A 115,343-nucleotide genomic window follows, 5' to 3' on the forward strand; every position below is an offset into this window, starting at 1 on the left:
CAGCAGCCAGGTTCCGACCAGTGGCGATGGCGTGGTTGACGCGGAGAAGGCGGGGGTGGCCTGCAACAGGACGGCAGCCACCAGTGCAACGCGTGCGGTCTTCATGAGAACTCCCTGATCCAGACGTGATCCTTGCGGTCAGTCGGCCGACTGGTGCAAGGCAGTGCGATTGGAATCGACTTCGCGTAGACCGTCCCACTCCGGCTCCGGCCCGAGGGCGATACTCACTGCTGCCACACGTGGAGTCAAATGACGACCCATGAAGACATGTCGCGCCGGCGGCCCTCGTTTGCCATCGTCTAATGAGCGCTGCAATCAGCGGGCGCCATGAACCAAGACACCCGCACTAGGCGGGTGTCTTGTGGAATCCAGTTTGCGTGCCTTGCACGCTGCACCCGCTGCCTTACGCCTTATCGGCATCCAGGTGATATCGCGTCGCTTCGGCCACTTCGTTCTTCGAGCCCAGGAACACCGGTACGCGCTGGTGCAGTTGTGTCGGCTGGATGTCCAGAATGCGTTCGCGTCCGGTGGTGGCGGCGCCGCCGGCCTGTTCCACCAGCATGCTCATCGGGTTGGCTTCGTACATCAGGCGCAGCTTGCCCGGCTTGCCCGGATCCTTCTTGTCCCAGGGGTAGATGAAGATGCCGCCGCGGGTGAGGATGCGGTGCACGTCGGCCACCATGCTGGCGATCCAGCGCATGTTGAAATCCTTGCCGCGTGCGCCGTCCTTGCCGGCCAGCAGGTCGCCCACGTAGGCCTGCATCGCCGGTTCCCAGTGGCGCTGGTTGGACATGTTGATGGCGTATTCGGCGGTGTCTTCGGGCACGCGCATGTTGGCCTGGGTCAGCAGGAAGCTGCCTTCTTCACGCTCCAGGGTGAAGGCGTGGGTACCGTGGCCCAGCGTGAGCACCAGCATGGTGCTGGGGCCGTAGATACAGTAGCCGGCGGCGACCTGTTGGGTGCCCGGCTGCAGGAAGTGCTCATCGCCCGGCTTTTCGGTGCCCTTGGGTGCGCGCAGCACCGAGAAGATGGTGCCGACCGAGACATTGACGTCGATGTTGGAACTGCCGTCCAAAGGATCGAACAACAGCAGGAAATCGCCGCTGGGGTATTGGTCGGGCACCGGCTGGCTGTGGTCCATTTCTTCGGACGCGCACGCGGCCAGATGGCCGCCCCAGGCGTTGGCTTCGAGCAGGATGTCGTTGCTGAGCACATCGAGCTTTTTCTGTGCTTCGCCCTGTACGTTGCCGGTGCCGGCATCGCCGAGCACGCCGCCCAGGGCGCCCTTGCTCACGGCGATGGAAATGCGCTTGCAGGCGCGCGAGACGATGGTGATCAGCTGGCGCAATTCCGCATCGATACGGCCGGCGTGTTGCTCTTCGATCAGGAAGCGGGTCAGCGAGGGACGCGACATGGGAACGGGCAGCCTGTGTAGGAAGTGGGCCGCCATTGTCGCCATTGCCGCGTTAGATTTCGATCACTTGATGCGCGGTTTGCATCGCCGGTGATCGAATATGTGCGGATGGCGTGTGATAAGCGGGGGGTGTCCCGCGCTACCGCATCCAGCACGCCGTGCGTCGTCGGGGCGAGGGAGCAGCAGCAAGCACGAAAAAGCCGGGAGGCTTGCGCGCTCCCGGCTTATGACTTCAGCCGCTGTCGCCGATGGCGCTCCGCGCTGCATTACACCCGGCTGACAGTGGCCACGGCCTGGGCCACGTAGTCCAGGTTGCGCTGGCTCAGTGCGGCCACGCAGATGCGGCCGGTGCCGACGGCGTAGATCGCGAACTCGTCGCGCAGGCGGTCTACCTGGGTCCGGGTCAGGCCCGAGTACGAGAACATGCCGGCCTGGCGCTGGATGAAGTCGAACTCCGGCGCGCCCAGCGTGGCGAGTTTTTCCACCAGCCCAGCGCGCAGGGAATGGATGCGCTCGCGCATTTCGGTCAGTTCCTGCTCCCACAGATCGCGCAGCTCCGGGCTGGTCAGCACGCCGGCCACCAGCGCGGCGCCGTGCGTGGACGGGCTGGAGTAGATCGTGCGGATGATGCGCTTGACCTGCGACTGCACGGCCTTGGCTTCGGCGGCGGTGGCCGAGACCACCGACAGCGCGCCCACGCGCTCGCCATACAGCGAGAACGACTTGGAGTAGGAGCTGGCGACCACGTAGCTGTCGATGCCTTCGGCAGCCAGCAGGCGCACCGCATAGGCATCGGCCTCGATGCCCTGGTCGAAGCCCTGGTAGGCGATGTCGACGAACGGGAACAGGTTGCGTTCCTTCAACAGCCCCGCCACCTGCTTCCACTGTTCGCGGCTCAGGTCTGCGCCGGTGGGGTTGTGGCAGCAGGCGTGCAGCAGCACCACGGTGCCCGGCTCCAGCTTGGCCAGGTCGGCGAGCATGCCGTCGAAGTTCAGGCCATGGCTGGCGGCATCGAAATAGGTGTAATCGACAACCTCGAAGCCGGCCGCGCCGAACACCGCGCGATGGTTTTCCCAGCTGGGGTTGCTGATGGCGATGGTGGCGGTGGGCAGTAGCTTCTTGAGCAGGTCCGCGCCCACGCGCAATGCACCGCTGCCGCCGACGGTCTGCGAGGTCGCCACGCGGCCGGAGGTCACCAGCGCAGAGTCGGCGCCGAACAGCAGCTCCTGGGTGGCCTTGTCGTACGCGGCCAGGCCGTCGATGGGCAGGTAACCGCGCGGTTTGGCGTCCTGCGCGAGCTGCTGCTCGATCTTGTGCACGGCGCGCAACAGCGGGATGCGTCCGTTTTCGTCGTAATAGATGCCCACGCCCAGGTTGACCTTGTTGGGGCGGCTGTCGGCGTTGTAGGCCTCGGTCAGGCCCAGGATGGGGTCGCCTGGAACCTGTTCCACGTTTGCAAAGAAGGACACGGCATGACTCGCTGAAGGACGAAAGAGTGGGGTACTTCCGGATCGTTGACCGCTGCTGGGCCAAACCACTTCATCGTAGCAGCCCATGGCCGGCGTAGCATGCTTCGTTCCGTACGCAACAATGCACTGCCAGTACGGATGAGGGACACTACCTGCATGTCCAGACTCACCTTGTTGGCCGCCGCCTGCGGCCTGTTCGCCACGGGCGCCACATCGCCCGTCCTGGCCACCGATCCGGTGCCGCCCGCCTCCTCCACGCCGATCCAGCGCCTGCCCGCCGTGCAGGTGGACGCAGCGCGCGTGCGCGGGGTGGACGACTTCGACCTGCCGGCCTCGTTCACCGTGGTGGCGGCCGATGACGACAACCGCCGTGGCGCGCAGGTGTCCGAGCTGCTGGACGGCATCCCCGGGCTGGTGGCGCGCGACCGCCAGAACTACGCGCAGGACACCCAGCTGTCGATCCGCGGCTTCGGCGCGCGCTCCACCTTCGGCGTGCGCGGCGTGCGGCTGTTGGTGGACGGCATCCCGGCCAGCATGCCCGACGGCCAGGGCCAGCTGTCGCACTTCAACGTGCTGGGCGCGCAACGGGTGGAAGTGCTGCGCGGGCCGTTTTCGGCGCTGTACGGCAACTCTTCCGGCGGCGTGCTGCAGCTGTGGAGCGCCGATGGCCAGCCGGACGACCCGTGGCGTCTGCGCGCCACCTATGGCAGCAACGCCACCGTTAACGTCGGTGCGCAATTGCTCGGCCAGCAGGGCGCGGTGCACTACAACGTGGCGGCTAATCGTTTCGACACCGATGGCTTCCGTGCGCATAGCCGCGCCAGGCGCGACTCGGTCAACGCCAAGCTCGGCTTCGATCTGGCCGAGGGCCGCCGGCTGGACCTGGTGCTCAACTATCTGGACGCACCCGATGCCCAGGACCCGCTCGGTCTGACCCGCGCCCAGTTCACTGCCGACCCGGCACAGGCCACGTCGGTGGCCACCCAGTTCGATACCCGCAAGTCGGTGCGCCAGTCGCAGGCAGGCGCCATTTTCACCCAGCAATTGGATAACCAGACGCTGCGCCTGATGGCCTATGGCGGCCAGCGCAGCGTGGAGCAGTTCCTGGCCATTCCGGTGGCGGTGCAGCGCAATCCGCTGCATTCGGGCGGGGTGATCGATCTGGACAGCAATTACGAAGGGGCCGATGCGCGCTGGGCCTGGCAGAGCGAAGCGCTGGGCCGGCCGCTGCAGCTGACCGTTGGCACCAATGTCGACCGCCAGCGCCAGCACCGCACCGGTTACGAGAATTTCGTCGGCGACACACTCGGCATCAAGGGCGCATTGCGCCGCAACCAGCGCGATGAGGTCCAGAACGTGGACCAGTTCGCGCAGCTGTGGTGGCAGTGGAGCGAGCGCTGGTCGGCGCTGCTGGGCGTGCGCCATAGCGACGTGCGCTTTGAATCGGACGACCACTACATCGTTGGCCGCAATCCCGACGACAGCGGCAAGCGCGCTTATTCGGCGACCACGCCGGTGGCCGGCATTGTGTTCCGCGCCGACGAGGATCTGCGGTTTTACGCGTCGGTCGGGCGCGGTTTCGAAACGCCCACCTTCAACGAACTGGGGTACCGCAGCGATGGCGGCGCCGGCCTGGCGCTGGACCTGGGCGCGGCCACCAGCCGCAACTACGAAGTGGGCAGCAAGTGGCGCGCGCAAAGCGGTGCAGCGCTGGAATTTGCGGTCTTCCGTGCCGATACCGACGACGAGCTGGCGGTGGCCAGCAATACCAACGGGCGCAGCACCTATCGCAACATCGGCGCCACCCGGCGCCAGGGCGCGGAGCTCAGCTGGCAACAGCTGATCGGTGCCGCCCAGCAGCTGCAGCTGGCCTATACCTTCGTCGATGCCACCGTGCGCGACGGCTACCTCACCTGTGCCAGCAGCGGCTGCGCCACGCCCACCGCACTGGTGGCCAGTGGTTCGCGCCTGCCGGGCGTGCCGCGCCAGCAACTGTTTGCGCGCTGGCAATGGCAGCCGGCGCAATGGCAGTTGGCTGCCGAATCGGTGGCCTCCGGCGCCACCGTGGTCAACGACCTGGCCACCGAACGTGCACCCGGCTACGCCTTGGTGAACCTGGAAGCCTCCCGGCGCTGGACCACCACGCAGGGCGCATTGCGCGCCTTCGCACGCATCGACAATGTGCTGGACCGGCAGTACGTGGGCTCGGTCATCGTCAACGATGGCAACGGCCGCTACTACGAGCCCGGCCCGGACCGCACCTACACGGTGGGATTGCAGTGGGATTTCGGCGGCTGAGAAACATTCCACGCACCGCACACCACCACGCACCGTGGCCTCGTAGGAGCGCCCCCGGGCGCGACGAGCCTGTCCCGATCAGACCGTTCCCCACGCTATACCGCACCAGCATGATCGTCATCGACCACGCCCCCGCCGACTGGTTCCTTCTCTCCGAGGGCGATCGCTCTTGGCTGGATATCAACTGCGCGATCTCGGCCGCCGGCTTTTCGATCCTGCTGCTGTTGGACGCCACCGAGCGTGCCGCCGTGCTGGCAGGCCAGCATGCCGCCTGCGCAACGTTGGCGGCCCACGTTCAAGCCCGGCCACACGACTACGCTGCACGCGACAGCAGCGCGACCGACGGCAAGCGCGTGCTTGCGGCAGTGCGTCAATGGCGTGCGAGAGGAAGTACCGCGGCCGGCTAGTGCGCTATTGCGCCGTGCCGATGGGACTAGCCGATGGCGAGACTGAAGGTTGCGCTGCTGCCTGTGCGTGCTCGCAGCGCGTTGCGCTCTGGTAGACAGCCTCCTGCGCGAGTCCGAGCAAGTCGGCGCCGAGCCAGGCACCGTCAGATCGGCATGCTAGCCTCTGCCACGCATTCACGGCATGGAGCGCAACGATGATGGTCTGCAAGCGAACGGTCATGGTGGCGGCGATGGCGGCCGGCCTGCTGGTCTGCAACGCCGCGTGGGCAGACCACGTGGATATGCGCATCGTGCGCGACTATCCGGCCGGCACCCCGGCCATTGCACAAATCCACGCGTGGTTGCAGCAGCAATCCAGGCTGGGGACGCAGCCCAGGCAAACGCCGCCGCCGGCCGATGCCGCAGCGCTGGGCGCGGTGCGCATCAGCACCGCCATCTTCGATCGTCCGTTGAATACGCGCGCCGATGACATCAGCAACGCCGCGCCGCTGCCCGCACGCGGCCAGCCGCGCGACGAAATCACGATCGACGCCTGTACTGCCGGCCAACGCCATCGTTGGGTCTATTCCTGGGAGCAGTCCGGTCGGAGTGCCGCATGGCAGCTGCGCTCTTACCGGCTACAAACGGCAACCGACTGCCAAGTGCCACCGGAGCAATCCATGGCCATCGGCACGGCAGCAGAGCACGGTGTGACGGTAACTGGCAAACCTTAGCGCGGTTGGCAGCGTCAGCTCGGTGAATGCACAAGCCTGGCAGTCGTGTCACCGCCCGCGTTGCGTTGATTGACTCGACGTGCTTGCCGCGTGCGCTACACGCCTTGCTCTCCTCGCCGATGTTCAGTGTGTCAGTGCCTCACTGGCGAACCTGCGTTGCGACAGATGCGGCAAGCCGGCGGCCAGACGAAACGGCGCGGCATACGCCATTCTGCTGCAGTGCCATCGACGTCAGGCCGATGACGCGCTGCAGCGTATTTTTCGCGGGAATGGCAGGGTCAATCCCGGTTCCACGATGACGCAGCGCAACAGCATCGCACATGACATTGCGCTAGCACTTGCGCGGGTATACACGTTCGCATCGGACCACTTGCCAGGAGATCACGATGAACGCGCAACCTGCCACCAAGCCGCTCAACACCGATCCGCAGTCGATCTTCAAACCGCGCTACGACAACTTCATCGGCGGCAAGTGGGTCGCGCCGAAGGATGGTCAGTATTTCGACAACACCACGCCGATCAACGGCAAGGTCTTTACCTCGATCGCGCGCTCCACCGCTCCGGATATCGAAGCGGCGCTGGATGCTGCGCACGCGGCCAAGGAGGCGTGGGGCAAGACCTCCACCACCGAGCGCTCTAACGTACTGCTCAAGATCGCCGACCGCATCGAACAGAATCTCGAACTGCTCGCGTACGCCGAGACCTGGGACAACGGCAAGCCGGTGCGCGAAACGCTCAATGCCGACGTGCCATTGTGCGTGGACCACTTCCGCTATTTCGCCGGTGCCATCCGCGCGCAGGAAGGCGGTATTTCCGAGATCGACAGCGACACCATCGCGTATCACTTCCACGAACCGTTGGGCGTGGTGGGGCAGATCATTCCGTGGAATTTCCCGCTGCTGATGGCGTGCTGGAAACTCGCGCCGGCGCTTGCCGCCGGCAACTGCGTGGTGATGAAGCCGGCAGAGCAGACGCCGGCTTCGATTTTGGTGTTGATGGAACTCATCGGCGACCTGCTGCCGCCTGGCGTGTTGAACGTGGTCAACGGCTTCGGCCTGGAGGCCGGCAAGCCGCTGGCCAGCAACCCGCGCATCGCCAAGATTGCGTTCACCGGCGAAACCACCACCGGCCGGCTGATCATGCAGTACGCCAGCCAGAACCTGATTCCGGTGACGCTGGAGCTGGGTGGCAAATCGCCCAACATCTTCTTCGCCGATGTGATGGCCGAAGACGACGATTTTCTCGACAAGGCGGTGGAAGGCTTCGTGCTGTTCGCCTTCAATCAAGGCGAAGTGTGTACCTGCCCGTCGCGCGCGCTGATCCAGGAATCCATCTACGACAGCTTCATGGAAAAGGCGCTTGCGCGCGTGGCGGCGATCAAGCAGGGCAATCCGCTCGATCCCAACACCATGGTCGGTGCGCAGGCGTCCAGTGAGCAGCTGGAAAAAATTCTCTCCTACATCGATATCGGCAAGCAGGAAGGTGCGCAAGTGCTGATCGGCGGCGAGCGCAACACGCTCGAGGGCGACCTGGCCGGGGGCTTTTACGTCAAGCCCACGGTGTTCAAGGGGCACAACAAGATGCGCGTGTTCCAGGAGGAGATCTTCGGCCCGGTGGTCTCGGTCACCACCTTCAAGGACGAAGCCGACGCGCTGGCGATCGCCAACGACACGCTATACGGCCTGGGTGCCGGCCTCTGGAGTCGCGACGCTTCGCGCCTGTATCGGATGGGCCGCGCGATCCAGGCTGGCCGCGTGTGGACCAACTGCTATCACGCCTACCCGGCGCATGCTGCATTTGGCGGGTACAAGCAGTCGGGCATCGGCCGCGAAAACCACAAGATGATGCTCGACCACTATCAACAGACCAAGAACCTGTTGGTGAGCTATTCGCCGAAGGCGCTGGGGCTTTTCTAACGGCAGCTGCGTGGCTGACCGCCTCGATGTTTGCGCACACGAAAGCCAGCCGGGCTTGTTCTGCTGCACCATCGATGCAAAGGCATGCACACGGTGTCCGCGTGCATGCACGCCCGCACATAGCGGCAGGGTATGGTGCTCGACAAGGCGGCCGGAGCGGCCGCAGGAGTTAGCCGATGCAAGACAGCACCACGCGCACTGAGCTGCCGGCCCAGGTAACGGCCACGCTGGCGGCACTGCAGCTGATCGACAAGCTGCGTGCCCAGCATGGCGATGTGTTGTTCCACCAATCCGGCGGCTGCTGCGATGGGTCTTCGCCAATGTGTTTTGCGGTCGGCGAATTCATCGTCGGCGACCGCGACGTCTTGCTGGGCGAGATTGGCGGCGCGCCGTTCTACATCAGCGCGCCGCAATTTGAATACTGGAAGCACACCCAGCTCATCATCGATGTGGTGCCGGGGCGCGGTGGCATGTTTTCGCTGGAAAATGGGGAAGGTGTGCGCTTCCTGGTGCGGTCGCGGCTGTTTGATGATGATGAATTCGCACGGTTGCAGCAGGCCGGCCGGGCGTGAGCCACGCGGTGAGATTTGCCCCGTGATCACGGATCGGCCTGGTGCAGGTTGGTTTGTCTTTCAACCCACGCTTTCAGCCAGAGACCCGCCAGGAACACCTCTTCAGTCATCGGTCCCCGTCGATGGCGCGCTTCCCGGCTTCTTGGCCGGCGTCTGGTCATCGGCAGGAATCAGGCGCCCGGGCGCATCGCCGGCGCCGCGGTCTTCATAGTGTTCGGCGTCGCGCTTGCCGTGTTGTTCGCCCGGCTGGGTGGGTTGGTCGCGTAACGGGTCGCGGGACATGGTGGACTCCTGACAGCAAGATGGGCGAGCAGTTCACCGCGCCTGCGGTGAAGGGCACGCAAATCGCGCAATGCAAGCGAATTTCTCACGCATGGCTCACGGCAGCGGCGTTACTGATGTCAGCCCCCATGCCGCACCGTGGAGCCGCCCATGCGCCCCCAGGATCGCCGTCCCGACCGTCGCCTGTTCAGTGCCCATGTCGAGCCCGCTCCGCCCAGGCGCGCGCCGCGCAAGTCACGCATGCCGGATACGGCTGGCGTGGCGCAGGATTTCCATTGCTACAGCCTGGCCGACTACCAGCGCCGCCGCCGGCGTGGCGGGCCCACCTGGCGCGATTTATCGCCGGCCTATGCGTTTGCGCGGATCACCCACGCTGCCGATTGGCCGCGCGGGGCCGATATCGATTGCGAGCAGGCCCTGGCTGCGCAGTGGGACAGCATGCGTGGAGCCTCGCGATTGGACTGGCCGCATGTGCGCGACATTGTCGAAGATGCCTGGCTGGCCCTGGACCACATTCCCGAAGCCGCAATTCATGGAGCAGCGCACTGATGGCACGACCGATCTGGACCGGCACCCTTTCCTTCGGCTTGCTCAACGTGCCGGTGTCGTTGATGTCGGGCGAGCGCAAGGTGGATCTGCATTTCCGGATGCTGGATTCGCGCGACAAAAAACCGATCCGCTTCGAACGCGTCAATGCCGACACCGGCGATGAGGTGCCGTGGAAGGAGATCGTCAAGGCATTCGAATACGACAAGGGCAGCTACGTCATCGTCGAAGAACAGGATATCCGCTCTGCGGCGCCGGAAAGCCATGAAACGGTCGAGGTGGAAACCTTTGTCGATGCAGCCGACATCGACCCACGCTATTTCGAAAAGCCCTACATCCTGGTGCCGGGCAAGAAGGCCGAAAAGGGGTACGTGCTGTTGCGCGAAACCTTGCGCGACACCGGCAAGGTAGGCATTGCCAAGGTGGTGATCCGCACCCGCGAGTATCTGGCGGCGGTGATGCCGCAGGGCGATGCATTGATCCTGTTGTTGCTGCGTTATCAGCAGGAGGTGGTGGACCCGCAGGACTTCAAGCTGCCGGCCGGTGCGGTGGGCGAGTACCGCATCACGCCCAAGGAACAGGAGATGGCAAAGCAGCTGATCGAGTCGATGTCCGGCACCTGGCAGCCGGAGGATTACCACGACGAATTCCGCGGCAAGCTGGAAAAGATCTTGCGCAAGCGCATCCAGGAAAAGGGCGGCACGACCACCGTGGACGTGGAACCCCCTCAGCACGAAGACGCCACCACCAACGTGGTGGACTTCATGTCGTTGCTGCAGAAGAGCCTGCAGGCCAATACGCGCACGCCAGCCAAGAAATCCAGCACGGCCGAAACGGCAAGCGCACCTGCAAAGAAAGCGGCGACCAAGAAAGCGGCGAAGAAAGCCGTCAGGAAGACCGCAGGCAAGGCGGCCAAGAAGACTGCCGCCAAGACGGCCGCGCCCAGGCGCAAGGCGGGATAGGCGGGGGCGCAGCACGGACGGTACGGGCGGCATGCCCGCCTGTCGGCGCGCGCTTGGCCGCGAATGGTGAGGCACTTTCTGTCAGCTGCCTGGCGAACCGCTCACAGCGCTCGATCACGCGCTACGGTCTTGCGGCGTCAAGGCGAGATCGTCTCTGCCCGCTCGCGCGTCACCCGGCTCAACGCGTCGGCGCTGATCTCGGCGATGGAATGCGTGCCGGTCAGCGTCATCGCCACGCGCATTTCCTTTTCGATCAGGGTCAGCAGGTTTTCCACGCCGGCCTGCCCGGCGGCCGCCAGCGCGTAGACGAACGCGCGGCCCAGCAATACCGCATCGGCACCGAGCGCGAGCATGCGCACCACATCCAGCCCGCTGCGGATGCCCGAATCGGCCAGAATCTTCAGTTCGCCCTTTACCGCATCGGCAATGGCTGGCAGCGCGCGTGCGCTGGACAGCACGCCGTCGAGCTGACGGCCGCCGTGGTTGGAGACCACGATGCCGTCGGCGCCGAAGCGCACCGCATCGCGTGCGTCCTCCGGGTCCAGGATGCCCTTGATCACCATCGGCCCGGTCCAGAATTCGCGGATCCATTCCAGGTCTTTCCAGGCAATGGACGGGTCGAAGTTGGCGCCCAGCCAGCCGATGTAATCCTGCAGGCCGGTGGGGCTGCCGCGGTAGGCGGAGATGTTGCCCAGATCGTGCGGCCTGCCGAGCAAGCCCACGTCCCACGCCCAGCGGGGGTGCGTCACTGCCTGCAGCATGCGCCGCAGCGAGGCATTGGGCCCGCTCATGCCCGAGTGCGCATCGCGGTAGCGCGCGCCCGGCGTGGGCATGTCCACGGTGAACACCAGCGTGGTCACGCCCGCGGCCTTGGCCCGTTCCAGCGCATTGCGCATGAAGCCACGGTCCTTGAGCACATAGAGCTGGAACCACATCGGCCGTTCGATGGCCGGCGCCACTTCTTCGATCGGGCACACCGACACCGTGGACAGGGTGAAGGGAATGCCGCGCGCGGCCGCCGCACGCGCGGCCTGCACTTCGCCGCGGCGTGCATACATGCCGGTGAGGCCGACCGGCGCCAATGCCACCGGCATCGCCAGGGTTTCGCCGAACAGCTCGGTGCTCAGGCGCAGATCCGACATATTGCGCAGCACCCGCTGGCGCAGCGCTACATCGGCCAGGTCCGAGACATTGCGCCGCAAGGTGTGTTCGGCATACGCGCCGCCATCGATGTAATGGAACAGGAAGGGCGGCAGGCGTGCTTGCGCAGCGGCGCGGTAGTCGGAAGCGGCGGAAATGATCATCGAAGACGGGACGGCAGCGGCGGGGAGCGGCCGAGTGTAAGACGATCCATCCAAGACGGCACGGCACCGGGGCAGCGAGTCGGCACTCTAGGTCTGGATGCGGCTCGAGACAGTGCCATGCCCGTTGCAGTGCGCCCGCTTAGGCGGGCGCAAAATGCCCGTGAAACCCTAGCGGTAGCGCGTACGGAAGCCATGCCTGGGCCACCGGCCCGGCATCGATATGTCGTGCGTCCAGCACCATCAGCCCGGTGCGGCCGCGGCGGGTGTCCAGCACGGTGCCGACCAGCCAGCCATCGTCTGGGCGGTCGCTGCCGGGCCTGGGGACGAACACATGTTCCTCGGCCAGCACGTCCGGACCATAGCGATGCACCTGGCGGCGGTCGCGTTCCAGGTCATAGCCGGCCACGGCATTGAGGAACGGCGAGTTGTTGGGCCCATCGATGCATGGCGCATACAGGCGTGCGCCGGTGGTGGTCGGGGTGCGGCGGTCGTACAACGGCAATTCCAGGTTATCCACCGGATGCGGCTGCCAGTGCGCGCGGCCGTTGCTCAGGTCCAGATGCAGGCTGCGCAGTTGCACCTGTGATGGTGCGGCCGCCGGGTCGCCGTGCATGGCCGCACGCATTGGCGAGCGCGCCTGCTCCGGATCGTCGTACACGATGGCGCGCACCACGATGCGGTCGCGATGCGCATAGGCGTCGGCAAAGTGGTATGCCACCGCAAAGTCGGCTTCAAACCAGCGTGGTTGGTCCAACGCATCCTTGGGCACCACCGCAATCCGCGATGGCGCTTCGGGCGTAAAGCGCAGTCTTTCGAAGAACGCGCCCTCGCCGTCCAGCCGGCGGTACGGCGCCATGACCAGAATCAAATGCCGATCTGTCATGGCAAAGCTGTGCATATAGCCGGGGGCGTCGGTGTGCAGCAGCTGCACGTGACGCAACGTGGCATCTGCGCCCAGGTGCCAGAGCACCACGCCGCTGGCGCCTGCCGCATTGATTGAGCCGAAGTTCCATGCGCTGCCGTCGCGGTCGATCAATGGGTGTGCGGAAAACGGCATCGCAGCCAGATCGTCGCGCCAGGTCACCGGGCCGAGCGTGCGCAACGCATCCGGATCCAGCTCGATCGCCGATCCCGCTTCCCATAATGCGAACAACCGGCCATTGAGCATCGCCACCGAGGTATTGGCGGTGTTGACGTCGTCGTTATTGCGGACCGGCTGCATGTCGGGCACGGAGGTGCCAGCGGCGCGATACAGAAAACGCCCGGCCTGCTGTTCCTGGGTGAATTTATGCGTCGCCACCATGCGCCCGACGTGCTGCACCTGGGGGCCGCCCAGCTGCCAGCGATGCACCATGCCATCGCCATCGAACCAGTGTTCGTAGCGGAACCCGGCGCGCTCGGTCCAGGCCGGGCCATTGCGATACAGGCTGCCTGCCAGTCCTTCGGGAAGCTTGCCCTGCACTGCCGTGGTGGTCGGCCCGAAGGTGGGGCTGGTCACGCTGCGCCAGCCCAGCAGCCACGGTGTGCGCTGCACCTGTGTATGAAACGCTGCCGCTTCTGCGGCGTGTGCAGGCAGACTGCGTAACATCCAGCTGCCGAACGCAGCGCTGCCGCCGGCGGCCAACAGGGATTGCAGAAAGCGACGACGGTGCATGGCAGCGCTCCTATCGCGTGCCGGTGTCAGCGCATTTGCACGCTGATGCGCTTACCGCTGGCCGGCAGGTCGAAGACGATCTCGTCCAAGCCAGGCTTGCGCATGCCGGTGGGGTTGTTGCTGAAGCCATATCCTTCCACCGGCATGCCGATCAGGTTGGTGTCCAGCTTGCCGTTGGCGTTTTCGTCGTGATTGATCATCACGGCATAACGGCCGGGCGGAAGATTCTTGAACTGGATGTGCGGTGTGCTGCTGGTGATCGGCAGCGTCTGCGCCTGCACCGGCGGCTGTGCACTGTCCAGTTGTGCGGCCGAGGCGATCACCGCGATGCGCAGCTTGCCTTGTTGCGAACGCAAGCCGCTGACGTCCACGTTCAGGTCGGCGGCGTGCACGCCGGCGCTGCCGAGCAGCCATGCGAGCGCAACAACGGTATAGGGACGGGCGAGCATGCAACTCTCCTGGCAACGATAGGGATGCGACGCGGTGGGACCGATCGTACGCAGCGTATCCACCTTGCTGCGCTGGCGGCCGTCGCAGATCGGACCGTGAGGGGCCGCCCATACTTGCAGCAGCCCGCCAGGTGGCATGTCGTGTGGGCCGAACCTGGGTGCAAGCAGACGAAGCACTGCCTGGCATCCATGCGACGCCGCTGCTGTCTGCGCCGTCACCACACCAGCGGCAGCAGGCGCCGGCTCTGCTTCGCATACGCCGGGTAAGCCACCGGGAAGGCGCGCTGCAACGCGGCCTCTTCGATGCGAATGCGGTGCAGGAAGACCCAGGTCACCGGCACCACGATCGCCATCACCGACAACGCATTGCCCATGCCCAGCGCCAGCCCGTAGAACGCCAGCAGCGCGCCGGTATACGACGGGTGCCGCAGCCAGCGATACGGGCCGCGACGCACCAGCTGGTGATCGGGCTGGATGGTCACGTCCACCGTGAACCAGCGCGCCAGCACCTGGATGGCCCACACGCGCAACGCCAGCCCGCTGCCGATCAAGGCGCAGCCGGTCCACTGCAGCGGCCCCGCCCAACCCTGCGGCCAGTGCGCCAGGCCGCTGTAGGCCAGCATCACTGCAACGGCCACCGCCGCAGACAACACGCGCCACAGGTATTTCAGGGTGCCTTGATCGTGCGCGCCACCATCGCCGGCGCGGCGACGGCGGCTGAGCAGCAGCTCATAGCCACCCCAGACCAGATTGAGCGCGATGAACAGACTGGAAGCGGACATGGTGTGACTCCTTGGCAACGCGGTGAGTGGATGAGGCCAGTCTGCGCGCGCACTGCACCCATGCCAGGGGCCGCAGGTCATCGATCCCACCTGCCAGAAGTCACCTTCTGCCTGCGCACCATTGCCGAGCGCCTGCATGGCGGTCAGCATCGCCGCATGAACTCTTCCTTCCGCCACCTGTTGCACCCCCTGCGCCTGGCCGCTGCGTTCACCATTGCCGCGGTCGCGCTGTCGTTCATGCCCGATGCGTCTGCCTACGGTGCCTGGCGCTGGGGCGCGCTGGCCGGCTTTACCGCATTGTTCGTCGTGCACACCGTGTTGCCGCAAACGCATGCATTGCGCACGGTGGCCACCCTGCTGCAGGCGGCGTTGGCATTGCTGCTGGTCTGGATGGAGCCGCGTGCCGGCACCGCGCCGGTCCTGCTGGTGATGCTGGTGGCGCAGGCGGGCATGACCTGGCCGCCGTTGCGCGTGCTGCTGCTGGCGCTGGTGTTGAACGCGGGCATGTACGCGGTGCTAGTGCACGCCGGCTTCGATCGGGCCTTGTTGATCGTGAGCATCTATGCCGGCTTCCAGGCCTTTGCCGCACTCACCGCGCATTACGCCCGCAGTGCCGAGCGGGCGCGCGACACCTTGGCCTACGTCAACGCCGATCTGCTGGCCACCCGCGCGCTGCTGGCCGACAGTGCGCGCGATGCCGAGCGTTTGCGGCTGGCGCGCGAGTTGCACGATGTGGCCGGGCACAAGCTCACCGCCATGCGCATCAACCTGCGCCTGCTCAGCGCCGACCCGGCCCTGGCGCAGCGCGACGAGGTGGCGGTGGTGGAGCAGTTATCGGCCGAACTGCTGTCGGACATCCGCAACGTGGTGCAATCGCTGCGCGACGACCAGGGCCTGGACCTGCAGACCGCCTTGCGCGCGCTGGCCGCCCCGTTCCCGCGCCCGACGCTGCGCCTGCAGATCGATGCCGACGTGCGTGTCACCGATGCGCGCGTGGCCGAGCTGCTGCTGCGGCTGGTGCAGGAAGCGCTGACCAATGCCGTGCGGCATGCCGACGCCGATGAAGTGGCCGTGCACCTGCATTGCGAAGGCGCACAGTTGCACGTGGACATCTGCGACGATGGCCGCCGCGCCGAGCGCATCCGCGAAGGCAACGGCATTACCGGCATGCGCGAACGCCTGGCCGCATTGCACGGCCAGCTGGACCTTGGCCGCACACCCACGGGCGGCATGCACCTGATTGCGAGACTACCGGTATGAGTTCACGTCGTATTGCCCTGGCCGACGACCAGATCCTGGTGCGCGCCGGCCTGCGCGCGTTGTTGCAGCAGCAGGGCGTGGAGGTGGTGTGCGAGGCCGACGACGGCCAGGGCCTGCTGGATGCGCTGGCCATCCATACGGTGGACGTGGTGCTCAGCGACATCCGCATGCCCGGCCTGGACGGCATCCAGGCACTGGAGCAGCTGCGCGCCCGCGGCGACCGCACCCCCGTGCTGCTGCTCACCACCTTCGACGACAGCGACCTGCTGCTACGCGCCAGCGAGGCCGGCGCACAGGGCTTCCTGCTCAAGGACGCCGCCCCGGAAGACCTGCGCGAGGCGATCGAGCGCGTTGCCGCAGGCGACACCCTGCTGCAGCCGGTCAGCACCGACCCGGTGCGCGCCCGCTACCAGTTCCGCGACCAGCAGGCCCCGCGGGAGACCTTCAACGAACGCGAGGTGGCGATCTTGCGCCTGCTGGCCGGCGGCTATTCGAACAAGGAAATCGCCCGCACCCTGTTCCTGGCAGAAGGCACGGTGAAGAACTACGTCTCTACCATCCTGGAAAAGCTGGGCACCCGCGACCGCACCCGGGCGGTGTTGAAGGCGATCACGTTGCGGGTGATTTGAGGGCGGGGAATCGGGAATCGGGATTTGGGATTCGAGATTGGGGATTCGGAAAAGCGGGCAGGTGGGGACCGGATCGGAAAGCCCTAGAGCTAAAGAGAACCTAAGCCCCTCTCCCTCCGGGAGAGGGGTTGGGGTGAGGGTACGGCGGAAGACAGCCAACGCGAACGAGCTCAGCCGTGGCCTGAACTTGCAGTCGGCCTCACCGGCCGATCCCGCCATGCATCCAGCGCGCATCGCCATCTGCAACGACGCGCCACCTTCTCCGAACGGAGAGGGGACCGAAGTCTGCTCGCTGCCCGATACGAAGCAAGCCCCTCTCCCCTCGGGAGAGGGGTTGGGGTGAGGGTACGGCCAATACCACTTGCTGCCGTTTCGCCCCCCCAGACACGCTATCCCGAGTGCCGAGCTCGTTCAGGCCTGCATTTCTATGTGACTGTTCCATAAGGGTTTATGGGCAACCGCCAGCGTCGGCCGGCAACCGTAAGGTTGCCGTCAGGTCTGGCGCGGGGCCGCGCATGAAGGTGATCCGGCGGCCAGCGACGCCGCCCGGGGACGCGCCGCGCTCCGGTCTGCTGCGGAGTCCGTCATGCGCCTGGTCCGGTCGTGGTTCGTGTTGATCGTCGTGCTGTTCACCAGCGCCTGGGGGGCGTCGACCCAGGCCGAATTGCCGGTCAGTTGGCCCCGCGCAGCCCTGCCGATCCAAACGGTCGCCGAACGCGACATGCGGGTCGTCGTGGGATGCGCGTCGGCAGTGCAGGGAACTGCTGCCCATGCCTGTGATCGACTGATCAGGCGCTTCGATGGAGAAGGTTGCCGGCAAGGTCTGGCGAGTCGCCCACGCCAGGTCGGCCAAACCGATGACCCTGAATGCGCGGGCATCGGCACGGGCACGGCCGGCACGTGGTCGAGCCGTGGCCAGATCAAGCCGGCTTTCAGCAACGGAACCGAGCGCGACGAGCGGCTGCGCAGGTTGGCCGACATCTAGCCACGCTCCTAGGGTTACCTGGGATGCACCACGCCCGCAGCGGCGGCAAGGAGCAGGCGCCACGCAGTGCATGCGGCGCCAGATCGATGCCGCGGGCTGGCAGCAGCACGCCGTCATCCTGCAGGATCGGGCGACACGCGCTAGACGCGCAGCAACACGGTCGATGCGAAGGGACGTATAAAGACGCAAGGCCGCATGGAGCGGCCATGCTGGTGTGCAGCGTTGAGGAAGTGACACGATGGGCAGGTATCGGATTGGCTGCGCCGTTTTGGCTATCGCATGTTTGCTCATGGCCGCCACCGGCTGTGCAAAGCAGCCGAGGTTATCGTCGCGACTGATCGTGACCCTCGACGCGCCGATACTGGAACAAGGGGGCGCGGTCATCGTATCGGCGCGTCCGATTGCCGATCACCAGTGGCGCCTGCTTGAGGGCGCCAGGTCAACCAAAGCCGGGTACGAGAAAGAATTTCAAGTCACCGTTGCCTCGCCGGCATCGATCATCGAGCTGCATTACCCTGAAAGCGGAACCTATAGCTTCAAGCTGCAGCCGGCAGCACGTGCCAAAACACGTCCTCTCCAATCGCGTCGGGTGCTGATCGGCCAGGCCGACCTGACGGATCCGCAGACAAAACGCCAAGTGCATTGGCCTTCGATGAGTGTTGTCCATGTCAGCGGCAGCACCTACCCGGAAGGGTGGGCGCGCACTCTAGCGTCCACGTTCGACGTGCCTTTCAAAAGCGATGCGCCAGACAACTATGTGATATCCAGTTTTCCTGCCGGTCGCGTGATTGCCCTGACGCCCAAGGCAATCGATACCTACGTTCGGGACACCAACTGAGCACCTGCATGCAGGCGCTCCGCGGCGGCCGGGTCTCTTATTGTGTGCAACTGAGCCATCGCTCGATCGCGCGGCGGCTCCCGTCCGGCGGCGAACCGTCGGACGGAGATGGACTCAAGGATCAGTGACGCCCGAATTCGGTCGGCGAAATTTCCGGATCGTTGCCGACCTGGGGGTCGCAGCTGAAATGCGTGCCGGTGTGGGTATCTTTCACCACCACGCTGAAAAAGATCAGTGTCCGGTCTTTATTGGCATTGACCACCTGCACCCAACTGCCGTCGGAGGCAATTTCCGCCGGGCCGATCTGCCCCGTCGAATCGGAATTCAGCAGGCTGATGATCTTGAAGCGGTGGGGCACCGATTTGCAGAACGCGTAGCGCAGGGTCACGCCCTGTTCGCCTTTGCCACAGATGAGCAGGTCCGGCGAGAAGCTGTAGAAGTAGGCGCCCCTGCCGGTATTGCCGCCGAACTCAACGTGCGCCACGGTCAGTGTGATGGGGATGATCTTGGGATCGGTCATGACGTTGGTGATTCCTTGAAGAGCGGGGCATAGAGGGAAACGAATCCCGGGTGGCGGTAGCCCGCTTGATACAGCCATCCGAGCTGTTGTGTCACGGCAGCGCGCCGACCCAGATGAATCTGTGCGCGAATCCAGGGGTCGAGCAAGGTCTTGTCGCGACTATTGCCGATATCGGCGCCGAGCACTGCCACGGCACGTTGCCAGGCGGCGCGTGCACCGACGTGATCGCCGCTGGCGTCCAGCTGTTCGCCATACCAGACCAATGCAGTCGCCAGCGCCGACACGCCGATCAGGTCGGCCGGTTTGCCCTGATGCAAGGCATCCAGCCGCGCCACGATCGCCGCTAGACTGGCCGTCTGACGGTCGCCGTGCAGTCCCTGCACCCGATTCAAGCGCAGCGCGATGATGGCGTCCAGCCATTCCCATTCCGGCAGCGGCTGGTGCGCTAGCACGCCTGCCAGCGTCTGCCGCGCCTGGGTGAGTTGGCTTGTGGCAGCAGCGGCGTGCCCGTCCAGCGCGGCCACCCAGCCGGCCTGCGCATAGGCATGCGCCAGATCGCGGCGCCAGGTGCGGTTGTCCGGCTGTTGCGCAACCAGTGGTTCCAGCATCCCCACGCTGGCTTGCGCGTCGGCTTGCGCCTGCGCCAGGTGACCGCGTGCCAGCGCCAGATTGGAGGTGCGCACCAACGAGGTGGCCATGCGCCGTCGCCAGGCGTTGGCATCGGGATCGTGCTGCACTAGCAGGCGCAGTGTTTCGATCTGTTCGCGATAGCCCTGTTCGGCCGGTGCCAGCAGGCCCTGGGTTTCCTGCGCCAGACTCAGCCAGGAAAGGCTGTCGACAAGCTCATAGCGCACGGACGCGTTGTCTGGGGTACGCGCCAATACTTGGCGTTTGAGCGCGATCGAGCGGGCGAACAAGCCGATCGCCGTGTTGACCTGCCCTTCGCTACGCGCCAGCGTGCCAAGATTGTTGAGCGCGTACGACAACTCCAGTTGCCAGTGTGGATCATCCGGCGCGGTGCGCACCAACCATTCGCTGGCGGCCAGATACTGCGACCAATGGGTGCGCGCCAACGGAAACTGTTTGCTGCGATAGGCCATGTTGCCCAGCCAATACGCCGTCTGACCTATTTCCGCATGCGCGTCCACTGCGTCCGGCGCCTGGGTACGCGCCTGCTCGGCAGTGGACGCGGCACGCGTGAATGCGGCCTGCGCCTCTTCCAGCTTGCCCTGATTCATCAGCACTTCGCCGGTGGTACGCAGCGCACGTGCGTGGTTGATCAGATCACCGGTTGCCATGCCCGACTCGGGCAGATCCTCCAGATAACGCAGCGCACGGCTGCCGACGCTATCGAGCAGTTTGAGGTTGCCCACGGTGCGCAACTGCTCGGCCAGATCGCCCAGCATGTAGCCCACCAGTTGCTGCGCTTGATCGCGGCGTTGTTCGGCCACTTGCTGGGCCTGGCGCGCCTGCCAGCCGAGCAGCAGCGAGGCGCTGGCCAGCACCGCCAGCAGTGCGGCGGCGGCGGCGTATACGCTGCGGCGCTGGCGTTGCGAGCGTTCGCAGGCGCGCAGGAAGGCATGATCCAGGGCGTCCAGATCCTGCGGCATGCGTCGCGCAGCCTCGCGTGCTTCGCTCAGCGGGCGGCCGCTGTTGAGCAAGTGATCGCTGCGCCGGCCTTCGGCGGCCCAGCGTTGTGCCGCCAGTTGCAGCCGCTTGCGCGCCTGCAGCAGGCGGCGGTTTTCATGGATCCACTCGGCCGCACGCGGCCACTGTCGCAACAAGGCTTCGTGCGCGACCGCAAAGCCCGGTTCGCCGGCCACCAGCTCGCTGACGAACAGGCGCGCATGCACGAACGCATCCACCAGCACGCGCGCTGCGCCACTGGCCGGCAATGCCGACCACAGCGCACGCCGTGCGGTGACGGCATCGCTGTCTGGGTGGATCACGCTCAGCAGCGTCAGCACTTCGCCCAACGCGGCCTGCGCATTGGAGGGCAATGCGCGAAACGTCTGCTCGGCATGATGCGCCAGCGCGCCTTCCAGGCCGCCCAGGGCGCGATACGCGGCAAATGTCAGCAAGCCGTCGTCGCTGCGCTGCGCATGCAGGGCATGCAGCAGATGTTGCAGCAACGGCAACGCATCGGGCTGGCGCGTGGTGGCATCGCGCAGCACATCGTCCAGGCGGCCGGCGCCGCTGTGGTCTTCTTCGAAGCGCAGCCCGGCCATCGCTGCCGGCACGCGGATGATCTGGCCAATCTCGCCATCGCGTGGCGGCAGCAGATCCACGTGCCCATCGCCGCGTTTGAGCTCGACGATGTCCGGCAGCGCATCGATCAGGCGCGGATAAAAATCGCTGCGGGTGAGCATCAGCACGGCCACGTGCGCGCTGGCGCACAGCGCGTGCAAGGCGGCCGCCAGTGCAGCGCGATCGGCGGCCGTGATGCCGGGCGTGGCCACCATCGCTTCGGCATGGTCGATGACCAGCAGCAGATGGCGCCGGGTGTGCACGTTCTCGCGCGCCGGGCCGGTTTGGCGCATCGCCTCGTCGATGGCCGCATGCAGCGGCGCAGGTTGCTGCAGCCATTCGGGCAGGCGTGCCGTCTGCGCTGGCGACAACACCGCGCGCCCGCCTGGTGCCCACTCGCTTAATGCGCGTGCGAGCGTATCCAGCACATCGCCGCCGCGGCATTGCGCCAGGTTGCAGTACGCCACCGCGGTGGCCTCCAGCCCATCCAGGCCGCCGGGCTGGCACAGCAACGGCACCACGCCGGCGCGCAGCAACGAGGTCTTGCCGCAGCCGCTGGCGCCGCTCACCAGCACCAGGCCACGCTGGCTGTGCAATTGCGCGCGCAACGCGCCCAGCACCTGCGCAATCGCATGGCTGCGGCCGAAGAACACGTCTGCATGTGCCGGGTCGAATGCCTGCAGCCCCATGTACGGGTTGCCGTGCCCCCACGCCTGCGGACCGATCACCGCACCGCGGTAATCGTCGGGAAACACCACCTTCGGCAGCAGCCGGTAGCCACGCTTGCGGATGGTTTCGATGAAGCGCGGCTGGCGGCTGTCGTCGCCGAGCTTGCGGCGCAGCTGGGCGATGGTCTTGTGCACCGGGTTATCGCCGTAGAAGCTGCCGTGCCACACCTCGATCAACAACTGCTCGGCGCTGATGACCTCGCCGGCGCGCTCGGCCAGCGCGATCAGCACTTCCATCATGCGCGGTTCCAGCGTGATGGTCCGGCCGTCGTCGATCAGCGTCAGCCGCTCCGGCTCGACCAGCAATGGCCCAAGACGGAACCGCGGAACGGAGCCCAGCTGCGTGACGCGCTCGCTTCGAAGAGACATCGCTCAAATAACCGGTCGCACAACTGGAAGGGGCCTCGACAATCGCCCTCAGGCGCGGCCAGGCACGGCACGGCAGGGCCGAAACGTAGCACAGCCCGCTGCCGGGTAAGTCGATTGCGGTCGCTGTTCGTTGCGGCGCGCGCGCAGGTGCAGGCGTCAGGCTGCCCCCGCGGTGGCCCTCACGTGCTTCCATACAGCGGCGTGTGTTACGCATCAGGCTGTTTCGCGCGCGCCACACGCACTAAGATGCCGCCAGCATCTTGCTGACCAGGAGTCCACGTTGATCATCCATCCCAAAGTGCGCGGCTTCATCTGCACCACCACGCATCCGCTTGGCTGCGAGCGCAATGTGCTCGAGCAGATTGCCGCAACGCGTGCGCGTGGCGTGCGCACTGACGGCCCCAGGAAAGTGCTGGTGATCGGCGCGTCCAGCGGCTACGGCCTGGCCTCGCGCATCACCGCTGCCTTCGGGTTCGGTGCGGACACGCTGGGCGTGTTCTTCGAAAAGCCCGGCACCGCCAGCAAGGCTGGCACGGCCGGCTGGTACAACTCGGCCGCATTCGACAAGCATGCCAAGGCGGCCGGGCTGTATAGCAAGTCGATCAATGGCGATGCGTTTTCCGATGCCGCACGCGCGCAGGTGATCGAGCTGATCAAGACCGAGATGGGCGGCCAGGTCGACCTGGTGGTGTATTCGCTGGCCTCGCCGGTACGCAAGCTGCCGGGCAGCGGCGAAGTGAAGCGCTCGGCGCTCAAGCCGATCGGGCAGACCTACACCGCCACCGCCATCGACACCAACAAGGACACCATCATCCAGGCCTCGATCGAGCCGGCCAGCGCGCAGGAGATCGAAGATACCGTCACCGTGATGGGCGGGCAGGATTGGGAATTGTGGATCGACGCGCTGGAAGGCGCCGGTGTGCTCGCCGATGGCGCGCGCAGCGTGGCCTTCAGCTATATCGGCACCGAAATCACCTGGCCGATCTACTGGCATGGCGCACTCGGCAAGGCCAAGGTCGATCTGGACCACACCGCGCAGCGCTTGAATGCACGCCTGGCCAAGCGCGGTGGCGGCGCCAATGTGGCGGTGCTCAAGTCGGTGGTCACCCAGGCCAGCGCGGCCATTCCGGTGATGCCGCTGTACATCTCCATGGTCTACAAGATCATGAAAGAAAAGGGCTTGCACGAAGGCACCATCGAGCAGCTCGACCGCCTGTTCCGCGAGCGCCTGTACCGCGAAGACGGCCAGCCGGCGCAGGTGGACGACGCAAACCGCCTGCGCCTGGACGACTGGGAATTGCGCGACGACGTGCAGGACGCCTGCAAGGCGTTGTGGCCGCAGGTCACCACCGAGAACCTGTTCGAGCTTACCGACTACGCCGGCTACAAGCACGAGTTCCTCAAGCTGTTCGGCTTCGAGCGCACCGACGTGGATTACGACGCCGATGTGGAGACGGACGTCACCTTCGATTGCATCGAGTTGGGGTGATTGCCGGGATTAGAGATTGGGGATTAGATTGGCAAGAGCGGTGGATGGCTGCATCGCTGATCTTCGGCGGACCCGAACGTTTTGCGGCAAGGACAACCGGCACGCGATGCTGGTTGCCTTTGCTGTGACGAACCCCCACTCCCTCATCCCAAACTCCGCCCCCAATGGACAAACTCATCGCCCATCTCGTCCTGGCCCTTTTGGTCAGCGGCGTCTGCGCCGTGCTGTTGCGGTTTATCCGGATGCACGGCGCGCTCAAAGCACTGATCAATCTGCTGATCACCACGACCGTGGTCTGCGCCGTGGTGATGCAGGACGGCTCGGCACCGCCGTGGCAAAACGCGCTGTTGATTGCGTCGTTCTTCAGCATTCCGGCATCGGTCTGCGTGGTGTTGGTGAGTACCGCAATGGCATGGATCATCAACAAACGCCGCGCACGCAGACCGGCTTGAAACCCGTGAGCGCTGCAGACAACACCTAGCGAGCATCTGCCCACTGCCCGCAGACCACGCCTGCTGGCACGCAACGCCTGCTCGTCATTAGAGAACGCGCGCTGTGATTACCACCTTCAGAAAAAGCGCAGAAATCCAGCGCTCTTCCGATTCCCGATTCCCCAATCCCGATTCCCAGCGCGTCAGCGCTTCACATCAAACCGCGCATCGCCCACGCAGGCCTGCACATCGGCTACCGACAGCGGATTGAAATCGCCGGGAATCGAATGCTTCAGGCAACCGGCGGCCAGGCCGAAGCGCGCCGTGTCCTCCAACGACCAGCCTTCGATCAGGCCATGCAGCACGCCGGCCGCAAACGCATCGCCACCGCCGATGCGGTCGATGATGGGGGTGAGTTCCTCGCTGGGCGCACGCGCCACCGCGCCATCGCGCGGCACCAGCATCGCGCCCAGGCTGTGGTGGTCCACGTTGTGCGCCACGCGCTGCGTGCACGCCATCAACTGCAGCTGCGGGAAGGCAGCGAAGGCTTGCTGCGCGGCCGCTTCCACGCGCGCTTCCAGCGTGTCCTGCGCAAACTCGCCGCCCAGCACCACGCCGATGTCGCGGTAGTCGGCAAACACCACATCCGCGCAGGCAAACAGCTGATGCAGGATGCCGCGCGCATCGCCCTGCCAGCGTTGCCACAGCTTGGGCCGGTAGTTGCCGTCGAACGACACCTTGACCCCGGCCGCACGCGCGGCACGTGCCGCCGCCAGCGTGGCCTGTGCCACCTCCGCGCCCAATGCCGGGCTCACCCCCGACAGGTGCAGCCACTGCGCGCCTTCCAGCAGACGCGGCCAGTCGTAGGCGTCGGCCGGTGCCAGCGCAAAGGCCGAGTCGGCGCGGTCGTAGATCACTTCGCTGGGGCGATGGATCGCCCCGGTAGTCAAGAAATACAGGCCCATGCGGCCGTCCACGCGCCGCACATGGCGGGTATCCACATCGTGCCGGCGCAGTTCGCCCAGCACCGCGGCGCCCAACGGGTTGTCCGCCACCGTGCTGACCATGGCCACCTCGTGGCCGAAATGCGCAAGCGATACGCCGACGTTGGCCTCCGCACCGCCGCAATGCACGTCCAGCCGAGGCTGCTGCAGCAGCAACTCATGACCAGGCGCCCCCAGGCGCAGCAACAACTCACCAAAACACAGGATACGGGCACGGCTCATGCGGCAATTACCTCGGCTGGGTGATGCGTGACGCGGTGGGGGCGCCTGCACGCATTTGGATGACCATCGGTGTCATTCTAGCTGGCACGAAATGCCGGCTGCTACGGCCATGATGCGACGTGAAGTGACCGCTTGCACCCGTTTTTCGGAAATTTGGTGGCGTTTTCTGCTGCGCTGCAAGATGTTACGGGACGATTCAGCTGGTAACGTCGCTTTGACCAGCGGTGTCATTGCCGCTCTCAACCCGCTATTTCACATTGTTCATGGACCCTTGGGAGGGGAGGACATGCAATTTCGGACCACCAGCCGGAAGACACCGGTTACCTTGCTTGCGCTGTCGATCGGCTTGGCGCTGAGCGGCCAGGCTGCCGCACAAGATGCTGCCCAATCGCCCGCCGAGCCCGCCGTCGACCTGGACACTGTTACGGTGACCGGTTACCGCGCCAGCGTCGAGAAGGCCCTGGACATCAAGCGCGGCGAAGCCGGCGTGGTCGATGCCATCGTGGCCGAGGACATCGGCAAGTTCCCCGACCTCAACCTGGCCGAGTCGCTGCAGCGCATTCCTGGCGTGGTGATCACCCGCGACGCTGGCGAAGGCCGCGCCATCACGGTGCGTGGCCTGGGCCCGGAATTCACCCGCGTGCGCATCAACGGCATGGAAGCGCTCACCACCGTGGGCGCCGGCGACCAGAGCGGCGGCACCAACCGCGGCCGTGGCTTCGATTTCAACGTCTTCGCCTCGGACCTGTTCTCGCAGCTGATCGCACGCAAGACGGCCTCGGCCGATGTGGAAGAGGGCTCGCTGGGGGCCACCGTCGACCTGCGCACCGCGCGCCCGTTCGACTACAGCGGCTTTACGTTTGCCGCCAGTGGCCAGGCGGCCTACAACGCCATGGCCGAGAAGGCCAACCCGCGTGTGGCTGCGTTGATCGCCAATACCTGGGCCGACAACACCTTCGGCGCCTTGCTGTCGGTGGCCTACACCGAGCGGCAGGTGCTGGAAGAAGGCTCCAACACCGGCCGCTGGGCCAACGGGACGAGCAACGGCAACTTCAGTGCGGCATCGCCATTTGCGGCCGCACGCTCGGCCGACGTGTACCACCCGCGCTTCCCGCGTTATGTGCAGATGGAACACGACCAGCAGCGCCTGGGCGTCACCGGCTCGTTGCAGTGGAAGCCCACCGACCGCACCACCATCTCGCTGGACGCGCTGTACTCCAAGATCGACGCCACGCGCGATGAGCATTACATCGAGGCCATCTCCTTCAGCCGCGGTCGCGACAGCGGCACGCCGCGCCGCGCCGACCGCGACGGCAAGCCGGCCACCATCGTGCGCAACGGCGAGATCCGCAACAACGCGCTGGTGTACGGCGAATTCGACAATGTCGATATCCGCTCGGAGAACCGCCACGACGAGTGGAACACCGAATTCAAGCAGGTCAGCCTGGATCTGGAGCACCGCTTCAGCGATGCCTTCTCCGTGTCCGGCCGTGTCGGTACCTCGCGCTCGGCGCACGAGAACCCGGTGCAGACCACCATCATCATGGACAAGTACGACGTCGACGGGTACAGCTACGACTATCGCGGCAACAACCGCGCGCCGGTGCTGAACTACGGCATCGACCCGACCAATCCTGCCGGGTGGGAACTGGCCGAAATCCGCCTGCGTCCGCAGACGGTGGACAACGATTTCGATACGGCGCAGATCGACTTCAACTGGAACATCAGCCCCGGCTTCCGCCTCAAGGGTGGCGTGCTGGCCAAGGACTACACCTTCAGCACGGTTGAGTTGCGTCGCGCCAGCGAAGTGTCGGTGCCGACCTTTGCCAATGGCACCCGCATCGTGCCGACGGACCTGACCGAGCAGGCAGGCCTGAAGGGCATCAACGGCAGCCCGTCCAACTGGGTCGTTCCCAATCTGGATGCCGTGGCCAACCAGCTCGGCATCTACAGCAACACCGGCACCTACGCCGTGGCGCCGCGTGCCAACAACACCCGCAGCGTCGAAGAAAAAGACCGCGGCGTCTGGTTGATGGGCGAGTTCTCCACCGATCTGGGCTCCATCCCGCTGTCGGGGAATTTCGGCGTGCGCTATGTGCGCACCGAGCAGGAGTCCACCGGCTATGCGTTGATCAACAACGCGCCGGCGCTGACCACGGTGGGCCGCAAGTACAACAACACGCTGCCCTCGTTCAACCTGGTGGCCGAGCTCGCGCCCGACCTGCTGCTGCGTCTGGGCGCGGCCAAGGTGATGTCGCGTCCCGGCCTGGGCAGCCTCACGCCCGGTGTGACCGTGGCCGTGGCCGGTGGCGCACGCACCGTGTCCGGCGGCAACCCGGATCTGGATCCGATCGAAGCCACCAATGTCGATCTTGGCCTGGAGTGGTACTTCAACGAAGGCGCGATGCTGGGCGTCGGCGTGTTCTACAAGGACATCGAAAGCTTCATCCAGACCGCACGCGAAGTGCGCCCGTATTCCAGCAGTGGCCTGCCGGCCTCCTTGCTGGATGGCACCGGCGCCAGCATCAACGACGACTTCACCTTCAGCATTCCGTTGAACACGCCCGGTGGCGAGTTGAAGGGCGTGGAAGCGAACTATGTCCAGCCATTTACGTTCCTGCCGGGCAAGTGGGCCAACCTGGGCGTGCAACTGAACTACACCTGGGTGGATTCGCAGATCCAGTACCTGTCCAGCACCGGCGCACCGGTGATGAAGAACGACCTGACCGGGCTGTCGCGCTCGTCGTGGAATGCAACCTTGTTCTACGAGGGCGAGTCCTTCGCCGGCCGCATCTCGGCCACCAATCGCGACGACTACCTGACCCAGGCCCCGGGCACGGAAGCGGGATTCAACGTGGATGGCGTGCACGGCATGACCGGCACCACCATGATCGACGCCTCGCTGCGCTACAAGATCAGCAAGCAGCTGGAGTTGAGCCTGGAGGGCATCAACCTCACCAACGAAGCGTCCGACGAATGGGTGTGGTCGCCGCAGACCGGCGAGTTGCCGCTGCAGTACACCGAAACCGGCCGCCAGTACTTGCTGGGCCTGCGCTACAAGTTCTAAGTGCAGCCAAGTCGCGCCAAGAGATATCCGCCCGCTACGTACATCGCGTAGCGGGCGCGAGATCGACGGTGCAGCGCATCTGTACGACGCACCGCTGGCCGCACACCGCTGCACGCCATGCAGTGGTGGATGGCAACCCGCCCGCGCCGCGCACAACGCACCGCCCTGGTCATCAGCGTGCATCCAGTGGCGACCAAGGTGCGATGCACGGGCAGGCTGGCACCGCGTAGTCTATGCAGGCCATCGCGGCGCCGGGCAAGACATGTGGCAGACCCGTGCCGGCGTGGGGCTGTCATCCCCATGCAGTTTCGAATATTCGCCGCGCGGTGACCCCGTGCGGCGATGCTTTTTGAGGAGTCAGGCAGTGAGCGTGCAGAAGTGGTGGACGAGTGTGCTGTTGTTGATTGCGCTGCCGATGCGTGCGGCCGCCGCCGATGCACCGGAATTGTTGTTCCGCGTCTCGGCCGACCAGAGCCTGCAAGCCGATGTCGCCCGCGGCGATGGCGTGCCCAATTTCCGCGACAAGATCGCGCTGGTGCCCACCGGCAAACGCGGCAACGCCATCGAATGGGCCGACGACGGTGTGCTGTCGTGGAATGCGCCCGGCAACCTCTACACCCAGCGCGGCACGCTCAGTTTCTTCTGGCGTTCGCGTTACCCGGTCGGCGAAGCGCCGTTCGTGATCTTCCGCGTCGGCTATGCCGACCACACCAGCTGGGACATGGCCTGGCTGCGCATCGACTGGAACGGCCACGGCTTCGATGCCTTCGTCACCGATGCCAATCTCGCGCGCACCCGCGTCTCGTTCAAGCTCGACAAGGCTCCGGCCGCCAGCGACTGGACCCACATTGCGTTTGCCTGGGACGAAACCCGCGGCGTGCGCCTGTATGTCGATGGCAAGGAAGCCGCACGCGCAGACTGCGGCGCGCCGTGCGCCAATGGCGGCTCGCTCGATTACGACGCCGCGCTCGACCAGTTCGGCCTCGCCGGCCGCGTGATGTCGCCGCACCAGGTGCAGAGCCGCTATAACTTCCTGCGCGGCAGCGACTTCGACGAGATTCGCATCTACGACCGCATGCTCGACGCCGGCGGCGCGGCCGCACTCGCGCGCCTGCAGGAACCCACCACCGCACCCGCCATCGCTGCGGACGCGCAATACGCCGCCTTCCTGCATCGCTACGGCTGGGACAACGGCCATGCACCGCCCGCATTGACCGCGCCGGTCACCCGCATCCGCAAGGTGGAATTCACCGACGCGCGCGACCTCAAACAATGGATGTGGAAGGCCACCGACGGCATCGCCGAAACCACCTGGCCCGGCGTCTATAACCGCTCGCGGCTGCCGGGACGCAACGACTACTTCCAGCTGCCCGACTGGAACACCTACGTCGAAGGCGGAAAAGCGCTCGACCTTACCCTGCCGGACGAGCCGTTCAACCGTATCGAACTACGCGGCGCCGCCTACGGCCAGGCCACCTACGCTGCACCTAATGCACAGCCGCAACCCCTGTTCGCACGTCAACAAGGCGTGGTGCGCAGCGTGGATCAGTTCCCCGAGCGCCGCGGCGGCACCCTGCGCTTTGCCAACACCGCGCAGGAAACCCCCATCCAGGAAATCTGGGCCTATGACGTGCAGCCTGGCGAGGTGCCCAAAGGCAGCGCGCAACTCAGCTACACCGTGCGCAGCGACATCCAGCCCGACTACGACAACCTCGCCGAACTGCGCGCTGTCATCGCCGGCCGCTACCCACCAGGCGAACGCCAGACCGTGATCGCGCTGCCCACCAAGGCGCCGGCACGCAAGCGCCCCAGCGACAAGACCGCAACAACGGACCAGCGCCCCATCGTGCACATCCTGGTGCCCTCCAGCCTGGGCGACCCGCCGCCGGATCAGGCGCTGATGCGCAGCTGGTCCTACGGCTGGGAAAACATGCACGACGGCCTGGACGGCATCGCCATCACCCTGCCGGCGCTGAACCTGCCGGCCACCCACAACGGCAGCATCCCGCTCAACATCCGCATCAAGGACCCCATCTGGCCCGCACGCGACATGATCGACGTCTCGGTCGCCGTCGCCCCCGGCCAACCCCGCACGCTGTGGCTGGACCTGCGCGACCGCATCCTCAGCAACGATAGCCTGATGCTCAGCATCGCCGCCGCCGCACCCGGCTTCGACGCCAGCGCGCTCGACGGCACCCAGCTGCAGCTGGTGTTCAAACCGCGCAATGAGGCCATCAAAGAGCACGTCGCCGACCGCTTCAACCAGGTCAAAGACAACTGGGGCTTTTTGGTCGAAGAACACACCACCTCCAAGCGCCAGCTGCTCTACAAACGGCTAGATGCCGACATCACCGATCTACTGCGCGTGGACCCGGACAACGCGCTTGGCCGCGAATACTGGAACGACATCAGCTACGCCAACCAGAGCGAGCTGCCTGTCGAACTGCCTGCCGTGCCCAAGGGCGTTCCCGCCTGGGCGTTCTGGCAGCTGCAGGACCTCAGCGCCACCCGCCGCTACATCCGCTGGTGGATCGAGCAGCGCCAGGTGGCCTACGGCGATTTCGGCGGCGGCATCTCCGACGACTCAGACCTGGTGCAGCAATGGCCCGGCGTCGCCCTGATGGGCGTGGACCCAGACATCCTCAATGCCTCCATGCTGGCGCTGTCAGATGCCAACTACCGCAACGGCATGTTCACCAACGGCCTGTCCACCATCGAAACCGACGAGCTGCATTCCTACGAGGAGGGCATCAACCTCAACAGCGCCCTGCTGTACCTCAACTGGGGCGACCCGCGCACCGTCGAGCGCCTGATGCAAACCGTCAAAGCCTTCGACACCATCATCCAGGTCAACCCGCAAGGCCACCTGCTGTTCGCCAGCAACTGGTTCGGCGGCCGCAAGGTTTATCGCGAACCCAACTGGCAATGGCAAAAACCGTACTCCTTCCCCATCGTGCACCCGGCCATCCTGCTGGGCGGCTATAACGCCGACCCCAACAGCCGCCGTATCGTCACCGGCCTGGCAGACGGCTACCTCGCTCATGCCTACACCAACGCCAAGGGCAACTGGGCGCTGCCCAACGAGATCAACTGGCAAACCGGCAAAACCCGCGGCGGCGAACTGTTCGAGGGCAGTGGCGGCGCCGACACCTTGCACACCTTCTGGGCCGCCTACCGCTTCACCGGCGAAGACCGCTATCTCAAACCGATCAACTACCGCGTCGCCAACAGCGGCCCCAACGGCCTCTCGCTGCTCAACGAAAACTTCCTCGACGTCATGGGCAAGCGCAGCGACTGGAGCAGCAAGTTAACCGAAGCAGCAAACAAGGACGACGGCAGCGCCCCGGACTTCCCCCACCACGTGGCCTGGGAACAAACTGGAAATCTGGATTATCTCGCCGCCATTTACCGCAACGAGGCCAGAGAGAAACTGCAGAACCTCTACATGAACACCGAAGGCCACTGGTGGAGCGACCGCGTGGAGTCACCAACGGTCAACCTGCAACGCGCACGCTTAGGCGGTGTGGCCCTCAAGCGCAACCAGACCTACCCCGGCCACACCGTGAGCTGGCGCTTCAATGACCCGGAGGCCGCCACCCAAGTGGCCATCGCCATCCCCGCACCCCGGCAAGACCGCTTCACCGTCATCGCCTACAACACCTCTAATAAAACTCAGCACGCCAGCATGACCGGCTGGAACGTTGCCCCGGGCCAATGGCGCATCACCCAAGGCGTGGACCGCGACGGCGACGGCAAGATCGACGGCACCGGCACCACGCGCGAGGTGGCCTTCGAAAAAAGCGCGGCCATCGACATCGACTTCCCCGCAGGCCGCACCACCATCCTGCAGCTCGAACGCATCGCAGCCACCACCCCGGTCGAACTACGCCCGGACCTTGGCATCGGCAACGGCGATGTGCGCGTGACTGCTGATGCCATTGAAGTGACCGTGCATAGCCTCGGCCACGCTGATGCACCAGCCGGGTTTGTGGTGCTGGAAGATGCGCGTGGCAGGGAGCTGGCAAGAGCCCCGTTCCCGTCACTCGCGGCACCACGCGATCTGCAGCCAATCACCACCCAGGTGCGCCTGCCGCTAACCAACGCCGCGAATCTAAAAACCGTGCAGCTGCGTGTGATGACCGAAGGCAACGTCCCAGAGATTACCGGCCTCAACAATAGTCTCGCGCTACCCACCCCAGCCAAGCCGGCAACCACAGAGAACCGCCAATAACCCAACACACCAAGCCTTTCTCCCGCGCGTGGGAGAAGGGGCCCGAAGGGCGGATGAGGGCAAAGCCATAAAGCCAGCGATCAGTCGCGCAACCGCATTGACGCAATCCAAAAACTCGGCGAGGATCAAGCCACGCAGTACTTAATGCAGCCGCAAAGCCACACATTTCTTCAGGGGGAAGAAACAATGTTGAGAAAGGCATGGAGCATCGTGGTACTGAGCCTTGTCGCACTGAGATGCGGCATAACAACTGGTGTCAGAGGGACGTAGCTGAAAAGTGGTGACCTTCAAGCGCTCGTGGCGATTTGCCACTATCAGGGAGTCGGCGAGGATCAGGTTATGCCGTGCTTAGGCGGTCCAATAGTAGTTAGGCCCCAGGAACAAACTTTCAGTCACTTCAAAAAAGCAAGGAGAGCATATGTCTACATCGCCAGAAAAGCGGATAGACCACCTAGAAATGATCTTGGGTCGGATTCTCGACAAAGCGTTGGCTGCGGGCAGCGCTGAGAGGCAAGCTGTACAGGCTGACCTCGACGCAATCCTGAGCGCTACTTGGAAAGATTCCAATATTCCTGGTACGGCGCAGCGGTTACGTGATGCAATACCGTGACGGTAGGCTGCACTCAGCGGCTGCGGCCTAACAATTAACTCAAGCCGACGCCGCTTCGCGGCGCGGCTTAACTCAGGCGTTAGATGGGGGAGTTACCAATGAGTTTCGAGCACCGTACGACAGATGACCTAATCCGCGTTGCGGCTGCCGGCGGAGGCTTCACGCTTACCGCAACGCACCGCACAACAAACGATCTCATTCGCATTGCTGCTGCGGCTAGCGGAAAGGGCTCGCGACTCACCTTTACCGGTCTCACTCACCGTACAACTGATGATCTGATTCGCATCGGTGCGGCAAGTAAAGGCTGCGTCGTCCTTGAGGGCTAACAGCTCGCCTTCTAATAATTTATTAAGCCGATGCCGCTTCGCGGCATGGCTTAATTGAAGCGTTATACCCCCTTTGGAGTTCCACGCATGAAGCACACTGGCTCACTAGAAGATTTGCTCACGACCGTAAAGGGGTGCGGCTTCTCAATTGAACAAGTTGCAGATCAAGAGCACGGCCATCAAATCCGTACTAGAGAAGGCGCCATCATCAATTGGTACCCTGCAAAAGGCACTCTGGTTTTTCAGGGGCCGCGCGAACAGCGGGAAAGAATAGATGCTGCTTGGGCCACATATACAGGTGTCCCTGCAGCACCGGCTGCGCCAGAACCAATTGGAGAGCCGGCCGCTCCGGCCAACCCAGCAACAGCAAACAAGAAGGTTTTTCTAGTTCACGGGCACGACACCGCCGCCCGCGAGCAGTTGGAGCTCGTCCTACACAAGCTCGGCCTGGATCCTTTCGTTCTCGCAAATACTGGCGGCGGCGGCCTGACAATAATCGAGGCGCTCGAAGCTGAGATTGGCCCTCGCAACAATCAAGCCCGCTTCGGGATAGTGCTTATGAATCCTGATGATATGGGATATTCCAAAGCCGAAGGCGCAGACGCTATCCAGCCACGCGCCAGACAGAATGTCGTCCTAGAGACAGGTATGTTGATTTCTGCTGTCGGACGTCCAAACGTCGCCATTCTCAAGCGCGGCCACATGGAGGTTCCATCTGACGCACAAGGAATTCTTTACATTCCCTTTAATGACCACGTTAAAGAGGCTGTGCCGAAGCTTGCTGATCGTCTTCGCGCAGCAGGATTTGTTCTTAGCCCAGAAGCAATTACCCGGGCATCTAGCTAGGGGTATTACAATCCATTCAAGCCGATGCCGCTTCGCGACACGGCTTAATTCAGGCGTTAGGCCTTATGAAAGAGTTCGATAGCATCCATGCCGCAAGAACGGCGTCAGGTCAACTTTATATGGTAGCCTGAAACCACTTATTGTCGAGCTTGCCGCCAACGCTGCAGTTCCAAAGTGAGGGGATGCTAACTGATTAATGATAGCTACGAGCAAGCATCGCCTCAAAGTGACGGAACAGGGCCGCGCTGTTGTTGCTCCTGTGAGCGCTGCTGTTCCATCGCCAGCTCTTGTGTGCGCTCCTGTGCTAGCCGCAGGTTGACAGATTCCAGTTGCGTAAAGCTCTCTTGAACAGGCCGCTGCGCTGCATCAGCCGTCGGCATATGGGCGCGCAGCATGGCCGGATCCTTTGGATCGCCTTGTACTACAAACAGGGTCTGCGCAGCAGGCGAGTCTCTGGTTTTTTCGCTGAGCAGCACGTGATCCACCCGGGTTAGCCCATTGTCTTTGGCTAGCGTCAGCAGACTCGCGGTCATCCGCTCACTGGTCGCGTCGAACGTGCGGCCATTGGCGGCGTCTAGCTGCTCTACCTTGCGCCGGATTTGCTGATGCATGGCGTGGTCCGGGTGCCCCGCCTCTGCAGGCGTCAATGCGCGTCCAGGTTCACTCGGTGCCGCAAGATTGGGAGAACTGACGCCGCGTGCGCCGGTGTCCTTGAGCTGGACCATGCCATAGCCATCCTTGCCAAGGTCAACGATGTTGAAGGTCTTTGCAGGACCCAGTTCCAGCCCATTACGCTCCAGCTGCCTGGGGTCCAGTCCCAGCGATTTGAGATCGATGCGGACCTCTGGCGGCTTGCGGTCATGCGCGAGATGCGCGTAGCTCTGCGCGATGTGACTGATCGGGTTGACGCCATAGTAATTCCGGTAATCGGAGTCGCCATGAGGTCCTAGCGTGCCGCGACCGTCGTAGAAGCACTGTTCCACCGACTTTGTCAGCGCATCATTACGTGAGAACGGGCGCGTTGTTAGCTCTTCATAAGTCAATCCGTTGGCAAACTGCGGTGGAGCGACCCCTCTATCCACACATCGCGTGGTCGAGCGCTGGAGTAGCCGAAGTTCGACCATTGCATCAGGCATCCCAGGGTTCTGATGCTTGATGCGGTCGTGAAGCGCACGCATGCCTGAAATCTCTGAGAGCGCCTCATCCTCCCGAGTGCTATCCAGATAGACGCGTGTTGGCCCGGTAAGGTCGACCTGACCTTCGCGATTCTCGTGCGCCTCCTGCAGCCGGCTGCTCATTGTCTTTGCGAACTCTGCAAGTGCTTGAGCGCGGTGTTCTGCCAGCACGCCATGCATCGTCTCATGCCCGAGTACTTCGGTGATGTAGTCAATCCGCTGCGCGCCGGTGAAGTCGCTGAACGCTGCTGCGCTGATGTTGATCGTACCGGCGCTCCCATTATTGCCATCCTGGAAATGACCACCGTTGTTTTGGCCATGCGAGACCGCAATCGATCCGATATGCCCCTTTTCTATCGCATTACCAAGCAAGTTCGATAGGTAGGGTGATTCTGATAGCGCTTGACGAATACTGGACTCGGCCTCTTGGGGAAGGCGCGGATCGTTTGCCATGCGTCCCAGCAGAGGTTCGATTCTTGGATCGACACGTATCATGATTTGCCCCCATCGATCTGCATGCCGTAAGCGCATTCGCGCGAACCACTGTCCTGGCTGGTCCGGTAGATCAGCAACGCGACGGAGAAGCCTTGCGTACCGTTGTTTAGCGGGCGCCAATGCTGGCGCAGCCATCCTCCCTGGAAAGGCCTTTGCCCACCACGCTTGTACCCCATCTCCTCCAGTTTGTGCGACAGCGTTGTTGCATCCCAAACACAACGCGAGGTAGGCGTGCTCGTTGGGTCGATACGTTCGGGCAGACCGACGGCGACCTCCATACTTGAGAAGATCTTTTCCGAGGGGACATGGCTTGCGTAAAAGGTGTACCCGTCGCTGAGGGAAATATCTTTCATGACATAGAAAGGATGCAGGGAGTCCGAGGTGCCCGCGAACCTTGTACCCAGCGCGACCTCCAGCCGCCGGTAAGTCATGTCGGCCGGTGACTTGAATCCATCGACAAACTTCAGCAGCCGGGTTTCCAGCTCTTGAGAGCTAATGCCGGGCTTGTTTGGCTGCGAGTGATCGCCCGCGATCGGCTCCTGCACGCTGACCGGTGCTGATGCGGATGAGGTGGTGGAATCCTTCTTTGGATCGGCGCACGCGCCCTGAAGTCCCACCGCAAGGAGCAGCAATAACAGGGAAAAGAAATTCCTTCCTGTTCTTGCCTGCTTGGTATTCACAGGCTCTACGCTTCCAGGGCCCCATTTCATGGCCTGCCTCCATCGATCTTGATGCCATCAACGCACTCTTCTCGACCGTTTTGGTCATTGCTCCGATAGAGGAGCAATGAGACCGAGAACATCTGACTTCCGCCGTTGATCGCACGCCAATGCTGGCGTAGCCATCCACCCTGAAAAGGCCGCTGCCCGCCGCGCGTGTATCCCATCCCTTCGAGCGCTTTGGAGAGTGCTTCTGCTTGCCAAATGCAGGTCGACGTAGGCACGCGCGTGGGGTCGCTATGGTCAGGTAGAGTCACCGCAACCTCTATCCGCGAGAATCCATCTTTCGTTGGGCGATGCGTCGCGTAGAGCTCATAGCCATCGGCCAGAGGAACCTCCTTTACTTCACGCCACGGGTATGCCGGATCAGACGGTGGTCCAAGTTTGATGCCAAGTGCTGACTCCATCTGGGGATAGTCCAGATCCGCTGGTACTGTCAGTCCATCAATGAAGCGCAGCAGCCGGCGCTGCAATTCTTGCAGAGTGGTGTTCGCAGAGACGAGGACGGCGCCGTTGTCGGTACCTCTGCTCTTCTCTTGAGGCGACGGCGTCGCTGTCGCAGCAGATGACGTGCCTGCATCCCGCTTTGCTTCATGGGGTGTGCGAGCACATGCACTTGGCAGCGCTATTGAAAGCAGCAGCAAGGGAAGCAGGTTTCGGAAGCTAACTTTTATCATTGGGATCCTGCGACTCACGCGACATCGCGCTGCTGGCCAATTGTCACCCGTGCCGTCTGTCTCCTGCACTATCGGGTCCGAAGCTGAGTGGTGCGTTGATGATGGATATAAAGTGGGGAAGCAACTTACGGGTGTGTTGGGGATGGGCTCGCAGTAGCCCTGTCTCTGGTCCAATCCAACACTGAATCTGCTTCTTCAAATGTTGACGCAAAGATCTTCCATCAACGCTTTACGGATTGCCAGCCTCGACCGGTTGACATGACGCGCAGCGCGTAGCAGTCTCGTCGACAAGGAGCGTAGAAACTCCTCGTACAGCGGTACCCACCTCCGAAATCCCGGTGGGTTTTTTGTGCCTGCAGATTCTTGCGGGTGCAGCCGACGTAATGCTCTGCGTCGGGAGGGTGGCCAATACAACACCCGCAAGGGGAATAAGCCCGCCGTCTGTACGCGGTTTCTAACCTCCCGACATCCCGTCGCCACCCGGCGGCGGGGCTTGTTCGTCACGGAGGGCTTTGCCATGCGTCGACCCACGTCCAGTCCCAAGCCAGCGCGCAAGCGCGCCACGGTGCCGCCGCCCACCGAGATCGGCTGGCACTCGCTCGATCCCTCGATCCCGCCGCGGCCCTACCTCGAGCGCACCCCCATCCCCGAGCCCCGCCCCGACCCCGGCAAGCCGCGCCGCCCCGGCCACCCACGTGCCCCGCAACACTGCACCGTCGGCTACGGGTACTACCCCGCCAGCGACCACCGCATCCCTACCCTGTGCCTACGCGGTCGCTGGCTGGAACAACTCGGCTTTACCATCGGCAGCAGACTCAACATCCGCATGCGCAAGGGCGAGCTGATCGTCACCGTGGCGGATGATGGCGAGAAGGCGACAGATAAGGCAGCCAACAATTGACGGTAGCCACCGACTCGACGAGCTTCATGCTGATACCACTGCACACCAGCATGCGTAGCGCTGTGCTTGAGGTGTGCTCGGACTACCGGGGTACTCTGACAACTTATGCAAGCCAAATTTGCTCCGCGACTCGGCTTTACACAGAGGCTAGATCATACTTTGGCAGCGATGAAACAAGCGAACTTCTTTATCGCAGTATTGTTGGCAGTTGTCGTGGCGGCGTGCTCTCGTCCAGTCGCTCCGTTCTCACCTGCACACGTTGATCAGTCTGTATCACAGCAGAGCCGCTATCCGTTGGCAACAGAGCCATCGCTTGTCGGAACTTATTCAGGGCGGTCGAAGTCCGGGGGTGGCTACTTCTATGACCACATCCTTGAGTACAGAGTCTGGCTCCATCCCGAGCAGGGAGCGGTGCCACTGGCTGGAGACGATGACTACTTCGCCGCGTTCGCGCAATACGAGTCGGCGTTGGCCTTCTCGCAGGCGCACAAGGGTGCCGAGCCACCCGTGGTCTTGGTGCGGCAGCTGGAATCGATCAATGAACCCAGTCCAGGCGTCTATCAGCACCAAAGCGGCGCACGAATCACTGAGTGGCTGCCTCAATGGCTGCCTGGATCCAAGCGCGAGCCTGATAGCATCACCAGGTTCCTGGCCGCGCATGCGTCAACGCAGAAGTAGGCCTGGTAGTTCGTCCAAGCCGACGCCGCTTCGCGGTGCGGGTTAATTCAGACATTGGGGTCCAATGGGAGCACTAGAGTATTCCGTAGCAACACTCCGATTCTTTGGAGACGATCTGGTGCCTGACGAGATCAGCGCGTTGCTTTCGGGCAGCCCCACAGCCTCCCAGCATAAAGGGCAAGAACGTAAGTCGAAGAGCGGCGTGGTGGGCATTGCCAAGACTGGTAGCTGGAGGCTGACTGCAACGCGACGTGAGCCTGAGGATCTTGAAGCACAGATCTTCGAAATCCTGGACCAGCTCACCCAAGACTTGAGTATGTGGGCACAGTTGAGCAGTCGCTATCAGCCCGACCTGTTCTGCGGCATCTTCATGGCCAAGAGCAATGACGGTCTAGCACTTTCCGCTAAAGCCATGCTGGCGCTCGGACAAAGAGGTACCTGATTAGCCCTGACTCTCAGCCATGAAAATTGCTCGCTGCACGCAGGACCGGCTCTGGACATGGGTTGGATTGCATCATGGCCGTGGCAAGTCGCGGCAGCATCTCGCGCAAGCGGAATCGACGATTAAAACGATAGGCCGCTTCTCCCAGGTAGCGCCTTGCGTATTTGCCTTGCGCGATAGCGTGATACACGCCGCTGATGGCGCGTTTGAGATTGCCCAGCACCACGTTGAGCCAACGTGCACCGGCCGTTTCGGTCGCGGCACGACCACCGCCAGTGTCCAGCGTGGTGTGCGCGTGGCCGGCGTCTTCCAGCCGGCGGAAGCAGGCCAGCCCATCGGTGTAGACCTCGCATTCGGGCGCCAGGCGACGGGCAATCCAGTCCTGCAGCGAGGTGTTGTCGAAGCTGCGCACCGGCTCAATCACCACAAAGCGCGGCGCGGTGAAGGTGGCATCGGTCTGCACCGCAATCAGGAACGCTTGTTTGTTCTCTGATCCGCGTCCGGCCTTGCCACCGTTACGCTCGCCGCCGAGATAGGCATCGTCGATCTGCACGAAACCCGCCAATTTCCGCGTGGCTTCACGCTCGGCCATGACCTGCATGATCTTGTGCTTCATCCGCCAGGCCGTCTTGTAGTTAACCCCCAGATGACGCATCAGCTCCAGTGCGGCCATGTTGGTTTTGGTCGAGGTCAACAGGTGCAAGGCCAGCATCCAGGTGCGCAGCGGCAGTTTGGTGCCTTCGAACATCGTGCCTGCCATCAGACTGGTCTGATGCCGGCACGCGCTGCATTGGTAGTAGATCGCAGCACGCCGCTTGAAACGCGAGCGCACGCGCCCGGCACAAACAGGGCAACGAAAGCCCTGCGGCCAACGCCACGTGTAGAGCGCGCGATAGCACTTGGCCTCGGTGCCGTAGAACGCGAAGAACTCAGGCATCGACAATCCAGCCTGGAACTGCACCGCATTGATGCTCATCACGTCACCTCGTTGGCTTCAGAGTGACAGCAGCATCCACCCAGCGCGGCGCAGATCCTGCGACTGGCGGCTGAAGGTCAGGGCTAATCAGGAAGAGGTATTTCCTTAGGCCTGGATATCTATGATCCAACCAGCTAGAGATCCAATACCGCGTCAGGAAAATCTTTCAAGGCAAACCTGCTTTGGGAGCGGCTGAACTCAAACGCCAGATCTAACTCAAGGTGCCGCCACTCACCCACTTGCCCGCAACACTGCACTGTCGGCTACGGCTACTACCCGACAGCCACCAACGCATCCCCACGCTGCGCCTGCGCGGCCGCTGGCTGGAACAACTCGGCTTCACCATCGGCAGCAAACTCCACATCCGCATGCGCAACGGCGAGCTGGTCGTCACCGTGGCGGATGATGGCGAGAAGGCGCCAGACAAGGCAGCCAACAATTGACCGTAGGCACCGACTCGACGAGCATCATGCTGACGCCGGCTGCGCACCAGCACGCGTAGCGCTGTGCTGGTCGCTCACTGGCGATCCGAGCGTCTTGTGTTTTGCACGGGGGATTTCGCCGGCAAGGTAGATATCAAAGAGCTTTGCAATACGGCACATCCCGTTAGCCGTCGGTGCTAGCAGGACTGCTTTGCCGGTAAGCAGATCAGAGAAGTTAGAAAATTTGAAAGGAATGGAAACCATGAGCTCGGAAATTTACGAAAAGACAAACGCGGCGCGTGACGAGTTGTTTGGATCTCTGGGAAAGGTCGATCCTGATGTCATCGCGCATGCTATAAACCCGGCCTTTATGGGCGGGCCCAGTTGGCCTGCACTGAGGCAGGCATTCAGCGTCATTCGCACAAGCAACAGCATTAGGGTGGCAAGCAACGGTCTTTCAGACCCGTTCGATGATGTTGAAGAGCCGAACAACGGCTATAGGTTGGAAATCCTCGCGGAGACAAAAGAGAAGTTGACTGGCGACATTGCAGGGTCATGGCTTTTCAAGTTGGTCTACGCACTCTCTCAACAAGCCGCATGCAGCGGGCAGATCGCCGACTTTATCGAAAGACACGGCGTCATCACGATGGAGCTTTTCGCTCAAGATTGCGGCTTGGAGGACTTCCAGAACGAACACGGCATGGTGGGCGTCATGATTGGGGTTGAGCACCCTGAGCTCCCGAAGAAGATCCAATTTCCCGCGGAGGACGTGTTCCTGGCAGCTGTGCAGATCTTGAAGCCTGACGAACTGGCCTACGTCGCCGAGAAGCGTGCGGAAGGACGCAACCATTTACACAGCCTGATGAAGTCGTCGGGACAGTACCATTTCGTCAGCCCCGGCCGTGGGTCATTGCTGGAACATGGCGCAAAGCCGAGCAAGAAGGCTTGGTGGAACTACTTTGGGAAGGGTTAGCTGTTACCGGGAAAAGCAGCAACGTCGTTCGCTGGCCTGAGCGCAGTTTGGGAAGTGACGGCTATAACGGGTCAGGCTCGCGGAATAGTGAACCCAACCCCGTTACTAGGCGGACTAACCCACAAACGCCTGCCGATGGTCGCGAACAAAGTCATCGAATGTATGCGGCCGCTTCCCGGTGAGCCGCTCGATCTCGAACGTGGGATCGATGTCATGATGGCCTGCCACCACATCTGCGAATTGCACGGTCAGGCCTTTGGCCATCCACGGCGAGTTGCCGGTCGCACGCATCAATACGCGAAACACCGGCGTTGGCAGGTCGAGATAACGGACCTTGCGCCCGATGATTTTCGATAGACGCGAGGTCGCTGCCTGCATGTCGAGCGTCTCGGGACCAGTGAGGAAATAGGTTGCACCTGCGTGCCCTTCTTCGGTCAGTACCGTGGCCGCCACGCGTGCGATGTCGCGGGTGTCGATCCACGACACGCTGCCCCGGCCTGCCGCCATCGGGAACACGCCCTTGGCGATCGGATCCTTGAACCACAGGAAATTCTGCATATACGCGGTAGGCTTGAGGATGGTCCACGCGATGCCTGAGGCGCGCAGGTGGTGATCGATCAGGGCATGCGATTTCGCCCACGGCACCGGCGAACGCACGTTGCAATCGGATGCCGACACTTTCGCGATCCGGCCGATGCCGGCGCGCTTGGCTGCATCGATGGCGGCAGTCTCCTGAGCGACCTGCTCGGGGGTGGGCGGGGTGATGAGAAACAGCGTGTGGCAGCCCTGCATTGCGCCTTGCAGCGTTTCGGGTGTGTCGAAGTCGCCCAGTACGGCATCCATGCCCTTCTGCTGCAGGTTGTCCACCTGCTCCTGCTTGCGGCACATCGCGCGGAATGGAGTGCCCGCTTGCTGTAACTGCCTACACAGTTCGCCGCCGATACCACCCGTGGCACCTGATACCAGAATCATGATTGCGTTACTCCTGCAGTTTGACGATGGAACTGGAAGCGCTGGGCGCTTCACCCAGATACTCCGAGATGACAGCTCTCATCTCTTCAAGCGTGCGGACGGCATCGCGGATGCGATCGATGCCGATCTTGTCCGCGATTGCTTGATCGACGGGGGCAACGGCCTTTTCAGCGCCGTTGACGGCCTTGATGCCTGCGCGGGTAAGGACAACGAGCTTGGCGCGTAGGTGATGTGGATTCGGCTGGAACTCGACCAGCCCCTGCTCGGCAAGCACGTCGACGATGCGCTGCACTGCCTGTCGGGTGAGTCCCATGTTGCGTGCAATGGAAGCAGCGGGCAGCGGCGTCGGCGCGTAACGCAGCGCGGCTAGCACCTGCCACCACGCACTGGTGAGCCCCAGATGGGCAACCAGCTCGTTGCCAGCGCTGACCAAGCGGCCATTGGCCGCGAACACTGCTAGCGCCAACGCGCGGACATGCTCGTTGTCGGTCTGCATACGAAGGCTCTTTCTCAAGTCGACAACATGTTGTCAATTAAAAGGTGAGCGGCGTGTGATGTAGTTGTCGTCGAGATCGGTGAGGCCGGCTATATAGCGACCAGTGAAAAGCGAGCTCAAGATGCCACTGGCGGTGAACGAGTCTGGCAGCCGCTCTTGCTGGAGAAGCCGGCACTCGCGCCTTGCAACGCTGCCCTGGTTTTGCCAGGACCAACAACTGCCTTGGTTGGCCGTCGTGGGCGTTTGGGTATCGGTCTTGGCGCCGTCCTTGCCGTCGCTACCTCCAGCGGCATAACCGCCCGAGAGGCTGATGCCGGTGGCTTTGTAGTTGTTGGTATTGGTGATGTCGCTCACCGTCAGCGTCCCGGTCTGCAGGCGGTTGACGCCGGCATCCACCGCCGCCTGGGTGCTGGCGATCACACCGCCCTTCAGGTCGGTGTTGCCGCCCACGCGGATATTGAAGCCGCCATCGCCGGCCTGGATGCCGCTTTGCTCGGTGACGCTGGCGAAGTCGCCGTTGACCTTGTTGCTGCTGTAGCTGGCGCTTGCGCTGAAGCCGATCCCGAAGGTCACGCTGCCGCCCACCGCCTTGTCCTTGCTGGCGTAGGTGCTGGTGTCCTGCAGGCTCTCGATGTTGAGATCGCCGCCGATGTCGGCCAGCACGCTGTTGGCCGAGAGCACTGCGCCCTTGAGGTTGGTGTCGTTGCCGCTGATGAGGGTGGCGGTGTTGCCGGCCGACAGGTGGCTGTTGCGCTGGGTGACATCCATGCCATCGGCCTTGCCGCGCGAGCCGCTGGCGCTGGCGGTGACGCCAGCGGCGAAGCCGTCTGCACCGTAAGTGATGGCGACACCAACCGCTGCACTCTTGCTCTTGCTGGTGCTGTGTTGCTCGAAGGTGTCCTGCGCCGCTTCCAACGTGATGTTGTTGTCTGCGGCCAGCAGCAGGTTGTTGCCCGCCTTGATGTCGCTGCCGCGCACCAGGATGTTGCTGTCTTGGCCACCGCCGGTGGCGATCAGGTTGACGTTGCCGCCGGCCTGCAGGGTGGAGCCCTTGGAGGTGGCGCTGCGCTGCTTGGTCTCGCTCTCGCTCTGGCTGCCGCCGACGGTGACCGCGATGCTGACATTGGCCGCTTGCGCAGCGCCCTTGGCGGTGTCGGCATTCATGACGCTACTGGCGGCCTTGCCTGCGCCATAAGCGCTGTAGGCCGCAGAAGCACCCGCCAACGCCTGCATGCGCGTGTCGCCTTCGGCCTTCTTGCCGGCTTCGCCACTGTTGACCGCCGCTTGGGCCAGATTGAGCGCGGCTGCGCTCAACGTCACCGACAAGCCGCCTTGCTTGAACTCGGTGCGCTGCTCGCTGCTCGAGGTGTCATGCACCTCGGTAATGGCGATGTCCTTGGCCTTGGCGGTGAGATCGCCCTGCAAGGCCATCACGTCGCTGCCGGAGATGGCCAGCTTGTTGCCAGCGACCAGAGTGATGTTGCCCTCTAGGCTGCCGACCGTGGTGCCGGTGTGGCTGACATCGGCGATGTCGGCCTCGGTCTTGACCGTCTGCTTGCCGATAGTGAAACCAATCCCACCGCTACCGAACAGCCCGGTTTTGACCGTCTTCTTGTCGTGCGCTTCGCTGTGCGTGCTTTGTGCCGTTTCCAAGGTCAGGTTGTTGCCAGAGGCCAGGACCACATCGCCGGTGCCGACGATCTGCGTGCCTTGCGAGAGCAGATCGTTGCCTGCGGCAACCGAGATTTTTTCGCCGCTGAGCGAACTGGTGATCGCCAGGCTGTCGTGGGTTTCGTCGTGGGTGGTGACGGTCTTGCCCGACAGCGCAGTCTTCTTGCGCGTTTCCTTATCCACCACCGCATCATGCTGCTCCTGCGTGCTCAGCAGCTTGATGTCGTTGCCCGCAGCAAGTGCGATGCCACTGGTCTGGCTGGCGACCGCGGTGGAGGCCAGCGTAAGGTCGCGGCCGGCTTGCATCACGAAGTTATCGCCTGCGCCGAGCTGGGTGCCGCGCACGGCTTCGTCGTCGCTGGAGGCGGCCAGCGAGTTGCTCTTGGTGACCGTGCTGCGGTCGCTGGAGCTGCTGTCCACCGCCGCCACGCTGTTGATGTCGCGCCCGGCCTGCAAGGCCATGGACTTGCCTGCGCCCACCTGCGCGGCGGTCAGGTTGAGGTCGTTGCCGGCGGCCAGCACCACGCTGCCTGCACCTTGCACGGTGGTGCCGAGGTGGGTGATGTCGCTGCTGCGCTGGAAGTTGCGCTCGTTGGCGGTGGTGTCGGTGCTGTGGGAGAGCGTTTGCGTGCTCAGGTTGAGTTGTTGCCTGCGACCAGCTGGGTCACGCCATCGGTGCCGGCGTTGCGAATCTGCGCGGCCTGCAAATTGACGTCGCGGCCAGCCACCACTGACAACATACCGTTGCCGTTGGTGCCGGTGACGTACAGGCCGGCGACGCGCTCGATCTGGGTGGTGCTGTACTGGTGGTAGCCGCCGCCTTGAAGTGTTTCTACAGTCGAGGCAACCGGGACATCGCCAACCGCCTGCACGCTCAGCGCATCCACGGCGGTGACGGTGGCACCGGCAATGCGGATATCGCTGGCAGAGCGCAGCCCCACCTGGTCACCGCTGATGCTGCCGCCCAGGTGCTCGATGCGGCCTGCGTCGATAGACACCAGCTGGCGGCCGGCAATGGTGCCGGTGTTCTTCAGGCCACCGGCCAGGGTGACCTGTTTATGGGCAGAGAGGTATTTCAGCAGCCTGCTAAGGCTACAGCTATGAGGAAGAAAGCTGTGAAAATGAATACCCCAAAGCAAAGAAAGTGAGCAGTAAAAGAGTTATTTCCGTCTTGCCAGGCCTAAGGCCTCTAGCTATACAAAGAATAAAATTTACCGTCAATAAAAATGATAAAAAAATAAAAAGGGGTATAAGGTAAATCAGTAAAGCCCCCAAAAATTTGCAGCCCGATGTTCCGCAGTGGTATAGAATTGACCCTGCGAAATTTAGTGAAAGGATAAGCCAGAATCCGGCATTAAAGCCCCAAAGCGTATTTTTTGTTTTTTTAAACACAATATGTTGCCTTAGTTAATTGACTTATTTTGATGCACCAAAACATCATTTAGGGAGATTCGACCAGTTTATCAGAGGCGGACCAACTGGCCACACACCATACATTCCGTTAATAATAGAATTCGCTTTATTCTCACTGCATTCTTTATATAGCTTACAATCAGACAAAGGTGAATTAACAAGTGCAGGGTCTTTCCCGCCACGCAGCTCTGCTGCAGCGGCTAATACAGCTTTCTGTGCAGCTTCGGTGTTCTTGGAACTTACAGCTGCGCTCAATTGATCCAAGTTACCTGCTTGTTTTACTAGACCCTTTCCTTCAATCGCGATCTGATAAAGACTAGAAACATAATTTGCGTACGCTTGAGGATGCTTGGCCGGATCATCAGGATCGACGCCATCCGAGAGATGGCCTACAACCCCAGAATAATGTGTTCCGTCTTTCTGTACATGAGCGAAAGAATCTCCAAACGCGTGCAGAATTCTCTGATTCTCTGGGTTTGACAGTATTGCAGCTTTACCTTCGGGATTGTCTCTTAGATTATTAATTTCACTAAGAATCTCAGCTACCTGTGCACCGAGCTCCTTTTGTTTAGCCACGACCTTTAAGTGATCCGACTCCCCGTCTAACAGATGAATATTTTGCTGATCACCCTTTGCAGTGTTTCCCGCCTCAATATTTTTGATGGTAATGGCGTTGCGCGTATCCGTATCAGGTGACCAAGCTGCGAGCGCTATGGCTTTCGCATCGCGCTCAGAAAAACCCGCGAGATATAGCACAGTAGCCATAGTCGAATAATGCCCGACCTCCCCCCAATTATTGTCGACAGCATTCTTCGCTATTGAGCTGCCAACTATTGCTCCACGCAGATCATCTGTAAATGAGCCTAAAACTGCCCCGCCTAGACCTACGACTGCGCTAATCGTAGATTTTTCGTCCGCATTGAGGTCATTGCTGTCTCTACCATACAAAAACTTTGCCAAGGCCGGGGCTGCAGCTTCCGCGCCGGCAGCCGTTATCGCTCCGATCAGTTCACTTCCTCCACCAGCGGAAGCAATCGCTACGCCCAGTACTGAGTGCGCAAGCAAATGACTTGCACTTCCTTCCTCACCGCGATTGCCACCGTCCACGTCATTACGAGTAGCGTTCTCTTTGAAATACTGACCAATCTGGTACGAGGCAACTGGCGCCAAGGTGCCAGCTAAGATTTGGCCTGTGCTTCCCGATGCTACGGAAATCCCACCGGTAATTGAGCTGACGAGCACTCCGACTTTCTGAAGGCGCGCAGTTTCTTTGTCTGCTTCAACAGCAATCATTGCTAGCTGAACCTTTTGCTCGGGAGTCAACGATGCGCTCAGTACTGGATCCTCAAGAACAGCTTTTGCTTCCTTCTTCTGTCTTTGAGCCTCGTCAATGGATGCGTTGATGTCATTACGAATGCTAACGCCAGTCTGCACTACGGTCCCAATTGCAGCTGCCATTGCCTGCTGCTCGCCCAAGATCTTGCGCACGTCCGGTAGTGTGGCAACCGCTTCGTGTGCGGCACTGGCATCGGTGTTGAGGCCCGTCGCTGCGGCCGTGGTCGTCTTGCCGCCAATCTTGATGGTGCCTTCGGTCAACGTGGCGCGGGTGTAGGTCGTGTCGCTGCCGCTCTCGCTCATCGGCACGCCCGGCATGAAGCTGCCGGTATTGGCCTTGCCGTAGTTGCCGTTGGCGATGTTGTTGCCGATGTCTTTGGACTGCTCGCCAGCGGTCCGCTCGATCGGGTTGCCGTTGGCATCGGTTTGGTTGCCGGTACTGCCGAAGCCGCCGCTGATGCTGCCCGACGAGGCGCTGTAGTCCATCTGATTCTTCAGATCGGTGAACGTCACCGAGTCAGCGGTCAATTCGCTGTTGTTGGCATTGGTGCTGGCGATAGCGCCGCCGATCAGGTTCACGTTGCCGGCGGTGACGTGGTAACCGCCATTGCCCGCAAACAGGCCCGACTGCTCAACGACACCGAGATAGTTGCCGTTGGCCTTGGCCGCACTGGCGTAGCCGCTGACATCCCAGGCGGTGCCGGCCGAGATCTGCACCCGACCACCCACGCTGCTTTCCTTGGATTGGATATCCAGTTTGTCTTGCAGCGACTCGATGGTAAGGTCGCCACCAGCTTGCACGTCGATCCGGTCGCCTTTGACCACCGCGCCACGCAAGGTAGTGTCACCTTCCGACTTGAGGACGATGTTCTGGCCGGCCAGTTGTGTGCTCTGCCAAGTGCTGCCATCCACGTTGGACTTGTGGCTACCCGCACTGGCTTGCACATACGCATAGACACCGGTCTGCGCGCCGACCGAGGCGCCAACGCCGACCTCGAAGCCCGCATTGCTGCCCTTGCTCTGTTCGGTGGTGCTGGAGCTGCCCGCTTCCAGCACCAGATCGCGTGCCGAATCCAGGCTCAGCGTATCGCCGGCCTTGAGGTTGCCCTGCACGATATGCAGATCGCCTTCGGTGGTCTTCAGACGCACATTGCCACCACCGGTAATGGTCGAACCTTGCGAAATCTGACTGCTGCTATTGAAGCTGCTCTCGTTGGTGGCGAAGCCCACACCAGCTTCCACGCTGAGCAGCGAGCCACTTTGAACAGCCTTCGCCGTTTGATACGCATTCGCCGCCGCCGCCATCCCCTGCATCGCACCCAAGCGTCCATCGGACTTGCGTGCATCGTCCACATTGTTGATCAGGTCGATCAGCGGGGACTTGATGCGTGCGAACGCGCCAATCTTGAGGTCGTCGTCCTGCTGCGAGGCGGAGCTGCTTGTGTTGGCAGTCAGCAACTGGATCGATGCGGCGTTGATGTCGACGTCTTTCGCTGCGACCACATTGCTGGCCGACTGGGTGTACGTGCCGCCGGCCGTCAGGCTGACATTGCCACCGAGGCTGCCCACATTGCTGGCCACCTGCGCCACCTGCGCGTTGTCGTCGGTGTGGTTTTTCTTGTTGTAACCGGCAAAGCGCTCGGTGTCGGAGATGACCACCGTGCCGATGCCCTTGCTGGTGGACTGGTTGGCATTGCCGAGAATGTCCTGCCCACTCTGAATGGCCAGGTCGCCGGCCGCGCGTAGGCTCACATTGCCCTGGGCTGCGATGTTGCTTGCGGTCAGGGAGATGTCGCCCTGCGTGGTGGTCAGGCTGGCGTTGCCGCCGACCGACAACTGGGTACCGGTAATGGTGTCGGTCTGGCCGTTGCCGGTGCCTTGCTGGTTGTAGTTGCCGTACGGCAAGCCTGCCGCGTTGTTGAAGCCCCAGCCCTTGCCGTTGCTGGCATTGCCGCTGGACTGGGTGTTGTGCGCGACGTCGAACACGATGTCCTTGCTGGCCAGCAGCACGGCGTTGCCTTCGGCAGACATCTGGGTGCCCTGGCTGGTGATCGAGCCATCGCTGGCGAGCAGCGTGAGATTGCCGCCAGCAGCCAGTTGGCTGACGCGCGCGTCGCTGGTGCTTGCGTTTTGCGACGCGTTGGAGCGATGGCTACTGGCCTGGATCACCACCGGGGTGATCGCGGCCATGGTGCCGGCGGCAGCGCCTTCGGCATCGCGGCTGATCTTGCTCATGGTCGAGCCGGTATCGACCATGTTCTTGGTGGTGGAATCGCGGGCACCGCGGTAGGAGGCGCCCGGGTCGTAGGTTACACCCACCGAGAAGCCACTCGACTTGCTGGACTGGCTGGCCTGGTGATCGACCGTGTCCTGACGTGCCAATAACGCAATGTCCTTGGCGGCCAAGGTCAGGTCCTTGCCGGCACCGAGATCGGAGCCGGCAATGGTCAGCTGGTTGCCGGCGCTAACGACAAGATTGCCATCGGTCGAGCCCACCGACGAGGCGACTTGGGTGACGGTGCGGGTGGACTCCTGGCTGTCGCTGCTGGACTTGGAATAGCCCACGCTCGCCACACCACCGCCACTTGCGCCGGTCAGCCCCGATTTCTTCTGGCGAACACTGTGCGCTTCGTTGCTGGTGTCCTGTGCCGATTCGATGGTGACGTTGTTGCCTGCGGCGACACGTACGTCGCCGTCTGCGAGTACCGTTGAGCCCACCACGGCGAGATCGTTGCCGGCCACCACGTTGACGGTCTTGCCGCTTAGCGAGGAGCCAATGGCAAGACTATCGTGCCATTCGTCGTGCGTGGTGGTTTTCTCGCTGGAGAAGGTGCTCTTCTTGCGCGTTTCCTTGTCCACCACCGCATCATGCTGCTCCTGCGTTGCCAGCAGCTTGATATCGTTGCCGGCGGCCAAGGCGATGCCACCGGTCTGGCTGGCGACTGCGGTGGAGGCCAGCGTGAGATCGCGGCCGGCTTGCATCACGATGTTATCGCCTGCGCCGAGCTGGGTGCCGCGCACGGCTTCGTCGTCGCTGGAGGCGGCCAGCGAGTTGCTCTTGGTGACCGTGCTGCGGTCGCTGGAGCTGCTGTCCACCGCCGCGACGCTGTTGATGTCGCGCCCGGCCTGCAAGGCCATGGACTTGCCTGCGCCCACCTGCGCGGCGGTCAGGTTGAGGTCGTTGCCGGCGGCCAGCACCACGCTGCCTGCACCTTGCACGGTGGTGCCGAGGTGGGTGATGTCGCTGCTGCGCTGGAAATTGCGGTCGTTGGCGGTGGTGTTGGTGCTGTGGGAGAGCGTTTGCGTGCTCAGGTTGAGGTTGTTGCCTGCGACCAGCTGGGTCACGCCATCGGTGCCGGCGTTGCGAATCTGCGCGGCCTGCAGGTTGACGTCGCGGCCAGCCACCACCGACAACACACCGCTGCCATTGGCGCCGGTGACATACAGGCCGGCCACACGCTCGAGCTGGGTGGTGCTGTACTGGTGGAAGCCGCCGCCTTCGAGCGTTTCCACAGTCGAGGCTACCGTGACATCGCCAACCGCCTGCACGCTCAGCGCATCCACGGCGGTGACGGTGGCACCGGCAATGCGGATATCGCTGGCAGAGCGCAGCCCCACCTGGTCACCGCTGATGCTGCCGCCCAGGTGCTCGATGCAGCCTGCGTCGATAGACACCAGCTGGCGGCCGGCAATGGTGCCGGTGTTCTTCAGGCCACCGGCCAGGGTGACATCGACATTGGCGCCAGCCAGCAATGCGCCGCCGGCTTCCAGATCGCCGGGACGCAAACGCAGATAGACCTGCGGCACCAGCGCGGTGGTGGTGCTGCCATCGGGCAGGGTGACGGTCTGCTCCACCAGCCAGACGATGTCGCTGGTGAGTTGCGCCATCTGCGCATCGGTCAATGCAACGCCGGGGCGTAGATTCCAGGCCTTGCCGATGGTGGCGCCGGCATCCAGCAACGCCTGGTACTGCGCTTCGTCGCTCTTGTAGCCCTCCAGGAAACGCCGGCCGGTGAGCTGGCCGATCTGCTCGCGCACCAGTTTCTGCTCGTAATACCCATCGCCCAGGCGCTTTTGCAGCGTGTCGGCGGAATACCCCATCTGATTGAGCAGATAGTCCGAACCCAGCCAGCTGCGGTAGTCGGTGAACTGCGGGTCGGTTTCGACCAGGTAGTTACTGCCTGACGGCCTGACCGTAAACAGACTGCCGGTGGGCGCGCGCGTATCGGGCGTGCCCATGACAATCCGATCCGGCGAGCCGCCGGCCGCAGTGACCACACGTGCGCCGTTGACCGGACCATTGTTGGCGACGTTGTTCACGGCACCGCCCGCGTTGCCGCTGGCGGCCTGGGTCACGGTTGCGATGACGCGGCCGGCCGCATCAATCGAAACACTGGCCGCACCACCGACGCTGCCGCGGCCAGGGCCGGTGGGCGCTGCCTGCGAGCCGCGGATGTTGAGGTTGGCCACCGCCGCGCCATCCTGCACGTTGGGCGCATCGCGACCCTGATTGAGGTTGCTCAGGTCGCCGACATCGATGCTCAGCGTGCCGCCACTGGTAATCGCGCCACCCACTTGGCCGATCTGCTCGGAGATGGACGGGTTGCTCCAACTGCGCGTGGTGCCGTTGTAGGCCGTGGTGACGTTGCTGAAGCTGTGCGTCCGGAACAACGTGTAGGCCAGATTGGTCACGTCGGCGGTTTGGGTGAGCCCGGCCACGGATAGATCGCCGCCGGCGGCAATGCGGGCGTATTCGTTACGCAAGGCATCGGTGCCGATACGCATTGCACCGCCGGCATGGATCACGGCTTCCGGACCCGCGCCGGGCTGGAGCACGTCTTCGACCACCGTGCGCGTGGCCATGCGATAGCGCTCGTTGTCGCCCAGTCTGCCGCCGCCGGTGCCCTGCGGATTCATCAGGATGTGATCTGGGTCGGTATAGGCGAACTGCGCCATCAACTGCACGCAGTTGGTGGTGCAGGTGCCATAGGCATTGGAGTAATTGAGCGTGTCGCTTGTGTAACGGAACGCGGGTGAGCCGGGCTCGGTTTGCGACAACTCGCGGAACGGATCGTCCGCGCCCACGGTCACTTGGTCCGGATTGGCCTGATTGTCCTGGCGGCCGATGTAGTAAATGGTCAGCGTGCCCGATTGGGAATTCAACCGCGACCGCTCGCCCGTGGCTCGATACAGACCGCCGCGTGCAAAGAAATACGCGCTGGTCTGCGGGGTGACGCGAATGACCGCGCGCCGCACCTGGTAGCCATCCGGGGTGATGTAGGGTGTGTCCTCCAGAATGTCCTGAGGGTTGAGGTAGTACACCTCGGTGGCGCCGTAGTTGCTGGTGGAGCGAATATTGGACGTGTCGTTCGCGCCGTTGTTGCGCCAGCTCGGCTGATCCAGGCGCACCGGTGCCAATGTGGTGGTGGTCTGGGTGACCACGACGTTCTGGCGGATGTTGTTGATGGTGGTGGCGTGTAGATCGAGATCGCCGGCCACCTCGATGGTGGAACCGAGGTTGTCGATCTGACGCGCGATGCCGGTGGCCAGGCGATTGCCATCCAGCGTGCCACCGATGGCAGCGTCGCCATCGCTGTAGATCAAGCCGCGGTCGGTATTGCTGAGCTGGCCGACGCCCAGATCCAAGCGGTCGCGCGCCGCGACTGTGGCAACACGGGTGACGCCGGAGATGGTTTCGGCACGATTGAGCAAGTTGCCCGCGGCGATCGCGACATGGTCGCCATAGATGCGCCCAGTGCCCACATTGTCCAGCGTTGCTGCCTGCAGATGGGTGACGCCACCATCGATCAGGCCGCGGTTGACCAGTTGGCCGCCGGTTGCGATGTGGGTCACGCCCTGGCTGGTGATCTGCCCGTTGACGGCGTTGTCGACGTTGCGCGCCGCAAGATCGATAGTGCCGGCACGCAGGATGCCTTGGTTGGTGATGTCGCCGTCGGTATGGATGGCGAGCGTGCCATTGGCGATCATTTCGCCGGTGTTGGTCAGGCCTTCGCGCAGGGTCAGGGTGAGGTTGCTCTGCGAATGCACCTGCCCATCGCCGCTCAGGTTGCGCGCGGTCAGGCTCTGGCTGCCGTCCGAGCGTAGCAGCCCTGCGGTATTGGCAACGGCATCGGCACGCATGTCCAGGCTGCCGCCCGACGAGATCTGCCCGCCGGTATTGTTGAGCGAGCTTGTCACCTGCAGATTGCCTGCGCCATCGGTGACGATTTGTCCCTGACGGTTGTCCAGCGCCTGCGTTTGCAGCTGCAACTGGCCCGCTTGCAGACCAAGTGGGTTTGCGCTGTTGCGCGTGTTGCGGTTGTCCACGCTGGACGCGTTCAGGGTCAACAAGCCGCCGGCAGCGACCAGGCCGGCCTGGTTGTCGAGCGCACCTGCCAACGTGAGGTTGACGGCCTGGCTGCCCTGCACTCGGCCGCCAGCGTTGTTCAGCGCCGCTGCGGTGAGGGCAAGGTTGCCTGCCGCACTCAATACACCGGCGCCGCTGTTATCGACACTGCTCACAGCTACGCGTGCATCGCCTTGGGCGAATACCGCGCCGCCGCGATTGTCCAGCGCGCCGCCGTCCACCTGCAGGCCTCCGCCAGCCAGGATGCCGCCATTGGCACCTGAACCGGTGTTGGTGATGGATTGGCCATTGGTCTGCAGCAGCAATGCAGCCTTCGATTGCAGTCGCCCGCCTGCGTTATTGAGCGCTCCGCTGCGCACATCGAGTGCGCCGACTTGGCTGCCAATGGTGCCGCTGGTGTTGTCCAGCTGCTGTGCCCGCGTGTCGACCACGACGTTACCGCCGATGATGTTGCCGGCGCGGTTGGACAGACCGGCGCTTTCCAGACGCAAGGCATTGGTGGCCTGGATGGCGCCATTGTTGTTGCCGATCGCAGTGTCGGTGATTACCGAGAGGTCGGTGCCTGCAACGACGGTGCCTGCTGTGTTGTCGAGTGTGCCGGCCTCAAGCTCCAGCTTTCCAACGCTGGACACCAACGCCTTGCGCGCGGTTATCGAGCACGCCGTCCACGTCCAGCTGCAACACGCCACCGGCCGCATGCAAGGTGCCGGCCTGGTTGTTGACGCTGGCGGCGGTGATACGCCCGTCGCCGCCAAGCAGGATCTTGCCTTGCTGGTTCTGCAGTGCCTGCACGATGGTCAGCGAGGATTGCCCGCTGCTGGCAGCCTGCACCGTGCCTTGGGTGTTGATGAGATTCTGCGTGCCCAGCGCCAACAGCCCGTTACCGCCAATGGTGCCGCCGCGATTGTTCAGCGTGCCGGAGACGTCGAGTTTGAGCAGTTGGTCTCCGCTGGCCGACAGTTGCCCGCCCGCCGTGGTGAGGTTGCCGGTGGCGACCATGATGGTGCGTGCCGAGGTGCTGGCATTGGTCAGGTCGGTGTTCTGCCCGGTCACGCGCAGCGTGCCGTTGCTGACGATCTTGCCGCCAGTGCCGGCGAGTGTCTGCGCGGCGATCTGCAGTTGCCCGATGCCAGCGTGTTGGATGGTGCCTAGCGTGTTGTCGAGCAGGGTGCTGCTCAGCAACAGGTCGCCATTGCCGGCAAGTGTGCCGCCCGCGTTGTTCAACGCGTTGGCCTGGACACTGCTGGCGCCGGTGCCGCTGGCGACGATGCGCCCGCCGCGGTTGTCCAGTGTTTGCACCTGCAGATCCACGCGATCGGCGCCGATGGTGGCTTCGCGGTGGTCGACATCGGTTGCCGTCAAGGACAGCGCACCGCTGCTGGCGATGGTGCCTTTGCTGCCATCCACACGGCCGGCGACGATGTCCATGCCTTGCGTGCCGGAGTGGCTGAGCGTGCCTTGCTGGTTGATGAGATGGTCTGCGCCAACGTACAAGGTCGCGCTGTTGCTGGCGATGCGACCACCGGTGTTGTCCAGTTGCCCGGTGACATCGAGACGGCTGTCGGCGGTGCCGGCGGCACTGAGCGTACCGGTGCGGTTGGAGAGGGCGCCTGCTTGCAACGCGAGCGCGCCATTACCGGCGATGGTGCCGCCGTCGTTAGCCAATGCACCAGTCACATGCAGATGCATAACGTCGTTGCCGGTGGCGCTCAGAATGCCGCCGGCGGTACGCAACTATCCGCGCTGATGTCGATGCGCTGCGCCTGCGTGGCGCTGCCTGCGCCCAGATCGAGCGCGCCGCCGCGTAGTTGCACGTTGCCCAGGCTGAGTACCTTGCCGCCGGCGCCTTGCAGCGCATCGGCCGTCACGGTCAGCGTACCGCTGCCGGCATGCTCGATGGCGCCGGCACGGTTATCCAGTGTGGATGCGCTGACGTTGAGGTCACCGCTGGTCGCAAGGCGGCCACCTTGGCTGTTGTCCAACACGGTGGCTGCACGAACCTGCAGCGCCGCGCCGTTGGCGGCGAGAACATTTCCGCCGCGATTGAGGAGGCTGGCAGCCCGCAGCAGGACTGCTGCATTGCCGGAGATGGTGCCGGCGCTGTTGTCCAGTGTGCCCTCCACGCTCACGCTTGCGGCTTGGCTCCCCGCAGCCAGGACCGAGCCGCCCTGGTTGCCAAACGATCCTGCGTTGATGGTGACGCCGGCATTGCCGGCAAGGCTGCCGGCACGGTTGTCCAGGTGATCGCGTACGCTCAACTGCAGCGCCTGATTGCCCTGAGAGACGAGGCTGCCACCGGCCGTGCTGAGCGCATCGGCGTCGATGCGGATCTGCTGTGCAGAGATGCTGCCTGCGGCAAGATCGATGTTGCCGCCTGTCACCGCCAATCCGCCGTTGCTGATCAGGCGGCCAGCGCGTCCTTCAAGCGCGTCGGCAGCGATACTCAGCAGGCCAGTGCCGGCGTGTTGAATCTGGCCGCCCGCATTGCCTAGCGTGCCGGCGCGCAGAGCCAGGTCGCCATTGCTGGCGATGCTGCCGTTATCGCCATTGTCCAGACGGCCGGCGACCTGCAACGTGGCCGCCTGAGGCCCGGTGGATAGCAGCGCGCCACCGCGGTTGTCGAAGGTGTCGGCCTGCAAGGTCAGCTGCGTGGCGCTCACTGCAGCATTGCGATGATCCACCGTACCCGCGCGCCAGGTGAGCGCGCCCAAGGTGGCGATGCTGCCACCTGCGCCGGACCAGTCTTGCGCGGCCAGTGTCAGCCCTTGCCTGCCTGCGTGCTCGATGCGGCCGGCCGCGTTAACGACGGTCTGGGCGTTGAGCTGCAGTGCTGCGGCATTACTGGCGAGCACGCCTTGCGTGTTGTCCAGTAAGCCACGCACCTGCATGGCCAGCGTGCCAACACCGCTATGACGCAACTCGCCACTGCGATTGCTCAACGACTGCATCTCCAGCCGCAATGCGTTTGCCACGCTGAGGCGGCCGGCATCGTTCACCAGCGCGCCCAGCTGCAGATCTGCGTCGCCGTAGACAGTGAGCGTACCGGCACGGTTGAGCAGATCGCCGCGTGCGCTCAGGGCGGCCACGCCAAGCCGGCCCCCGCTGTTGTCAAGGCCATTGGCCGCCGACAGCGACACATCGCCGCCCGCGTTGATGCGGCCGCCATCGTTGTCCAGAAGACCTGCGATCGTCAGCGCACCAGCCGCCAGCGGTGCGACTACTGGAGCCTGGCCGTTTGAAGGAGGCGTGATGGTTTCGCTTCCTCCATTGCTACCGTTGTTGTCGGGCGCTCCGTTTCCGGTGTTGCCGCCTGTTCCGGGTGACGTTCCACCACTGGTCGGTGCAGCTGCGACCGCACCGAGGCTGCCATCTGCACGGTTGGTGACGCTGCCAACAGTCACGCCCAGCGCCTGGAGACCGGTTTGCTCGATGCTACCGCCCTGATTGCGTGCCGTGGCCGCATCGATCTGCAACCGCTGCGCATTCAAGGTACCGCCACGGTTGTCCAGATCGGCCGCCGTGCTGACACGCAGCTCGCGCGTGGCACTGAGCGTGCCGGCATTGGCGATGCCGGCAGTGGCCGCGACACGGGTGTCCTGCTGCGACTGCAGTGTGCCGGTGTTCTCAAGCCGTCCGTCGACGGTGACCACCAATTCGCCGGCGCGCGCGCCGATGTTGCCGGCGTTGCGCACGCCAACGCCATTCTCATTGCCGACCAGCCAGATCTTGTTGGCGAACATGCCGCCGAGCGCGCCAACATCCAGTGCGAAAGTGGGTGCCGGGCCGCTGGCCGCTTGCGGGGTGACACGAGACTGGTCTGCACTGACCACATTGTTACCGAGACTTGCCTGCAGCTGGTTGGCCCAGATGCCGGCATTCACCTGCAGCGAGCGGGTGATCAGATCGGTGTAGTCCGCACCGCTGGTATCCAGGCCAGCACCAGCAACCTGGATAGCGCCGCCATTGACCCGATAACCTTCCAGCGCGCCGTTGGACAGGATCGGCGTGCCGGTAGTCAGCGTCACCCGGCTGGCGTTGAGGAACCCGCCGCCATCGACCTGGATGCCGGCAGGATTGGCGATGATGACCTCGGCGCGCTGGCCGGCGACTTCGACATAGCCATTGAGTCGACTGGCCGGTCCATTGACCTCGTTGAGGATGACCCGCGCGCCGCCGGTGGCCAGCCACGGATTGCCCTGCACCCAGCCGCCCAATTGGGTCTGGGTCTGACTGCGGGCGTTATTGAGAATCGCGCCTTCGCGGCCCACATCGAATTGGGAGTAACGGTTGCGCGACACGCCTGCCGCAGAAGGTGTGGTGATATTGACCAGCGGCACCCCATTGGGCGCGGTCATGACCGTCGGGCGCTCGTTCCCGGGCGCTGCGGGATCGCCGACGATGCGCCCAGCCCACTGCGCCTGTGCGGCGTCGACTAGACTCACAAAGCCGAGCGCGCAGAGCATGGCAAAGTGCAGCGGTGCGATGCTGGCGTGATGTGCGCGAGGAGTGCTGGCACCTGTACTGCCACCTGGAGCACGTACCAGCTCCGACGCCACTTGCCAGACGCGCAATGCGCGATTGAAGACCAGACGGTAGACGCGATTCATGTCACTAATCCTTGTGGATGTTTAATAACGCCAGGACAGGCTGAAGCCGAAGGTGGTGTAGTCGGTCGGGAAATTGGCTGGCTTTTCGAGTGCGGACCCTAGGAAGGTGTCCATCGAGAAATGCTGCCAACCACCGCGCAGGCCCAGACTGATGCCGGCCAGGTGATCGCCGGCCTGAAAGCGCGTGGATTGACCGCCGATGTGCCCATAGTCGGCACCCAGATACACTTCCAGTCCGCCGCCGATTGCCAGGCCCAGGTCGTTGCGAAGCGACCAGCCGCGATCGCCGCTCAGGGTCGCCTCGCCATCGAAGCCACGCACCGTGAAGCGTCCGCCGATTGCGAAGCGATCCTGCGGTGCCATCGGCGTGCGGTTCCACTGCGCGCGCCAGGACGCGCTGTAGCGCAGGCGCTGGTTGCCGATCTGAAACGGCACCACCACCTGCGCATCGGCCACGATCAGCTTGATACGCGAGGTGCCCTCCAGCGGGATCGACGGATCGAACGCGTGCGCGAGTTCTTCCGGGGCGCGCAAGGCGTCGAATGCACCGGTACCGCGCCGATAGGCCAGGCTGGCATCGAACGTGACCTTGCCGAAAAACTGGCGATGGTTCAGGCCCAGCTCCCAACCGGCGATGCGCCGCCGTTGCACCTCGATCTCGGTGTCGTCGATTGCGCTGGTCGACTGTCGCCACCAACCGCGGCCATAGGCCCCGAACTTGATCGCCGCGTTGCGAAACAGCAGGCGATCGATGCGTGCTTCTGCATTGCGGCTACGACCGCTGTAGTCGTAGGTCTCGATGGCGCCGGCAACGGCCTGGCTGTAATCGTAGGAACTTGCAGTCGCACCGAACAACCAATAGCCGTATGGAATGTCGTAGTGCACGGTCCAGCTGTCGGTGTCTTTACCGGCGGCGTTGAACACGCCTTTGCCGAGGCTGACGTAGAACAACTCGTTGAGGCCGAGTGGATTATCCAGCGAGAGCGTGCCGTTGGCCTGAAGTTTGCCGGTCGCATCGCTGCCGGCATCGTCCAGGCTCAGGCTGGCACGCAGCCGCGAACGCTGCTGCCAGGCGATGGCCAGATCGCTTTCGCCTGGGCCTGTGCCGCTCCCTTCGGCGGGTGCAATCTGGATATCTGCGGTGACCGTCGGCACGCGCTGAAAGTTTTCCAGACCTTGCTCGATGTCGCGCAGGTTGAGCAGCTCACCAGGACGTGCTGGCACTGCATTGGCAATTGCGGCCCGCGCCGAGTCAGGCGCGCTGAAGCGCGCGGTGTGCAGGCGTCCGGGCACGAGCGACAGCGTCAGGGTGCCGCCGGTGAGGTCCTGCGGGGCCGCCAGTACCCGCGTGGTGACTTAGCCGCGCGCAATCACCGCATTCTGCACCCGCTTCATCACCAGATTGATGCCGTCGGTACCGAGACAGCGCCCGGTTGCCGGATCATCCTTGGTATTGGCCGAGGCCAAGGCCCAACGAAAGTCGTCCGCGCCGGGACCATCAAGGACGATGCGCTCGATCACGAAGCAGGGCGCTTCGGTTTTCGGCAGGCGCCCGATACCCTCGTCCGGAGCACGTTCGAGGCGCACATCCGGCCGCGCTTCCTGTTGCTCACGCAACACGCGCTCACGTTCTTGCTGGCGCAGTAGTTCTTGCGCCGCAGGGTCTGTGATCTGTTGAGCGGAGACCTGCTGTGTGGCGCCGGCGATCAGCACAGCACACCACGTGGCGCGCAAGCGCACCCTTCCCTTTATGCCACTATCCATTTGCAAATGACCGCCTGACCGGTAACAGCTATCACCAATGCCGATGCGTTGCCCCTAACGATATTTTAATGTGCTGAGTCCGCTAGGGATGTAGGGAAAATCCTTACCTGGCTGCCAGAGAAGCGCTGTTCCGGTTGCTAATCGACATAAGGGAGACTCGGGAAGAGTATCGCGGTCTTTTATCTATAAATAATATTGTGAGACGTCGACTTTTAAATATTTACGGGCTTCATCAATCGGCTGTCTTCATCAAAGCGACAGTAACTTTTCGGCGCGCCAACCAATCAAGTGGTTGGGCATCTACGTTCTAGGATGCCGTTGATCCAAAATCGACGTCGCGCATGCAGCGTCTTAGCGTGTGGTCCCGGTGCAAGGTCACGGTTTATCGAATCGATTCAATGGCTGGGTGCCCTGCAGAAAGCGCATGTCGCCGCCTGCAACGTCCTCGCCGTCTTTGCCTAGCACACCTGGCGACGCGACGGGTACCGTGCCCGACCGGGCAATGTCGCTGAGCACGCATCGGCGGTCTGCTCCGCCATGCTTCGGCCCGCACTAGCACGCTTGCACGACATGCTTACGGTGGCGCTTGTCACGCAATGTGCATGCATTCCCCCAACGGGAAAGAGCGCTGCTGTACTGACACACCACAGCCGCGCTTGTTTGATTTTCGTCAATTCCGCCGACACATGAAATTCGCAGTGGGGGTGCTTGACTGCATGGGTCAAGAATCGTTGCGGAGTCGCGCATGAGTGCAGTCACGGGTGGCAGGGTCGGTCGGGCAGCGTGCCGGCGTGTGTCAATACGGAAAGGTTCGGTACGTGCAGGTGATGGTGCGGGGTGTGGTGAGCAAAGGCTCGCATCACTGCCAAACGGCAAGCAGGCGCTGGCTTCACTCGTAATGGCGCCCCTGCGCGCCGTTGTTCGCTGAGGGGGCGCCATGCGCATCTGTGTTCTCAATGACGCACTGAAGGACCCGACCGGGCTGGAGCAGCGCTGCGTGGCGGCACGCGAGGCTGGCTGCGATTACGTGGTGATGGCCGCGCCCTTCGAGCGCGATGCCGAAGGCCGTTTGATCGAGCCGGCGGCCGGTGCCCCGACGCAAATGCAGCGCCTGCACGAGTCGGTGAAGGCGGCGCGCCGTGCGGGGGTAAAGCTGTTGATCGATGTGCGCCTGGACGAAGTGGGCGGTGCCAGTGCGGTGGTGCGCGATAACCCACAGTGGTTCCGCGCGCGCAGCACCGCGGTTCCGGACCCGCGTCAGCCGCGTGCGACGCCGGAAGTGGCCGAAGCCCGCTTTGCCTACGCACAGGAAGGTGCGGCGCTGGTGGAATGGTGGAGTGCGCGCCTGCTGGAGTGGGTGGGCCAGGGCGTGGGTGGCTTCCGGCTGCTGCAGCCGCAGCAGGTGCCAGTACAGCGCTGGCGCGAATTGATCGCGCGCGTGCACGCGCAGGCGCCGGAGGTGGTGTTTGCGGCGTGGACGCCGGGTCTGGGGTTGGAGGCCTTGCAGCAGCTGGCCGGTGCCGGGTTCGATGTGGCGTTTTCGTCGCTTGCCTGGTGGGATGGCCGCGGCAGCTGGTTCTTCGACGAAGACAGCGCACTGCGTGCGTTGGCGGCGCAGGTCGTTGCCGTGCTGGACGCGCCCGATGGCAAGCGCGCCGCGGCGCCCGAGCAGCATTGGCAACTGGCGCTGGCGTTGGGCGGGGCATGGCTGCTGGACGATGCGCACCTGGCGGCATTGCCATCGTCGATCCGCATCACCGACGGCCTGCCAACCAGCAATGCAGGCATGCGGTTGCGCCCGCTGCTGCGTGAGGCGACCGGGCTCACCGCGGTGGCGATCGAGCCGCTGGGCGGCTTGCCCTCCTTGTTACTGATCAACGGCGACACCCGGCATGTGGTGCCGGTGCCGGCCTCAGACCTGTTGCGCCTGCTCGGCGACGCCGAGGCCTTGGTGGCCGAAGATGGCCGCACCTTGTCCGGGGCCACGCTGGAGGCGCTGGAGCCGGGCGAAGTGCGCGTGTATCGCAGCGTGCCAGCGCGTCATGTGCTGGCTGTGCCGCGCATGCGCCCGCGTGCGCAGACGGCCGGTACCTGGCCACGCGTGTGCATCGAGTCGGTGACGCCGTCGGTGGATAACGGCCGTTTTCCGGTCAAGCGCACGGTGGGCGACCGCATTTGCGTGGAGGCCGACGCGTTCTGCGATGGGCATGACCGCATCGCGGTGGCGGTGCTGTGGCGTCCGGCCGACGCCAAGACCTGGGCCAGCGCGCCGATGCGTGCGTTGGACAACGACCGCTGGCGCGCCGAGTTTCCATTGGAACGCATCGGCACCTACGAATTTCGCGTGGAAGCCTGGCGCGACGTCTTCGCCACCTTGCATGCGGATCTGGAAAAGAAACGTGCTGCCAATACGGTGCTGCCGGTCGATGTGCAGGAGGCGATTGCGGCAGTGCAGGCCGCACAGGCGCGCAGCGACGGTGCGCTGGCCGAGCGCCTGCAGGCAGTGCTCACCCGCATCGGTGCGCAGAGCGAACCCCTGCAGCAGCTGGCCATCGTGCTGGAGCCGGACACCGCGCAGGCGATGGCGCAGGCCGACGACAAGCCATTCCGCTCGGAGTATCCGGTCACCTTCCGGGTGGAATCCGAGCGTCGCGCGGCGCACTTTGCCAGTTGGTACGAACTGTTTCCGCGTTCGCAAAGTGGCGATGCGAGCCGGCATGGCACCTTCGATGACGTCATCAAGCGCTTGCCGCACATCCGTGCGATGAACTTCGACGTGCTGTACATGCCGCCGATCCATCCGATCGGCCTGAACAACCGCAAGGGCCGCAATAACTCGGTGACGGCGGTGGAAGGCGAGCCCGGCAGCCCATACGCGATCGGTGCGACCGATGGTGGGCATACCGAAGTTCACGCCGAACTCGGTGGACTGGAAGGCTTTCGACGCCTGATCCAGGCCGCGCGTGCGCAGGGTTTGGAAGTGGCGCTGGATTTTGCCATCCAGTGCGCGCCGGATCACCCGTGGTTGAAGGAGCACAAGGACTGGTTCACCTGGCGCGCCGATGGCTCGATTCCGTACGCGGAGAACCCGCCCAAGAAATACCAGGACATCGTCAACGTCGATTTCTACGCCAGCGGCGCGGTGCCGGACCTGTGGAATACGCTGCGCGACGCGGTGCTGTTCTGGGTCAACGAAGGCGTCACGCTGTTCCGTGTCGACAACCCGCACACCAAGCCGTTCCCGTTCTGGGAATGGCTGATTGCCGATGTGCGCGGCCGGCGCCCGGATGTGGTGTTTCTCTCCGAAGCCTTCACGCGGCCAAAGATGATGTACCGCCTGGCCAAATGCGGTTTCTCGCAGTCCTACACCTACTTCACCTGGCGCAACCACAAGCACGAGCTGCAGGCCTATGTGGAAGAGTTGAACGAGGGCGTGCCGCGCGAATGCTTTCGCCCGCATTTCTTCGTCAATACGCCCGATATCAATCCGCTGTTCCTGCAGACCAGTGGGCGCAACGGCCATCTGATCCGCGCCGCGCTGGCCACCACGCTCTCAGGCTTATGGGGCATGTACCAGGGCTTCGAACTCTGCGAGGCCACGCCGCTGGCGCCGGGCAAGGAAGAGTATCTGGACTCGGAAAAATTCCAGCTGCGCGCCTGGCCCGAACGTGCGCCCGGCGACATCGTCGAGGAGATCACCCGCTTCAACCAGCTGCGCCGCATGCATCCGGAACTGCAGTCACACCTGGGCACGCGCTTCTACCAGGCGCATAACGACCAGGTGCTGTACTACGGCAAATTCCTGGATGCCGGCTACCTGTCGCGCAGCCGCAGCATGGTGCTGGTGGCGATCAATCTGGATCCGCACGCCGGGCAGGACGCCGATATCGAAATTCCGTTGTGGGAACTGGGCCTGCCCGATCACGCCAGCGTCGCCGTGGACGATCTGTGGGATGGCCATCGTTTCGCGTGGCACGGCAAATACCAACACATCCGTCTAGAGGCAACGCGACCGTTCGCGTTATGGCGCATCCGCGCAGGAGAGGTCGCATGAATGCAGTGGCATCGTTACAAGCCGACGCAGAGCAGTCCGCCGTGGTTGCCGACCAGCGTTGGTACAAGGACGCGATCATCTACCAGGTGCATGTCAAGTCGTTCTTCGACTCCAACGACGACGGCATCGGCGATTTTCCGGGGCTGATTTCCAAGCTGGACTACATCGCCGAACTCGGCGTAGACACCATCTGGCTGCTGCCGTTCTATCCCAGCCCGCGCCGCGACGATGGTTACGATATCGCCGAATACATGGCGGTGCATCCGGACTACGGCAGCATCGAAGATTTCGAGCAGCTGGTGGCGCAGGCGCATGCGCGCGGCATCCGTATCGTCACCGAGCTGGTGATCAACCACACCTCCGACCAGCACCCCTGGTTCCAGCGCGCACGTCATGCGCCCGCTGGCTCGCCAGAGCGCGACTTCTACGTATGGTCGGACACCGACCAGGAATACGAAGGCACGCGGATCATCTTCTGCGATACCGAGAAATCCAACTGGACCTGGGATCCGGTGGCCGGGCAATACTTCTGGCATCGCTTCTACTCGCACCAGCCGGATCTGAACTTCGACAATCCGGCGGTGCTGGAAGCGGTGCTGGAGGTGATGCGTTTCTGGCTGGATCGCGGCGTGGATGGCCTGCGTCTGGATGCGGTGCCGTACCTGATCGAGCGCCCGGGCACCTCCAACGAAAACCTGCCCGAAACCCACGCGATCCTGCGCAAGATCCGCGCCACCCTGGACGCGGAATACCCGGACCGCATGCTGCTGGCAGAAGCCAACATGTGGCCGGAAGATACCCAGCAGTATTTCGGCCAGAATGCCGACGAATGCCATATGGCGTTCCACTTCCCGCTGATGCCGCGCATGTACATGGCCATCGCGCGCGAAGACCGCTTCCCCATCACCGACATCATGCGCCAGACCCCGGAGATTCCGGAAAGCTGCCAGTGGGCGATCTTCCTGCGCAACCACGATGAGTTGACGCTGGAAATGGTGACCGATTCGGAGCGCGATTATCTGTGGCAGACCTATGCCGCCGACCGCCGCGCCCGTATCAACCTGGGGATTCGCCGCCGCCTGGCGCCACTGCTGGAGCGCGACCGCCGCCGCATCGAATTGATGACCTCGTTGCTGCTGACCATGCCCGGCACGCCGGTGCTGTACTACGGCGACGAGATCGGCATGGGCGACAACATCCACCTGGGCGACCGCGACGGCGTGCGCACGCCGATGCAATGGTCGATCGACCGCAACGGCGGTTTCTCGCGCGCCGACCCGGCGCAGCTGGTGCTGCCGCCGGTGATGGACCCGCTGTACGGCTTCCAGGCGGTGAATGTGGAAGCGCAGATGCGCGACCAGCATTCGCTGCTGACCTGGACCCGCCGCGTGCTCAGCGTGCGCAAGCGCTACCAGGCCTTCGGCCGCGGCAGCTTGCGCTTCCTGTACCCGGGCAACCGCCGCATGCTGGCGTACCTGCGCTGCTATCAGGATGAAACCGTGTTGTGCGTGGCCAACCTCTCGCACACCTTGCAGGCGGTAGAGCTGGATCTGTCCGAGTTCGAGGGCCGGGTGCCGGTGGACATCATCGGTGGCGGCAGCTTCCCGCCGATCGGCCGGTTGACCTATCTGCTGACGGTGCCGCCGTTCGGCTTCTATGCCTTCCAGCTGGTCAGCGAAGGCACATTGCCCGATTGGCATGTCCCCAGCCCGGTGCCGCTGCCGGATTACCGCACGCTGGTATTGCGCAGCGATGCCGACGAAAGCGCCGCACTGCTGCCGCATCTGCCCACCCTGGAAGGCGAAATCCTGCCGGCGTGGCTATCGGCACGACGCTGGTTCTCGGCCAAGGACCAGGCGCTGCGCAGCGTGCGCATCGCGCGCCGCACGCCGCTGCCGGGCGATGAGCCGATGACACTGCTGGAACTGGAGGTAGAGCTGGAAGACGGCCGCCACGAGCGCTACATGCTGCCGGTGGGCATCGTGTGGGAGCGCGAGCAGCCGAGCACATTGGCCGAGCAGCTGGCGCTGGCGCGCGTGCGCCAGGGCCGCGAGGTGGGTTATCTCACCGATGCGTTTGCGCTCAAGCCCATGGTGCGCGGTGTGATCGATGCGCTGCGCAGCAATGCAGCGCTGGACTTCTGCGACGGCGACGATGCCTCGCAACAGGGGCAGGTCTGCTTCGAAGCCACCCCGGCACTGGCAACGCTGGATATCCCGCAAGATCCGGAGATCCGCTGGTTGTCGGCCGAACAGAGCAACAGCTCGCTGGTGGTCGCCGACAAGGCCGTGTTCAAGCTGCTGCGGCATGTGGCCGTAGGCGCGAACCCGGAGATCGAGATCGGCCGCCGCTTGACCGAGATGGGCTATGCCAATGCCGCGCCACTGCTGGGCAGCGTCAGCCGCATCGACGCGCAGGGCACCGTCACCACCATCGCATTGTTGCAGGGCTTCATCCGCAACCAGGGCGATGCCTGGCGCTGGACGCTGGACCATCTGGCGCGCAGCTTCGACGAATACGCCACCGCGCAGACCGACGAGGCGCGCGCCGAAGCGGTCGCCGGCTACGATGCCTTCGCCGCCGTGGTGGGCAAGCGCCTGGCCGAGTTGCACGAAGCGCTGTCGCGCGCCACCGACGATGCCGACTTCGCGCCGCAACGCATCGACCTGCCCACCGCCAACGATGTGGTGGCCGGCGTGGGACGCCAGGTCGAAGAGATGTGGGACACCGTCAACGCACGCCTGGCCGGCAGCGAAGACAGCGCCGAACGCGAGGCGCTGGAGGCGGTGCTCGCCGAGCGCCCGCAGCTGGATGCCTTGCTCGCCAGGGCGCCGAGCGTGCTGGCCGATTCCTTGCTCACGCGCGTGCATGGCGATTTCCACCTGGGCCAGATCCTGGTGGCCTTCGACGATGTGGTGCTGATCGACTTCGAAGGCGAGCCGGCCAAGCCGCTGGCCGAACGCCGCGCCAAGGCCAGCCCGCTGCGCGACGTGGCTGGCTTCCTGCGCTCGCTCGATTACGCCAGCGAAGTGTCGGCACGTGGCGAGGAAGGCACCGCCGCCCGCGCGGGTGTTGGCGTGGACACGCACCTGGACGAATTTCTGGTGCAATTCCGCCGCCGCTCCACACAAGCCTTCCTGGACGCTTACCATGCCGTGCTCGACGCCAGCGCCCATCCGTGGATTGCGCCGGCGGCGTTCAATGCAGCCACCTTGTTGTTCCTGGTGGAGAAGGCTTGCTACGAAGTGCGTTATGAAGCGGCCAATCGCCCTGGCTGGTTGATGGTGCCGATCGAAGGCTTGCGACGCATCCTGCAACGCGCACGCGCCGGTGCAGGAGACACATGATGAGTGGAGTAATGACAGCAGTGAGCAATCGATGGGATCCCGGCGCGGTACGCGCCCTGGCAGAGGCGCGCCATGGCGACGCGTTCGCGGTATTGGGCGCACACCCGTCCGACAACGGGCGCTTGTTGCGCACCTATCTACCCGGCGCCGACCGGGTCAGCGCGGTGCTCGACGATGGGCAGGTGGTGGCGCTGGACGCCGGCCCGGAGCCGGGCCTGTTCGCCGGCGAGTTGCCGGCGCACGGTGGGTATCGCCTGCGCATCGGCTGGCCCGGTGGCGAGCAGGAGACCGCCGACCCGTACGCGTTCGGCCCGCAGCTCAGTGACTTCGACCTGCACCTGATCAGCGAAGGCCACCACTTGCAATTGGCCGACGCGCTGGGCGCCAACGTGGTCGAAGTGGACGGCGTGCGCGGCACGCGCTTTGCCGTCTGGGCACCGAATGCCTCGCGCGTGGCGGTGGTGGGCGACTTCAACAGCTGGGACGCGCGCCGTCATCCGATGCGGCTGCGTCACCAGGCCGGCGTGTGGGAGTTGTTCGTGCCCGACGTCGGCCCCGGCGCACATTACAAGTACCAGCTGCGCGGTCCGCACGGGCACGAACTGCCGGCCAAGGCCGACCCGGTGGCACGCCGCGCGGAGCTTGCGCCGGGCACTGCGTCCATCGTGGCCGATCCCACGCCGCATCAGTGGAGCGACGATGGCTGGATGGCCACGCGTGCGCGCCGCCAGGCCCATGACGCGCCGATGAGCATCTACGAGATCCACGCCGGCTCGTGGTTGCGCGAAGCAGGCCTGGATCTGGATTGGGACGGGCTGGCCGATCGCCTGATTCCGTACGTGGCCGATATGGGCTTTACCCATGTCGAGTTGATGCCGGTGAGCGAGCATCCGTTCGGCGGCTCCTGGGGCTACCAGCCATTGGGTCTGTTCGCGCCGACCGCGCGCTTCGGGACACCCGATGGATTTGCGCGCTTTGTCGACCGCTGCCATCGCGAAGGCATCGGCGTGATCGTCGATTGGGTGCCGGCGCACTTTCCCACCGATGCGCACGGGCTGGCGCATTTCGACGGCACCGCGCTGTACGAGCATGCCGACCCGCGCGAAGGCTTCCACCGCGACTGGAATACGCTGATCTACAACCACGGCCGCCGCGAGGTATCCGGGTTCCTGATTGCCAGTGCGATGGAATTTCTGCAGCGCTATCACGTCGATGGCCTGCGCGTGGATGCGGTGGCCTCGATGCTGTATCGCGATTACAGCCGCAACGCCGGCGAGTGGATACCCAACATCCACGGCGGGCGCGAGAACTACGAGACCATCGCGTTCCTGCGCCGGCTCAACGAGGTGGTGCGCGAGCACACACCCGGCGCGGTGATGATTGCCGAGGAATCCACTGCGTTTCCCGGTGTCACCGCCGACGTGGCGCACGGCGGCCTGGGCTTTCACTACAAGTGGAACATGGGCTGGATGCACGACACCCTGCATTACGCCGGGCTGGATCCGATCTATCGCCGCTACCACCACGGTGAGCTGACTTTCAGCATGGTCTATGCGTATTCGGAGCGCTTCGTGCTGCCGATCTCGCACGACGAAGTGGTGCACGGCAAGGGTTCGTTGTTGGGCCGCATGCCGGGCGACGATTGGCAGCGCTTCGCCAACCTGCGTGCGTACCTGGGTTTCATGTTCACCCACCCGGGGCGCAAGTTGCTGTTCATGGGCTGCGAATTCGGCCAACCGACCGAGTGGAACCACGACGCCGGCCTTCCGTGGCATTTGCTCGACGACCCTCGCCATCGTGGTGTGCAGACGTTGGTGCGCGATTTGAACCGGCTGTATGTGCAATACCCGGCGCTGCATGCGCACGACGACGATCCGTCCGGATTCGCCTGGGTGGTGGGCGACGATGCCGGCAATAGCGTGGTGGCGTTCCTGCGCAAGGGCAAACGTGGCGACGCACCGGTGCTGGTGGTGATCAACTTCACTCCGGTCGTGCAGCACGGCTATCGCATCGGCGTGCCACAAGGCGGCCAGTGGCGCGAGGTGTTCAACAGCGACGCCGGCATCTACGGCGGCAGCAACCTGGGCAATGGCGGCAGCGTGACGGCCGAGCAGCAATCCATGCATGGGCACGCGCAATCGCTGCCGCTGCTGTTGCCACCGCTGGGCGCCATCGTGCTGACGCCGTATGGCTGATGCTTCCTGCGCCTACCACCGGGCAAACGGCCCGGCGGTAGGCGGCAGCTGCGTCATGCCTCCAGCTTTCTTCATCGACAGGGTGGGCCATGTGCTGGCATCGCTTGCATTGCTGCGCTCCCACTCGACTGTGATGGCATGGGTCTGTGCAGGCGGACGCTTGCGCAGCAAGTCATCCAGCAGCAGGTCATCCCGATGATCACGCGCAAACACGATGATGGCGAGACGGGCACCGGTACGCGCATCGGCGTGATCTCCGATACGCATGGCCTGCTTCGGCCCGAAGCGCTTGCCGCGCTTAAGGGCTGCTCGCAGATCATCCACGCCGGCGATGTGGGCAAGCCGCAGGTGCTTGAGGCGTTGCGGGCACTGGCACCGCTGCATGCCATCGCAGGCAATATCGACGACAAGCCGTGGGCGAACGGCTTACCGCAGACGCTGGATCTGCATATCGCTGGTGTGCGTATCCACGTGCTGCACGATCTGAAGACGCTGGCACCGCAGGTGCAGGCGGATGTGGTCATCAGCGGCCATTCGCACAAGCCGTCGGTGCGCATGCACGATGGGGTGCTGTACCTCAATCCGGGCAGCGCCGGGCCGCGTCGCTTCAGTCTGCCGATCAGCGTGGCCATGCTCTGGCTGGGCGATGGCGCGCCGCGCGCGCACGTGCAGCCATTGGCCCTGGGCTGAGTCCGCTGACTTGGCATGCACACCGGCGGGGCCATGCTCGTGGGCCACGTCGTTGCAAGGGATTCCCCATGAATACACGTCGCCAATTCCTTTCTGCTGCCGCGGCCGGTACTGCGGCATTGGCCGCTGCACCGTTGATGGCGCAATCGTCGGCGCCCGGCAGCGTGATGCCCACGCGCGGGAAAACCGATGCGGGCGCATTGCCGACCAATCCGCGCGTCGAGGGCGCACGCTACCGGCCTCGCAGTCGTCTTGGCTTCGGTGGCGTGGCCATCGGCAATGGCTTTGCGCCTGCCACCGATGCACAGAGCGAGCAAACGCTGGCAGCGGTATGGGAATCGGGCGTGCGGTATTTCGATACCTCGCCTTGGTACGGGCTGGGCTTGTCGGAGCGACGTACCGGCCATCATCTGCACAACCATCCGGCCGACGATTACGTGGTGTCGACCAAGGTCGGCCGCCTGCTCACCGCGACCGACACGCCGCCCAAGACGATGTGGCAGCAACCTTCGCCGTTCGACTATCGCTACGACTACAGCGCGTCCGGTGTACGGCGCTCGATCGAAGACAGCCTGCAGCGTCTGGGGGTGTCGCAGATCGACATCGCGTATATCCACGATCTCTCGCCGGAGAACGAAAAAGACCTGGGCATGCCATGGGAGCAGCGGTTCGCCGAGGCGGTGAAGGGCGCGATGCCGGAGCTGACCAAGATGCGCAAGGAGGGCTTGATCAAGGCCTGGGGCTTTGGCGTCAATCGTCCCGAGCCGGCCTTGCGCGCAATCGAAGAAGCCGACCCCGACATCTTCCTGCTCGCCTGCCAGTACTCGCTGCTCGACCATGCGCAGGCCTTGCATGACACCTTCCCCAAGATCGCAAAGCACGGCGCATCGGTGGTGGTCGGTGCGCCATTGTTGGCTGGCTATCTGGCCGGGCGCGAGCGGTATCTCTACGACGGCACCATTCCGCCATGGGCGCCTGCCAAGCGGCAGAAAGCGCTGGCCATCTGCGACCGGCATGGCGTGGATCTACGCACCGTTGCGCTGCAATTTGCTGCAGCTCCGCAGGTGGTGTCGGCGGTGATTCCCGGTGCGCGCACGGCCGAGCAGGCCCGCGCCAATGCGACCTCGATGCAGGTGGCGATTCCGCCGGCCCTGTGGGAAGCGCTCAAGCGCGAAGGCGTGATCGAGGCAGACGCGCCAGTGCCCGCGGCGCGTTAAGGGCCGGGCTCGCGCGCAGCGCATGGTGTTTGCGCTGCGTGGCAATCAAAACGTCCCGCGTTGAATGAACGGCGCTTGTTGATACAACACGCGCTCGCCGCCACGTGGATCCAGTTCCAACCGGCTCGGCGTATCGAACACCAGCGTTTCGCGCCGTTTCAAGGAGTAGGGCCGCCAGTGCGGCGCACCGCGGCGGTTGGGTTCGCCATGCCGGGCAAACGCAATCAGCGCTTCGCTCATTTGCTCGGCCATGCGCTGCGCATCGGCACCATCGCCGGTGCGCGAGCCCGGCTGGCGCACGTTGTCGAACACCAGCGGAATATCCAAGGTGTGGAAGGCGCCAAACTTGCCGCCATCCAGCGGCGAACCCCAATCCAGTTGATAGACCCAGGTGGGCGCGCCCTGACGGGCACGCGCCTCGGCTTCTTCGACAGCGCCGCGCCACGAGCGGCCGGCGGTGGTGGCTGCGAAGAACACCTGCGACGGGGTGTACTGCGGATAGAGCCGCCGATATTCGGCAATGACCACCTGCGGCAACAGGTCCACGTATTGCTGCGCCTCCAGCCTGGCCGGCAGCTCGTCCCAGCTCAGCGCGAAATTCTTCGCATCGTTACCGAGAAAGCCGCGTGTTTCATCGCGCGTATTGCCGATCACCATCGGGATGCGGGCCGACTGCACCGGCGCGGTTGGCCAGAACGGATGCACCGGCACGTTGCGCGCGTCCAGCACCGGGCCGAAATACAGCGCGGTGTTTTCCACCCGCGACGGGTCGCGCACGTGCACGGCGGCCAGCAGCTGGGCCACAGGTAGCGTGCGCATGCGCGCGATCTCGCCTGGCGCAATCTTTAACGCATCCAGCAACAGTTGCGCGCGCTGGGTGGCCGCACGCGGCCCGGCCACGGTGACCTGTTGCCCGCTCATGGTCCAGGCGCGATGAAAGAGCCCGCGCGCGGCCGGCATCGCCATCAGCGTGGCGATCTTGGCGCCACCGCCCGATTGCCCAAACACCGTGACATTGTTGGCGTCGCCGCCGAATTCGGCCGCATGCTGGCGCACCCACTGCAGGGCCTGGATCAGGTCCAGCTGCCCGGCATTGCCGGATTCGGCAAAACCGGCATCGCCCAGCTGCGCCAGCGACAGGTAGCCAAACAGATTGAGCCGGTGATTGACGGTGACCACCACCACATCGCCGCGCTTGCACAGGCGCACGCCGTCGTAGAGCGGGTCGCTGCCGGAGCCGGTGGTGTAGCCGCCGCCGTGGATATAGAACAACACCGGCCGCTTGCCGCCATCGCGCAGGCCAGGTGTCCACACATTGAGGAACAGGCAGTCCTCACTGGTGGGCTCGTTGGCCTTGAGCTGCGGCGCCGCTGCACCGAATCCGCTGGCATCGCGCACGTGGTGCCACGGCGTTTCCGGCAGCGGCGCCTGGAAGCGCCGCGGGGCAGTGTCGCCGCCATACGGAATGCCCTTGAACACGCAGACGCCCTGGTCGCGGTAGCCGCGCAGCGCGCCGCCACGCACGCGTGCCAGCGGCGCGCCATCGTCGCGTGGCGGCGCAAGTACGGCCGCGGCAGCGAAGCCGGGAAGCGTTGCTGCCGCAGTCGCGAGCAGGCCACCACGCAGCAGCGTGCGGCGTCGCGTGTCGGGGGTGGCTCGGGTCGTCATCGCGCCATCTCCTTCGCCGGTGAAGGTGGTGCAGGCTTGGCTACAGGCGGCTGCGGCTTGGTGACATGCGCGATCCAGGCTTGCGCCAGCTGCGGCCATGCGGACACGGTAAGACCGCTGCCGCTGGCGGCACCGAAACCATGGCCGCCCTGCGGAAACACGTGCAGCTCGCTGGGCACCCCGGCGCGCAGCAGCGCAGCGTGCATCAGCAGGCTGTTGCGCACCGGCACCACGCTGTCGTCCTGCGCATGCAGCAAAAAAGTGGGTGGCGTGTGCGCGTCCACGTGCAGCTGCGGCGAATAGGCCTGCACCTGCGCCTGGCTCGGGGCGCTGCCGATCAGGCGTTCGCGTGAGCCTTTGTGCGCGTTGGCGCTATCCATGTCGATCACCGGGTAGATCAGCAACTGGAAGTCCGGTCGTGCGCTCAGTGCATCGGCCGCGTCGATGGGCGGATACACCTGCGCGGCGTAACGCGTGCCCAGGCTGGCGGCGACATGGCCGCCGGCCGAAAAGCCCATCACGCCCACGCGCTGCGCCTCGATGCCATAGCGCGCCGCATTGGCGCGGATCAGCCGCAAGGCACGTTGCGCATCGGCCAGTGGCACGTCGGCGCCGTTCGGGTGGCCTTCGCCCGGCAGCCGGTAGCGCAGCACGAACAGGGTGATGCCGGCGGTGTCGACGAAACCGGGCACCAGCGCGCTGCCCTCGTTGTCCAGCACGATGCGTTGATAGCCGCCGCCAGGCGCAACCAGCAGGGCGGTGCCATTGGGCTGTTTGGGCCGGTAGACCACCAGGTACGGCCTACTGACCTGCTGGATGTAGCGATCCGGCTGCGCCGGGTCGCTGCTGCGCTCGACGATGCGCTGCGGTTGCGGCAGCGCCGTATCCCCCGGTGCCAGCGGCGTTGGCCACAGCGCGATCCGGCTGGCCTGTTCGGCGGCAGTGTCGGCGCTCGGTCGCTCGGCCGCCGGCGCGGGGCGCGCCAGCAGCACGCCCAGCACAACGAGCGCCAGGCCATGCCGCGTGGCGCGCGAAAGCGCGGTCAAAGCCCGCGTTTGGCGTGTCTGTTCCATTCACCCCTCCCAGGGCCACTTCGTCACCGCGACCACAATGCCGCAGTGCACATTGCCAATGACACCGGTTTACCATATACAGCACACCGTGCCGCTGTCGATTGGCAGTGCAACAAGACACCTATCGGGGAGACACCCTTGAGCAACGACGCCGCCACTCCGCCACCGTCCACATCCACGCTGTCCGCCATCGCCCAGCGCTTTGTGGAAGCACGCCGTGCAGGGGCATCGCTGCCTGACTTTCCCGGGCAAATCCCCGACGATCTGGTCACCGCCTACCAGGTGCAGGACATCGCCATCAGCCAATGGCACGACCATGTCGTGGGCTGGAAGGTGGGGTATATCGCCGCCGAGCGCCGCGATGCATCCGGCGACGAGCGCCTGCTTGGCCCGATCTTCTCGCAGAAGGTCTGGAATGCTACCGGTGGAACAACCGAGTTCCCGATCTTTGTCGGCGGCTTCGGCGCGGTGGAAGCCGAATATGTGCTCGTGCTCGGCGCCGATGCCCCGGCCGAGCAGACCCACTTTACCCCGGAGCAGGCCGCGCAGGTGCCGGCCACCTTGTTCATCGGGGTGGAAATCGCCAGCAGCCCGCTGGCCACCATCAACCAGTTGGGCCCGCGGGTGGTGATTTCGGACTTCGGCAACAACAACGGCCTGATTCTGGGCCCGGAAGTGACCGATTGGCTGGCGCGCGACGAGGCTGCGCTCACTGCGCAGACGCTGATCGACGACCAGGTGGTCGGCACCGGCGGCGCCACCACCTTGCCCGGCGGCCTGCGCGCGGCCTACGCATTCGCGCTCAGCCGTTCGGCACAGCGCGGGCGTCCGCTCAAGCGCGGTGATCTGATTGCCACCGGCAATGCCACCGGTATCCACGACATCGAAGTGGGGCAGCGTGCCCTGATTCGCTTCGCCGGCATCGGCGATATTTCCTGTACGGCTGTGTCCGCCAGTTGACGGCGGCCCCCGTGACCAGACGCTTGGGAGGGCGCCAATGATCACACGCAGACATTTTCTTGGTGCCGGGCTCGGCGCCGCGGCTGCCGCCCCCTGGTTGGGTGCCGGCGCCACCACGCCGATTCCCGGCGGGCAGTTGCTCACCGCCACCGATGTGCACGTCGGCGATTACCCCACCGTGGAAGCGGTGCGCTGGTTCGGCAAGCAGCTGGAAGAACGCACCCATGGCCGGCTCAAGCTGCGCCAGTACCACTCCGGCCAACTGGGCCGCGAGTCGGAGGCGATCGACATGGCGCGCTTTGGCGCCATCGACATCACCCGTGTGTATTCGGGCGCGTTGAACAACACCTTCCCGCTCACGCAGGCGCTATGCCTGCCGTATGTGTTCGATTCGGTACCGCATCTGCGCCGGGCCATCGACGGGCATGTCGGCGACAGCGTGCTGCGCAGCTTCGAGCAGCGCGATCTGGTCGGTCTTGCCATCTACGATTCGGGCGCGCGCTGCTTCTACAACACCAAGCATCCGCTGCATCGCCCGGAAGATCTCAAGGGCCTGAAATTGCGGGTGGCGTCGTCGGACATCTTCCTCAAGCTGATGCGCATGCTGGGCGCCAACCCCACGCCGATGTCGCTGGGCGAGACGTTCTCGGCGATGGAAACGCACATGATCGACGGTGCGGAAAACAACATGCGCAGCTTCCAGTCCAGCCGGCATTTCGAAGCCGCGCATTACTGGTCGCAGAGCGAACACTCCTACGCGCCGGACATCCTGGTGATGTCGCGCCAGAGTTTCCAATCGCTGAGCGCGGCCGACCGCGGCCTGGTGGTGGAACTGGCGCGTGCCTCGGTGCCGGTGATGCGCAACTTGTGGGATGCCTCCGAGACGGTGGCGCGCAAGCAGGTCATCGACTACGGCGTGAAGCTCAACCAGGTCGACATGCCGGCGTTCCGCGCCGCCGCTGCCCCGCTGCTGGCCGAATACCGCAAGCAGCCGGAGATCGAAGCGCTGTACCGCCGCATCCGCGATTTCGCATAGAGGTGACCCGATGACCGAACCCGAGACTGTTGCCGTCCCGGTCGCGCCGTTGCAGCGCGCGCTGGACCGCGTTTCCGATATCGCCGTGGGCGTGGCCTCCTTGGCGCTGCTGGGCCTGGTGGTCGTGCAGGGCTGGCAGGTGTTTACCCGCTACGTGCTCAACGACTCGCCCAGCTGGACCGAGCCGGTAACCCTGTTGCTGCTGAGCACCGCCCTGAGCCTGGGCGCGGCGGCCGGCGTGCATACCAACCGCCACTTCGGCTTCTACCTGCTGGGCGAACACGTGCCGCCGCTGGTGCGCAAGATGTTCGAAGTGATCCGCCCGCTGATGATCATGTCCATTGGCGCGGTGCTGGCGTGGTGGAGCGCGGCGCTGCTGTTGGACGGGCTGGATATCAAGATGGCCGGTGCGCAGATGCCGCAGAGCATCAACTACCTGCCGCTGTCGATCGGCGGTGCGCTGATGGTGCTGTTTGCCGTGTTCAAGTTGTGGCGTGTGCTGCGCCCGGTCCATGCTGGAGGAGTGCGCTGATGGGCATCGCCATGTTGTTGGGCACCTTCGTGGTGCTGCTGTTGATCGGCGTGCCGGTGGCCTACGCCCTGGGCGCGGCGGCACTGGCCACGCTGCTGTATCTGGACCTGCCCACGGTAGTGCTGGTGCAGCAGATTTCTGCCGGTAGCGGCTCGGCGTCGTTGATTGCGATCCCGCTGTTTATCTTCGCCGGCGAGTTGATGTTGCGCGGTGGCATTTCCGAACGCCTGATCGCCTTGGCCTCGTCGTTGGTCGGGCGTGTGCGCGGCGGTCTGGGCCAGGTCAGCGTGCTGTCGTCGCTGTTCTTCGGCGGCGTCTCCGGCTCGGCGATTGCCGATGTCTCGGCGGTGGGCGGCACCATGATTCCGCAGATGATCAAACGCGGTTACGACCGCGATTACGCGGTGAACGTGAGCATGACCGCTGCGCTGGTGGCCTTGCTGGTGCCGCCTTCGCATAACCTGATCCTGTTCTCGGCCGCAGCCGGCGGCGGCTTGTCGATTGCCGATCTGTTCGCGGCCGGCATCTTTCCGGCGTTGTTGATGACCGCCGCGATGATGGTGACCGGCTATGCAGTGGCGCGTCATCGCGGCTACGGCACCGAAGCCTTTCCCGGTTGGCGTGCGGTGGCCCTGCGCCTGATCGGTGCGCTGCCCGGCCTGGGGTTGGTCGGATTGATCTTCATCGGGATTCGCGCCGGCATCTTCACCGCGGTGGAAAGCGCCGCCATTGCCGTGGTGTACGCATTGATCGTCACCGCATTGCTGTATCGCCAATTGCGTTGGGCCGAGTTCTTCGCGGCGGTGACGCATGCGGCGCGCACCACCGGCGTGATCCTGTTCGTGATCGCCACCGCTGCGGTGTTCGGCTGGTTGCTGGCCTATTTGCAGGTGCCTGCGGCAGCGGTGAAGTTCCTGCAGGCCATTGCCGACAGCAAAAACATGGTGCTGTTGATGATCGTGGTGATGCTGCTGTTGCTGGGCATGTTCATGGACCTGGCGCCGAAGATCCTGATCTGCACGCCGATCTTCCTGCCGGTGGTGAAGGCCTACGGCATCGACCCGATCCACTTCGGCCTGGTGATGGTGCTGGCCGGCGGTATCGGCCTGATCACGCCGCCGATCGGCTCGGTGTTGTTCATCGGTACTTCCATCGGGCAGATCACCATCGCGCAAAGCATGCGCACCATCTGGCCGTTCTGGCTGGCGGCGTTGTGCGTGCTGTTGATCGTTGCCTTTTTCCCTGAGTTGTCGCTGTGGCTGCCGCGCGCCCTGCGCGCCTGAGCTGGGGCGATTGCGTGATTGCGTAACGGCAGACGGGCGGTCGGTACGGCTTGTTCGCGTGGTAACGAGCGCCTGCCATCCACACGCAGGCGCGTCAGGCGTCGCTGCCGGCGGGAGGCTCTGTCGCATCTGGTTAACCGGTGGCATTGCGCGCCATCGTGGTAAAGCCCGGCATCCGGGACTAGGAGAGAGCATGCGTGTGCGTCCCATTTCATCCCGATGGCGTTGGCCGATGGCCGGCGGCTTGCTGCTGTGCGCCGGCCTGAGCGCTGCGGCGGACTGGAAGCGCGGTATCGAGCACCAGCGCATCGCCGACCAGGGCGATGGCAGCTTTCTCAATCCGGTGCTGGCCGGCGACCATCCCGACCCGTCGGTGCTCAAGGATGGCGATGATTACTACCTCACGCTGTCTTCGTTCGATGCCTACCCGGGCCTGCCGATCTGGCACTCGCGCGATCTGGTCAACTGGCAGCCGCTGGGCCACGCCATCACCCAGAACGTGGGCGCGATATGGGCACCGGACCTGATCAAGCACGGCAAGCGCTACTACATCTATTTCCCGGCGCGGCGCGGCGACCAGGGCGAGCGCAGCAATTTTGTGGTCTGGGCCGACGACATCAAAGGCCCGTGGAGCGCGCCAATCGACATCGGCCTGGGCAAATACATCGACCCCGGCCATGCAGTGGGCGAGGACGGCAAGCGTTACCTGTTCCTGAGCGGCGGCGATTACGTGCAGCTGTCCGATGACGGCCTGAAGGTGGTCGGCACCCCCAAGCACGTCTACGACGGCTGGAAATATCCGGAAAGCTGGGACGTGGAAGGCTACGCCCAGGAAGGCCCCAAGATCACCCGCCACAACGGCTGGTACTACATGACCACCGCCGTGGGCGGCACCGCCGGCCCGCCGACCGGGCACATGGTGATCACTGCGCGTTCGCGCTCGATCCACGGCCCCTGGCAGAACGCGCCCAACAACCCGATCACCCGCACCAGGAGCGCGCAGGAGCCGTGGTGGTCGCGCGGCCACGCCACCCTGGTGGAGGGCACCGACAAGCGCTGGTGGATGCTCTACCACGGCTACGAAAACGGCTACTGGACGCTAGGCCGGCAGGCGCTGCTGGACCCGATCGAATGGACGCCCGATGGCTGGTTCGTCGCCAAGGGTGGGGACCTGGGCACGCCGCTGAAAAAGCCCAGTGGGCAGGCCCTGCCGCACGGGTTGGCGTTGTCGGACGATTTCCGCGCCAGCACGCTCGGCCCGCAGTGGGCGTTCTTCAATCCGGCCGCCGACGAGGCCAAGCGCCTGCAGGTGGGCAATGGCGTGTTGCGGCTGCAGGGCAAGGGCAGCGCGCCGCGCGACGCTTCGCCGCTGACGGTGATCGCCACCGACCCGGCCTACCAGTTCGAAGTGCAGATGACCGTGTCACCGGGCGGACAGGGCGGGGCGTTGCTGTTCTACAGCGACAAGCTCTATGCCGGCGTCGGCAGCAATGGGCAACAGTTCGTCATGCATCGCTACGGCGAGGAACGCCCGGCCACGCTGGCGCCCAGCACCAACGGCGGCACGCTATGGCTGCGCGTCACCAACAACCGCCACATCGTCACCATTCACAGCAGCACCGATGGCAAGGCCTGGACCAAGTACCCGGTGCAGATGGAAGTGTCCGGTTACCACCACAACGTGGCCGGCAAGTTCCTGGCCCTGAAGCCGGCGCTGTATGCCGCAGGCCCCGGCCAGGTGGAATTCCGCAATTTCCGCTACCGCGCCCTGGACTGACCGTTCTGCATCGGCGGGCATGTCGTGGCGCTGCCTGCTGTGGCGGGCCCGTCACGGCGGACCCGGTGCAGCGGCAGGCTTCGCTCAGGTCTGCCGGCCGTCGGGCCGGTAGAATCCAATCAACTTTACTGGTTGACCGCTATGCCCGCCCGCAAGATGCCTGAAGAGGGAATGCCTGGCCTGCCGAAGGGTCGGGTCGCAACGATCAACGACATCGCGCGGATGTCGGGCGTGTCCAAGAAGACCGTCTCGCGGATCATCAACAATTCGCCGCTGGTGCGGCAGGACACGCGCGAGAAGGTCGAGGCGCTGATGCGCGAGGTCGGCTATGCGCCGGATCCGCTCGCGCGCGGGCTGGCGTTCCGCCGTTCGTTCCTGATCGGCATGGTCTACGACAACCCCACCGCGCAATACATCGTGGACATGCAGTACGGCGCGCTGGACGCGCTGCGCGGTTCCAGCTTCGAACTAGTGGTGCACCCCTGCGACAGCCGCAGTCCCGGCTATATCGAAGGCGTGCGCCGCTTTGCGCAGGCGCAGAAGCTGCACGGCGTGATCCTGGTGCCACGCGCCTCCGAAGACCAGGCGCTGGCCGACATGCTGGCCGAGATCGGTTGCCGCTACACCCGCATCGCCTCGATCGCGCTGGACACCACCTCGCAGACGGTGATCACCCACGACCGCGACGGGGCAGCGGAGGCGGCCGATTACCTGCTTTCGCTGGGCCACCGCGACATCGCCCTGGTCACCGGCCCCAGCGCCTACCGCTCCTCGATCGAGCGCACCTCCGGCTTTGCCGACGCGCTGACCCGCCGCGGCATCGAACTGCCGCCCGAGCGCATCGTCGAAGCCGGTTACACCTTCGAATCGGGCGTGGCGGCGGCCGAAAAGCTGCTGCTGGGCAAGAAGCGCCCCACCGCCATCTTCACCGGTAACGACGAAATGGCCGCCGGTATCTACAAGGTCGCCCTGCGCGCCGGCATCAGTATCCCGCGCCAGCTCTCGGTGATCGGCTACGACGACAGCTCGCTGGCCTCGCGGCTGTGGCCGCCGTTGACCTCGGTGCGCCGCCACACCCGCGACACCGGCCGCACCGCCGCGGCGATGCTGATCCAGCCCGACAACGCGCCGCAGCTGCCCACCGCCAGCGTGCGGCCGCACCTGATCGTGCGCGACTCCTGCCAGCCGCCGGAAGATTGAGCTACTTGGTCCTGGCGGAAGAGGAACAAAGCCCCTCTCCCGCCGGGGCGAGAAGGCACAGCTTGCGCGGCATCGCCGCGCGTGCCTTGGAGCGCCCGCGCCGCTGGCGCGGGCCGGGGCGCGGAGCGGGGGTTGGGGTGAGGGTAAGGCGGCAGGCAGCCAATTTAGAAAGCTCAGGCTTGAGCCGGAAGGCAATAGGCCACCACCCACAAAGCAAGCTGTGCTCTTCAACACAGCGCGCAGCCTCGTACCCTCATCCGCCCCTGCGGGGCACCTTCTCACGATGGGAGAAGGGAGTTGGTAGTCCGTGCGTCCACCGACACCGTCTTTCGTGCACTGCGCAATGACACCGGTTAACCAGAGTCGGTAGACTAGCCCCGTGCAAGCCCACGTTCCCCCTTGCTTGCCTTGGAGAAGTGCCATGTCCCTGTACTGCAAAACGCACTACGCCACCCATCCCGACGCCATCAAGGGCGCCAGCAACGACGCGCTGCGCGAGCTGTATCTGCTCGATGGGCTGTTCGTGGATGACGCGGTGACGCTCAAGTACACCCACTACGAGCGCTTCGTGCTCGGTGGCGCCGCGCCGTTGGGCAAGACGCTGGAACTGCCCAGGCAGACCGAGCCCGCCTCGGCCGCGGGGCATCCGTTTCTGGAGCGTCGCGAGCTTGGCGTCATCAATGTGGGCGCAGGCACCGGCACGGTGACCGTGGACGGCACCGCCTACACGCTGGGGCCCAAGGACGGCCTGTACGTGGCGATGGGCAGCACCGATGTCAGTTTTGCCTCCGCAGACGCGGCCAACCCGGCCAAGTTCTATCTCGCCTCCACGCCGGCGCATGCGCGCTTTGAGACCAAGCAACTCTCGATCAAGGATGCGGTGGCACTGGAGCGCGGTGCGCTGGAAACCAGCAACGAGCGCACCATCTACCAGTACATCGTGCCGGCTACCTGCCAATCCTCGCAGCTGTTGCTCGGCCTGACCGTGCTCAAGCCCGGCAGCGTCTGGAACACCATGCCGCCGCATCTGCACGACCGCCGCAGCGAGGTGTATTTCTATTTCGACCTGGGCGCCAACGACCGCGTCTACCACTTCATGGGCGAACCCGATGCGCAGCGCCACATCGTGATCCAGAACAACGAAGCGGTGGTGTCGCCGCCGTGGTCCATCCACATGGGCGCCGGCACCAGCAATTACGCCTTCATCTGGGCAATGGGCGGCGAAAACCTGGATTACACCGACATGCACGTGCTGGACATCTGCCAGCTCAAGTAAGGCCTGCATCGACGCGCCGGCACCCACCAGGCCAGACATGACGCCGCCTGGTGCGAGGCCGGCGCCAACAACGCTGGCGCGACCCAGTTTGGCGCCGGCGTTGCAGCAGTTCGTACAACCCGGCCGCGCGCTGCGCGGCTACTCATCACACCACGGCACATCCAGCAGGAGCGATAAGGTAATGAGCAATCCGTTCAGTCTCGAAGGCAAGGTCGCACTGGTCACCGGTGCCAATACCGGCCTGGGCCAGGGCATCGCATTGGCCTTGGCCGAGGCAGGTGCCGACATCGCTGCCGCTGGCATCCAGGCGCCCACCGAGACCGAAGCCAAGGTCAAGGCGCTGGGCCGCCGCTTCATCGCCATCGAAGCCAACCTGATCAGCATCGAGCCGGTGCAGCGCATCATCGACGAGACCATCGCCGGCCTCGGCGGGCTGGATATCCTGGTCAACAACGCCGGCCTGATCCGTCGCACCGATGCGGTGGATTTCAGCGAGCAGGACTGGGACGACGTGCTCAACGTCAACCTGAAATCGGCCTTCTTCATGGCGCAGGCCGCAGGCCGTCACTTCATCGCGCAGGGCCGCGGCAAGATCATCAACATCGCCTCGATGCTGTCGTTCCAGGGCGGTATCCGCGTGCCGTCCTACACTGCCAGCAAGTCCGGCATCGCCGGCATCACCCGCCTGCTTGCCAACGAATGGGCCAGCAAGGGCGTGACCACCAATGCCATCGCACCGGGCTATATGGCCACCGACAACACCGCGCAGCTGCGTGCCGACGAAGACCGCAACAAGGCCATCCTGGACCGCATTCCGGCCGCGCGCTGGGGCGTGCCGGCCGACCTGGGCGGCACCGCCGTGTTCCTGGCCAGCAGCGCGTCGGACTACGTCAACGGCGCCATCATTCCGGTCGACGGTGGTTGGCTGGCGCGCTAAGCGCTCGCCTCTGTACGGCTCTCCTTCTCCCAGTGGGAGAAGGTGCCCGAAGGGCGGATGAGGGTCGGGGTGCACGCACATGACCAGACGCGTCCCGCAGCTCCGACACGTTCTTCAGAACCTGATCGCTCACCGACAACGCACCTGAAAGCGAATCAAGACCGCACCCAGGCGCGCACACCAACCGACTCCACAGTCGACACAACTTCCCCAAACCAATCGGAGCATCCCCATGAAAATCGCACTCATGAATGAGTTTAGCCAGGCCGCCAAGAACCCGGTGATCCTGCAGCAGCTCAACGAGGTCGCTAGCGAGCAGGGCCACAGCGTGTTCAACGTCGGCATGGACGGCGACAACGACCACCGCCTGACCTACATCCACCTGGGCATCGTCGCCAGCCTGCTGCTGAACTCCAAGGCGGTGGACTTCGTGGTTGCCGGTTGCGGCACCGGCCAGGGCGCGATGATGTCGCTCAACGCGCATCCGGGCGTGTTCTGCGGCTACTGCATCGAGCCGACCGACGCCTACCTGTTTGCCCAGGTCAACAACGGCAACGCGCTGTCGCTGGCGTTTGCCAAGGGCTACGGCTGGGGCGCGGAAATCAACGTGCGCTACATCTTCGAAAAGGCCTTCAGCGGCGAGCGTGGCATGGGTTACCCGGCCGAGCGTCGCGAATCGCAGCAGGCCAACGCCGGCATCCTGACCCAGCTCAAGCAGGCCACCGCCAAGTCGTACCTGGACGGCCTGCGCGCCATCGACCCGGAACTGATCAAGCAGGCCATCGGCGGCGAGCGCTTCCAGCAGTGCTTCTTCGACAACGCCCAGGATGCTGAAATCCGCAACTTCGTTGCCGGCCTGCTGGGCAAGACCGAAGCTGCTGCAGCAGCTGCGTAATTAGTCGGTGCGTTTTAGCCCCTCTCCCGCCGGGAGAGGGGTTGGGGTGAGGATAAGGCGGAAGACAGCTGGCTTGAACGGGGGAGGCTTGAAGGGCTTGAGAAGACAGGACGGCCGTCCTGCATTTCCTTGCCGCCGCATCCTCATCCGCCCTTCGGGCACCTTCTCCCGATGGGAGAAGGAAACAGCGTCGCGTCCTTAGCATTGTTCCCGGAGCCCATCATGCGTCTGCTGCTGTTCGCATTGCTGCTGCTCTTTGCATGCATCGCCCACGCCGCACCACAGCGCATTTTTATCGCTGGCGATTCCACTGCTGCCCAATACGGCGCCGAGCGCGCGCCGCAAGCCGGTTGGGGCCAGCTGCTGCAGGACTGGTTCGACCCGGCGCAATGGCAGGTGCGCAATCACGCCAAGGGCGGCCGCAGCACGCGCAGTTTCATCGCCGAAGGGCGGCTGGATGCCATCGCAAAAGAACTGCAGCGCGGCGATGTCTTGCTGATCCAGTTCGGCCATAACGATGCCAAACGCGAAGACCCCACGCGCTACACCGATCCCACGACCGACTACGTGCAGTTCCTGCGCCGCTATGTCGCCACTGCGCGCGACAAAGGCGCGACGCCCATCCTGATTACGCCGGCCGCCCGGCTGTTGTACGACTTCGGCGCGTTGCTCGACACCCACGGTCGCTACACCTTGGCGATGCAGCAACTCGCCGCGCAGGAACACGTTGGCTTGATCGATCTCAACGCCAGTTCCAGCGACTGGATTCGCGCACTCGGCGAGCAGGCGGCCAAACCGTATTTCCTGTTCGTGCCCGAACAGGGCAAGGCCGACGGTACCCACTTCAGCCGCGCCGGCGCGACCGCCATCGCCTGCCTGGTGGTGCACGGTTGGGTGCAGCTGCAACCAGCGCTTAAACCGCAACTGCGCCGCGATGCCGATTGCGGCGCAGCGCCCAACACCAGCGCGCAACGCGCCGCGCAGGCGCATCCCTCGCTGGTGGTGCACGAGCGCGATCTCGCCCGCGAACAGCCCGGCCCGCATGGCGGCGCCGGCCCGACCACGGCGTATCCGTTCTTCGCAGATGCACCGGCGCTGAAATTCGTGCTGCGCAAACGCGTGCTGCACAAGGGCGCCGGCATCGGCCTGCATCTGCACGACAAGGACGAGATTTATTACATCGTCAGTGGGCGCGGTTTATATGCGCTGGACGGAAAGCAATACGATGTCGCCGCTGGCGATGCGTTGTTGACGCGACCGGGCAGCACGCACGCCTTGCAGCAAACCGGCGAAGAACCGCTGGTGCTGTTGCTGGCGTACACCGCATCCAAGTAGCCCTCGCGCCCCAGACAGCGCAGCTGCAACGAAGCTCCGCGTTTTTCAAATGGGCTGAGTTGTCATCAGGCACGGCCAGCGTGCGAGTCGCTTGCTTCCACGTGCAGATGGCTGCAGTGGATCAGCGGCAGGAGCCAGCGACGGCAGACAGCCGATCACGCCGGCGCACAAACCATGTCAGGGGTGGTCGCGGCCGACATCCAGCGATGCAAGCTTTCCAGCACCGTCAGGCCTTATCCACCCCGTAGTGCGTCAGCCCCAGGCGCGCCAGTTCGGCCGAGCGGCGGTAGTAGACCTCTTCCCACCCGTCCACACGTTGGCGGTCGGTGTCGCTCATGGCATCGAGAATGTCTTCGATGCTGAGCAGATTCGGATCTTCTTCCAGGCGCTCGAACACCGCGCCCAGGCCCTCGATGGCTTGACGCGCTTGCGCCGCGCCCATGGCGGCCAGACCCCGCAACGCATCGCTGCGGGTCGCCGCATCCCAGCGGTCGAAATAGCGGGCGTAGCCGCTCTCGTTCATGTCCGCATCCAGCCGCGCCAGCGCGATCAGTTCGCGTTCGCCCGGCGACAGCGCATCCATGCGCCCGCGCAACTGGGCGAGCTTGACCTGGGCGCGGGCAGCGCGGCGGCGCCACAGCAACTCGGGCATGTTGAGCAGGCCCTCCGCGGTGGGAGGCGCCACCGCGGGCCAGTTCACCCCGAAGCCGTCCTCGGTGATCTGCCATTGCGCGCGTTGCGGCGGCGATGCCTTGAGCAGGAGCCGATGCGCCTGGATGGGCTCGTCGATGCGGATGCCGTTGGCCAGGGTGAACAGCAGGCGGGTGTCGTCCAGCTCCAAGCGCCGGATGCGCAGATGCGTCAGGTCCATTGAGCGAAGGCGATGTAGGGAGGTTTGACCTTAGTGCGCGTCGGCGGTGGTGTCGAGTCGATGCAGGTCACATCGCGGCATCGTGACCGCGCCGCACCGCCGCGCAGCGGTTGGTCGGCGTGACCTCGGCAGCGACCTCACACGTCGCCGTCGCGGCTCCAACCCTCACCGCTGCCGCGTTGGATCACCCGATCGCCCGGCAGCACATCACCCGCCGGCACCTGCGGTTGCTGGGCAAGCTCGGCATAGATCGGGGTGAAGTCCGGCGCGGTGGCCTCCATCAGCTGCGCAAAGCTGTCGATGACGAAATAGGTCTTCTGGAAGCTGTCGATGCGGTAGCGCGTGCGCATGATGCGCTGCAGGTCGAACCCGATGCGGTTGGGTGCGGGCGAGTCCAGCGAATACAGCGATTCGCCCTTGGACGACACGATGCCGGCACCGTAGATGCGCAGGCCCTGTGGCGTGTCGATCAGACCGAATTCCACCGTGTACCAGTACAGCCGGGTGAGGTTCTGCAGCGCGTCCGGGCCGATGCCGTGCGCCTTGACCCCGCCGCGGCCATAGGCCTGCATGAAGTCGGCAAACAGCGGGTTCATCAACAACGGCACGTGGCCGAACAGGTCATGGAACAGATCGGGTTCGGCGATGTAATCGATCTGATCGGGCCGGCGGATCCACCACGTCACCGGAAAGCGTTTGTTGGCCAGATGATCGAAAAAGTCCAGTTCCGGCAGCAGGCCCTGCACGCCGACCAGGGTCCAGCCGGTGGCCGCCTGCAGCACGCGATTGAGCGCATCGAAGCGCGGGATGTGCGTTTCGCCCATGCCCATCGCGTCCTGCGCCTGCAGGAACTCGTCGCAGGCGCGGCCCACCAGCAGCTCGCGCTGGCGCCGATACAAGGTGCCCCAGGTGGCGTGGTCGTCGGCGCTGTAGCTGTCCCACGGCTGCTCCACCACCGCGGTGGTGTAGACCGGCACATAGCCTTTGTCGGTGAGCTGGTTTTCGACGCGTTGCGGGGCGGTATTCATGCAGCGGCTCTTCCCGGTGATCAGCCGTCACCTTAGCCGGATGTGCGCGCAACGGGATTGCGAATCTTGCGCGACGCAAGCGGATGGGCGCAAGATTCGTGCGTCATCGTCTGCTGCTGCGCAACATATGGATCAACCCATCGCCCTGGACCGCACCGATGTGCGCCTGCTCGCCCTGCTGCAGACGCAGGGGCGCAGCAGTAATGCGGAGCTGGCCGTGCAGGTCAATCTGTCGGCGTCGGCGTGCCTGCGCCGCACCCAGCGACTGGAGGCGGCCGGCATCATCGCCGGCTATGGCGCGCGCCTGGACGCGCGCGCGCTGGGGCTGGGCTTGCAGGCGTTCGTGCGCGTGCAGCTGGAGCAGCACGGGCAGGCCGACATCGAGCATTTCGCCGAGGGCGTGCGCGGCTGGGACGAGGTGGTGGCGTGTTGGGCGCTGACCGGCGACATGGATTACCTGCTGCAGGTACAGGTCCGCGACCTGGAACACTTCTCGCGGTTTCTGCTCGATCGCCTGCTCAATGCCACCGGCGTGTCGGATGTGAATTCCAGCTTCGTGCTGCGCACGGTGAAGGCGCCGGAAGGTCTGCCGCTGTCGCATCTGGCCTGAGGTGCAAACCAGCCGCGTGCCGGTAGGGTAGGGCGCGCTCGCATGCCGCAGCCGGCAAGACGCACCGGCGTTGCGCCGGTTTCCAGGCGGACGCAAGAAACGTGCTGCTTGCCACATAAACGATAACGATTTACATTTACCTCACATCCTGGCCGCGTCCGGCCATGTCGTTCGTGTCGCATCGCCAGCCCACGCAGGGTCAGCCAGCCGGTTCGAGTGGACGCCTGCGTGTGCCTGTGCCTTTCCCTGTTGCGTGACGCGCTGCGTCCGCAGCGATCGACGAGAACGCCCCATGTCTGCTGCCATCGCTCCCCTTGGCTTGTTGCCTGCCGCGCTGCTGTGCGCGCTGTCGACCTTGGCTCCCGCCGCCCATGCCGCCGAATCCGCCGACGCGACCAACGCCACGACGCTCGACCAGGTCAGCGTCAACGGCACGGTGAGCCGCGCGCAGCCGGCCACCACCACACGCCTGCCGCTGACCCTGCAGGAAACGCCGCAGTCGGTGAGCGTGATCGGGCTGCAGCGGCTGGAAGAGCAATCGCTGTTCAGCATCGACGATGTGATGCGCAACGTCACCGGCGTCAACGTGTCGTTCTACGACACCCAGCGCCCGCTGTATTTCGCGCGCGGTTTCCAGATCACCGACTTCCAGGTCGATGGCCTGCCCACCTACAGCGGTGCGACCAACCAGGAATACGACACAGTCTTCTACGACCGCATCGAGGTGATCCGCGGCGCCAACGGCCTGCTCACCGGCGCCGGCATTCCCTCGGCCACGGTCAACCTGCTGCGCAAGCGCCCGGGCAAGGACTTCGATGCCTCGTTTGCAGTCAGTGCCGGCACCTGGGATTTCCGCCGCATGCAGGCCGACGTCAATGCGCCGCTGACCGAAGACGGGCGCTGGCGCAGCCGCGTGGTCGCGGCCTGGCAAGACCGCGATTACTACTACGACCGGTACCACGACAACAAGATGTCGGGCATGGCAGTGCTGGAAGGCGATCTGACCGACAGCACCACGCTCACCGTCGGCTATCAGCGCCAGGACAACACCCCGGTCGGCTCGACCTGGGGCACGGTGCCGTTCTTCGCGGCCGACGGCTCCTTCGCCAACCTGTCGCGCTCGACCAACATGGCGCCGGAATGGACCCGCTGGCAGCGCGAAACCAGCACCGCGTTTGCCAACCTGGAACAACGCTTCGGGCAGGACTGGTTGCTGCGCGTCAACGCCGCCCACACCAAGGGCGCCGTGCAGAGCCTGCGCGTCTACGGCACCGGTTACCCGGCCGCCGATGGCAGCGGCGTGTTTCTGCGCGCCAACGCTGGCGAAACGCAGGACACGCGCGATAGCGTGGACGTGTATCTGTCCGGCGGATTCGCCCTGTTCGGCCGCCAGCACGATGTGGTGATCGGCGGCAGCTGGCAGGACCTGCAATCGACCACCTATACCCTGGCGCAGACCTATCCCGACGACTGGGCCACCTGCGGCAGCGAACGTTGCTATTTCATTCCCAACATCCGCCATTGGAATGGCGACGCTTCGGAAGTGACCTATACGCGCACCGGTGCGCGTCGCCAGGCACGCACCACCCAGCGCGGCGTGTATGCCTCCACGCGCTTGCGGCTGGCCGACCCGCTGTCGTTGATTGCCGGCGCGCGACTGAGTTCGTGGGAGACCCGCACCCAGGCGTTCAATGCCAGCGGCAGCTACACCGGCACCAGCGGCCGTTATGACGTCAGCGACGAAGTCACCCCGTACGTGGGTCTGGTCTACGACATCGTGCCGGATGTGTCGGTGTACGCCAGCTACACCGAAATCTTCAATCCGCAGAACTACCGTGACAAGGACAACAACCTGCTCGCACCGGTGGAAGGCTCCAACCTGGAAGCCGGCATCAAGGCGCAGTTGTTCGATGGTCATGCGATGGCCACTGCTGCCGTGTTCGAGGCCAAGCAGGACAACTACGCGGTGCGCGACATGACCCAGCCGGAAGCCTCGCTGCCGGATGGCAGCTCTGCGTACATCGGCGTGGACGGCACCAAGAGCCGCGGTTGGGAAGTGGACTTCAATGGCGAAGTGCTGCCCGGCTGGACCATCAACGCCGGCTATACCCACGTCAAGGTGACGCGCGCGCCGACCGATGCGATCTACGCCAACCTGCCCGAAGATTATCTGCAGCTCTCCACCCAGTGGCGCCTGCCGGGGACGTGGGACCGCTTGAGCATCGGCGGCGGCGTGAGCTGGCAGAGCGCGGTGCGCGGCTTCAATATCGCGCGCCCCACCGGCGACGGCACTGGCGCCACCACCCCGGTCACCGTGGTGCAGAACCCGTACGCGCTGGTGCATTTCAACGCCAACTACCGCATCAGCGACCAATGGACCGCCACGCTGGCGGTGCGCAATGCGTTCGACAAGACCTATTGGGCGAATCTGGATTATCAGAACTACGGCGAACCGCGCTTTGTCAGCGTGTCGCTGCGTTGGCGGTATTGAGATATTGCCGATGACGTCTGGGCTTGAGACATTGCCCATCAAGTCCAGGCGTTGCTACCGATAAGGCCTCGCGGCCAGGGCCGCTCCTACAAGCGCGGTGCCGGCCGTGCCGACGTCGCCGATACACCCAAAGACCCCCGCCCCGGTCGGAGCGGCCCCGGCCGCGCGCCCATCCGACACGTCTCAGCGCACCCGAAAGAACCGCCACGCCGTCGTCGAAGCGGCTCAGGCCGCGACCTTGTCCGGCCACCCTCAGGACATCAGCACAAGGCATCAATAACGCAGTCGCCCCACGCATCTGGTCTAAATGCGCGCGTCTCGAACCAGGCGCCCACGCCCGCTCAGTTCCGCATGAGCTCGCGCGGCACCGGCATCAACTGCGGATCGCCTCGCACCGCAGCCGCATCACGGTGCCACGCAGGCCTGGTCCTTGCCACGCAGTTTTTCCCAACGCGAGCGTTGTTCCAGGCAGCGCTCGTACGCCTGTTGCTTGGCCGCTTTGGCCTGGTCGGCGGCGGTCCGGACTGCGCTGCTGCGCGCGGCCTGCAGTTGCGCGATCTTGGCGCGAATCTGCGGCATCACCGCCATTGCGGCGCGCTCGCCTTCGAGGATCGCCGCAGCACGCTGGTTGAAATCGGCCGAGCCGATCTCGTTGACCTTCGGGCGAATGACCACGTCGGCACGTTTGAGTTCGGCCTCGCCCAGGCGCTGGCCCATGATCGAGATCGACTGGTTCACCGTGCCCAGCAGGTCCCCCGGATTCTTGCCGCTGGCCTTGCTGGAAATATCCACCGCCACCACGAATTCGGCACCCAACTGGCGCGCCGCATCCACCGGCACCGGGCTGACCACGCCGCCATCGACGAAGTGATATTGACCGATGGTCACCGGCTCGAACACACCCGGAATGCTGCTGGACGCGCGTACCGCCTGGCCGGCATTACCGCGCACGAACACGGTACGCTCGCCATCTTCCAGCCGCGTGGCGACCGCCGCGAACGGCTTGCGCAGTTTTTCGATCGGCTTGCCGCCGAGCTGTTCGTTGACGTAGTCCTGCAGTTTCTGGCCCTGCACCAGCCCACCGGAAAACAGCCGCACATCGCGGATGCTGGTCTGGTCGAGCGCGACGGCCTTTTCCTGCATTTGGAACGCATCCATGCCGCTGGCATACAACGCGCCCACCACGCTGCCGGCGCTGGTGCCAGACACCACCACCGGTGCGAAGCCGTTGGCCTCGAGCATCTTGATCACCCCGATATGCGCAAAGCCCTTGGCCGCACCACCACCGAGCGCGACGCCGATCTTGATGGGCTTGGGGGCTGCGGCCGATGGTGCCTGCACCACCGGCGCCGGTGTCGCCGGGCGTGGCTCGCCCCCGCAGGCGCTGAGCAGCCCGGCCAGTGACAGGGACAGGGACAACAGGAGGCACTTGCTAGGAAAGGCGGTCATGGCGAGCGTGCACAGGGCGCGATGTGGACAGCGGCGCAGCATACACGCCGCAGCCCTGGCCGCCGGTCTGCATTGGCGGCGGGCGGCAGGGCGTCATGCGCAGATATTGCGCGCTGCGCGCACACCTCGCCTGCCCTGATGGTATCGGGCGTCCTTGCGTTGGTACCGTAGGGCATGGACTCGGCCAAACGCACAGTCTGCAGCAGCAGCATCTTCGATCACGCGTCTGCGCGGTGTCCGCTGGGTGGACTGGCACTGTCACTGCTGCTAGCCGCATCGCCCTGTCATGCGCTGGACGCGGTAGCGGTCAAGCGGCAGGTCGATGGCATTCTGGATCGGGACTATCCACGTTGGGAGGCGCTATACCGGACCGTGCACCAGCACCCCGAACTGGGCTTCGAGGAAACTGCGACTGCGCAACGGCTGGCCGAGGAAATGCGCGCGCTGGGATTTCAGGTCAGCGCGGGCATTGGCCGGACCGGGCTGGTGGCGATGTATCACAATGGCCCCGGCCCCACGATCATGGTGCGCACTGAACTGGATGCGTTGCCGATGCGGGAAACCACGGGGCTGGCGTACGCCAGCGACGTCCATCTGCAGTCCAGTGACCGCGATACCTATGTGGCGCATACCTGCGGTCACGACATTCACATGGCGGCCTGGGTCGGCACGGCCGCAACCTTGGTGCAGCTGCGCGCCCAATGGCGCGGCACGCTGATGTTCATCGCCCAACCAGCGGAGGAAAAGGGTCGCGGTGCGCAGGCGATGCTTGACGATGGCCTGTTCGCCCGGTTCGGCAAGCCGGACTACGGCTTTGCCCTGCATGTCGGCCCGGATGCCTACGGCCATGTGTTCTACAAGGCCGGGGCGGTGACCTCCAACTCCGATGCGCTGGAGGTGGTGTTCCAAGGCAAGGGCGGGCACGGTGCGATGCCCGCCGCGACGATCGATCCGATCCTGATCGCGGCACGCTTCGTTGTCGATGTGCAGAGCGTGATCAGTCGCGAAAAAGACCCGGCTGCGTTTGGCGTGGTCAGCATTGGAGCGTTCAACGCCGGCACGGCCGGCAACGTCATCCCCGACCGCGCGCAGCTGCGCGGCACCATACGCAGCCACGACCCTCAGGTGCGCGACAAGCTGCTCGACGGCGTGCGACGTACCGCGCTGGCCAGTGCGCAGATGGCCGGCGCGCCGGTACCGCAGATCGCCCTGGGCGAGCGCGGGTCCAGGGCGGTGATCAACGATGCAGCGCTGGCCGAGCGTACCGGGGCGGTTTTCGCGCAGGCGTTCGGGGTCGATGCCGAGCGCCAGCGCGAACCGAGTGCCGCCAGCGAAGACTATTCGGCCTTCGTCGCTGCCGGCGTGCCGTCGTTCTACTTCGGCATCGGTGGACTCGATCCACAGTGGCTGCAGCAGGCCCGGCAAACGGGCGAGCGCATTCCGGTGAACCATTCGCCGGACTTCGCGCCGGTGCCGCAGCCAAGCATCCGGACCGGCGTGGAAGCGATGACACTGGCGGTGATGAACGTGATGCCGCCGCCCTCCTGAGATGGGCGCGGCCGCGCCGGGATGTAGGTCAGAAGCGGTTATCGCCATCCAGCAACCGCCCCAGGCCGCCCAGCACCGAGCCTTCGCCGCGCTGTTGGCCGCCGGCTTGCGGGGCGGCCTGCAGCATGCGGCCGGCCATGCGCGAGAACGGCAGCGATTGCAGCCAGACCTTGCCCGGGCCGGTGAGGGTGGCCAGGAACACGCCTTCGCCGCCGAAGAACATGCTCTTCAGGCCCGCAACGCGGCGCACGTCCATGTCCACGCCGGCGTGGTAGGCCACCACGCAGCCGGTGTCCACGTCGATACGCTCGCCCGGGCCTAGCTCGCGTTCGACGACCGTGCCGCCGGCATGTACGAACACCCAGCCGTCGCCTTCGAGCTTCTGCATGATGAAGCCCTCGCCGCCGAACAGGCCGGTGAGGATCTTGCGCTGGAAGGCGATGCCCAGCGACACCCCGCGCGCGCCGGCCAAGAAGCTGTCCTTCTGGCAGATCAGCTGGCCGCCATGCTCGGACAGGCGCAGCGCCAGCACCGTGCCCGGGTAGGGCGCGGCGAAAGCGACCTTGGCCTTTCCGCTGCCGGCGTGGGTGAACACGGTGGTGAACATGCTTTCGCCGGTGACCACGCGTTTGCCGGCCGACAGCAGCTTGCCCATCAGCCCGCCGCCACTTTGACCGGCATGCGAGCCGTCGCCGAACACGGTGTCCATCTGCACCGCCGCGTCCTTGTACATCAGCGCACCGGCCTCGGCGATGGCGCTTTCGCCGGGGTCCAGCTCGACTTCGACGAACTGCATGTCGTTGCCGACGATGCGGTAGTCGATCTCATCTGCGCGCCCGCTCATGCCGGTCAACGGCGGCGGCACGCTACCGCCCCCCTGCAGCTCGGCCAGCTGACGGGCCGGCGTCCAGCCATCGAGCCCGTCGCGCCAGGCCAGCGCATCGGGTTGGCGCTGCGCATGCGCGCGAGCGCTGGCATCGTCGAGGGGGCCGATACGGTCGGCCTGTCCGGGGTTATGGAAATACCACTGGGCCATCGGACGACTCCTGTCTGTGTGTGCGGCGAGTCTAAGCGCAAGCGCCGCGGCGGCGTCCCGTGTCCAAGGTCATGTCTGCAGAGCGTGGTTGTGACGCGGTTGTGCGCCCGTCCGGAGCGCTTCGCCATCGCGATGCGGAGCATCGCCGGCAGCTCGTGCAAGGACACGGCCTGCGCGAGCTGCGGGATGGGTGGCCCTTACTCGCCCACCGTTGCCCAACAGCGCGCGCCATCGCGCTGCACCCGCACCGGGCCATCGAACACGGCCGACAGGCTGGCATCGGTGAGCAGCGCCTCACGCGTGCCGTCGGCCACCACCTTGCCGGCGCGCAGCAGGATCACCCGTTCGATCTCCGGCACGATTTCTTCGATGTGATGGGTCACCAGCACCAGCGTGATGCCTTGCCGGGCGAGGTGCCGCATCGTCTCGAGCAGGTGCTGGCGTGCCACCAGATCCAGCCCGGTGGACGGCTCGTCCAGCAGCAACGCCTGCGGGCGATTGACCAGCGCACGCGCAATCAGCACACGGCGCGTTTCGCCGGCCGACAATTGCGCAAATTGCCGGTCCACCAGCGGCAATGCGCGCGCCAGCGCCAGCGCTTCGCGCGCGCGTGCACGCATGTCGTCGCTGATCTCGCGATGCGGCGGCACCACGTAGCTGGCGAAGAATCCGGAGAGCACCGCGCTTTCCACATCCAGCCCGGGCATGTCGGCCAGATTGACGCTCAGATCGCCGGTGACGATGCCCAATTGCGAGCGCAGGCGATCCACCTGCCAGCGCGTTTGTCCCATCACCTTCACTGCGGGCTGGCCGTCGGCGCGCGCCAGCGGGTACAACTCGCGCGTGATCAATTTGATGAAGGACGATTTGCCGCAGCCATTGGGCCCCAGGATCGCGGTGTGCTGCCCCAGCGCGATGCGCAGGCTCAGCGCATGCAGGACCCGGACCTGGCCGCGCATCACGCTGGCCTGGTCGAGTTCGATCAGCTGGGCGGCGTTAGTAACGACAGTGGAATCGGCAGCATGTTCGGTGGCAACAGTCATACGGGTGACAGCAGACGGAAGTGGGGAAGGGGGGTCTGAACCGCTTTAGAAATGTAGGTGCAACCCTACGCATCCGAAGGGTGAAGTTTGCCGCGATCGCCCCCATCATGTCTGCATCAAATGGAGAGCGCTGCTGTGGAGATGCCGATGTTGTCCGATCCGATCATCGACGTTCTGACTTCCGGCGTGGCAGGGCTGGGCGCGTGGGGCATGCTGGCGGTGCTGCTGGTCTTCACCCAGCTCACCATCTTTGCAGTGACCTTGTACCTGCATCGCAGCCAGGCGCATCGCGGTGTGGATTTCCATCCGGCCATCGCGCATTTCTTCCGCTTCTGGACCTGGTTGACCACCTCGATGATCACCCGCGAATGGGTGGCGATCCATCGCAAGCATCACGCCAAGGTCGAGACCGAGGAAGACCCGCACAGCCCGCAGACCAAGGGCATCGGCCAGGTGTTCTGGCGCGGTGTGGAGCTGTATCGGCAGGCGCGTGCCGAGCGTGCCGACATCGAGCAATACGGCAAGGGCGCGCCCAGCGACTGGATCGAACGGCATCTGTACACGCCGCATGCCAACGCCGGCCCGATGGCGTTGCTGGTGATCAACTCGGTGTTGTTCGGATTGCCGGGAATTGCGTTGTGGGCAATCCAGATGGCGTGGATTCCGTTCTGGGCCGCCGGTGTGGTCAACGGCCTGGGCCACTGGTGGGGCTATCGCAATTTCGAATCGGCCGACACCTCCACCAACCTCACGCCCTGGGCGCTGTGGATCGGTGGCGAAGAATTGCATAACAACCATCATGCCTTCCCGAGCTCGGCGCGGTTTTCGATGCGGCGTTGGGAGCTGGATATCGGTTGGGTCGCCATTCGCGGCTTGCAGGCACTGGGCCTTGCCAAGGTGTTGCGGGTGGCGCCGTCGCTGGATATCCGCCCCAATATCGCCGTGCCCGATGCCGACACGCTCAAGGCGCTGCTCTCGCACCGGTTCCAGGCCATGACCGACTACCAGCGCAATGTGCTCAAGCCGGCGTTGCGCGAAGAGGCGGCCGTCACCGGCGCCAAGCTGCGCGAGTTGCTGCCGCGTCGCCTGCGCAAGGGCCTGGTCGACGACGGGCGCTGGCTCAAGCCGGACGCGCGTGCACAGTTGCAGGCATGGGTGGCGCAGCGTCCGCGCATGCGCACGCTGGTCGAGTACCGTGCGCGGCTGACCGCGGTACTGGAAGCGCGCAGCCACGATGCGTCCGAACGGCTCCGGCAATTGCAGCAGTGGTGCCATGAGGCCGAGGCCAGCGGCAATGCCGCGTTGCAGGCGTATGCGGCGCGGCTCAAGGGGTATGCGCTGAGTGGTGCGTAACCCGGGCGGCAGGCGCGCTGTGGTGCGTGTACACCGGGCGCGTGGCGTGATCGTGCGTGCCTTGCTGGTCGTGTGGTGTGCCTGTGTGCCGGCGATTGCCGCGCAGGCCCAGGTCCAGGACAGCCAGCAATATCTGCAGCGCATGGATACCGATGGCGATGGGCGGGTGAGCCTGGACGAATATCTGGCCTGGATGAGCTACGCCTTCGATCAACGCGATACCGATCACGATGGCGTGCTGCAAGGCGATGAACTGCCGGGCCGTCGCGGCAAGCCGATCACCCGTGCGGCGCATCGTGCCACCTTGATCGCGCGCTTCGCGCGGCAGGATGCCGATGGCGACGGCTACCTGAGTGCACGCGAACTGCTGGCGCCGCCCCGCTGATGCGCACCTTCGCGCGTGGCTGACGCTGCGTTCGGCAAGCTCGGCCGCATGTTCACTCTCGACCGGGTCAGCCGCCGCTACGGCCAGGCCATCGCACTCGATGCTGTCTCGCTGACGTTTGCCAGCGGCATCACGACCGCATTGATCGGCCCGAGCGGCGCCGGCAAATCCACCGTGCTGCGCATGCTGGTCGGGCTGGAGTGGCCGGACAGCGGCACGGTCGCTTTCGACGGCACCCCGTTGCAGCGCGCCAACCTGCACGCGCAACGGCAACGCATCGGCTACGTCATCCAGGAAGGCGGCTTGTTTCCGCATCTGGATGCACGCAGCAACGTGACCTTGCTGGCACAGACGCTGGGCTGGACGCGGGAACGCATCGAGGCGCGTCTGGATGTCTTGTGCGCCCTGTGCCAATTGCCAACGCAGTTGCTGGCGCGCTACCCGGCCGAACTCTCCGGTGGTCAACGCCAGCGCGTGGGGCTGATTCGTGCACTGATGCTGGACCCGCCGGCCTTGTTGCTGGACGAACCACTCGGCGCGCTCGATCCCATCGTGCGCTACGACCTGCAGGCGCAGATGCGCGAACTGTTCGCGCAGCTGGGCAAGACCGTGGTGCTGGTGACGCATGACGTGGCCGAAGCCGCCTATCTGGCCGACAACCTGGTGCTGATGCGCGCCGGCCGCATCGTGCAGCAAGGCCGTGCGCGCGATCTGCTGGAGCAGCCGGCCGATGCGTTCGTGCAGCGCTTTCTCACCGCCCAGCGCAGCATTGGCGATGCCGCATGATGGCGCGTGCGCTCATCGCCGTAGTGTGGCTGATCTGCAGTGTTAGCGCGCAGGCCGCGCAGGTCACCATTGGGTCGAAGAACTTCACCGAAGCGGTGATTCTTGGCGAAATCGCCACCGCCGCCGGCAAACGTGATGGTGTAGACGTGCAGCACCGCGCACAACTCGGTGGCACGCGCATCCTGTGGCGGGCGCTGGAGACCGGGCAGATAGACGCGTATGCCGAATACACCGGCACGCTGGCACAGGAGCTGCTGCAACTGCCCAACGCCAGCCAGGCCGAGCTGCGTGCCGCACTCGACGCACGCGGGCTGGCGATGACCGATTCGCTGGGTTTTCAGAACACCTATGCCCTCGGTATGAAGCGCGAACGTGCGCAGGCATTGGGCATCGCCGCGTTGTCGGATCTTGCACGACATCCCACCCTCAAGATCGGTCTGAGCAATGAGTTCATGCAGCGCGCCGATGGCTGGCCGGGCGTGCGCGCGGCGTACGCGCTGCCGCAGGCCGCGACCGGGCTGGATCACGACCTGGCCTATCGCGCGTTGCAGAGCGGCGCCATCGAGGTCACCGATCTGTACAGCACCGATGCAGAAATTCCGTATTACCAGCTGCAGGTGCTGCGCGACGACCGCCATTATTTCCCGGACTACCAGGCGATTTTTGTGTATCGCAAGGACCTGGCGCACCGCTCGCCGGCGATGCTTCAGGCCTTGCGGGGGCTGCAAGGACGCATCGATGAAGCGACCATGCAACGGCTCAATGCACAGGTCAAACTGGAGCGGCAGTCCGAAGCGGCGGTTGCCGCGCGTTGGCTGGGCGTCACGCCGGCCTCTGAAACGGACTCGCGTTTGACGCGGCTGCTGCGGCATACGCGCGAGCATCTGGCGTTGGTGGGTATTTCCTTGGGTCTGGCGTTGCTGCTTGCGCTGCCGTTGGGCGTGCTGGCGGCGCGGCGTCCACGTCTGGGGCAGGTGGTGTTGTCGTTGACCGGTGTGCTGCAGACGCTGCCGTCGTTGGCGGTATTCGTCTTCATGATTCCGCTGTTCGGCATCGGCGCCAAGCCGGCGATTGCCGCGCTGTTCTTGTATAGCCTGCTGCCGATCGTGCGCAACACCCACGCCGGGCTGACCTCGATCCCACGCGAACTGCGCCAGACTGCGCACGCCATCGGATTGCCCGCGTGGACACGTCTGTGGCGGGTGGAACTGCCGCTGGCCCGCCGCACGATCGTGGCCGGCATCCAGACCGCGGCGGTGATCAATGTGGGCACCGCCACGCTGGGTGCGCTGATCGGTGCGGGCGGCTATGGCCAACCGATTCTCACCGGCATCCGCCTGGACGATATCGGCCTGATTTTGGAAGGTGCCATTCCCGCTGCCGTACTTGCGCTGCTGGTGCAGGCGGTGTTCGAAGGCGCCGAGCGATGGGTAACGCCGCGTGGGTTGCGGATCAGCCAGCGGCAGTGACGCGGCGTTCAATCGCTGAAAACCGAGCGCGCCGCTTCGCTGCCGCTGATCCTTGCGCCAATTGTCGTTCGTAGAGCGCGCTGGCCTGCGATGGAGCCTTGCCGGTGCTGCCTGACGACGCGTTGGCCTGCGTACATGTATTGCAACCAGTACCGCTGCAGATGCCTGGCCCGCGATGCCTGCGCACCGCCTCACCCATCCGGCAGCGCTGCAATGACCTGTGACAACGCGTGGTCGGTCACGCTCAAATGTGGCGCGATGCGCAGACGTCCATGCCGACGCGTGCAGATCACGCCACTCGCGCCGAGCGCCGTTGCCACCGCATCCAATGCCGCTGCCGGCGGCTGCAGTGCGGTGAGATGCGGCGCATGTCCGGGCGTGCACCAGCTGCCCACGCCGCGCGCCTGCAGGGCGGCGTCCCAATGCGCAGTCAACTCGCCCAACGCCGCTGCGATGCGCGCCGGCTGCCACGCGGTGAGTTGTTGCAGGGCCACCGTGGCCATTGCGACCCGCAACGGGTCGGCAACCCCGCCCGCATCGAATCGGCGTGCACCGCTGCGATACCGCGGCGCGCTGGCCACCGGAAATTCCCAACTGCTGCCCGCATCGCGGCCGATCCAGTGTTCTTCGATCGGCAGCCCGTCCGTGCGCCACTGCGGCGCGACCCACAGCCACGCCAATCCCATCGGCCCGAGCAACCATTTGTGCCCGACGCTGACCACGAAATCCGGTTGCCAGCGCGGCAGATCCGGTGGCAACACCCCCAGGCTCTGGCTCAGGTCCAGCACCAGGGCAGCGCCGCGTGCCTGCACGGCGGCACTGATGCGGTCCAGATCCAGCATTCGCCCGTCCAGCCAGTACGCATGCGGCAAGCTGGCAATCCGCAGCGCAGGCGTGTCGGCAATGGTCTGCAGCACTGCATCGGTCAAGCTGCCGCCAGCGGTGGCGGGCACCGCCACCAGATGCGCGCCGGTCTCTGCGCAGCGGCGCTGCCAGATCAACAGATTGGACGGAAATTGCCCTTCCAGCACCAGCACTGCGTCGCCGGCTTGCACAGGCAGATTGCGCGCGGCCGTGGCCAGGCCGTGCGCGGCCGAGGGCACCATGGCCACCGCATCGGCATCGCCGTCCAATAGCGCGGCCGCAAGTCCGCGCACCTGCTCGATCTGCTGTAACCAGGTATCGAACGGCAACCGCCATGGTGTGGCCATTGCATCGACCGCCTGGTGCGCAACGGTCTGCATGGCGCGCAACAACGGACCACGCGACGCCGCATCCAGATGGATGACCCCGGAAGGCAGCGCGAACGCCTGCTGACGCTGGGCCCACGCGAGGGGCCCAGCAAGCGTACTGGACAGAGATGGCGATGACATGCCCACAGCTTACCGCTGGCTGCCACGCTGCCCACACGGCACGTTCACGGGCGCTCCCCAAGCATAGGGCGATGTCTGCACTCTCACCTCTGCTGGGCCACCTCCAGCAACAGCAGTTGACGCTGCTGGAACGCTACGCGCAGACCCGCGCGCTGAGCGACCGTCTCGCCGCACCCTTGAGCGCCGAAGACGCGATGGTGCAGAGCATGCCGGACGCGAGCCCGAGCAAATGGCATCTGGCCCACACCACCTGGTTTTTCGAACGCTTCGTGCTGCAGGCCGATCCGGCGTACCGCGTGTTCGACCCGGCCTGGGATTTCCTGTTCAACAGCTACTACCAGAGCGTGGGGCCGATGCATGCGCGGGCCCGCCGCGGCGTGCTTTCGCGCCCCTCGTTGCAGCAGGTACGCGACTACCGTGCTGCGGTCGATAGGCAGATGCAGCAGCGCTTGCGCGAGGGCCTGCTCGATGCCCAGGCTTGCACCGTCGTGCAGCTCGGCATCCAGCACGAGCAGCAACACCAGGAGTTGCTGCTGACCGATATCAAGCATGCGCTGTGGAGCAACCCGTTGCAGCCGGCCTACCGTGACCTGCCCACACCGCCTGCGGCCGTTGCCAGCCCGCTGCGCTGGCATGCGCGCGACGAGCAGATCGTCCAGATCGGCGCCGCTGCATGGCCACAGGCCGACAGCTTCGCCTACGACAACGAATCGCCACGCCATCGCGTGCTGGTCGGTGCGCATGCGCTGGCCAGCCGTGTGGTCACCAACGCCGAGTTCCAGCAATTCATCGATGACGGCGGCTACCGCAGTGCCGGTGCCTGGCTCAGCGATGGCTGGGCGATGGTGCAGGCGCAGGGTTGGCAACATCCCTTGTATTGGGATGCCGATGGCCGCGAGTTCACGCTGGACGGCTGGCGCACGCGCGATCCACACGCGCCGGTCTGTCATCTGAGCCTGTTCGAAGCCGATGCGTTCGCGCGCTGGGCCGGTGCGCGCCTTCCCACCGAAGCCGAGTGGGAGCAGGCCGCGACCGGCGTGCCGGTACAGGGCAATTTCGTCGACACCGATGCGTTGCATCCGCGTGGCGCCGAAGCAGTGGACACCGGTATCCAGCAGCTGTTCGGCGATGTCTGGGAGTGGACCGGTAGTGCGTACCTGCCGTATCCAGGCTTTACCCCGTGGCCCGGGTCGCTGGGCGAATACAACGGCAAATTCATGAATGCGCAATGGGTCTTGCGTGGTGGCAGTTGCGCCAGCCCGGCCAGCCATCTGCGTGCCAGTTACCGCAACTTTTTCCCCTCCGATGCGCGTTGGCAGTTTGCCGGCGTGCGCCTTGCCAAGGATCTGCCTTGAACGCCGCCGCCCATGCCCTGCAACGCGCGCACGCCGCGCTGACCGACCTGCGCCCGCAGCCGGACGACATCACCGCCGATGCACTGGCGGGGTTGTCGCAAACGCCCAAGACGCTGCCGTCGAAATATTTCTACGATGCGCGCGGCTCGCAACTGTTCGAAGCCATTACGCAGCAGCCGGAGTATTACCTCACCAGGACCGAGCTGGGTTTGCTAGAAGCCAGCATGGGCTCGATCGCACAGGCGATCGGCGCCGGCGTGCATGTGGTCGAATACGGCAGCGGCAGCGGCCGCAAGACCGAATTGCTGCTGCAGGGCCTGCGCGATGTGGTGGCCTACACGCCGCTGGAAATCTCGCGCACCGCGCTGCTGGAAAGCACTGCGCGGCTGGCCCAGCAATTTCCGCAGATCCAGATGTTGCCGGTGTGCACCGACTTCACCAAGCCGCTGCGCCTGCCCGATGCGCAGCGCCCGGCGCGGCGGCACGTGGTGTTCTTCCCCGGCTCCACGCTCGGCAATTTCGCCGATGCGGCGGCGATCGAACTGCTGGACGCGATGCGCCAGACCATGGGCAGCGACGGTTGCGCCCTGATCGGCATCGATCTGGACAAGGACGCCGGGCTGATCGAAGCGGCCTACAACGACGCAGCCGGTATCACCGCCGAGTTCACCTTGAACCTGCTGGCGCGGCTCAATCGCGAGATCGGGAGCGATTTCGATCTGGACGGTTTCCGTCACCACGCGGTGTATGTCCGTGAGCGCGGCCGCATCGAAACCTTCCTGATCAGCCAACGCGCGCAGCGCGTGCAGGTTGGCGGCAAGGACATCGCGTTTGCCGAAGGCGAAGCGATGCAGGTCGAATACAGCTGCAAATACACCGACGCGCGCTTTGCCGAACTGGCTGCCGCAGCCGGGCTCAAGGTCACCCACGGCTGGAACGATGCCAAGGATTGGTTCGGCCTGCGCCTGCTGCGCCCATTGTGATCCCGCGGGGCGGGCGTGCAGTCGCCCGATGATGCGCAGGTGGCCGCGTTGATCCGGCACCTGCTTGCGCAACGTCGGCCCGAGCAATCGATCTGTCCCTCGGAAGTCGCGCGTGCCTTGAGCGATGATGCGGCGGTGTGGCGAAGCCTGATGCCCCAGGTGCGTGCGGTGGCCGCAGCTGCCGCAGGCAGAGGCCTGGTACGGATCACCCAGCAGGGTCGAACTGTGGACCCTGCCACCGCACGCGGACCGATTCGACTGATGCGTGGGCCGCATTTCGACTGAAGCCCCATTGAGTGGATGCGCCAGCTGCCGTATGTAGCGGGATTAAACCGAATGTCGCCGAGCGACTACATCACAAGGATGTAATCGTTCGGTGACATCAGGCCGCCTGCACCACGTGCAACGCCTTGGGATTACGCCACTGCGCCAGCAGCGCGGCTTCGCGCGCCCTGGCTTCCTGCAGATGCGCATGCTTGACGTGGCCATAGCCGCGAATGTGTTCCGGAATGCTGGCGATCTGCGCGGCCAAGCCCACGTTATCGGCATCCAGCCGTTCCAGCAGCATGTCCACGGTTGCGCTGTAATCGGCAATCAGCCGACGCTCGCCACGCCGTTCTTCGCTGTAGCCGAAGACGTCGAACTTGCCGCCACGCAGGAACTTCAACCGCGCCAGCAGCTTGAAGGCGGTGAACATCCACGGCCCGTACTCGCGTTTGATCAGGTTGCCGTGTGCGTCTTTCTTTGCCAGCAACGGCGGCGCCAGATGGAAGCGCAGCGTGTAGTCGCCCTCGAACTGTTGTTGCAACCGGCGCTGGAAATCGCCACGCGTATACAGCCGCGCCACCTCGTATTCGTCCTTGTAGGCCATCAGCTTGAAGGCGTACCGGGCCACCGCCTCGGTCAGTGCGCTGCTGCCGGGCACGCGCTGCAGCTCGTGCGTGCGTACGCGCTCGACCAGACTGCGATAACGCTGCGCGTAGGCCGCATCCTGGTAGTCGGTCAGGAACGCGACGCGACGCGCGATGGCCTCGTCCAGCGAATGCGCCAACTGCTCGTCGTCGAGCGGCGCGGCCGGTGCAGCGACCTCGCCATGCAACGTGCTGCCGTCGGTCTGTGCCAGCGCACGCGGTGCGCTCTGGCCGCTGAGATCGTGCTCTTCCCAGCTGCCTGGTCCGCGTGCATGCGGTGTATCGCCATGCAGATGTGCAGGCGCGTCGGCACCGGCCAGACCCGCAGCGCGTTGCACCGCCGGCAGATCGATCGCCGCCAGGCGCCCCCAGGCGAACGCCTGCTGATTCATCGCAACGGCTGCACCATTGAGTTCGATCGCGCGCATCAGCGCCGCATGCGATAGCGGCACCAACCCGTGCTGCCACGCGTAGCCAAGCACGAACAGATTGCTGGCGATGGCGTCGCCCAGCAACGCCGTTGCCAGCTGCGTGGCATCCAGCAACAACGGCTCCTGGCCACCGAGCGCAGTGCGCACACCGGCGATGATCTCGGCAGCGGGAAACTGCAGGTCCGGTTGCGTGGTGAACGTGCCCGGCATTGCTTCGTAGGTGTTGAGCACCACCTGGGTGCGGCCATCGCGCACCTTGGAGAGCGCCCAATAATCGTTGACCACCACCATGTCGCAGCCCAGCACCAGGTCTGCTTCGCCGGCGGCGATGCGCACGGCGTGGATGTCGGCGGGCTGGCGTGCGATGCGGATATGCGTGGTCACCGCGCCGCCTTTCTGTGCCAGGCCGGTCTGGTCCAGCACCGTGGCGCCCTTGCCTTCCAGGTGCCCGGCCATGCCGAGCAGCGCGCCGATGGTCACCACGCCGGTGCCGCCGACGCCGGTGATCAGGATGTTCCAGGGCCGTTCCAGCGCGGTGCGCTTGGGCGGTGAGGGAAGCGTGTCCAGCAGCGTGCTGGCGTCGCGCCGCTTGCCCTTGCGCGGGGCACCGCCATGCACGGTGACAAAGCTCGGGCAAAAGCCCGCGACGCACGAATAATCCTTGTTGCAGTTGGACTGGTCGATCTGGCGCTTGCGCCCGAATTCGGTTTCCTTCGGCAACACCGACACGCAAAAGCTTTTCTCGCCGCAATCGCCGCAGCCTTCGCACACCAGCGAATTGATCATCACCCGCTTTGGCGGATCGACCAGCTTGCCGCGCTTGCGACGGCGGCGTTTCTCGGTGGCGCAGGTCTGGTCGAAGATCAGGATCGACACGCCCTTGACGGTGCGCAGATGCTGCTGCACGGCATCCAGTTCGCCACGATCGTGAAACGCGACCTCAGGCGGAAACAGCTCGCGCCGCCGCGTCCACTTGCCGATGTCGTCGCTGACCACCGCAATCTCATGGATGCCTTCGGCGCGCAGCTGGTGGGCGATGTCCGGCACGGTGAGCGTGCCGTCCACCGGCTGCCCGCCGGTCATCGCCACCGCATCGTTGTAGAGAATCTTGTAGGTAATGTTGACGCCGGTGGCGACCGACTGCCGGATCGCCAGCGAGCCGCTGTGGAAATACGTGCCATCGCCCAGGTTCTGGAACACGTGCGGGGTGTCGGTAAACGGCGCCTGCCCGGACCACGTGACACCTTCGCCGCCCATGTGGGTGAAGGTGTCGGTGGCTCGGTTCATCCAGGTCACCATGTAGTGGCAACCGATACCGCCCAGCGCGCGCGAGCCTTCCGGCACGGCGGTGGAGGTGTTGTGCGGGCAGCCGGAGCAGTAATGCGGCACGCGCGGGAATTGCGCGCGCGGCAAAGCCATTTCCGCTTCCTTGGCGTCCATCCAGCGCAGCCGCTGCTGGATCGAATCGGTATTGATCGTGCTCGATTGCAGCAGGCGCAGGATGCGCCTGCCGATCACCGCCGCGATGGTGGCCGGCGTCAGTTCGCCGGTGGACGGCAGGATCCACGCGCCCTGCTCATCGTACTTGCCGACAATGCTCGGCCGCGCGCCGGCGCTGGCCGGCCAGTTGTAGAACAGTTCCTTCATCTGGCGCTCGATGAAGGCCTTTTTCTCTTCCACCACCACGATGTCTTCAAGCCCCTGCGCAAACGCGCTGATCCCTACCGGCTCCAGCGGCCAGGTCATGCCGACCTTGTAGACGCGGATGCCGATCTGCGCGCAGGCCTGCGCGTCCAGGCCCAGGTATTCCAGCGCCTGCAGCACGTCCAGGTAGCTCTTGCCGGTGGTGACGATGCCCAGTCGCGCATTTGGTGAATCCAGCACCACCTTGTCGATGTGGTTTGCGCGCGCAAAGGCTTGCGCGGCGGCGATCGCATACCGGTGCAGGCGCATCTCCTGGTCCACCGGCGGGTCTGGCCAGCGGATGCTCAAGCCGCCCGGCGGCAGTGCGAAATCCTCCGGCAGCACGATGGTGCGCGCGAACGGGTCCACGTCCACCGAGGCGGACGATTCCACCGTTTCGGCAATCGTCTTGAAGCCGATCCAGCGCCCGGTGTAGCGGCTCATCGCCCAGCCGAGCAGGCCCATGTCCAGGATGTCCTGTACTCCGGCCGGATTGAGGATGGGCATCATCGCGCTGACGAATTCGTCTTCGGACCCGTGCGGCAGGGTCGAGCTGCGGCAGGCATGGTCGTCGGCGGCCAGCGCCAGCACGCCGCCAAACGGCGAGGTGCCGGCGGCATTGCCGTGCTTGAAGACGTCGCCGCTGCGGTCCACGCCCGGCCCTTTGCCGTACCACATGCCGTAGACGCCCTGCACGTTCGCGCCGGGGAACAGGTTGGTTTGCTGGGTGCCCCACACCATGGTGGCGGCAAGGTCCTCGTTCAGACCTGGAGTGAAGGTGACCTTGGCCGCGTCCAGGTGTTTGCGCGCCCGCCACAGTTCCAGGTCCAGCCCGCCCAGCGGGCTGCCGCGGTAGCCGCTGATGAAGCCGGCGGTCTCCAGCCCGGCGGCGTCATCGCGCAGGCGCTGCAGCAGCGGCAGCCGCACCAGCGCCTGCACACCGGACAGGTAGATGCGCCCATCGGTGCGCGTGTACTTGTGGTCCAGCGTGTAGTCCGCATCCACCCGGCCGAGCTCCGGCGTGTTGGCAGAGTCGGGAGAAGAAAGCGCAGCGGTACTGGTCATGGCGTGCCCGGAAAGGGTGGCTGGGCCCCGGTGCATGTCATTTGAAACTATCTGACGCACCCGACGGATTCCAAAACGGCGGTGCAAAGTGTAACAGTCAGCTTTTCCGCGCCCGTCCCTGTGCGGATGCGCAGCCGACGCGCTGCGGGTAGGATGGGGACGGGAAGGGGTCGTTTGCTGTCAGGGGAAAACACAGTGAAAAGGAAATACGCGTGGGCCGCTCTGGCCCTGCTCGGAGGGGTGTGGTCGTTGGCGCAGGCGCAGAGCTTGCCCAAGCCCAAGGAGTTCTATTTCGACGAAGACCGCGGTACCACCAAGGCCGTGGTGGCCGTACAGGGCCAGGGCGATGCAGTCGTCGACCGGCTGGCGGCGATGGTGCAACGTGACGCCCGCGCGGCCGACCCGCGCGCGCAGTTGGCGGCGCTGGCCTACGCCGGTGGGCGCACCCAGTTGGGCGATGAGTTGTATCAGGGCGCGCTGGCGCTGGTCTCCAACGGCAGCCAGCAGTACCGGGCCATCACCTGGAACTATGGATGGGACCTGCTGCGTGCCGACCAGCCCGACAAGGCGCTGCAGCAATGGGCCAACCTGGCCAATGGCCGTCCGGCCACGCCGGAATGGCTGCCGACCACGGCTGCACTGGCGCTCTGGCGCGCCGGACGCAAGCAGGAGGCGGTCGAGTGGTATGCCGCAGCCGTGCGCACCTGGCCGGACCGTTGGAGCAGTACCGCCAACTACGCCAGCCTGTTGCCGGAATGGCGCGAGGCAGAGCGCGCCAGCCTGGCCGAGGTCTTTGCGGCCTGGCAGGCCAACCCGCCAGCGTTTCCGTAAGCGCTTCGCCGCGCTGCGGGAGTTCCTGCAGCGCGGCTTGTGCAGTGAATCGACCGGTTGCCGCCATTTGCCGATACGCCAGGCGCCATCTGGCGCGTCGGCACGCCGCCTACTTGAAACGAAGACGTCTAACGTTGATTCCGCGAGTTCGGTGAAAGGCTGAGCAGGTCTGCGCCTGATCGCAATCACGGCTCAAAACTTCGGCGTGCCGACGTTGCGAGGTCGATGCGGGAGAGCAACGCGTTGGTCTGTGGCGTGGCTGCGGGGTCCTTGTCCGCCCACCATCGCAGGACACGCTGCAAGTACGTCTTTGTAGGCGCTTGCGCGGCAGCCGTGCCGCGTAAGGTTCCGCGCCGGCCGGCCGGCCGGCAAGGACCAGTTGATGGTCGATGCGCAGAGCTAAGACAGCAGCAGGTCGCCTGGCTGGAGCGGCGTCCTCGCTCCTTCAATCGAGTCACCAACGAACTGTCTGATGCGCTGTGCTTGCCGATTGCGGGACCGTTGGCGGCATGGATCCCGCCATCGAGCCTCCACGGACGGGTTCACGGCGTGTCGCGCACTCGGCGCTGCAAGCTTGCTCCACGGCCTGGTCCGCCCACCATCGCGGAACACGGTGCAAGGACGTGTTTGACCAACGCATTGTCCGGAGCGGCGAGGGCGCCGCGTGTTCGATACGCTGGCTTCCGCATAGGCAAACGATGCGGTCGTGGCAGCTCCGCGGTGACCGGAGCTCGGGTGGCGTGCACCTTGCACCCCAGCCAGGCCCACGCATCCACCGATGCGCGCACCGCGCGCTATGCGATCCTGTGCATCGCTTTCCAACGGACACGATCGCGCATGGCGGTAGATGCATTTGCCTTGATTCTGGCCATGTTGGGGCTGGGCCTGCTGTTCGCCCGCCTGCGGGTGTTGCCGGACAACAGCGCCGATGTGCTCAACCGCATCGTGCTGTACATCTGCCTGCCGGCGTCGGTGCTGACCTATGTCCCGCGCCTGCATCTGGATGCGTCGCTCGGTGGGGTGATTGCCACGCCATGGCTGCTGACCGCCATCATCGTGCCGTTGCTGTGGGGTTGCAGCCGCCTGTTGCGCTTGGGCCGCGCCGAATACGCCGCGCTGCTGATGTGTGTGGTGTTTACCAATTCAAGCTTCATCGGCTTTCCGATGGTGCGCGCGCTGATCGGCGATCACGCGCTGCCGTATGCAGTGGTCTACGACCAGTTCGGCACCTTCGTGTTGCTGTCCACGTTCGGGCTGTATGTGCTGGCCCGGTACAGCGGCGACACCCCGCCGACCGCACGGCTGATCGCGATGCGCGTGCTGCAGTTCCCGCCGTTGTGGGCGCTGCTGTTCGCCTTGACCCTGATGCCCGAGCAACCGCCGGCCTGGATTGGCTCGGGCCTGAAGAACCTGGCCGATGCGATGTTGCCGCTGGTGATGCTGTCGGTGGGCTTTTCGCTGCAGCTGCGCCTGCCTGCCGACGAACTCAAGCCCTTGGCGGTGGGCCTGGTGTTCAAGCTGCTGCTGATGCCGGTCCTGGCCTTGCCGTTGTCCTGGGGGCTGGGCCTGCATGGGCAGATGCTGCAGACCAACGTGCTCGAATCGGCCATGCCCACCATGATCACCGCCGCCGCGCTGGCCATTTCGCACCGGCTGGCCCCGCGCCTGGCTGCAGCGATGGTTGGCTACAGCATCCTGCTGTCGTTGCTGACGCTGCCTGCGTGGGCCTGGCTGCTGGCGCGGCTGGTGGCGTGAAACCGTAACGCTCGCAGCAGCCAGAGCGCGCTGGCGCCGCAGGCACACGCTTGCGCTTGTTCGGGCTGTGGTACGCCAACACCTGCAACATCGGCGCCATGCTGCATTGCGACGCCGCGGCTGAGCGATACGCGTGGACGATCTTGCGCCGTGCCAGGCTTCCATCGTTGCCACGCACAGCTGCGGCGCAAGGCCTTGCGCGCATCGGCTGAAGGCCTGCGCTGTCGTTGCCTGTCCCGCAGCAGTGCGTTTAACGCGTTTCGACTACTTCCTCACCTTGCCGCGGTGTACGCTGCCGGCTTGCTCCCGGAAGCGAGGCGTGCATGAAGACAGTCCTGGTGGCCGCCTCCAAAGGCGGCGTCGGCAAGACCACGATCGCCACCAATCTGGCCGCACATGCGGCGTTGCAAGGCCAGCGCACCGTGCTGGCAGATGCCGATCCGCAAGGCTCGTCCACCCGCTGGGCAGAGCGCCGCGCCAGCCTGGAAAGTGCGGTCTTGCCGATCGACGCCACCAAGCGCCGCAGCTGGCAGAGCGCCGTGCCGGACGGCACCGATACCCTGATCGTCGATGCGCCGGCCGGTGCCATGGCCGACGACCTGAGCGGATTTCTCGACCACGTCGATGCCATCGTGGTACCGGTGTTGTCCTCGGCGCTGGATATCGAAGCGGTGGTCGGCTTTCTCAACACGCTGGCCAAGGTGCCGCGCGTGCATCAGCGCAAACTGCCGGTGGGCCTGGTGCTCAATCGTGCCCGTCCCTGGACCCAGACCTCGCAACAGGCCGCCGACATGATCGGCAACTGGCCGTATCCGCTGGTGACCCAACTGCGCGACACCCAGGCCTATGTGGTGATGGCCGGGCTGGGACGCAGCTTGTTCGACTACCGCTCGGCGCAGGTGCGCGACCATCAACAGGACTGGGAGCCGCTGTTCAAGTGGCTCAAGAAGTCCTAGAACCGGAAAGTTCCTATGCGCGAATTGATCTTGTTGCGACATGCCCACGCCGAACCGGCCGATACCGGCCAGGCCGATTTCGATCGCCCGCTGTCGCCGCACGGCATCGCCGAGGCCGAGGCGGCCGGGCGTTGGCTGCGCGAGCAGCGGCTGGTGCCCGACCGGGTGCTGTGCTCCCCGGCCCGCCGCGCCCGCGAAACCCTGGAGGCGGTGCTCGAGCTCACCGGCTACATCGAACAACGGCTGGACGAACGCATCTATGAGGCCACGCCCGGCACCCTGGCCAGCCTGGTGGACGAACATCGCGAGGCCGAGCGCCTGCTGCTGGTGGGCCACAACCCTGGCCTGGAACGGCTGGCAGCGCTGATGCACAGCGGCCAGACCGGCGATTACCGCGGCATGCCCACCGCCTCGATCGCGTTGCTGGCCTTGCCGCTGGACGCCACCATCGAGCCGGGCATCGCCCGCCTGACCGCCTTCTGGTGGCCCTGATCCGTGTCATCGTCGCTGCGCTGGTACGCCTGGCTCGCGCTCTGGGTCGTGTTCCCCTGCATGGCGCAGCAGAAGGTGCAGTCCATCGACCCGGCGCAATCGCGCTTCGGGTTCGAGATCAAGACGCGCTTCGGAATGAAGATCGAGGGGTTTTTCCCGCGTTTTCGCGGTGACGTGGTGACCTTGGCCGACGGGCGTCAGCAGGTGCGCTTCCGGCTGGACGCCACTCAGGTGGAGATCCCCGGCAAGGACCGCTACACCAGCTGGATGCGCGGGGAAGATTTTTTCGACGTTGCGCAGTACCCGGTCGTCGAATTCGAGTCGCTACCGTATGTCGACGAAGTGGTGAAGCAGGGGGGCGACATCGTCGGCAACCTGACCATCCGCGGAATCACCCATCTGGAAACGCTGCATGTGGTGCCGGCCGAATGCACGCGGCCGGGCTATGATTGCGACGTGATCAGTCGAGGGACGGTCCTGCGTGGACGTTACGGAATGAATGCGTGGCAGATGGCCCTGGGCGACAGGGTGACGTTCATTCTGCGTGGGCGCCTGCAGGAGGCGCGGCGCCCGTGAAGTGCCTGTTGAGGGTGTGCGTGCTGGCAACGTTGTTGCTCGGCACCGGATGCGCCAGCCTGTCACAAACCGAACGCAACCGTGCCGCCGGTGTCGCTGCCGCGGCACGCAGCACTGTAGTCAATTGCAGCCAGGCCGATCGCTGTGCGCAACCCTCGCCATTGCGCGCGCTGGGCGGGGAGGCGATGACCGCCTCCACACCGGCGGCACCGCGGCATTACGCCACCATCGTCGACCACGGCGAAGAATCGCTGGTGGCCCGGCTCAACCTGATCCGCAGCGCCACCCGCAGCATCGATCTGCAGACCTACATCTTCGACAAGGACGACAGCGCGCGCATGGTGCTGGACGCACTGGTGGACGCCGCCCAACGCGGGGTCAAGGTGCGCATCCTGATCGATCAGTTGTCGGCGATCGCCGATCTGCAGATTCTCGGTGCGCTGGCCAGCAGTCATGAAAACCTGCAGCTGCGCATCTACAACCCCACCTTCGGCAAGGTCAAACTCAATTACTTCGACTATGCCGGCAGCGTGCTGTGTTGCTTCCGCCGCTTCAACCAGCGCATGCACAACAAGCTGCTGGTGGTGGACGACGTGCTGGGCGTGGTCGGTGGGCGCAATTACCAGGACGACTATTACGACTGGGACAGCGAGTACAACTTCCGCGACCGCGACGTGATTCTGGCCGGGCCGGAAGTGCGCGCCATGGCCGCCAATTTCGATGCGTTCTGGCGCGCCCGGCGCAGCGTCCCGGCCGAGCGTCTGAACGATGTCGGGCGCCTGCTGCTGGAGCAGGGCGTGCCGACGATGCCGCCGGCCGAGTTCCGCCGGCCCGACCGGGTGGCACGGGTGGACCGCAAAGCGCGCGACCCGCAATTCGTGCGCGACGCCTTCGTGACTCCGGCCATGCCGGTGCAACGTGTGCTGTACGTGGCCGATCTGCCGCAAAAGCACCGCCGCGAACATGCGGCCAAGGCGGTGTCCACGGCGCCGGAACTGGATGGCCTGATTGCCGGCGCGCAGCAGGAAGTGCTGCTGCAGACCCCGTACCTGGTGTTGTCCGACCAGGCGCAGGCGATCTTCCGCACGTTGCGCAAACACCCGCAGCCGCCGCGCATCGTGGTGTCGACCAATAGCCTGGCCGCCACCGACAACCCCATCGTGTATGCGCTCTCGTACAAGTTCAAACGCCGCAACATGCGCGAGCTGGGCTTCAATGTGTACGAGTTCAAGCCGTTTCCGCTCGACGCCCCGGTGGATTACGCCAACCTGGTGCCGGACCCGCTCAACCCCGCTTCCGAGGTCAATCGGGACAGCCGCAACAATCGCCTGATCGGCGGCAGCGCAGCGGGCAATGCGATGCGCGGCAGCAGCGGCCCGGAAGGCAACGCCAGCGCGAGCGCCGGCAGCGTGCTGCGCGGCAGTGGCGGCGGCCGTGCGCCGGGCGGGAGCGAGGTCGATCGGCGCGTGTTGCGTACCGAAACGCGGCCCTCGTTTCTGGGCACGCGCGCGGTCAACAAGCCGCTGCCGGTGACCCGCGCCGGTGCGCGCATGGGCTTGCACGCCAAGTCGTTGGTGGTGGATCGCCGCATCGGCGTGATCGGTACGCACAACTTCGACCCGCGCAGCGAGAACTACAACACCGAAGCGGCCGTGGTGATCGACGATGCGCGCTTTGCGCAGGCGTTGGCTGCCAGCATCGAACGCGACATCGCCCCGGAAAATGCCTGGACGGTGGCGCCGCGCGAAAAGCCGCCGGTGCTGAGCGGGTTGAACTACAGCGTGGGCAAGGTCTCCGAAGCCTTGCCGGTGCTGGATTTCTGGCCATGGCGCTACGCCACCAACTACGAGTTCCAGCCCGGCCCGGATTGCCCGTTCCCGCTCAAGCGGCAGGACCCGCAGTTCCGCCAGTGCTATGTGGCGGTGGGCGATTTCCCGGAGGTCAATGTCGGCCCGAAGTGGCTGCTGGTGCGCATGTTGACCGCCTTCGGCGCCGGGCTGGTACCGATTCTCTGATCGGCTGGCGTGTCGCGCGGGTCGCAGCAGCCGATGCCCGCGGTGCAGCGCGCTGCGGTTGGATGCACGCAGTTGGCTGCGGATCGGCCCCTGGACGCCGGAAATCGCCGAAGCGGATGCAGTTGTCACGGGCGAAGGTCGCGTAGTGCATTGGTGCCACCGACGAAGGCGGTCAGGCGACGGCAGCACTGCCCAGTTGCATCGCGCCCCAGGCGCCGGGATGCTCTTGCGCTTCCCGCTTCCCGCTTCCCGCTTCCCGCTTCCCGTTCCCCATTCCCCATTCCCCATTCCCCATTCCCAGCCCATGACCTTCCGCGAACCCGTCGATTTAGCCGCCCTCAATGCCGCCAGCCGCGATACCTTGATCGAGCATCTGGGCATCGTCTTTACCGAAGCCGGTGACGATTGGCTGCGCGCCACCATGCCGGTGGATGCGCGCACCAGGCAGCCCTACGGCCTGCTGCACGGTGGCGCCTCGGTGGTGCTGGCCGAAACGCTGGGCAGCAGCGCCGGCAACCTGTGCGTGGATATGTCGACCCAGATCTGCGTGGGGCTGGAGATCAATGCCAATCACCTGCGCGCCGCCACCCAGGGGCTGGTGACCGGCACTGCACGGGCGGTACATGTGGGGCGTAGCACGCATGTCTGGGACATCACCATCGAAAACCCGGCCGGCAAACGCGTCTGTGTGTCGCGATTGACCCTGGCGGTGGTCGCGCG

General features: G+C 64.7%; 80 protein-coding genes and 3 pseudogenes (2 of these 83 cut by a window edge). 53 read left to right on the top strand and 30 right to left on the bottom strand.

Annotated elements, in window-relative coordinates; all coding sequences use genetic code 11:
• The 3 genes from ACCQ16_RS00500 to ACCQ16_RS00510 form a co-directional block, all read right to left on the bottom strand.
• On the bottom strand, positions 1-81 hold the 5' portion of the coding sequence (locus ACCQ16_RS00500) for a hypothetical protein (protein WP_029818163.1). 387 nt of this gene lie to the left of the window's left edge; 81 of the gene's 468 nt are visible here — the first part of the coding sequence; the start codon lies at positions 79-81; the stop codon falls past the left edge of the window.
• Positions 82-403: 322 nt separating this feature from the next.
• Positions 404-1,414 (bottom strand): class 1 fructose-bisphosphatase, encoded by a 1,011-nt coding sequence (locus tag ACCQ16_RS00505; protein ID WP_008573980.1) that lies wholly within the window; start codon positions 1,412-1,414, stop codon positions 404-406.
• Positions 1,415-1,680: 266 nt separating this feature from the next.
• Positions 1,681-2,883, bottom strand: a complete 1,203-nt coding sequence (locus ACCQ16_RS00510; RefSeq protein WP_014088932.1) for an amino acid aminotransferase — start codon at positions 2,881-2,883, stop codon at positions 1,681-1,683.
• A 156-nt stretch (positions 2,884-3,039) separates the two neighbouring features.
• Here ACCQ16_RS00510 and ACCQ16_RS00515 point away from each other — a divergent pair, with 156 nt between their 5' ends.
• The 5 genes from ACCQ16_RS00515 (at position 3,040) to ACCQ16_RS00535 (ending at position 8,789) form a co-directional block, all read left to right on the top strand.
• Positions 3,040-5,181 carry a TonB-dependent receptor family protein gene (locus tag ACCQ16_RS00515; protein ID WP_277573434.1) on the top strand — a complete coding sequence of 714 codons (2,142 nt, stop codon included), beginning with the start codon at positions 3,040-3,042 and terminating at the stop codon, positions 5,179-5,181.
• Between the two features lie 110 nt (positions 5,182-5,291).
• Positions 5,292-5,588, top strand: coding sequence for a hypothetical protein (locus ACCQ16_RS00520; RefSeq protein ID WP_031420532.1), 297 nt, complete (start codon positions 5,292-5,294; stop codon positions 5,586-5,588).
• 194 nt (positions 5,589-5,782) lie between these two features.
• Entirely contained in the window at positions 5,783-6,301 is a 519-nt protein-coding gene (locus ACCQ16_RS00525) for a hypothetical protein (RefSeq protein ID WP_218489511.1), read from the top strand.
• A 386-nt stretch (positions 6,302-6,687) separates the two neighbouring features.
• The gene (gene adh / locus ACCQ16_RS00530; protein WP_031420534.1) at positions 6,688-8,217 is read left to right on the top strand and encodes an aldehyde dehydrogenase; all 1,530 of its coding nucleotides are present in this window, start codon (positions 6,688-6,690) and stop codon (positions 8,215-8,217) included.
• Between the two features lie 176 nt (positions 8,218-8,393).
• Positions 8,394-8,789: a DUF779 domain-containing protein gene (locus ACCQ16_RS00535; RefSeq protein ID WP_011345853.1), complete on the top strand. Its 396-nt coding sequence runs from the start codon at positions 8,394-8,396 to the stop codon at positions 8,787-8,789.
• A 102-nt stretch (positions 8,790-8,891) separates the two neighbouring features.
• Here the strand turns inward: ACCQ16_RS00535 and ACCQ16_RS00540 are convergent, their stop codons facing one another.
• Positions 8,892-9,071 (bottom strand): hypothetical protein, encoded by a 180-nt coding sequence (locus tag ACCQ16_RS00540; RefSeq protein WP_008573948.1) that lies wholly within the window; start codon positions 9,069-9,071, stop codon positions 8,892-8,894.
• Positions 9,072-9,221: 150 nt separating this feature from the next.
• Between ACCQ16_RS00540 and ACCQ16_RS00545 the strand changes: the two genes are divergently transcribed.
• Positions 9,222-9,620: a hypothetical protein gene (locus tag ACCQ16_RS00545; RefSeq protein ID WP_033478792.1), complete on the top strand. Its 399-nt coding sequence runs from the start codon at positions 9,222-9,224 to the stop codon at positions 9,618-9,620.
• The gene (gene ku, locus ACCQ16_RS00550) at positions 9,620-10,579 is read left to right on the top strand and encodes a non-homologous end joining protein Ku (RefSeq protein WP_008573931.1); all 960 of its coding nucleotides are present in this window, start codon (positions 9,620-9,622) and stop codon (positions 10,577-10,579) included. The genes ACCQ16_RS00545 and ku overlap by 1 nt, the downstream gene beginning before the upstream one ends.
• A 137-nt stretch (positions 10,580-10,716) precedes the next feature.
• Here the strand turns inward: ku and lldD are convergent, their stop codons facing one another.
• The 4 genes from lldD to ACCQ16_RS00570 all read right to left on the bottom strand — a co-directional run bounded on the left by lldD (position 10,717) and on the right by ACCQ16_RS00570 (position 14,768).
• Positions 10,717-11,883 carry an FMN-dependent L-lactate dehydrogenase LldD gene (lldD, locus tag ACCQ16_RS00555; RefSeq protein WP_008573929.1) on the bottom strand — a complete coding sequence of 389 codons (1,167 nt, stop codon included), beginning with the start codon at positions 11,881-11,883 and terminating at the stop codon, positions 10,717-10,719.
• A gap of 139 nt (positions 11,884-12,022) precedes the next feature.
• The gene (locus ACCQ16_RS00560; protein WP_372380164.1) at positions 12,023-13,537 is read right to left on the bottom strand and encodes a carotenoid oxygenase family protein; all 1,515 of its coding nucleotides are present in this window, start codon (positions 13,535-13,537) and stop codon (positions 12,023-12,025) included.
• Positions 13,538-13,563: 26 nt separating this feature from the next.
• A complete protein-coding gene (locus ACCQ16_RS00565; RefSeq protein ID WP_218492792.1) occupies positions 13,564-13,986 on the bottom strand; it encodes a DUF2141 domain-containing protein in 423 nt (140 codons plus the stop codon).
• 215 nt (positions 13,987-14,201) lie between these two features.
• On the bottom strand, positions 14,202-14,768 hold the full coding sequence (locus ACCQ16_RS00570) for a methyltransferase family protein (RefSeq protein WP_029818175.1): 567 nt from the start codon (positions 14,766-14,768) through the stop codon (positions 14,202-14,204).
• Between the two features lie 60 nt (positions 14,769-14,828).
• Between ACCQ16_RS00570 and ACCQ16_RS00575 the strand changes: the two genes are divergently transcribed.
• The 4 genes from ACCQ16_RS00575 to ACCQ16_RS00590 all read left to right on the top strand — a co-directional run bounded on the left by ACCQ16_RS00575 (position 14,829) and on the right by ACCQ16_RS00590 (position 18,480).
• Positions 14,829-16,028, top strand: coding sequence for a sensor histidine kinase (locus ACCQ16_RS00575; protein WP_014088940.1), 1,200 nt, complete (start codon positions 14,829-14,831; stop codon positions 16,026-16,028).
• Entirely contained in the window at positions 16,025-16,657 is a 633-nt protein-coding gene (locus ACCQ16_RS00580) for a response regulator transcription factor (RefSeq protein WP_014088941.1), read from the top strand. Before ACCQ16_RS00575 ends, ACCQ16_RS00580 begins: the two co-directional genes overlap by 4 nt.
• A gap of 586 nt (positions 16,658-17,243) precedes the next feature.
• The gene (locus ACCQ16_RS00585; protein WP_011345861.1) at positions 17,244-17,642 is read left to right on the top strand and encodes a hypothetical protein; all 399 of its coding nucleotides are present in this window, start codon (positions 17,244-17,246) and stop codon (positions 17,640-17,642) included.
• Between the two features lie 289 nt (positions 17,643-17,931).
• A complete protein-coding gene (locus ACCQ16_RS00590; protein WP_031420548.1) occupies positions 17,932-18,480 on the top strand; it encodes a hypothetical protein in 549 nt (182 codons plus the stop codon).
• A gap of 121 nt (positions 18,481-18,601) precedes the next feature.
• On the opposite strand, the gene ACCQ16_RS00595 is transcribed toward ACCQ16_RS00590, so the two are convergent.
• On the bottom strand, positions 18,602-19,000 hold the full coding sequence (locus ACCQ16_RS00595) for a hypothetical protein (RefSeq protein ID WP_011345863.1): 399 nt from the start codon (positions 18,998-19,000) through the stop codon (positions 18,602-18,604).
• Positions 18,997-22,344, bottom strand: a complete 3,348-nt coding sequence (locus ACCQ16_RS00600) for an nSTAND1 domain-containing NTPase (protein ID WP_277573433.1) — start codon at positions 22,342-22,344, stop codon at positions 18,997-18,999. Before ACCQ16_RS00600 ends, ACCQ16_RS00595 begins: the two co-directional genes overlap by 4 nt.
• Positions 22,345-22,624: 280 nt before the next feature.
• Between ACCQ16_RS00600 and fabV the strand changes: the two genes are divergently transcribed.
• Both fabV and ACCQ16_RS00610 read left to right on the top strand, forming a co-directional pair.
• A complete protein-coding gene (gene fabV, locus ACCQ16_RS00605; RefSeq protein ID WP_033478794.1) occupies positions 22,625-23,833 on the top strand; it encodes an enoyl-ACP reductase FabV in 1,209 nt (402 codons plus the stop codon).
• A 164-nt stretch (positions 23,834-23,997) separates the two neighbouring features.
• Positions 23,998-24,285, top strand: a complete 288-nt coding sequence (locus ACCQ16_RS00610; RefSeq protein WP_011345866.1) for a hypothetical protein — start codon at positions 23,998-24,000, stop codon at positions 24,283-24,285.
• 182 nt (positions 24,286-24,467) lie between these two features.
• Here the strand turns inward: ACCQ16_RS00610 and ACCQ16_RS00615 are convergent, their stop codons facing one another.
• A complete protein-coding gene (locus ACCQ16_RS00615; RefSeq protein WP_065627734.1) occupies positions 24,468-25,490 on the bottom strand; it encodes a sugar kinase in 1,023 nt (340 codons plus the stop codon).
• Between the two features lie 286 nt (positions 25,491-25,776).
• On the opposite strand from ACCQ16_RS00615, the gene ACCQ16_RS00620 reads away from it, so the two are divergent.
• The 3 genes from ACCQ16_RS00620 (at position 25,777) to ACCQ16_RS00630 (ending at position 34,570) form a co-directional block, all read left to right on the top strand.
• Complete coding sequence (locus ACCQ16_RS00620; protein WP_014088948.1) at positions 25,777-28,557, top strand: TonB-dependent receptor; 2,781 nt, start codon at positions 25,777-25,779, stop codon at positions 28,555-28,557.
• Positions 28,558-28,921: 364 nt separating this feature from the next.
• The gene (locus tag ACCQ16_RS00625) at positions 28,922-32,788 is read left to right on the top strand and encodes a LamG-like jellyroll fold domain-containing protein (RefSeq protein WP_277573432.1); all 3,867 of its coding nucleotides are present in this window, start codon (positions 28,922-28,924) and stop codon (positions 32,786-32,788) included.
• Positions 32,789-33,811: 1,023 nt separating this feature from the next.
• Positions 33,812-34,570 carry a TIR domain-containing protein gene (locus ACCQ16_RS00630; RefSeq protein ID WP_372380165.1) on the top strand — a complete coding sequence of 253 codons (759 nt, stop codon included), beginning with the start codon at positions 33,812-33,814 and terminating at the stop codon, positions 34,568-34,570.
• A gap of 221 nt (positions 34,571-34,791) precedes the next feature.
• Here the strand turns inward: ACCQ16_RS00630 and ACCQ16_RS00635 are convergent, their stop codons facing one another.
• From ACCQ16_RS00635 to ACCQ16_RS00645, 3 genes are read right to left on the bottom strand one after another with little or no spacing between them, the layout of a single operon-like run.
• Complete coding sequence (locus ACCQ16_RS00635; RefSeq protein ID WP_277573431.1) at positions 34,792-36,240, bottom strand: XVIPCD domain-containing protein; 1,449 nt, start codon at positions 36,238-36,240, stop codon at positions 34,792-34,794.
• Positions 36,237-36,920: a hypothetical protein gene (locus ACCQ16_RS00640; RefSeq protein ID WP_372380166.1), complete on the bottom strand. Its 684-nt coding sequence runs from the start codon at positions 36,918-36,920 to the stop codon at positions 36,237-36,239. The genes ACCQ16_RS00635 and ACCQ16_RS00640 overlap by 4 nt, the downstream gene beginning before the upstream one ends.
• Before the next feature lie 26 nt (positions 36,921-36,946).
• Positions 36,947-37,636: a hypothetical protein gene (locus tag ACCQ16_RS00645; RefSeq protein ID WP_277573429.1), complete on the bottom strand. Its 690-nt coding sequence runs from the start codon at positions 37,634-37,636 to the stop codon at positions 36,947-36,949.
• A 517-nt stretch (positions 37,637-38,153) separates the two neighbouring features.
• Between ACCQ16_RS00645 and ACCQ16_RS00650 the strand changes: the two genes are divergently transcribed.
• From ACCQ16_RS00650 to ACCQ16_RS00660, 3 genes are all read left to right on the top strand, one after another.
• The gene (locus tag ACCQ16_RS00650; protein ID WP_218550937.1) at positions 38,154-38,537 is read left to right on the top strand and encodes a SymE family type I addiction module toxin; all 384 of its coding nucleotides are present in this window, start codon (positions 38,154-38,156) and stop codon (positions 38,535-38,537) included.
• Between the two features lie 168 nt (positions 38,538-38,705).
• Positions 38,706-39,215: a hypothetical protein gene (locus ACCQ16_RS00655; RefSeq protein ID WP_277573428.1), complete on the top strand. Its 510-nt coding sequence runs from the start codon at positions 38,706-38,708 to the stop codon at positions 39,213-39,215.
• 118 nt (positions 39,216-39,333) lie between these two features.
• Positions 39,334-39,657 (top strand): DUF4279 domain-containing protein, encoded by a 324-nt coding sequence (locus ACCQ16_RS00660; protein WP_372380167.1) that lies wholly within the window; start codon positions 39,334-39,336, stop codon positions 39,655-39,657.
• Between the two features lie 13 nt (positions 39,658-39,670).
• Here the strand turns inward: ACCQ16_RS00660 and ACCQ16_RS00665 are convergent, their stop codons facing one another.
• Positions 39,671-40,633 carry an IS1595-like element IS1595 family transposase gene (locus tag ACCQ16_RS00665; protein WP_011347617.1) on the bottom strand — a complete coding sequence of 321 codons (963 nt, stop codon included), beginning with the start codon at positions 40,631-40,633 and terminating at the stop codon, positions 39,671-39,673.
• A gap of 234 nt (positions 40,634-40,867) precedes the next feature.
• Here ACCQ16_RS00665 and ACCQ16_RS00670 point away from each other — a divergent pair.
• Both ACCQ16_RS00670 and ACCQ16_RS00675 read left to right on the top strand, forming a co-directional pair.
• Positions 40,868-41,076, top strand: a pseudogene (locus ACCQ16_RS00670) (SymE family type I addiction module toxin); the annotation flags it as partial.
• Between the two features lie 241 nt (positions 41,077-41,317).
• On the top strand, positions 41,318-42,028 hold the full coding sequence (locus tag ACCQ16_RS00675) for a hypothetical protein (RefSeq protein ID WP_277573483.1): 711 nt from the start codon (positions 41,318-41,320) through the stop codon (positions 42,026-42,028).
• A gap of 114 nt (positions 42,029-42,142) precedes the next feature.
• Here ACCQ16_RS00675 and ACCQ16_RS00680 read toward each other — a convergent pair whose 3' ends face one another.
• The 6 genes and pseudogenes from ACCQ16_RS00680 to ACCQ16_RS00705 all read right to left on the bottom strand — a co-directional run bounded on the left by ACCQ16_RS00680 (position 42,143) and on the right by ACCQ16_RS00705 (position 60,653).
• Positions 42,143-43,000 (bottom strand): SDR family oxidoreductase, encoded by an 858-nt coding sequence (locus ACCQ16_RS00680; RefSeq protein WP_301541800.1) that lies wholly within the window; start codon positions 42,998-43,000, stop codon positions 42,143-42,145.
• A gap of 7 nt (positions 43,001-43,007) precedes the next feature.
• Positions 43,008-43,496 carry a MarR family winged helix-turn-helix transcriptional regulator gene (locus ACCQ16_RS00685; RefSeq protein ID WP_372380168.1) on the bottom strand — a complete coding sequence of 163 codons (489 nt, stop codon included), beginning with the start codon at positions 43,494-43,496 and terminating at the stop codon, positions 43,008-43,010.
• Positions 43,497-43,529: 33 nt separating this feature from the next.
• Complete coding sequence (locus ACCQ16_RS00690; protein ID WP_372380169.1) at positions 43,530-45,710, bottom strand: hemagglutinin repeat-containing protein; 2,181 nt, start codon at positions 45,708-45,710, stop codon at positions 43,530-43,532.
• A gap of 89 nt (positions 45,711-45,799) precedes the next feature.
• The gene (locus ACCQ16_RS00695; protein WP_372380170.1) at positions 45,800-46,165 is read right to left on the bottom strand and encodes a hemagglutinin repeat-containing protein; all 366 of its coding nucleotides are present in this window, start codon (positions 46,163-46,165) and stop codon (positions 45,800-45,802) included.
• Between the two features lie 439 nt (positions 46,166-46,604).
• Positions 46,605-58,889: pseudogene (locus ACCQ16_RS00700) on the bottom strand (hemagglutinin repeat-containing protein).
• Between the two features lie 21 nt (positions 58,890-58,910).
• Positions 58,911-60,653 (bottom strand): annotated as a pseudogene (locus ACCQ16_RS00705) (ShlB/FhaC/HecB family hemolysin secretion/activation protein).
• A gap of 937 nt (positions 60,654-61,590) precedes the next feature.
• Between ACCQ16_RS00705 and ACCQ16_RS00710 the strand changes: the two are divergent.
• From ACCQ16_RS00710 to ACCQ16_RS00730, 5 genes are all read left to right on the top strand, one after another.
• A complete protein-coding gene (locus ACCQ16_RS00710) occupies positions 61,591-64,707 on the top strand; it encodes a maltotransferase domain-containing protein (RefSeq protein WP_372380171.1) in 3,117 nt (1,038 codons plus the stop codon).
• The gene (gene treS / locus ACCQ16_RS00715) at positions 64,704-68,054 is read left to right on the top strand and encodes a maltose alpha-D-glucosyltransferase (RefSeq protein ID WP_008574468.1); all 3,351 of its coding nucleotides are present in this window, start codon (positions 64,704-64,706) and stop codon (positions 68,052-68,054) included. Before ACCQ16_RS00710 ends, treS begins: the two co-directional genes overlap by 4 nt.
• A gap of 11 nt (positions 68,055-68,065) precedes the next feature.
• Positions 68,066-70,249 carry a 1,4-alpha-glucan branching protein GlgB gene (gene glgB / locus ACCQ16_RS00720; protein ID WP_046932016.1) on the top strand — a complete coding sequence of 728 codons (2,184 nt, stop codon included), beginning with the start codon at positions 68,066-68,068 and terminating at the stop codon, positions 70,247-70,249.
• Between the two features lie 195 nt (positions 70,250-70,444).
• The gene (locus tag ACCQ16_RS00725; protein ID WP_011345884.1) at positions 70,445-70,939 is read left to right on the top strand and encodes a metallophosphoesterase family protein; all 495 of its coding nucleotides are present in this window, start codon (positions 70,445-70,447) and stop codon (positions 70,937-70,939) included.
• A gap of 68 nt (positions 70,940-71,007) precedes the next feature.
• The gene (locus ACCQ16_RS00730; RefSeq protein ID WP_029818200.1) at positions 71,008-72,156 is read left to right on the top strand and encodes an aldo/keto reductase; all 1,149 of its coding nucleotides are present in this window, start codon (positions 71,008-71,010) and stop codon (positions 72,154-72,156) included.
• Between the two features lie 45 nt (positions 72,157-72,201).
• On the opposite strand, the gene ACCQ16_RS00735 is transcribed toward ACCQ16_RS00730, so the two are convergent.
• Positions 72,202-73,824 (bottom strand): carboxylesterase/lipase family protein, encoded by a 1,623-nt coding sequence (locus ACCQ16_RS00735; RefSeq protein WP_277573069.1) that lies wholly within the window; start codon positions 73,822-73,824, stop codon positions 72,202-72,204.
• Positions 73,821-74,897 (bottom strand): alpha/beta hydrolase, encoded by a 1,077-nt coding sequence (locus ACCQ16_RS00740; RefSeq protein ID WP_109290540.1) that lies wholly within the window; start codon positions 74,895-74,897, stop codon positions 73,821-73,823. The genes ACCQ16_RS00735 and ACCQ16_RS00740 overlap by 4 nt, the downstream gene beginning before the upstream one ends.
• 138 nt (positions 74,898-75,035) lie before the next feature.
• Here ACCQ16_RS00740 and ACCQ16_RS00745 point away from each other — a divergent pair, with 138 nt between their 5' ends.
• The 10 genes from ACCQ16_RS00745 (at position 75,036) to ACCQ16_RS00790 (ending at position 86,128) form a co-directional block, all read left to right on the top strand.
• Positions 75,036-75,857, top strand: coding sequence for a 2-keto-4-pentenoate hydratase (locus tag ACCQ16_RS00745; protein ID WP_008574478.1), 822 nt, complete (start codon positions 75,036-75,038; stop codon positions 75,855-75,857).
• 37 nt (positions 75,858-75,894) lie between these two features.
• Positions 75,895-76,893, top strand: a complete 999-nt coding sequence (locus tag ACCQ16_RS00750; protein ID WP_008574481.1) for a TRAP transporter substrate-binding protein — start codon at positions 75,895-75,897, stop codon at positions 76,891-76,893.
• Positions 76,894-76,903: 10 nt separating this feature from the next.
• Positions 76,904-77,425 (top strand): TRAP transporter small permease, encoded by a 522-nt coding sequence (locus ACCQ16_RS00755; protein ID WP_008574483.1) that lies wholly within the window; start codon positions 76,904-76,906, stop codon positions 77,423-77,425.
• Positions 77,425-78,708: a TRAP transporter large permease gene (locus ACCQ16_RS00760; RefSeq protein WP_008574485.1), complete on the top strand. Its 1,284-nt coding sequence runs from the start codon at positions 77,425-77,427 to the stop codon at positions 78,706-78,708. Before ACCQ16_RS00755 ends, ACCQ16_RS00760 begins: the two co-directional genes overlap by 1 nt.
• 193 nt (positions 78,709-78,901) lie before the next feature.
• Complete coding sequence (locus tag ACCQ16_RS00765) at positions 78,902-80,485, top strand: family 43 glycosylhydrolase (protein ID WP_011345889.1); 1,584 nt, start codon at positions 78,902-78,904, stop codon at positions 80,483-80,485.
• A 141-nt stretch (positions 80,486-80,626) separates the two neighbouring features.
• Entirely contained in the window at positions 80,627-81,685 is a 1,059-nt protein-coding gene (locus ACCQ16_RS00770; protein ID WP_011345890.1) for a LacI family DNA-binding transcriptional regulator, read from the top strand.
• A gap of 421 nt (positions 81,686-82,106) precedes the next feature.
• Positions 82,107-82,961: a 5-dehydro-4-deoxy-D-glucuronate isomerase gene (gene kduI, locus ACCQ16_RS00775; protein ID WP_014088974.1), complete on the top strand. Its 855-nt coding sequence runs from the start codon at positions 82,107-82,109 to the stop codon at positions 82,959-82,961.
• 181 nt (positions 82,962-83,142) lie between these two features.
• Positions 83,143-83,898, top strand: a complete 756-nt coding sequence (kduD, locus tag ACCQ16_RS00780) for a 2-dehydro-3-deoxy-D-gluconate 5-dehydrogenase KduD (RefSeq protein WP_184422407.1) — start codon at positions 83,143-83,145, stop codon at positions 83,896-83,898.
• A 232-nt stretch (positions 83,899-84,130) separates the two neighbouring features.
• Positions 84,131-84,793, top strand: a complete 663-nt coding sequence (locus tag ACCQ16_RS00785) for an RpiB/LacA/LacB family sugar-phosphate isomerase (protein ID WP_008575029.1) — start codon at positions 84,131-84,133, stop codon at positions 84,791-84,793.
• Positions 84,794-85,015: 222 nt separating this feature from the next.
• The gene (locus ACCQ16_RS00790) at positions 85,016-86,128 is read left to right on the top strand and encodes a GDSL-type esterase/lipase family protein (protein WP_011345892.1); all 1,113 of its coding nucleotides are present in this window, start codon (positions 85,016-85,018) and stop codon (positions 86,126-86,128) included.
• Between the two features lie 226 nt (positions 86,129-86,354).
• On the opposite strand, the gene ACCQ16_RS00795 is transcribed toward ACCQ16_RS00790, so the two are convergent.
• Both ACCQ16_RS00795 and phhA read right to left on the bottom strand, forming a co-directional pair.
• The gene (locus ACCQ16_RS00795; RefSeq protein ID WP_277573067.1) at positions 86,355-86,999 is read right to left on the bottom strand and encodes a DMP19 family protein; all 645 of its coding nucleotides are present in this window, start codon (positions 86,997-86,999) and stop codon (positions 86,355-86,357) included.
• 137 nt (positions 87,000-87,136) lie between these two features.
• Complete coding sequence (phhA, locus tag ACCQ16_RS00800; protein ID WP_057681292.1) at positions 87,137-88,027, bottom strand: phenylalanine 4-monooxygenase; 891 nt, start codon at positions 88,025-88,027, stop codon at positions 87,137-87,139.
• A gap of 127 nt (positions 88,028-88,154) precedes the next feature.
• On the opposite strand from phhA, the gene ACCQ16_RS00805 reads away from it, so the two are divergent.
• Both ACCQ16_RS00805 and ACCQ16_RS00810 read left to right on the top strand, forming a co-directional pair.
• Positions 88,155-88,637 (top strand): Lrp/AsnC family transcriptional regulator, encoded by a 483-nt coding sequence (locus ACCQ16_RS00805; protein WP_029818208.1) that lies wholly within the window; start codon positions 88,155-88,157, stop codon positions 88,635-88,637.
• A 292-nt stretch (positions 88,638-88,929) separates the two neighbouring features.
• On the top strand, positions 88,930-91,128 hold the full coding sequence (locus ACCQ16_RS00810; protein ID WP_008575025.1) for a TonB-dependent siderophore receptor: 2,199 nt from the start codon (positions 88,930-88,932) through the stop codon (positions 91,126-91,128).
• A gap of 405 nt (positions 91,129-91,533) precedes the next feature.
• Here the strand turns inward: ACCQ16_RS00810 and ACCQ16_RS00815 are convergent, their stop codons facing one another.
• Positions 91,534-92,577, bottom strand: coding sequence for a patatin-like phospholipase family protein (locus ACCQ16_RS00815; RefSeq protein ID WP_218197025.1), 1,044 nt, complete (start codon positions 92,575-92,577; stop codon positions 91,534-91,536).
• 174 nt (positions 92,578-92,751) lie between these two features.
• On the opposite strand from ACCQ16_RS00815, the gene ACCQ16_RS00820 reads away from it, so the two are divergent.
• Positions 92,752-94,125 (top strand): amidohydrolase, encoded by a 1,374-nt coding sequence (locus ACCQ16_RS00820; protein WP_277573066.1) that lies wholly within the window; start codon positions 92,752-92,754, stop codon positions 94,123-94,125.
• Between the two features lie 28 nt (positions 94,126-94,153).
• Here ACCQ16_RS00820 and ACCQ16_RS00825 read toward each other — a convergent pair whose 3' ends face one another.
• The gene (locus ACCQ16_RS00825; RefSeq protein ID WP_031420610.1) at positions 94,154-95,161 is read right to left on the bottom strand and encodes a TIGR00266 family protein; all 1,008 of its coding nucleotides are present in this window, start codon (positions 95,159-95,161) and stop codon (positions 94,154-94,156) included.
• A gap of 197 nt (positions 95,162-95,358) precedes the next feature.
• Complete coding sequence (locus tag ACCQ16_RS00830) at positions 95,359-96,204, bottom strand: ABC transporter ATP-binding protein (RefSeq protein WP_031420612.1); 846 nt, start codon at positions 96,202-96,204, stop codon at positions 95,359-95,361.
• A gap of 147 nt (positions 96,205-96,351) precedes the next feature.
• Between ACCQ16_RS00830 and ACCQ16_RS00835 the strand changes: the two genes are divergently transcribed.
• The 4 genes from ACCQ16_RS00835 to ACCQ16_RS00850 are packed head-to-tail and all read left to right on the top strand — an operon-like array spanning position 96,352 to position 100,197.
• On the top strand, positions 96,352-97,557 hold the full coding sequence (locus ACCQ16_RS00835; protein WP_057681359.1) for a DesA family fatty acid desaturase: 1,206 nt from the start codon (positions 96,352-96,354) through the stop codon (positions 97,555-97,557).
• The gene (locus ACCQ16_RS00840; RefSeq protein ID WP_011345899.1) at positions 97,547-97,942 is read left to right on the top strand and encodes an EF-hand domain-containing protein; all 396 of its coding nucleotides are present in this window, start codon (positions 97,547-97,549) and stop codon (positions 97,940-97,942) included. The genes ACCQ16_RS00835 and ACCQ16_RS00840 overlap by 11 nt, the downstream gene beginning before the upstream one ends.
• A 48-nt stretch (positions 97,943-97,990) precedes the next feature.
• Positions 97,991-98,728, top strand: a complete 738-nt coding sequence (locus ACCQ16_RS00845; protein ID WP_277573065.1) for an ATP-binding cassette domain-containing protein — start codon at positions 97,991-97,993, stop codon at positions 98,726-98,728.
• The gene (locus ACCQ16_RS00850; protein WP_277573064.1) at positions 98,725-100,197 is read left to right on the top strand and encodes an ABC transporter permease/substrate-binding protein; all 1,473 of its coding nucleotides are present in this window, start codon (positions 98,725-98,727) and stop codon (positions 100,195-100,197) included. The genes ACCQ16_RS00845 and ACCQ16_RS00850 overlap by 4 nt, the downstream gene beginning before the upstream one ends.
• Before the next feature lie 191 nt (positions 100,198-100,388).
• Here ACCQ16_RS00850 and ACCQ16_RS00855 read toward each other — a convergent pair whose 3' ends face one another.
• A complete protein-coding gene (locus tag ACCQ16_RS00855; protein ID WP_277573063.1) occupies positions 100,389-101,570 on the bottom strand; it encodes an aminotransferase class V-fold PLP-dependent enzyme in 1,182 nt (393 codons plus the stop codon).
• A 71-nt stretch (positions 101,571-101,641) separates the two neighbouring features.
• Here ACCQ16_RS00855 and egtB point away from each other — a divergent pair, with 71 nt between their 5' ends.
• From egtB to ACCQ16_RS00870, 3 genes are read left to right on the top strand one after another with little or no spacing between them, the layout of a single operon-like run.
• Positions 101,642-102,925, top strand: a complete 1,284-nt coding sequence (egtB, locus tag ACCQ16_RS00860; protein ID WP_109290536.1) for an ergothioneine biosynthesis protein EgtB — start codon at positions 101,642-101,644, stop codon at positions 102,923-102,925.
• Positions 102,922-103,908: an L-histidine N(alpha)-methyltransferase gene (gene egtD, locus ACCQ16_RS00865; protein WP_014088986.1), complete on the top strand. Its 987-nt coding sequence runs from the start codon at positions 102,922-102,924 to the stop codon at positions 103,906-103,908. Before egtB ends, egtD begins: the two co-directional genes overlap by 4 nt.
• A gap of 15 nt (positions 103,909-103,923) precedes the next feature.
• Positions 103,924-104,193: a DUF3253 domain-containing protein gene (locus ACCQ16_RS00870; RefSeq protein ID WP_031420622.1), complete on the top strand. Its 270-nt coding sequence runs from the start codon at positions 103,924-103,926 to the stop codon at positions 104,191-104,193.
• Positions 104,194-104,290: 97 nt separating this feature from the next.
• On the opposite strand, the gene ACCQ16_RS00875 is transcribed toward ACCQ16_RS00870, so the two are convergent.
• On the bottom strand, positions 104,291-108,034 hold the full coding sequence (locus ACCQ16_RS00875) for an indolepyruvate ferredoxin oxidoreductase family protein (protein ID WP_208596907.1): 3,744 nt from the start codon (positions 108,032-108,034) through the stop codon (positions 104,291-104,293).
• A gap of 159 nt (positions 108,035-108,193) precedes the next feature.
• Between ACCQ16_RS00875 and ACCQ16_RS00880 the strand changes: the two genes are divergently transcribed.
• From ACCQ16_RS00880 to ACCQ16_RS00910, 7 genes are all read left to right on the top strand, one after another.
• Positions 108,194-108,829, top strand: coding sequence for a hypothetical protein (locus ACCQ16_RS00880; RefSeq protein ID WP_008571529.1), 636 nt, complete (start codon positions 108,194-108,196; stop codon positions 108,827-108,829).
• A gap of 837 nt (positions 108,830-109,666) precedes the next feature.
• Positions 109,667-110,584: an AEC family transporter gene (locus tag ACCQ16_RS00885; protein WP_008571532.1), complete on the top strand. Its 918-nt coding sequence runs from the start codon at positions 109,667-109,669 to the stop codon at positions 110,582-110,584.
• 323 nt (positions 110,585-110,907) lie between these two features.
• The gene (locus tag ACCQ16_RS00890; protein WP_008571533.1) at positions 110,908-111,540 is read left to right on the top strand and encodes a ParA family protein; all 633 of its coding nucleotides are present in this window, start codon (positions 110,908-110,910) and stop codon (positions 111,538-111,540) included.
• 15 nt (positions 111,541-111,555) lie between these two features.
• Positions 111,556-112,032 carry a SixA phosphatase family protein gene (locus ACCQ16_RS00895; RefSeq protein ID WP_003488452.1) on the top strand — a complete coding sequence of 159 codons (477 nt, stop codon included), beginning with the start codon at positions 111,556-111,558 and terminating at the stop codon, positions 112,030-112,032.
• A gap of 3 nt (positions 112,033-112,035) precedes the next feature.
• Complete coding sequence (locus ACCQ16_RS00900; RefSeq protein ID WP_008571534.1) at positions 112,036-112,608, top strand: YceI family protein; 573 nt, start codon at positions 112,036-112,038, stop codon at positions 112,606-112,608.
• Positions 112,605-114,623 carry a phospholipase D family protein gene (locus ACCQ16_RS00905; protein WP_372380172.1) on the top strand — a complete coding sequence of 673 codons (2,019 nt, stop codon included), beginning with the start codon at positions 112,605-112,607 and terminating at the stop codon, positions 114,621-114,623. The genes ACCQ16_RS00900 and ACCQ16_RS00905 overlap by 4 nt, the downstream gene beginning before the upstream one ends.
• 304 nt (positions 114,624-114,927) lie before the next feature.
• Positions 114,928-115,343 carry the 5' portion of a hotdog fold thioesterase gene (locus tag ACCQ16_RS00910; RefSeq protein ID WP_011345912.1) on the top strand. Its footprint extends 13 nt past the window's final position, so only the first 416 of its 429 coding nucleotides appear in the window; its start codon is at positions 114,928-114,930; the stop codon falls past the right edge of the window.

The sequence above is a fragment of the Xanthomonas sp. NCPPB 1062 genome (assembly GCF_041481705.2).
GTDB lineage: Bacteria > Pseudomonadota > Gammaproteobacteria > Xanthomonadales > Xanthomonadaceae > Xanthomonas > Xanthomonas euvesicatoria.

Bases quoted from the DNA above. Each gene is read 5' to 3' on its own strand.
- lldD (WP_008573929.1), bottom strand. From the start codon at position 11,883: ATGATCATTTCCGCCGCTTCCGACTACCGCGCCGCTGCGCAAGCACGC.
- ACCQ16_RS00750 (WP_008574481.1), top strand. From the start codon at position 75,895: ATGATCACACGCAGACATTTTCTTGGTGCCGGGCTCGGCGCCGCGGCT.
- kduI (WP_014088974.1), top strand. From the start codon at position 82,107: ATGTCCCTGTACTGCAAAACGCACTACGCCACCCATCCCGACGCCATC.
- ACCQ16_RS00825 (WP_031420610.1), bottom strand. From the start codon at position 95,161: ATGGCCCAGTGGTATTTCCATAACCCCGGACAGGCCGACCGTATCGGC.
- ACCQ16_RS00855 (WP_277573063.1), bottom strand. From the start codon at position 101,570: ATGTCATCGCCATCTCTGTCCAGTACGCTTGCTGGGCCCCTCGCGTGG.
- ACCQ16_RS00610 (WP_011345866.1), top strand. From the start codon at position 23,998: ATGGACAAACTCATCGCCCATCTCGTCCTGGCCCTTTTGGTCAGCGGC.
- glgB (WP_046932016.1), top strand. From the start codon at position 68,066: ATGACAGCAGTGAGCAATCGATGGGATCCCGGCGCGGTACGCGCCCTG.
- ACCQ16_RS00560 (WP_372380164.1), bottom strand. From the start codon at position 13,537: ATGCACCGTCGTCGCTTTCTGCAATCCCTGTTGGCCGCCGGCGGCAGC.
- ku (WP_008573931.1), top strand. From the start codon at position 9,620: ATGGCACGACCGATCTGGACCGGCACCCTTTCCTTCGGCTTGCTCAAC.
- ACCQ16_RS00535 (WP_011345853.1), top strand. From the start codon at position 8,394: ATGCAAGACAGCACCACGCGCACTGAGCTGCCGGCCCAGGTAACGGCC.
- ACCQ16_RS00570 (WP_029818175.1), bottom strand. From the start codon at position 14,768: ATGTCCGCTTCCAGTCTGTTCATCGCGCTCAATCTGGTCTGGGGTGGC.
- ACCQ16_RS00810 (WP_008575025.1), top strand. From the start codon at position 88,930: ATGTCTGCTGCCATCGCTCCCCTTGGCTTGTTGCCTGCCGCGCTGCTG.
- ACCQ16_RS00620 (WP_014088948.1), top strand. From the start codon at position 25,777: ATGCAATTTCGGACCACCAGCCGGAAGACACCGGTTACCTTGCTTGCG.
- egtB (WP_109290536.1), top strand. From the start codon at position 101,642: ATGTCTGCACTCTCACCTCTGCTGGGCCACCTCCAGCAACAGCAGTTG.
- ACCQ16_RS00540 (WP_008573948.1), bottom strand. From the start codon at position 9,071: ATGTCCCGCGACCCGTTACGCGACCAACCCACCCAGCCGGGCGAACAA.
- adh (WP_031420534.1), top strand. From the start codon at position 6,688: ATGAACGCGCAACCTGCCACCAAGCCGCTCAACACCGATCCGCAGTCG.
- ACCQ16_RS00785 (WP_008575029.1), top strand. From the start codon at position 84,131: ATGAAAATCGCACTCATGAATGAGTTTAGCCAGGCCGCCAAGAACCCG.
- ACCQ16_RS00505 (WP_008573980.1), bottom strand. From the start codon at position 1,414: ATGTCGCGTCCCTCGCTGACCCGCTTCCTGATCGAAGAGCAACACGCC.
- ACCQ16_RS00600 (WP_277573433.1), bottom strand. From the start codon at position 22,344: ATGTCTCTTCGAAGCGAGCGCGTCACGCAGCTGGGCTCCGTTCCGCGG.
- ACCQ16_RS00655 (WP_277573428.1), top strand. From the start codon at position 38,706: ATGAAACAAGCGAACTTCTTTATCGCAGTATTGTTGGCAGTTGTCGTG.
- ACCQ16_RS00615 (WP_065627734.1), bottom strand. From the start codon at position 25,490: ATGAGCCGTGCCCGTATCCTGTGTTTTGGTGAGTTGTTGCTGCGCCTG.
- phhA (WP_057681292.1), bottom strand. From the start codon at position 88,027: ATGAATACCGCCCCGCAACGCGTCGAAAACCAGCTCACCGACAAAGGC.
- ACCQ16_RS00545 (WP_033478792.1), top strand. From the start codon at position 9,222: ATGCGCCCCCAGGATCGCCGTCCCGACCGTCGCCTGTTCAGTGCCCAT.
- ACCQ16_RS00675 (WP_277573483.1), top strand. From the start codon at position 41,318: ATGAGCTCGGAAATTTACGAAAAGACAAACGCGGCGCGTGACGAGTTG.
- ACCQ16_RS00815 (WP_218197025.1), bottom strand. From the start codon at position 92,577: ATGACCGCCTTTCCTAGCAAGTGCCTCCTGTTGTCCCTGTCCCTGTCA.
- ACCQ16_RS00885 (WP_008571532.1), top strand. From the start codon at position 109,667: ATGGCGGTAGATGCATTTGCCTTGATTCTGGCCATGTTGGGGCTGGGC.
- ACCQ16_RS00710 (WP_372380171.1), top strand. From the start codon at position 61,591: ATGCGCATCTGTGTTCTCAATGACGCACTGAAGGACCCGACCGGGCTG.
- ACCQ16_RS00895 (WP_003488452.1), top strand. From the start codon at position 111,556: ATGCGCGAATTGATCTTGTTGCGACATGCCCACGCCGAACCGGCCGAT.
- treS (WP_008574468.1), top strand. From the start codon at position 64,704: ATGAATGCAGTGGCATCGTTACAAGCCGACGCAGAGCAGTCCGCCGTG.
- ACCQ16_RS00730 (WP_029818200.1), top strand. From the start codon at position 71,008: ATGAATACACGTCGCCAATTCCTTTCTGCTGCCGCGGCCGGTACTGCG.
- ACCQ16_RS00525 (WP_218489511.1), top strand. From the start codon at position 5,783: ATGATGGTCTGCAAGCGAACGGTCATGGTGGCGGCGATGGCGGCCGGC.
- ACCQ16_RS00725 (WP_011345884.1), top strand. From the start codon at position 70,445: ATGATCACGCGCAAACACGATGATGGCGAGACGGGCACCGGTACGCGC.
- ACCQ16_RS00875 (WP_208596907.1), bottom strand. From the start codon at position 108,034: ATGCACCGGGGCCCAGCCACCCTTTCCGGGCACGCCATGACCAGTACC.
- ACCQ16_RS00515 (WP_277573434.1), top strand. From the start codon at position 3,040: ATGTCCAGACTCACCTTGTTGGCCGCCGCCTGCGGCCTGTTCGCCACG.
- ACCQ16_RS00645 (WP_277573429.1), bottom strand. From the start codon at position 37,636: ATGATAAAAGTTAGCTTCCGAAACCTGCTTCCCTTGCTGCTGCTTTCA.
- ACCQ16_RS00850 (WP_277573064.1), top strand. From the start codon at position 98,725: ATGATGGCGCGTGCGCTCATCGCCGTAGTGTGGCTGATCTGCAGTGTT.
- kduD (WP_184422407.1), top strand. From the start codon at position 83,143: ATGAGCAATCCGTTCAGTCTCGAAGGCAAGGTCGCACTGGTCACCGGT.
- ACCQ16_RS00665 (WP_011347617.1), bottom strand. From the start codon at position 40,633: ATGAGCATCAATGCGGTGCAGTTCCAGGCTGGATTGTCGATGCCTGAG.
- ACCQ16_RS00520 (WP_031420532.1), top strand. From the start codon at position 5,292: ATGATCGTCATCGACCACGCCCCCGCCGACTGGTTCCTTCTCTCCGAG.
- ACCQ16_RS00630 (WP_372380165.1), top strand. From the start codon at position 33,812: ATGAAGCACACTGGCTCACTAGAAGATTTGCTCACGACCGTAAAGGGG.
- ACCQ16_RS00830 (WP_031420612.1), bottom strand. From the start codon at position 96,204: ATGACTGTTGCCACCGAACATGCTGCCGATTCCACTGTCGTTACTAAC.
- ACCQ16_RS00770 (WP_011345890.1), top strand. From the start codon at position 80,627: ATGCCCGCCCGCAAGATGCCTGAAGAGGGAATGCCTGGCCTGCCGAAG.
- ACCQ16_RS00795 (WP_277573067.1), bottom strand. From the start codon at position 86,999: ATGGACCTGACGCATCTGCGCATCCGGCGCTTGGAGCTGGACGACACC.
- ACCQ16_RS00760 (WP_008574485.1), top strand. From the start codon at position 77,425: ATGGGCATCGCCATGTTGTTGGGCACCTTCGTGGTGCTGCTGTTGATC.
- ACCQ16_RS00590 (WP_031420548.1), top strand. From the start codon at position 17,932: ATGGCCGCCACCGGCTGTGCAAAGCAGCCGAGGTTATCGTCGCGACTG.
- ACCQ16_RS00595 (WP_011345863.1), bottom strand. From the start codon at position 19,000: ATGACCGATCCCAAGATCATCCCCATCACACTGACCGTGGCGCACGTT.
- ACCQ16_RS00845 (WP_277573065.1), top strand. From the start codon at position 97,991: ATGTTCACTCTCGACCGGGTCAGCCGCCGCTACGGCCAGGCCATCGCA.
- ACCQ16_RS00735 (WP_277573069.1), bottom strand. From the start codon at position 73,824: ATGACGACCCGAGCCACCCCCGACACGCGACGCCGCACGCTGCTGCGT.
- ACCQ16_RS00565 (WP_218492792.1), bottom strand. From the start codon at position 13,986: ATGCTCGCCCGTCCCTATACCGTTGTTGCGCTCGCATGGCTGCTCGGC.
- ACCQ16_RS00820 (WP_277573066.1), top strand. From the start codon at position 92,752: ATGGACTCGGCCAAACGCACAGTCTGCAGCAGCAGCATCTTCGATCAC.
- ACCQ16_RS00890 (WP_008571533.1), top strand. From the start codon at position 110,908: ATGAAGACAGTCCTGGTGGCCGCCTCCAAAGGCGGCGTCGGCAAGACC.
- ACCQ16_RS00575 (WP_014088940.1), top strand. From the start codon at position 14,829: ATGCCAGGGGCCGCAGGTCATCGATCCCACCTGCCAGAAGTCACCTTC.
- ACCQ16_RS00805 (WP_029818208.1), top strand. From the start codon at position 88,155: ATGGATCAACCCATCGCCCTGGACCGCACCGATGTGCGCCTGCTCGCC.
- ACCQ16_RS00685 (WP_372380168.1), bottom strand. From the start codon at position 43,496: ATGCAGACCGACAACGAGCATGTCCGCGCGTTGGCGCTAGCAGTGTTC.
- ACCQ16_RS00635 (WP_277573431.1), bottom strand. From the start codon at position 36,240: ATGATACGTGTCGATCCAAGAATCGAACCTCTGCTGGGACGCATGGCA.
- ACCQ16_RS00585 (WP_011345861.1), top strand. From the start codon at position 17,244: ATGCGCCTGGTCCGGTCGTGGTTCGTGTTGATCGTCGTGCTGTTCACC.
- ACCQ16_RS00650 (WP_218550937.1), top strand. From the start codon at position 38,154: ATGCGTCGACCCACGTCCAGTCCCAAGCCAGCGCGCAAGCGCGCCACG.
- ACCQ16_RS00790 (WP_011345892.1), top strand. From the start codon at position 85,016: ATGCGTCTGCTGCTGTTCGCATTGCTGCTGCTCTTTGCATGCATCGCC.
- ACCQ16_RS00680 (WP_301541800.1), bottom strand. From the start codon at position 43,000: ATGATTCTGGTATCAGGTGCCACGGGTGGTATCGGCGGCGAACTGTGT.
- ACCQ16_RS00580 (WP_014088941.1), top strand. From the start codon at position 16,025: ATGAGTTCACGTCGTATTGCCCTGGCCGACGACCAGATCCTGGTGCGC.
- ACCQ16_RS00835 (WP_057681359.1), top strand. From the start codon at position 96,352: ATGTTGTCCGATCCGATCATCGACGTTCTGACTTCCGGCGTGGCAGGG.
- ACCQ16_RS00765 (WP_011345889.1), top strand. From the start codon at position 78,902: ATGCGTGTGCGTCCCATTTCATCCCGATGGCGTTGGCCGATGGCCGGC.
- ACCQ16_RS00755 (WP_008574483.1), top strand. From the start codon at position 76,904: ATGACCGAACCCGAGACTGTTGCCGTCCCGGTCGCGCCGTTGCAGCGC.
- ACCQ16_RS00740 (WP_109290540.1), bottom strand. From the start codon at position 74,897: ATGGAACAGACACGCCAAACGCGGGCTTTGACCGCGCTTTCGCGCGCC.